Source organism: Amycolatopsis sp. NPDC102522 (assembly GCF_055584485.1).
The window spans coordinates 112278-227620 of the sequence record NZ_JBVJLY010000008.1 but is presented as its reverse complement, the minus strand read 5'-3'; the positions used below and the strand labels follow the sequence as shown (position 1 = coordinate 227620).

General features: G+C 68.4%; 97 protein-coding genes. 72 read left to right on the top strand and 25 right to left on the bottom strand.

The window, feature by feature from the left end; translation table 11 throughout:
* Positions 1–210 precede the first annotated feature (210 nt).
* The 4 genes from ACZ6YV_RS21110 to ACZ6YV_RS21095 are packed head-to-tail and all read left to right on the top strand — an operon-like array spanning position 211 to position 5109.
* Entirely contained in the window at positions 211–1632 is a 1422-nt protein-coding gene (locus ACZ6YV_RS21110; RefSeq protein ID WP_465511224.1) for a family 2B encapsulin nanocompartment shell protein, read from the top strand.
* Entirely contained in the window at positions 1629–3017 is a 1389-nt protein-coding gene (locus ACZ6YV_RS21105; protein WP_465511223.1) for a family 2B encapsulin nanocompartment shell protein, read from the top strand. The genes ACZ6YV_RS21110 and ACZ6YV_RS21105 overlap by 4 nt, the downstream gene beginning before the upstream one ends.
* A gap of 53 nt (positions 3018–3070) precedes the next feature.
* On the top strand, positions 3071–3934 hold the full coding sequence (locus tag ACZ6YV_RS21100) for a geranyl diphosphate 2-C-methyltransferase (RefSeq protein WP_465511222.1): 864 nt from the start codon (positions 3071–3073) through the stop codon (positions 3932–3934).
* Positions 3935–3960: 26 nt separating this feature from the next.
* On the top strand, positions 3961–5109 hold the full coding sequence (locus ACZ6YV_RS21095) for a family 2 encapsulin nanocompartment cargo protein terpene cyclase (RefSeq protein ID WP_465511221.1): 1149 nt from the start codon (positions 3961–3963) through the stop codon (positions 5107–5109).
* A 584-nt stretch (positions 5110–5693) separates the two neighbouring features.
* Here the strand turns inward: ACZ6YV_RS21095 and ligA are convergent.
* From ligA to ACZ6YV_RS21080, 3 genes are all read right to left on the bottom strand, one after another.
* Entirely contained in the window at positions 5694–7685 is a 1992-nt protein-coding gene (gene ligA / locus ACZ6YV_RS21090) for an NAD-dependent DNA ligase LigA (RefSeq protein WP_465511220.1), read from the bottom strand.
* Between the two features lie 54 nt (positions 7686–7739).
* The gene (locus tag ACZ6YV_RS21085) at positions 7740–8837 is read right to left on the bottom strand and encodes a calcium:cation antiporter (RefSeq protein WP_465511219.1); all 1098 of its coding nucleotides are present in this window, start codon (positions 8835–8837) and stop codon (positions 7740–7742) included.
* A gap of 321 nt (positions 8838–9158) precedes the next feature.
* Entirely contained in the window at positions 9159–9695 is a 537-nt protein-coding gene (locus ACZ6YV_RS21080) for a TetR/AcrR family transcriptional regulator (RefSeq protein WP_465511218.1), read from the bottom strand.
* A gap of 78 nt (positions 9696–9773) precedes the next feature.
* Between ACZ6YV_RS21080 and ACZ6YV_RS21075 the strand changes: the two genes are divergently transcribed.
* The gene (locus ACZ6YV_RS21075) at positions 9774–11225 is read left to right on the top strand and encodes an aldehyde dehydrogenase (RefSeq protein WP_465511217.1); all 1452 of its coding nucleotides are present in this window, start codon (positions 9774–9776) and stop codon (positions 11223–11225) included.
* 13 nt (positions 11226–11238) lie between these two features.
* On the opposite strand, the gene ACZ6YV_RS21070 is transcribed toward ACZ6YV_RS21075, so the two are convergent.
* Positions 11239–11490, bottom strand: coding sequence for a hypothetical protein (locus tag ACZ6YV_RS21070; protein WP_465511216.1), 252 nt, complete (start codon positions 11488–11490; stop codon positions 11239–11241).
* Between the two features lie 319 nt (positions 11491–11809).
* Between ACZ6YV_RS21070 and ACZ6YV_RS21065 the strand changes: the two genes are divergently transcribed.
* Positions 11810–12319 (top strand): hypothetical protein, encoded by a 510-nt coding sequence (locus ACZ6YV_RS21065; RefSeq protein WP_465511215.1) that lies wholly within the window; start codon positions 11810–11812, stop codon positions 12317–12319.
* 56 nt (positions 12320–12375) lie between these two features.
* Here ACZ6YV_RS21065 and ACZ6YV_RS21060 read toward each other — a convergent pair whose 3' ends face one another.
* From ACZ6YV_RS21060 to ACZ6YV_RS21045, 4 genes are all read right to left on the bottom strand, one after another.
* The gene (locus ACZ6YV_RS21060; protein ID WP_465511214.1) at positions 12376–13851 is read right to left on the bottom strand and encodes a trypsin-like serine protease; all 1476 of its coding nucleotides are present in this window, start codon (positions 13849–13851) and stop codon (positions 12376–12378) included.
* A 126-nt stretch (positions 13852–13977) separates the two neighbouring features.
* Positions 13978–14214, bottom strand: a complete 237-nt coding sequence (locus tag ACZ6YV_RS21055) for a hypothetical protein (RefSeq protein WP_465511213.1) — start codon at positions 14212–14214, stop codon at positions 13978–13980.
* A gap of 745 nt (positions 14215–14959) precedes the next feature.
* Positions 14960–15466, bottom strand: coding sequence for a DinB family protein (locus tag ACZ6YV_RS21050; protein ID WP_465511212.1), 507 nt, complete (start codon positions 15464–15466; stop codon positions 14960–14962).
* Between the two features lie 17 nt (positions 15467–15483).
* Complete coding sequence (locus tag ACZ6YV_RS21045) at positions 15484–16524, bottom strand: DUF2891 domain-containing protein (protein ID WP_465511211.1); 1041 nt, start codon at positions 16522–16524, stop codon at positions 15484–15486.
* Positions 16525–16658: 134 nt separating this feature from the next.
* Here ACZ6YV_RS21045 and ACZ6YV_RS21040 point away from each other — a divergent pair, with 134 nt between their 5' ends.
* Positions 16659–18284, top strand: coding sequence for a Na+/H+ antiporter (locus ACZ6YV_RS21040; RefSeq protein ID WP_465511210.1), 1626 nt, complete (start codon positions 16659–16661; stop codon positions 18282–18284).
* A gap of 29 nt (positions 18285–18313) precedes the next feature.
* A complete protein-coding gene (locus ACZ6YV_RS21035; protein ID WP_465511209.1) occupies positions 18314–18997 on the top strand; it encodes a class I SAM-dependent methyltransferase in 684 nt (227 codons plus the stop codon).
* A gap of 1 nt (position 18998) precedes the next feature.
* On the opposite strand, the gene ACZ6YV_RS21030 is transcribed toward ACZ6YV_RS21035, so the two are convergent.
* Entirely contained in the window at positions 18999–19460 is a 462-nt protein-coding gene (locus ACZ6YV_RS21030; RefSeq protein ID WP_465511208.1) for a nuclear transport factor 2 family protein, read from the bottom strand.
* Positions 19461–19547: 87 nt separating this feature from the next.
* Here ACZ6YV_RS21030 and ACZ6YV_RS21025 point away from each other — a divergent pair, with 87 nt between their 5' ends.
* The gene (locus ACZ6YV_RS21025) at positions 19548–20114 is read left to right on the top strand and encodes a TetR/AcrR family transcriptional regulator (RefSeq protein WP_465511207.1); all 567 of its coding nucleotides are present in this window, start codon (positions 19548–19550) and stop codon (positions 20112–20114) included.
* Here ACZ6YV_RS21025 and ACZ6YV_RS21020 read toward each other — a convergent pair whose 3' ends face one another.
* Positions 20115–22124, bottom strand: a complete 2010-nt coding sequence (locus tag ACZ6YV_RS21020) for an acyltransferase family protein (protein ID WP_465511206.1) — start codon at positions 22122–22124, stop codon at positions 20115–20117.
* A gap of 173 nt (positions 22125–22297) precedes the next feature.
* On the opposite strand from ACZ6YV_RS21020, the gene ACZ6YV_RS21015 reads away from it, so the two are divergent.
* Positions 22298–22930, top strand: a complete 633-nt coding sequence (locus tag ACZ6YV_RS21015) for an SPFH domain-containing protein (protein ID WP_465511205.1) — start codon at positions 22298–22300, stop codon at positions 22928–22930.
* Between the two features lie 529 nt (positions 22931–23459).
* Here ACZ6YV_RS21015 and ACZ6YV_RS21010 read toward each other — a convergent pair.
* Together ACZ6YV_RS21010 and aztA are read right to left on the bottom strand one after the other, a co-directional pair.
* Complete coding sequence (locus ACZ6YV_RS21010; protein WP_465511204.1) at positions 23460–24077, bottom strand: SMI1/KNR4 family protein; 618 nt, start codon at positions 24075–24077, stop codon at positions 23460–23462.
* Between the two features lie 69 nt (positions 24078–24146).
* On the bottom strand, positions 24147–24857 hold the full coding sequence (gene aztA / locus ACZ6YV_RS21005; RefSeq protein WP_465511203.1) for a zinc ABC transporter ATP-binding protein AztA: 711 nt from the start codon (positions 24855–24857) through the stop codon (positions 24147–24149).
* 48 nt (positions 24858–24905) lie between these two features.
* Here aztA and aztB point away from each other — a divergent pair, with 48 nt between their 5' ends.
* The 4 genes from aztB to aztD are packed head-to-tail and all read left to right on the top strand — an operon-like array spanning position 24906 to position 29040.
* Entirely contained in the window at positions 24906–25757 is an 852-nt protein-coding gene (gene aztB, locus ACZ6YV_RS21000) for a zinc ABC transporter permease AztB (RefSeq protein ID WP_465511202.1), read from the top strand.
* On the top strand, positions 25754–26950 hold the full coding sequence (locus tag ACZ6YV_RS20995) for a WD40 repeat domain-containing protein (RefSeq protein ID WP_465511201.1): 1197 nt from the start codon (positions 25754–25756) through the stop codon (positions 26948–26950). Before aztB ends, ACZ6YV_RS20995 begins: the two co-directional genes overlap by 4 nt.
* Positions 26947–27846, top strand: a complete 900-nt coding sequence (gene aztC / locus ACZ6YV_RS20990) for a zinc ABC transporter substrate-binding protein AztC (protein WP_465511200.1) — start codon at positions 26947–26949, stop codon at positions 27844–27846. Before ACZ6YV_RS20995 ends, aztC begins: the two co-directional genes overlap by 4 nt.
* A 27-nt stretch (positions 27847–27873) precedes the next feature.
* Positions 27874–29040, top strand: coding sequence for a zinc metallochaperone AztD (aztD, locus tag ACZ6YV_RS20985; protein ID WP_465511199.1), 1167 nt, complete (start codon positions 27874–27876; stop codon positions 29038–29040).
* 330 nt (positions 29041–29370) lie between these two features.
* On the opposite strand, the gene ACZ6YV_RS20980 is transcribed toward aztD, so the two are convergent.
* Together ACZ6YV_RS20980 and ACZ6YV_RS20975 are read right to left on the bottom strand one after the other, a co-directional pair.
* Positions 29371–30006 carry a response regulator gene (locus ACZ6YV_RS20980; protein WP_465511198.1) on the bottom strand — a complete coding sequence of 212 codons (636 nt, stop codon included), beginning with the start codon at positions 30004–30006 and terminating at the stop codon, positions 29371–29373.
* Entirely contained in the window at positions 30003–31178 is a 1176-nt protein-coding gene (locus tag ACZ6YV_RS20975; protein WP_465511197.1) for a sensor histidine kinase, read from the bottom strand. Before ACZ6YV_RS20975 ends, ACZ6YV_RS20980 begins: the two co-directional genes overlap by 4 nt.
* Before the next feature lie 171 nt (positions 31179–31349).
* Here ACZ6YV_RS20975 and ACZ6YV_RS20970 point away from each other — a divergent pair, with 171 nt between their 5' ends.
* The 8 genes from ACZ6YV_RS20970 to ACZ6YV_RS20935 all read left to right on the top strand — a co-directional run bounded on the left by ACZ6YV_RS20970 (position 31350) and on the right by ACZ6YV_RS20935 (position 38974).
* The gene (locus ACZ6YV_RS20970) at positions 31350–32432 is read left to right on the top strand and encodes an ABC transporter permease (protein WP_465511196.1); all 1083 of its coding nucleotides are present in this window, start codon (positions 31350–31352) and stop codon (positions 32430–32432) included.
* A complete protein-coding gene (locus ACZ6YV_RS20965) occupies positions 32429–33112 on the top strand; it encodes an ABC transporter ATP-binding protein (protein WP_465511195.1) in 684 nt (227 codons plus the stop codon). The genes ACZ6YV_RS20970 and ACZ6YV_RS20965 overlap by 4 nt, the downstream gene beginning before the upstream one ends.
* Before the next feature lie 177 nt (positions 33113–33289).
* Positions 33290–33967, top strand: a complete 678-nt coding sequence (locus ACZ6YV_RS20960; RefSeq protein ID WP_465511194.1) for an ANTAR domain-containing protein — start codon at positions 33290–33292, stop codon at positions 33965–33967.
* Positions 33964–34920, top strand: a complete 957-nt coding sequence (locus tag ACZ6YV_RS20955) for an Acg family FMN-binding oxidoreductase (protein ID WP_465511193.1) — start codon at positions 33964–33966, stop codon at positions 34918–34920. The genes ACZ6YV_RS20960 and ACZ6YV_RS20955 overlap by 4 nt, the downstream gene beginning before the upstream one ends.
* Positions 34917–35690 (top strand): hypothetical protein, encoded by a 774-nt coding sequence (locus tag ACZ6YV_RS20950; protein WP_465511192.1) that lies wholly within the window; start codon positions 34917–34919, stop codon positions 35688–35690. The genes ACZ6YV_RS20955 and ACZ6YV_RS20950 overlap by 4 nt, the downstream gene beginning before the upstream one ends.
* A 23-nt stretch (positions 35691–35713) precedes the next feature.
* Positions 35714–36139 carry a universal stress protein gene (locus tag ACZ6YV_RS20945; protein ID WP_465511191.1) on the top strand — a complete coding sequence of 142 codons (426 nt, stop codon included), beginning with the start codon at positions 35714–35716 and terminating at the stop codon, positions 36137–36139.
* Positions 36140–36164: 25 nt separating this feature from the next.
* The gene (locus ACZ6YV_RS20940; protein ID WP_465511190.1) at positions 36165–37088 is read left to right on the top strand and encodes a nitroreductase; all 924 of its coding nucleotides are present in this window, start codon (positions 36165–36167) and stop codon (positions 37086–37088) included.
* A gap of 152 nt (positions 37089–37240) precedes the next feature.
* Complete coding sequence (locus ACZ6YV_RS20935) at positions 37241–38974, top strand: sensor histidine kinase (protein WP_465511189.1); 1734 nt, start codon at positions 37241–37243, stop codon at positions 38972–38974.
* Here ACZ6YV_RS20935 and ACZ6YV_RS20930 read toward each other — a convergent pair.
* Positions 38971–39633 (bottom strand): response regulator transcription factor, encoded by a 663-nt coding sequence (locus ACZ6YV_RS20930; protein WP_465511188.1) that lies wholly within the window; start codon positions 39631–39633, stop codon positions 38971–38973. The two genes, ACZ6YV_RS20935 and ACZ6YV_RS20930, sit on opposite strands and share 4 nt — an antisense overlap.
* A 394-nt stretch (positions 39634–40027) precedes the next feature.
* Positions 40028–40261, bottom strand: a complete 234-nt coding sequence (locus tag ACZ6YV_RS20925; protein ID WP_465511187.1) for an SHOCT domain-containing protein — start codon at positions 40259–40261, stop codon at positions 40028–40030.
* Positions 40262–40493: 232 nt separating this feature from the next.
* On the opposite strand from ACZ6YV_RS20925, the gene ACZ6YV_RS20920 reads away from it, so the two are divergent.
* Genes ACZ6YV_RS20920 through ACZ6YV_RS20910 form a run of 3 tightly spaced genes read left to right on the top strand, consistent with a single transcriptional unit; the run spans position 40494 to position 42430 of the window.
* The gene (locus tag ACZ6YV_RS20920) at positions 40494–40625 is read left to right on the top strand and encodes a hypothetical protein (protein WP_465511186.1); all 132 of its coding nucleotides are present in this window, start codon (positions 40494–40496) and stop codon (positions 40623–40625) included.
* Positions 40626–40666: 41 nt separating this feature from the next.
* A complete protein-coding gene (locus ACZ6YV_RS20915) occupies positions 40667–41572 on the top strand; it encodes a universal stress protein (RefSeq protein WP_465511185.1) in 906 nt (301 codons plus the stop codon).
* Between the two features lie 33 nt (positions 41573–41605).
* A complete protein-coding gene (locus tag ACZ6YV_RS20910; protein ID WP_465511184.1) occupies positions 41606–42430 on the top strand; it encodes a ribosome hibernation promotion factor in 825 nt (274 codons plus the stop codon).
* Here the strand turns inward: ACZ6YV_RS20910 and ACZ6YV_RS20905 are convergent.
* Positions 42411–44969, bottom strand: coding sequence for a LuxR C-terminal-related transcriptional regulator (locus tag ACZ6YV_RS20905; RefSeq protein WP_465511183.1), 2559 nt, complete (start codon positions 44967–44969; stop codon positions 42411–42413). The two genes, ACZ6YV_RS20910 and ACZ6YV_RS20905, sit on opposite strands and share 20 nt — an antisense overlap.
* Before the next feature lie 209 nt (positions 44970–45178).
* Here ACZ6YV_RS20905 and lanL point away from each other — a divergent pair, with 209 nt between their 5' ends.
* The 10 genes from lanL (at position 45179) to ACZ6YV_RS20855 (ending at position 62851) form a co-directional block, all read left to right on the top strand.
* Complete coding sequence (lanL, locus tag ACZ6YV_RS20900; RefSeq protein ID WP_465511182.1) at positions 45179–47929, top strand: class IV lanthionine synthetase LanL; 2751 nt, start codon at positions 45179–45181, stop codon at positions 47927–47929.
* Positions 47930–48163: 234 nt separating this feature from the next.
* Positions 48164–48505, top strand: a complete 342-nt coding sequence (locus ACZ6YV_RS20895; protein WP_465511181.1) for a hypothetical protein — start codon at positions 48164–48166, stop codon at positions 48503–48505.
* The gene (locus ACZ6YV_RS20890) at positions 48493–48717 is read left to right on the top strand and encodes a DUF3105 domain-containing protein (protein WP_465511180.1); all 225 of its coding nucleotides are present in this window, start codon (positions 48493–48495) and stop codon (positions 48715–48717) included. The genes ACZ6YV_RS20895 and ACZ6YV_RS20890 overlap by 13 nt, the downstream gene beginning before the upstream one ends.
* 806 nt (positions 48718–49523) lie before the next feature.
* On the top strand, positions 49524–50792 hold the full coding sequence (locus ACZ6YV_RS20885; protein WP_465511179.1) for an aspartate kinase: 1269 nt from the start codon (positions 49524–49526) through the stop codon (positions 50790–50792).
* Positions 50789–54853, top strand: coding sequence for a Pls/PosA family non-ribosomal peptide synthetase (locus tag ACZ6YV_RS20880; protein WP_465511178.1), 4065 nt, complete (start codon positions 50789–50791; stop codon positions 54851–54853). The genes ACZ6YV_RS20885 and ACZ6YV_RS20880 overlap by 4 nt, the downstream gene beginning before the upstream one ends.
* Positions 54850–56214 carry an aspartate aminotransferase family protein gene (locus tag ACZ6YV_RS20875; protein ID WP_465511177.1) on the top strand — a complete coding sequence of 455 codons (1365 nt, stop codon included), beginning with the start codon at positions 54850–54852 and terminating at the stop codon, positions 56212–56214. The genes ACZ6YV_RS20880 and ACZ6YV_RS20875 overlap by 4 nt, the downstream gene beginning before the upstream one ends.
* Before the next feature lie 89 nt (positions 56215–56303).
* Complete coding sequence (gene map, locus ACZ6YV_RS20870; RefSeq protein ID WP_465511176.1) at positions 56304–57125, top strand: type I methionyl aminopeptidase; 822 nt, start codon at positions 56304–56306, stop codon at positions 57123–57125.
* Positions 57126–57306: 181 nt separating this feature from the next.
* The gene (locus tag ACZ6YV_RS20865; RefSeq protein ID WP_465511175.1) at positions 57307–57654 is read left to right on the top strand and encodes a beta/gamma crystallin domain-containing protein; all 348 of its coding nucleotides are present in this window, start codon (positions 57307–57309) and stop codon (positions 57652–57654) included.
* Positions 57655–57731: 77 nt separating this feature from the next.
* Complete coding sequence (locus ACZ6YV_RS20860; protein WP_465511174.1) at positions 57732–62606, top strand: DUF6531 domain-containing protein; 4875 nt, start codon at positions 57732–57734, stop codon at positions 62604–62606.
* A gap of 95 nt (positions 62607–62701) precedes the next feature.
* Positions 62702–62851 carry a hypothetical protein gene (locus tag ACZ6YV_RS20855; RefSeq protein WP_465511173.1) on the top strand — a complete coding sequence of 50 codons (150 nt, stop codon included), beginning with the start codon at positions 62702–62704 and terminating at the stop codon, positions 62849–62851.
* A gap of 16 nt (positions 62852–62867) precedes the next feature.
* On the opposite strand, the gene ACZ6YV_RS20850 is transcribed toward ACZ6YV_RS20855, so the two are convergent.
* A complete protein-coding gene (locus tag ACZ6YV_RS20850; protein WP_465511172.1) occupies positions 62868–63548 on the bottom strand; it encodes a hypothetical protein in 681 nt (226 codons plus the stop codon).
* Between the two features lie 280 nt (positions 63549–63828).
* Here ACZ6YV_RS20850 and ACZ6YV_RS20845 point away from each other — a divergent pair, with 280 nt between their 5' ends.
* Positions 63829–64194 carry an ArsR/SmtB family transcription factor gene (locus ACZ6YV_RS20845; protein ID WP_465511171.1) on the top strand — a complete coding sequence of 122 codons (366 nt, stop codon included), beginning with the start codon at positions 63829–63831 and terminating at the stop codon, positions 64192–64194.
* A 55-nt stretch (positions 64195–64249) separates the two neighbouring features.
* Here the strand turns inward: ACZ6YV_RS20845 and ACZ6YV_RS20840 are convergent, their stop codons facing one another.
* Positions 64250–64414 carry a hypothetical protein gene (locus tag ACZ6YV_RS20840; protein ID WP_465511170.1) on the bottom strand — a complete coding sequence of 55 codons (165 nt, stop codon included), beginning with the start codon at positions 64412–64414 and terminating at the stop codon, positions 64250–64252.
* Positions 64415–64660: 246 nt separating this feature from the next.
* Positions 64661–65626, bottom strand: coding sequence for a GlxA family transcriptional regulator (locus ACZ6YV_RS20835; protein WP_465511169.1), 966 nt, complete (start codon positions 65624–65626; stop codon positions 64661–64663).
* Positions 65627–65747: 121 nt separating this feature from the next.
* Between ACZ6YV_RS20835 and ACZ6YV_RS20830 the strand changes: the two genes are divergently transcribed.
* The 12 genes from ACZ6YV_RS20830 to ACZ6YV_RS20775 all read left to right on the top strand — a co-directional run bounded on the left by ACZ6YV_RS20830 (position 65748) and on the right by ACZ6YV_RS20775 (position 80610).
* Positions 65748–66338, top strand: a complete 591-nt coding sequence (locus ACZ6YV_RS20830) for a cysteine hydrolase family protein (protein ID WP_465511168.1) — start codon at positions 65748–65750, stop codon at positions 66336–66338.
* A gap of 94 nt (positions 66339–66432) precedes the next feature.
* On the top strand, positions 66433–68586 hold the full coding sequence (locus ACZ6YV_RS20825; RefSeq protein ID WP_465511167.1) for a DUF6461 domain-containing protein: 2154 nt from the start codon (positions 66433–66435) through the stop codon (positions 68584–68586).
* 330 nt (positions 68587–68916) lie between these two features.
* Positions 68917–69516, top strand: a complete 600-nt coding sequence (locus ACZ6YV_RS20820; RefSeq protein WP_465511166.1) for a TetR/AcrR family transcriptional regulator — start codon at positions 68917–68919, stop codon at positions 69514–69516.
* Positions 69517–70190: 674 nt separating this feature from the next.
* Positions 70191–70781 carry a cysteine hydrolase family protein gene (locus ACZ6YV_RS20815; protein WP_465511165.1) on the top strand — a complete coding sequence of 197 codons (591 nt, stop codon included), beginning with the start codon at positions 70191–70193 and terminating at the stop codon, positions 70779–70781.
* Between the two features lie 52 nt (positions 70782–70833).
* Positions 70834–71859, top strand: a complete 1026-nt coding sequence (gene hypE, locus ACZ6YV_RS20810; RefSeq protein WP_465511164.1) for a hydrogenase expression/formation protein HypE — start codon at positions 70834–70836, stop codon at positions 71857–71859.
* Positions 71860–71872: 13 nt separating this feature from the next.
* The gene (gene hypF / locus ACZ6YV_RS20805; RefSeq protein WP_465511163.1) at positions 71873–74206 is read left to right on the top strand and encodes a carbamoyltransferase HypF; all 2334 of its coding nucleotides are present in this window, start codon (positions 71873–71875) and stop codon (positions 74204–74206) included.
* Positions 74203–75192 carry an NAD-dependent epimerase/dehydratase family protein gene (locus tag ACZ6YV_RS20800; protein ID WP_465511162.1) on the top strand — a complete coding sequence of 330 codons (990 nt, stop codon included), beginning with the start codon at positions 74203–74205 and terminating at the stop codon, positions 75190–75192. Before hypF ends, ACZ6YV_RS20800 begins: the two co-directional genes overlap by 4 nt.
* Before the next feature lie 44 nt (positions 75193–75236).
* Positions 75237–76409, top strand: coding sequence for a DegT/DnrJ/EryC1/StrS family aminotransferase (locus ACZ6YV_RS20795; RefSeq protein ID WP_465511161.1), 1173 nt, complete (start codon positions 75237–75239; stop codon positions 76407–76409).
* Positions 76406–76864, top strand: a complete 459-nt coding sequence (locus ACZ6YV_RS20790; RefSeq protein WP_378244862.1) for an NUDIX hydrolase — start codon at positions 76406–76408, stop codon at positions 76862–76864. Before ACZ6YV_RS20795 ends, ACZ6YV_RS20790 begins: the two co-directional genes overlap by 4 nt.
* Positions 76861–77679 (top strand): inositol monophosphatase family protein, encoded by an 819-nt coding sequence (locus tag ACZ6YV_RS20785; RefSeq protein ID WP_465511160.1) that lies wholly within the window; start codon positions 76861–76863, stop codon positions 77677–77679. The genes ACZ6YV_RS20790 and ACZ6YV_RS20785 overlap by 4 nt, the downstream gene beginning before the upstream one ends.
* Before the next feature lie 50 nt (positions 77680–77729).
* Positions 77730–79004 (top strand): MFS transporter, encoded by a 1275-nt coding sequence (locus ACZ6YV_RS20780; RefSeq protein WP_465511159.1) that lies wholly within the window; start codon positions 77730–77732, stop codon positions 79002–79004.
* A 16-nt stretch (positions 79005–79020) separates the two neighbouring features.
* Positions 79021–80610: a carbamoyl phosphate synthase preATP-grasp domain-containing protein gene (locus tag ACZ6YV_RS20775; RefSeq protein ID WP_465511158.1), complete on the top strand. Its 1590-nt coding sequence runs from the start codon at positions 79021–79023 to the stop codon at positions 80608–80610.
* 136 nt (positions 80611–80746) lie between these two features.
* Here the strand turns inward: ACZ6YV_RS20775 and ACZ6YV_RS20770 are convergent, their stop codons facing one another.
* A complete protein-coding gene (locus ACZ6YV_RS20770) occupies positions 80747–81325 on the bottom strand; it encodes a TetR/AcrR family transcriptional regulator (RefSeq protein WP_465511157.1) in 579 nt (192 codons plus the stop codon).
* A gap of 222 nt (positions 81326–81547) precedes the next feature.
* Here ACZ6YV_RS20770 and ACZ6YV_RS20765 point away from each other — a divergent pair, with 222 nt between their 5' ends.
* From ACZ6YV_RS20765 to ACZ6YV_RS20755, 3 genes are read left to right on the top strand one after another with little or no spacing between them, the layout of a single operon-like run.
* Complete coding sequence (locus tag ACZ6YV_RS20765; protein WP_465511156.1) at positions 81548–82000, top strand: (2Fe-2S)-binding protein; 453 nt, start codon at positions 81548–81550, stop codon at positions 81998–82000.
* Positions 81987–82949 (top strand): FAD binding domain-containing protein, encoded by a 963-nt coding sequence (locus ACZ6YV_RS20760; RefSeq protein ID WP_378244850.1) that lies wholly within the window; start codon positions 81987–81989, stop codon positions 82947–82949. The genes ACZ6YV_RS20765 and ACZ6YV_RS20760 overlap by 14 nt, the downstream gene beginning before the upstream one ends.
* The gene (locus tag ACZ6YV_RS20755) at positions 82946–85123 is read left to right on the top strand and encodes a xanthine dehydrogenase family protein molybdopterin-binding subunit (protein WP_465511155.1); all 2178 of its coding nucleotides are present in this window, start codon (positions 82946–82948) and stop codon (positions 85121–85123) included. Before ACZ6YV_RS20760 ends, ACZ6YV_RS20755 begins: the two co-directional genes overlap by 4 nt.
* 284 nt (positions 85124–85407) lie before the next feature.
* On the opposite strand, the gene ACZ6YV_RS20750 is transcribed toward ACZ6YV_RS20755, so the two are convergent.
* Together ACZ6YV_RS20750 and ACZ6YV_RS20745 are read right to left on the bottom strand one after the other, a co-directional pair.
* Positions 85408–86133 carry an AfsR/SARP family transcriptional regulator gene (locus ACZ6YV_RS20750; protein ID WP_465511154.1) on the bottom strand — a complete coding sequence of 242 codons (726 nt, stop codon included), beginning with the start codon at positions 86131–86133 and terminating at the stop codon, positions 85408–85410.
* 112 nt (positions 86134–86245) lie between these two features.
* Entirely contained in the window at positions 86246–86452 is a 207-nt protein-coding gene (locus tag ACZ6YV_RS20745; protein ID WP_465511153.1) for a hypothetical protein, read from the bottom strand.
* A 191-nt stretch (positions 86453–86643) separates the two neighbouring features.
* Here ACZ6YV_RS20745 and ACZ6YV_RS20740 point away from each other — a divergent pair, with 191 nt between their 5' ends.
* From ACZ6YV_RS20740 to ACZ6YV_RS20640, 21 genes are read left to right on the top strand one after another with little or no spacing between them, the layout of a single operon-like run.
* A complete protein-coding gene (locus ACZ6YV_RS20740) occupies positions 86644–87216 on the top strand; it encodes a Pvc16 family protein (protein ID WP_465511152.1) in 573 nt (190 codons plus the stop codon).
* Positions 87213–87941, top strand: a complete 729-nt coding sequence (locus tag ACZ6YV_RS20735; protein ID WP_465511151.1) for a carboxypeptidase regulatory-like domain-containing protein — start codon at positions 87213–87215, stop codon at positions 87939–87941. Before ACZ6YV_RS20740 ends, ACZ6YV_RS20735 begins: the two co-directional genes overlap by 4 nt.
* 15 nt (positions 87942–87956) lie before the next feature.
* Complete coding sequence (locus ACZ6YV_RS20730; RefSeq protein WP_465511150.1) at positions 87957–90224, top strand: phage tail sheath family protein; 2268 nt, start codon at positions 87957–87959, stop codon at positions 90222–90224.
* Positions 90225–90240: 16 nt separating this feature from the next.
* Positions 90241–90699: a phage tail protein gene (locus tag ACZ6YV_RS20725; protein ID WP_465511149.1), complete on the top strand. Its 459-nt coding sequence runs from the start codon at positions 90241–90243 to the stop codon at positions 90697–90699.
* A 10-nt stretch (positions 90700–90709) separates the two neighbouring features.
* The gene (locus ACZ6YV_RS20720) at positions 90710–92182 is read left to right on the top strand and encodes a phage tail sheath family protein (protein ID WP_465511148.1); all 1473 of its coding nucleotides are present in this window, start codon (positions 90710–90712) and stop codon (positions 92180–92182) included.
* Positions 92179–92679 (top strand): phage tail protein, encoded by a 501-nt coding sequence (locus ACZ6YV_RS20715; RefSeq protein ID WP_465511147.1) that lies wholly within the window; start codon positions 92179–92181, stop codon positions 92677–92679. Before ACZ6YV_RS20720 ends, ACZ6YV_RS20715 begins: the two co-directional genes overlap by 4 nt.
* An 11-nt stretch (positions 92680–92690) precedes the next feature.
* On the top strand, positions 92691–92879 hold the full coding sequence (locus tag ACZ6YV_RS20710) for a putative phage tail protein (RefSeq protein WP_465511146.1): 189 nt from the start codon (positions 92691–92693) through the stop codon (positions 92877–92879).
* A complete protein-coding gene (locus ACZ6YV_RS20705; protein WP_465511145.1) occupies positions 92876–93538 on the top strand; it encodes a CIS tube protein in 663 nt (220 codons plus the stop codon). The genes ACZ6YV_RS20710 and ACZ6YV_RS20705 overlap by 4 nt, the downstream gene beginning before the upstream one ends.
* 13 nt (positions 93539–93551) lie before the next feature.
* Entirely contained in the window at positions 93552–94745 is a 1194-nt protein-coding gene (locus ACZ6YV_RS20700; RefSeq protein WP_465511144.1) for a phage late control D family protein, read from the top strand.
* Positions 94742–95374 (top strand): phage baseplate assembly protein V, encoded by a 633-nt coding sequence (locus ACZ6YV_RS20695; RefSeq protein ID WP_465511143.1) that lies wholly within the window; start codon positions 94742–94744, stop codon positions 95372–95374. The genes ACZ6YV_RS20700 and ACZ6YV_RS20695 overlap by 4 nt, the downstream gene beginning before the upstream one ends.
* On the top strand, positions 95371–95775 hold the full coding sequence (locus tag ACZ6YV_RS20690) for a GPW/gp25 family protein (RefSeq protein WP_465511142.1): 405 nt from the start codon (positions 95371–95373) through the stop codon (positions 95773–95775). Before ACZ6YV_RS20695 ends, ACZ6YV_RS20690 begins: the two co-directional genes overlap by 4 nt.
* Positions 95772–97685 (top strand): baseplate J/gp47 family protein, encoded by a 1914-nt coding sequence (locus tag ACZ6YV_RS20685; protein ID WP_465511141.1) that lies wholly within the window; start codon positions 95772–95774, stop codon positions 97683–97685. Before ACZ6YV_RS20690 ends, ACZ6YV_RS20685 begins: the two co-directional genes overlap by 4 nt.
* The gene (locus tag ACZ6YV_RS20680; protein ID WP_465511140.1) at positions 97682–99715 is read left to right on the top strand and encodes a putative baseplate assembly protein; all 2034 of its coding nucleotides are present in this window, start codon (positions 97682–97684) and stop codon (positions 99713–99715) included. Before ACZ6YV_RS20685 ends, ACZ6YV_RS20680 begins: the two co-directional genes overlap by 4 nt.
* Positions 99712–101637, top strand: a complete 1926-nt coding sequence (locus ACZ6YV_RS20675; protein ID WP_465511139.1) for a phage tail protein — start codon at positions 99712–99714, stop codon at positions 101635–101637. Before ACZ6YV_RS20680 ends, ACZ6YV_RS20675 begins: the two co-directional genes overlap by 4 nt.
* A gap of 15 nt (positions 101638–101652) precedes the next feature.
* Positions 101653–102882: a hypothetical protein gene (locus tag ACZ6YV_RS20670; protein WP_465511138.1), complete on the top strand. Its 1230-nt coding sequence runs from the start codon at positions 101653–101655 to the stop codon at positions 102880–102882.
* Entirely contained in the window at positions 102879–104849 is a 1971-nt protein-coding gene (locus ACZ6YV_RS20665; protein ID WP_465511137.1) for a hypothetical protein, read from the top strand. Before ACZ6YV_RS20670 ends, ACZ6YV_RS20665 begins: the two co-directional genes overlap by 4 nt.
* Positions 104846–105976 carry a hypothetical protein gene (locus ACZ6YV_RS20660; protein ID WP_465511136.1) on the top strand — a complete coding sequence of 377 codons (1131 nt, stop codon included), beginning with the start codon at positions 104846–104848 and terminating at the stop codon, positions 105974–105976. Before ACZ6YV_RS20665 ends, ACZ6YV_RS20660 begins: the two co-directional genes overlap by 4 nt.
* Positions 105977–105978: 2 nt before the next feature.
* Positions 105979–106503 (top strand): hypothetical protein, encoded by a 525-nt coding sequence (locus ACZ6YV_RS20655; protein ID WP_465511135.1) that lies wholly within the window; start codon positions 105979–105981, stop codon positions 106501–106503.
* The gene (locus tag ACZ6YV_RS20650; protein ID WP_465511134.1) at positions 106500–108164 is read left to right on the top strand and encodes a hypothetical protein; all 1665 of its coding nucleotides are present in this window, start codon (positions 106500–106502) and stop codon (positions 108162–108164) included. Before ACZ6YV_RS20655 ends, ACZ6YV_RS20650 begins: the two co-directional genes overlap by 4 nt.
* Positions 108157–110244 carry an ATP-binding protein gene (locus ACZ6YV_RS20645; protein WP_465511133.1) on the top strand — a complete coding sequence of 696 codons (2088 nt, stop codon included), beginning with the start codon at positions 108157–108159 and terminating at the stop codon, positions 110242–110244. Before ACZ6YV_RS20650 ends, ACZ6YV_RS20645 begins: the two co-directional genes overlap by 8 nt.
* Entirely contained in the window at positions 110237–110533 is a 297-nt protein-coding gene (locus tag ACZ6YV_RS20640; RefSeq protein ID WP_465511132.1) for a hypothetical protein, read from the top strand. The genes ACZ6YV_RS20645 and ACZ6YV_RS20640 overlap by 8 nt, the downstream gene beginning before the upstream one ends.
* Positions 110534–110564: 31 nt before the next feature.
* Here the strand turns inward: ACZ6YV_RS20640 and ACZ6YV_RS20635 are convergent, their stop codons facing one another.
* Complete coding sequence (locus tag ACZ6YV_RS20635; RefSeq protein ID WP_465511131.1) at positions 110565–111185, bottom strand: hypothetical protein; 621 nt, start codon at positions 111183–111185, stop codon at positions 110565–110567.
* Positions 111185–115009: a phage tail protein gene (locus tag ACZ6YV_RS20630; RefSeq protein WP_465511130.1), complete on the bottom strand. Its 3825-nt coding sequence runs from the start codon at positions 115007–115009 to the stop codon at positions 111185–111187. The genes ACZ6YV_RS20635 and ACZ6YV_RS20630 overlap by 1 nt, the downstream gene beginning before the upstream one ends.
* Positions 115010–115343: the final 334 nt, after the last annotated feature.

Below are 115343 nucleotides of genomic sequence, written 5' to 3'. Positions count from 1 at the left end.
TAAAGCGCCGAGTAATGGTGCATAACGCTTTCTCATGCAATGGAAAAAGCGGCATTCGGGTGGCCTTTTTGCATTACCTGAAAGTGCGCTTGTGCGGGCAAAACGCCTTGCTATGTTGATCCCTGCGGGGCCGCACATCGGGGCATGACCGGCACGCCGCGGTTTGTGGATCTTGTTTGTTCACGTGACTATCGAAGGGTGGACCTTGCTGTGACCGTGACCGAATCGGGCACTTCCGCCGAAGGTGTCCAGGGGTCGGAAAATCCGCAGCTGAGTTTGGGCCGGGCCGCCGCGCGCAACCTCGCGACCACGACGAAATCCGTTCCGCAGATGCAGGGCATTTCGTCCCGCTGGCTGCTGAAGATGCTCGATTGGGTTCAGGTCAACGGTGGTGCCTATCGGGTCAACCGGCGGCTCAATTACGCCGTCGGAGACGGACGGGTGACGTTCTCGAAGGCGGGCACCGAAGTGAGCGTGATCCCGGCGGAACTGGGAGAACTGAAACCGCTCAAGGGTTACGACGACGAAGAGGTACTCGCCGAACTCGCGCGCCGTTTCGAACAGCAGGAAGTGGCGGCGGGCGACGTCCTCGTCGAATTCGGGCACCGCGCCGACCGGGTCTACCTCATCGCGCACGGCAAGATCACCAAGACCGGCCCCGGTCCTTACGGTGACGAGACCGCGCTGGGCGTGGTCAAGGACGGTGACTACTTCGGCGCGCAGGCCCTCGTCGCCGACGACGGCATCTGGGAGTTCACGGCCAAGGCGGCCACCGCCTGCACCGTACTCACCCTGACCCGCCAGGCCTTCGAACGCGTACTGGAGCAGTCGGAATCGCTGCAGGCGCAGATCGAGCAGACGTCGCAGGACTCCGGGCGTGCCAACGATTTCGGCGAGGCCGAGATCGACATCTCTTCCGGGCACGACGGTGAGCCGCTGCTGCCGGGCACGTTCGTCGACTACGAGACCTCGCCTCGGGAATACGAACTGAGCGTCGCCCAGACCGTGCTGCGGGTCCACAGCCGAGTGTCCGACCTGTACAACCAGCCGATGGACCAGACCGAGCAGCAGCTCCGCCTGACCATCGAGGCGCTGCGCGAGCGACAAGAGCACGAAATGATCAACAACACGGACTTCGGCCTGCTCCACAACGCCGACTTCACCCAGCGCATCGCGACGCGCACCGGACCGCCCACTCCGGACGACTTCGACGACCTGCTCGCCCTGGTGTGGAAGGAACCCGGCTTCTTCCTCGCGCATCCGCGCACGATCGCCGCGTTCAGCCGCGAGTGCAGCAAACGCGGCATCTACCCGACCGGCGCCGACCTCGGCGGACACAAGGTGCCGTCCTGGCGCGGCGTCCCGATCCTGCCGTGTAACAAGATCCCGGTGAGCCAGACCAGCACCAGCTCCGTACTCCTGATGCGCACCGGTGAGAAGAACCAGGGCGTGGTCGGCCTGCGTCAGATCGGCCTACCGGACGAGTACGAGCCCGGGTTGAACGTCCGCTTCATGGGGATCTCGGAGCAGGCCATCATCTCCTACCTCGTCAGCACGTACTACTCCGCCGCCGTGCTCGTGCCGGACGCGCTGGCCGTGCTCGAAGCCGCCGAACTCGGCCGCGAAGGATGACCGCCACGACGCCGGAGGCCGACCGCCGGCTCAGTCTCGGCCCCGCGGCCGCGCGGAACCTGGCGACGACCACCAAGACGCCGCCGCAGATGCAGAGCATCACCCCGCGCTGGCTGCTGAAGATGCTGCCCTGGGTCGAAGCGACCGGTGGCACCTTCCGGGTCAACCGGCGGCTGACCTACGCCATCGGCGACGGTCGGGTGAGCTTCACCAACGTCGGCACCGAGGTCCGGGTCGTCCCGCAGGAACTCGCGGAACTGGCGCTGCTGCGGGGTTTCGACGACGAGGACACGCTCACCGCACTCGCCGACCGGTTCGTGCAGCACGAATACCGGCCCGGTGAGACCATCGTCAGCCACGGCTCCCCGCTCGACGAGGTCGTGCTGGTCGCGCACGGCAAGGTCGCCAAGGTGGCGCCGGGCGAGTACGGCGCCGAAGCCACCATCGGCAGCATGGCCGACGGTGACCACTTCGGTGACGAAATGCTCGCCGGCATCGACCGGAACTGGCCGTTCACCGTCAAGGCCGTCACCCCGGTCATCGTGCTGACCCTACGCGCCGACGACTTCGCCGACCTCAACGGCCGGTCCGAGGCGATGCGCCGTCACGTGCAGGACATGCTGGCACACAAGGGAAAGCCGCAGAACGCCAAGGGTGAGTCCGAGATCGGGATGTCGTCCGGGCACGACGGCGAGCCGCTGCTGCCGGGCACGTTCGTCGACTACGAGATCTCGCCGCGCGAGTACGACTTGGCCGTCGCGCAGACGGCGCTGCGGGTGCACACGCGGGTGACCGATCTCTACAACGGGCCGATGGACCAGTTCGACGAGCAGCTCCGGCTGACCGTGTCGGCGCTTCGGGAGCGGCAGGAACACGACCTGATCAACAACCGCGAGTTCGGACTGCTGCACAACGCCGACCTCAAGTCGCGGTTCCAGACCCGGACGGGCCCGCCGACACCCGACGACATGGACGAACTGGTCAGCCGTCGCCGCAAGACGAAGTTCTTCCTCGCCCATCCGCGCACGATCGCCGCTTTCGGCAGGGAATGCACGCGCCGCAACCTGTATCCGGAAGGCACCACGGTCGACGGCAAGGTGGTCGCCGCGTGGCGCGGGGTCCCGCTGCTGCCCTGCGACAAGATCCCGATCACCGAAAACGGCACGTCCTCGATCCTCGCCATGCGGACCGGGTTGGAGGACAACGGCGTGATCGGGCTGCACCAGACCGGCCTGCCCGACGAATACGAACCGGGCCTGAACGTGCGCTTCGAAGGGATCACGGAGCAGGCTGTCGCCACCTATCTGGTGAGCACCTACTACTCGGCCGCCGTGCTCGTGCCCGACGCGCTCGGTGTCCTGGAGAACGTCGAGGTCGCGCGTTGACCCCCCGCCCCGCAACCACCACGAACAACAAGGCTCCAGAAAGGACCACACACGTGACGATCGCCCGTACTCCCGCTCCCGCCAAGGTTCTGCGCACCGAGTACCAGAAGTCGGTGGCGTCCTACTGGAACAAGGAGAAGGACCCGGTCAACCTGCGACTGGGCGACGTGGACGGGCTCTACCACCACCACTACGGGGTGGGCGAGGTCGACTGGTCGGTGTTGGAGGGCCCCGAAGGCACTCGCGACGAGCGGATCATCGCCGAAATGCACCGCCTGGAGACAGCGCAGGCGGACGTCCTGCTCGACCATCTCGGCGACGTCAAACCGGACGACCGGCTCCTCGACGCCGGCTGCGGGCGCGGCGGTTCCAGCATCATGGCCAACGCGCGCTTCGGCTGCCACGTAGACGGGATCTCGATCTCGGAGAAGCAGGTCGAGTTCGCCAACCACCAGGCGGACGTCAGGGGTGTCGCCGACCGGGTGCGCTACCACTTCCGCAACATGCTCGACACGGGCTTCGAAACCGGCTCGCGCAAGGCGATCTGGAACAACGAAAGCACCATGTACGTGGACCTCCACGAGCTCTTCGCCGAGCACGCGCGACAGCTGGAGTTCGGCGGCCGCTACGTCACCATCACCGGGTGCTACAACGACGTGACCGGTGGCCGGTCCAAGGCCGTCGCGCAGATCGACCAGCACTACACCTGCAACATCCATCCGCGCAGCCAGTACTTCAAGGCGATGACGGCCAACGACCTGGTGCCGATCTCGGTGGTGGACCTGACCGCGGACACGATCCCGTACTGGGAACTGCGGGCGAAGTCTTCGGTGGCGACCGGGGTCGAGAAGCCGTTCCTCGACGCCTACCGCGAAGGCAGCTTCCACTACCTGCTCATCGCCGCGGACCGCGTCTGATCCCGCGAGACCACCGGAGTGAAGTGATGACGGAACACGGTGCGCTGGCCACGCTGCTGGCCGGTCCGAGCGGACTGGGTACGTCCGCGGCCCGGCTGGCGGCACGGCTGACCGCTGTTTCTCCGGCGGTGGAGGAGACTCCGCCGCCGGAGGCGCCCGTTCTCGACCCCGCGTACGCGTACCGGCCGTGGGGTGACGGGTCGGCGCCGCCGCTGTACGTCCCCGTCGCCGAACGGATCAACGACCCGCTCGGCGACGAGGTCGACAGGCGACTGGTCGCGTGGGCGGGGGAGTGCGGGTTCGACGAGGGGGAGTGCGAGCAGATCGGGAAGGCGGGCTTCGGCAGGCTGGTCATGCTCGCCCACCCGGACTGCGAAGACCCCGACAAGCTGCTGATCTCCGCGAAGCTCAACGCCGCCTGGTGGGCGGCCGACGACCTCTACGCCGACGACACCTCACTCGGCGCGGTGCCGGCGGAACTGCCGCCGAAGCTCGCGCTGGCGATGGCCGCCATGGACCCGGTGCCGTCGTTGGGCGAATTCAGCCGCGATCTCGACGAAACGTTGCGGAAGGACAGGGTTCTGGTGGCCCTGAACTCCGGAACGGACTACCTGCGGCAGAACGGGACAGCCGCGCAGGTCAACCGCGTCTGCTATTCGACCTTCGCGATGTTCGTGAGCTGGAGCGCCTACGCGGCATGGCGCCACAGCGGGAAATACCCGCCGGCGTGGGAGTACCTGGCGGCCCGGCAGCACGACAGCTTCTACACCTCGATGACGTTGATCGACGTCCTCGGTGGCTACGAACTGACGTCGAACCTCTACTACGACCCGCGGGTCCGCGAGGCGGCGATCCAAGCGGGCACGGCCGCCGTGCTCGTCAACGACGTGCACTCGGTCGCCAAAGATCTGGAGGACGAGTCGCCACCGTGCAACGCGGTCCTGCTGATCGCCGACGACCGGAAGTGCTCGATCGAAGAGGCCACGGCGATCACCGTCGAGTTGCACAACGACGTCGTCCAGGACTTCCAGGCGGCGCACGAGAAGCTGAGCGCTGTGCCTTCCCTTGAGCTGCAACGGTTCTTACGTGGATTGCGGGGATGGATGGGCGGCGGGTTCGAATGGCACTCGACGAGTCCGCGGTACAAGCTCGTGAGTGGTACGGACGGTTATTGAGGGGTAAGGCAAACCTGGTGTGTTGTGGACGGTGTCGGTGGCTGAAGGACGCTTCCTCTCATCGCATGCGGGGAAAGTCCCCTTCAGCCCCTCGCTCACCCGGACCGGACACGCCGACCCGGCACCTTTGCGCTACCCCTCGATAACTCCACTTACCACTCACGAGACGCTGTGGCATTTGGAGTGATGTCTCCAATGTGGCGTTGGGGACATTCAGCGTCCCCAACGCCACATTCGGGGTATCGCGGTGGTGCATGGCTGGGCATGTCGCGAAAGCCACTTTCGGGACGTCTGATGTCGCGAAAGTGGCTTTCGCGACATGCCAGATTTGCCTTTCGGCCCAATAGAACGTCCTTGGCAACCACGACCCCCTGCAAAGCGCCCAAATCGGGCGCTCCGGTCGGAAAAGTCGTCCCTTGTGGACAGCCGAGGCCTCAGTCGGCTCCCGATGGGCCAGTTCAGACCGCGCCGCGAAGGCCTTGCCTTGAAGGCAGCGGGTTCGAATGGCACACGACGAGTCCGCTGTACAGCTCGTGAGTGGTAAAGACGGTTAGAACCGTACTTGTTACTCACGAGGCACAACGCTAAACGACACCCGCTTCGATCAACTGGCCCCAGATCACGCCTTGGTCCACGACCTCGACCTCGAGCTTCTCGGCCTTGGTGAGCTTGCTCGCGCCGACGTCGGCGCCGGTGATCAGCAGGTCGGTGTTCGCCGAAACCGACGACGCGATGGCCGCGCCCGCCCTTTCGCACAGTCGCTGGAACGTCGGGCGCGGCACCTTCTCGCCGGAACGGGGGTCGCTGATCGAACCGGTGACCACGACTGTCTTGCCTTCCAGCGGCGCACCGGCCGCGACGACGGGCGGGAGATCCTCTTCACGCACGTCCAGCGAGACACCGACCTCCCGCAGCCGCTCGAGCTCGGGCCGCAGCCGGGTCAGGTGCTCGATCAGGGACGCGGCGACCTTCGGGCCGATGTCCTCTACGGCGACGAGCCCCTCTTCGCCCGCCTCGGCGACGTCCTCCAGCGAACCGAAGCCCGCGCGACACAACCGTGCGGCGGTGCCCTCGGAGGCCATCGGGATCGCCAGGCCGATCAGCGCCCGGCGCAGCCCGACTCCACGGCTCGCGTCGATCGACTCGATCATGCGGGTGGCGGAGATGTCGCCGATGCGGTCGAATTCCAGCAGCGTTTCCTTGGTGAGCCGGTAGAAGTCCGACGGGTGCTCGAGAATCCCGGCCTCGGCGAGCCGCTCGATCCAGACGCCGCCGATCGCGTCGATGTCCGCGGCCGCGCGGGAAGCCCAGTGGATCAGCCGCCGGACGGTCTGGGCGGGGCAGGCGACGTTGGTGCAGAACAGTTCCCGGCTGTTGCCCTGTTCGGTCAAGGGCTCTTCGCACGACGGGCACACCGACGGCGGCACGATCTCCCGCTCCTCGCCGGTGCGTTTGGCGGCGTCGAGGACGCCTGCCACGAACGGGATCACGTCGCCGGCGCGGCGCACGAGCACGGTGTCACCGATCTTGATGCCGCGGGCGCGGATGACCTCCTGGTTGGCCAGCGTCGCCCGGGTGACCGTGGTCCCGCCGACGAACACCGGCTCCAGCCACGCGACGGGGGCGATCTTGCCGGTCTTGCCGACATCCCAGACCACGTCGGCGAGCACGGTGGTCTTCTCCTCGGCGGCGAACTTGAACGCCAGCGCGCCGCGCGGGGAGCTGGACCGCGTTCCGGCGGCGGCGTAGGCGTCGCGATCCGCCAGGCGCAGGACCGCACCGTCGAGGTCGTAATCGAGGTCGTTGCGCTGCTGCTCGATGGTCGTGATGACGGCCTGCGCCGCCTCGGCGTCTTCGCAGTGCCGCATGTCGGCGGCGGCGAACCCGAGCGTCCGCAGCGCGCCGTCGAGATCGGTTTCCGCGCTGTCGGGCTCTGTGGAGAGATCGAAGGCGAAGAACTGGAGGCGCCGTTCGGCGACGGTGGCCGGATCCTTGGCGCGCAGGGTCCCGGCGGCGGCGTTACGCGGGTTGATCAGCGGTTTGTCCGGGTGGACCTTGTTGTACGCGGCGAAGGTGGACCGGAGCATGACGGCCTCGCCGCGGACCTCGACCCGGCCGGGCGCTTCGACCTTGTCCGGGACGCCGTCGGTCAGCGCCCGCACCAGCATGGTCACGTCGTCGCCGGTGGTTCCGTCGCCGCGGGTGACCGCCCTGGCGAGCCGCCCGTTTTCGTAGACCAAGGCCAGCGACAGGCCGTCCAGCTTCGGCATGACGACCACCGATTGCCCGGGGAAGCGGGTGAAGAAAGCCGCGACCTGCTCGGGCTTGGTCGCCTTCTCCAGCGACAGCATCGGGCGCGAGTGCCGGATGGGCGCGTGCAGGACGGCGGGCGCGCCGACCTGATCGAGCGGGTTCGGGTCCGGGGTCAGCTCCGGGTTGCCCTCGATGAGCCCCCGCAACTCGTCTTCGATCGCGTCGTAGTCGGCGTCGGCCACTTTCGGCGAGCCCCGGTAGTAGGCGTCGCGAAGGACGACGATCTGGTCGGCGAGTTCTTGGATGCGGTCCCGAGCGTTCACGGGGCTGAGATTACCCGTGACCACCGACAGAACAGTGTCCGAAGAGGACTCGTGTCACGGGTTGATGGCGAGTACCAGGAACGAGGCCAGCAGGACAAGGTGAACGCCGCCCTGCAGCCGGGTCGCCCGGCCGGGGACGACCGTGAGCACGCTGACCGCGATCGTCAGCGCGAGCAACACGATGTGGGTCGCGCCGAGACCCAGCAGCAGCGGCCCGTCCAGCCAGATCGACGCCAGCGCGATGGTCGGGATGGTGAGCCCGATGCTCGCGATCGCCGAACCGTAGGCGAGGTTGAGGCTGGTCTGCATCCGGTCGCGCCGCGCGGCCCGCGTCGCGGCCAGGGTTTCCGGCAGCAGCACCAGCAGGGCGATCACGACACCGACGAACGACTGCGGGAAGCCTGCCGCGCTGACCCCCGCTTCGATCGCGGGTGATTCGACCTTCGCCAGGCCGACGACAGCGATCAGGGCCACCAGCAGCAACCCGAGGCTGGTCAGCGCCGCCTTGCTGGTCGGCGGTTCGGCGTGTTCCTCCTCCTTGACGGAGCCGTCGCTGTCGACAGGCAGGAAGAAGTCGCGGTGACGGACGGTCTGTGTGAGCACGAAAAGGCCGTAGAGCAGCAGCGACGCGATAGCGGCGAAGGTGAGCTGCGTGCTGTTGAAGGCGGGCCCGGGAGTGCTGGTGGTGAACGTCGGCAGCACGAGGGTGACGGACGCGAGTGTCGCCACGGTGGCGAGGGCGCCGCCGCTGCCTTCCGGGTTGAAGTGCGTCTCGCCGTAGCGGCGCGCGCCGACCATGAGCGAAATGCCGGCGATGCCGTTCATGGTGATCATCACCGCGGCGAACACCGTGTCCCTGGCCAGAGTCCCGGCTTCGGGTCCGCCGGAGGACATCATCGTCACGATCAGCGCGACCTCGATGACCGTGACAGCGATCGCCAGTACCAGTGAGCCGAAGGGTTCCCCGACGCGATGCGCGACCACTTCGGCGTGGTGCACCGCGGCCAGCACGGTCCCGCCGAGGGCGATCGCGACGATGGCGACCGGTATCGGGCCCAGGTCGCGGCCCCAGCTCAGCACCAGGACGACTATGGCGAGGACCGGCATGGCAGTGGTCCAGGACACGGGGAATCGTCTGCGCGAAGCGGCCATGACGTCACCTTCGCACACCCTGCGTGACGTCGCCGCTCCATGGGGGGCGCAGGGTGACGAAGTTCTTGGTGGACGCCGTTCTCTGTGAGAAGCCTGTTCAGAGGGCCGCACGCCGCATTGACGCCACATAAACGCCTCATTCGCGCACTGGTCCAGCACGACGCTGCCCAGCATCGTTGATCGAGTGAGCCGCCACCGATCCACTTCTCGGGCGCCGGAGGTCCCCGCGCCGATCGAAGGCGTCAAGAAGCAAGAGGTGATCGCGCCACCGTCGCGAAGCGAGCACATGACGCGACGAAATCCTCATGGACGAGGTGGGCGCTAGCTCGCACCCACTCCGTTCAGGAAGGTGCCGACGAGCAGGTCTGCGGCGCGCGGGGCGTCCATTTCCTCTTGCGAGGCGAGGTGGAGGAGCTGGATCAGCAGACGGCTCGCCCAGCCGTCCGGGAGGTCCGCGCGGAGGAATCCCTCGTCCGTGGCGCGCCGCAGGAACGTGTCCACTTCGGCGGTGAGCCGGCTTCGGCGTTCCTGGATGGACGGTTCGGCGCGCATCCGGGTCAGCTCGACCGGCCAGACGCGGTTGACCTCGATGATTCCTTCGACGTAGCGGTGCAAGGCCACGGGGACCGCCGTCTCGGTGAAGCGGGCCGCGCGGACGACCTCCTCGACCGCGGCCAGCCGGGAGTCGTAGATGGCCGCCAAGAGGTCTTCGCGGGAGTCGAAGCGCCGATAGACGGTGCGCCTGTCGACTCCGGCTTCGGCGGCGATCGCGCTGATGCTGGCCGAGGGGTCGTGAGCGAGCATCCGCGCGCCCGTGGTCAGGACGGCTTCGAGATTGCGTGCCGCATCAGCTCTCATGGCCGGGAATGTATCACGCGACTGTGTCGTTAACTGCCATAAATGCTACGTTGATGTGACAGTTAGAGAGGCGGAACGATGATCACGAACGACAAGCTCTTCATCGGAGGCGAGTGGACGACGCCGAGCGATCCGGCGCCGCTGGACATCGTGTCCCCGCACGACCAGTCGGTTCTGGGCCGCGTCGTCCAGGCGCTCCCCGCCGACGTCGACCGTGCTGTCGCCGCGGCCAGGACAGCCTTCGACGAGGGACCGTGGCCGCGGACTCCGCCGGAAGAGCGGATCGCGGTGCTCCGGCGGCTGAACGCGCTGAGGGAGGCCCGCGCGGATGAGATCGCCGCGGTGATTTCGGCCGAGAACGGCTCGGCCCTCTGGTTCACGCGGGCCGGACAGCCCGGCGTGGGACGTCTGGCCGTCTCGTATCTGAAGGCGGCTGAGGAATTCAGGTGGGAAGAGACGCTCACGCCCTCGGACCCGTCCGCGCCGTTCCGCTCGATCGTGTGCCGGGAACCGATCGGCGTGGTCGCCGCGATCATCCCGTGGAACTCGCCGTTCTCGGCGTCACTGGCGAAGATCATCCCGGCGCTGCTCGCGGGGAACACGGTCGTCCTCAAGGTCTCGCCGGAGAACTCGCTCAGCATGAGCCTGCTCGCGGACCTGCTGGCGGAGTCGGGGCTTCCGTCCGGGGCGATCAGCGTGCTTCCCGCGGACAGGGAGACCAGCGAATACCTGGTGAAGCACCCCGGCGTCGACAAGATCGCGTTCACTGGTTCGACCGCCGCCGGCCGCCGGATCGCGTCGCTGGCGGGGGCACAGCTGAAGCGGGTCAGCCTGGAACTCGGTGGCAAATCCGCGGCCGTGATCCTGCCCGACGCCGTCCTGGCGGACGTGATCGCCGGGCTGAAGTTCGGGTCGCTGCTCAACAACGGCGAAGCGTGCATCGCGCAGACGCGGATCCTCGCGCCTCGGAGCCGCTACGAAGAAGTCGTCGCCGGACTCAAGGAAATGATGGAGTCCCTCGTCGTCGGAGACCCGGCCGACGAGAAGACCTTCATCGGCCCGATGGTGCGGCCCGGCCAGCAGCAGCGAGTGCGGGAGTACATCGAGATCGGCATCGCCGAGGGCGCGCGCGTGGTCAGCGGAGGCTCCGAAGTCCCGGAAGGACTAGACAAAGGAAATTACGTCACGCCGACGTTGTTCGCCGACGTCGACAGCACGATGCGCATCGCCCAGGAAGAGATCTTCGGGCCGGTTCTCGTCGTCATTCCCTACGACGACGAGGACGACGCTGTCCGCATCGCCAACGACTCGGAGTACGGGCTCTCCGGCGGCGTGTGGTCGGCCGACGAAAGTCACGCGCTCGCTGTCGCACGGCGGATGCGCACCGGGACGGTCACCGTCAACGGGGCGCCGATCGGCTTCGACGGCCCCTTCGGCGGGTTCAAGGCCAGTGGCCTCGGTCGCGAATACGGTGCCGCCGGCCTCGCGCAGTACGTGGAGCTCAAGACCGTCACCGTCCCGGCACGATGACGGTCGCGAACAGTCACGCGAGACGGGCGTTGGGGATCTTGACCGTGATCCGCTGGTCTCCGGCCACGATCCGCTGAAGCCGGAACCGGCAGAGCGTGTGGAACATTTCGCCCAGTTCTTCAGGGTCGATGCGGCCTTCGAGGTCTCGCCGGCTCGCGTTGAGGACCCGGCTGATCACGACCGCGGGCACACGGCCACCGAACTCGCCCATCAGCCAGACACCGATTTCGCCGATCTCCTCCGTGATCGTGCGCTGCGCGGTCATCAGCCTTACCCCTCTGCGTCGGAGTTCCGCCGGGCTTGCCCCGGCGAAACCGCGACGTGCGACGGGAAAGCCCATGACGGGAAATCCGTGAGATTGCTCTGCTCGGCCCAATCGGCCTCGCTCACGAGATCCGAGCGCTCACGTTCCGTGTTCCCGGTCCGTCTCGTCGTCGGTTGCACGGAACCGTGCAGCGGGCCGGAGTGATCTCCGGGGAAACCCCGATGTGATCGACAGCGGCGTGTGACAGCCTCGGTACTGACCATTGTGGACAGTCAGGGAGGAGGGCGCACGCGTAGTGGCCCCACCAAGGGATGAAGTAGTGGAGCAGTGGATTGCGGAGCTGACGGTCTTGACCGAGCTCTACCGGGCGGCGGAGATCGAGAGATCGACGGAGACGGTGTCGCATGCCGGGTGGCACGCCGGGGCCCGGCTCTGGGCGGGAACCGCGAACGGGCGGTTGCTGGCCTACAACGACTCGGGTGTCGAGGCGGAGTGCGTCTTCCGGGAGGGGGAACGCACGCTGTTCAACATCATGAGCACCGGGTACGGGACCGACGTCACCGAGCGCGGGTTCGCGGTGTGGAGTTCGCGGCCGGGAGCGCTGGGAGCGATCGACTCCGGAGTGAGCCGGTTGGAGGTGACCGGCCCGGACGGCGTCGTCGTCCGGGCCGACATCGTGGCTCACACCTTCGCCGTGGACGTGGATCTGGGGCCGGCTCCCCAGACGATCGACGAGGTGTTCGCGCCGTGGGAGCCGCCGGAGCTGACGGTCCGGGTGTACGGCGAGGGCGACACGTTGCGCTACGAAGGCCTCTTGCTGGCCAAGTGACCTGATGTGAAGGCCCCCTTCAACGCGACGAAGGGGGCCTTCACGTAATCAGGAGATCAGCCGTTCGGAGTCGTGATCACCGCGAACTTCGACCCCTGGCTCGCGATCCGCTCGCTGAGGTCGGTGGTGATCGTCTCGATCGGCGCGTAGTTGTTCAACTCACCGGCCTGGCAGGGGCCCGACCGGGACTGCTGGTTGCCGATCAGGATGCCCAGCGCCGCGTGATCGGCCTGGCTGAACAGCGGTCCGCCGCTGTCGCCCGGACGAGCGCACAGGTCGGTGTTGATGCCGACGTCCGTGGACAGGACCCGGCCACAGCGGGTCCCGACGAGGTAGCCGGCGCCCGCGCCACTGTCGACGGAATCCGGGTAGTTCACCGCGCTCGACGCCGTCCCGGAAGCGCAGACGACCCAGCCCGCTTTGATGTCGGCGAGCTTGTGCGCACTGGTGATGGACTCGTCGACCGAAGTGGCCTGCTGGCCGCACGGGGTGTCACCGTTGCTGTCCATGCCACCGTTGCGGCAGTACTTCAGCACCCGGTTGCGACCGGTCTGGCCTTCGAGCCATTTCGTGGCCGCCGCGTCGTTGACGTACGGAAGAGCCGCGTAGTCGTACGGGTACGAGCTCTTCTCGATACCGTGCTGCTGCAGCACCTCGTTGCCGTTGTGCTGCGTCGGCGTGTTGTTGGTCTTCGTCCGCATGCAGTGACCAGCGGTCAGAACCCAGCCCTTGCCGGGGAAACCGCCGCCGGTGGACCGCAGGTTGAAGGCGCTGGTGCAACCGCCCCAGGTGCCGTCGTCCCGCTTCATGTCCAGCCGGAGGCCGCCGCGCATCGGGCCGTAGTTCGTGCAGTAGAGCGGATGGCAGAAACCCAGGTCCACGTTCGGCGTGGACAGCGCGTTCGGATTCGCCAGCACGCGGGAGACCACCACGCCGGATTCCGCCGCCGCGGCCTTGCGAGCGGTGTTCACTTCGGCGGTCACGACGTCGCCGGCGGCGCGCACGGCCGCCTTCTCCTGCGCCACCCAGGCACGTTCCCACAGCACGACACGGTTCTCGGACTCACTCACCGCGGGCAGGTAGACCGCTTCCGGTCCTGCGCCGACCTTCGCCGCGACGCGTTCCTTCGCCGCCGTCAGCTGCTGCAACGAGTGCTCGACCCGCTGCGTGCGAACATCGGCACGGCTGGGCATCGCCTTGAGATACGGCTCGGCCGCCGCGGGCTTGGTCATGGCCACGACCAGCTGGCCCTTGTCCTGATCGAGCCACATGCCGCCGTACTCGGCGCCTCGATCGCGGCGCAGCAGCTCGTCCAGCTTGACGCCGTCGGTCTGCAACTCCAGACGGCGTAACGCCTCCTGTTCGTTCACCCGGTAGCTCTCGACCAAGTACCGCACCGACTCCCGCACCGAAGCGGGGTCGAGCGGGGTGTGGAACGACTGCACGGTGTCGGCCAACGCCGGGCTGCCCAGTGCCGTGGTCGCTGCCAGCACCGAAACGGCCAGGGCCCCCAGTCTTCTAGCTCTCCGCACGAGATCTCCTCACATGTCGGGGACTTCGCGACCATTTAACCGGAGGACGCGGGAGTGGCGGGGAGAGTTGCCGACAACGAAGGGCCCCGTGTCGGTCTTTCCGGCCGACACGGGGCGAAAGTCCGGTTACAGACTCGGTTCCCGCCGCTGTTTTCCATGGCGGGCCTTGACGATCCAGGCGCCGAAGAGGGTCAGCAGACCGACGCAGGTCCCCGCCGACACACCGACCTCCGGTGTGCTGATCCTGACGACGCCGACGACGACCACGCCGCCGATCGTCAGCAGGAGGCACATCCGCAGTGTCGGGGCCCAGCCGGCGAGCACCGCCATCGCGAGGCAGAGCCAGCTGTCGCGGGTCTGCACTTTGCGGTGGCGTCCCGTGCTCCTCAGGAGGGGCCGCGCGGCGCGGATCATTTCCGCGGAGGTGGCGACCCGGCGAGGCGGTTCTTCGAGGTGCTCGATGACAACTTTGACCCGACGAGGCGGGCTGTTGTCTGGTGTCTTCGCATTATCAGGCTGTAAGGTCACGGCGTCCTGTCCTTGTTCTAGCGAGCGGGTCAACGGACATCCGCGTGGCCTCCTGTTCCAGCAGGGGGCCACGCGCGCGTTACCGGTTCTTGACTCGGTGCGGCTGAGCTCATCTTGGCGAAAGCAGACTGTGACCGTTCAGTAGTACAGCGTGTGTCGCGCTGAACGGTATGCACGCGTCGCTCAACGGTCTGGGTGACTCCAAAAGCTACTCAAAGTAGTCGGTAGCGCCAAACGGACGAGTGCCGTCAAACGGGTCCGACGGCCCGGCCGCTTGCCTTCCCGGCGTCGAACCAGGTCACCGCGATATGCACTGTCGCACTGATCATCGCAGGTGAAGAGTCATTTTGTGGAGGCTGTGCACAGCGTCTTCGCAGTTTGAAAAATGCTGATCGCAACTCCCGATTACGGTCACCTTTCGCCAAGCTCGGCGAAATTCGAGCATCCATGCTCACTTTGGGTTCACCCGATCGGGCGGTCGAGTGCCTGCTGGTGCTTCGTCTGTATTCCAACAGTGAGTCACTGGTCTGATCGGGTGGTGACACTCCGAACATGTTCTCGCCGGTAAGGCGGTCGCCGTCTACCGAAGGTCTCCTTCGGCGCGGTGCTCGATCTGCTCGCGGAGGATGTCGCCGTGCCCGGCGTGCCGTGCGAAGTCCTCGATCAGCAGCAAGTAGACGAACCGCAGGCTCACGTCGCCGACGCGAGGGTGGACCTTGATCACGTCGAGGTCGAAGCCGGCGGCGATCACGCGAGAACGCGCACTGGCCCGCTCGAATTCGGCGATCACGTCGGCCACTGTCTCGTTGTCGCCGACGATGAAACTGGCATCGCCCGGCGTCGTACCGCCGTCGCATTCACTCTCGGCCAGACCACCGAGGACATGCTGGAACCAGATCCGTTCGGCGACCGCGGCGTGCTTGAGCAGGCCGATCGGTGTGGTCAGGGACGCGACGAGACGGCGGCGGGCGTCGTCTTCGGACAGGCCGCGTACCGCGTTGACCACTTCGGCCCGGTTGCGGTCGAGCATGGCTTCGAGGAGACGGCGTTCGGCGCCGGTGGTGACGGGTGGCAACGACCAGGTCATCGTCGGCTCGATTCGTTTCAGCTGAGCAGGAGAAGGGCGTAGTAGGCCAGGAAGTGTTCGACCATGTACGGGCCGCCGGTGGTCTGAGGCAGCGAGGCCCGGGTGTGCGCGTGCGCGGTGTCGAACATGGCGGGGATCCGGTCGTCGCCCTCGGGGAGGGCGCGCGCGAGGCGGTCCCAGCACCAGGCGCGGTGCAGGTTGAGCCCGTGCAGGTGGGCCATCTGCCCGTCGGTCGGGTCGGTCACGGTCGCCGGGGTGAAAAGGGTCGCGGGTTTCCGCCCGGCGATACCGGGCAGGAACCGCTCCAGCCAGTCGGCGAACTCGGTCGCGGACAGCAGGCGGGTCATCAGCTCGGCTTCGGCGAGGGCGGGGGAGAGGAAGTCGGCGCCGGAGGGTTCCCAGGAGCCGGGATAGTCGCGGTCGGCTCCGAACCACCGCCAGGCCGTCTCGGTGATGACCCGCAGCAGGCGCGGGTCGCCCTGGTCGGCGAGGTGGCCGGCGTACGGCAGCGCGCGGGACAGCCCGAACGCGCCGTTGTCGTGCACCCCGTACCGGATCGGATAAGTGGCCTGCGGCAACCAGCCGAGGTACCGGGTCACGAAGACCGCGCTCAGCTCCTGCAGGCCTGTCGACCACCGCGCGGCATCCGGATCGTCCCAGGTGACGGTCTCGAAGGTGAGCTCCAGCAGCGCGGACCAGCCATAGGGGCGTTGCGTGGTTCGGTGTTCCTCAGGCGTGAAGAAAGCGACCTCACCCGCGAGCGCCTCGACGGTCAGATGGTCGTCGAGTGCGCGGCGGATCTCCTCGGCAGGCACGAGTTCGGCGTGGTGACGCAGCAGGCGGACCAGTACCCAGAACATCTCCACACAGGAATGCCAGTCGAAACTGCCGTAGAAGCACGGATGCGACAGTCTCGGGGCGAGGATGGGCACGCCTTCGAAATGCCAGTGACTCTCGTGGTGCGGATACTCGCGCACGACGTTCGTCAACGCCGTCCTGGCCAGATCACCGGCACTCGCCCGCAGCGACCGGCCGCGTTCGCTGTCCCATTCGGTCATCGGTACCCCCTGTCCGATCCGTATGCGACAACCCTACTTGCGACCGGCGTGAGCGGTCGGGGATCGCATCGTCCACAGTGGATTCACCGCACCGGCCTCGGTGACCGGATTTCCCGTCGGGTAGAACAAGGGGCATGCTGGGTGTCATCGGGTTCGTGCTGGCCATGCTGGGCGTCATCGTCGTGGTGGGCGCGATCAGCCATCGCCTCGGCCTGCCGGATCCGGTGCTGCTGACCGTCGTCGGCCTCGTGTACGCCCTGCTCCCCGGGCCGAACCTGCACTTGGAGCCCGAGTTCGTCCTCGACGTCATCCTTCCGCCGCTGCTGTACAACGCCGCGCTCGGATCGAGTCTGCTGGCGATCCGCAGCAGGTTGCGCTCGGTCGTCAGCCTGTCAGTACTGCTGGTACTGGCGACAGCCTTCGCGGTCGGCGGGCTGCTGACCTGGCTGGTCCCGGTGATCCCGCTCGCGGCGGCCATCGCGCTCGGCGCGGCGGTCGCCCCGCCGGATCCCGTGGCGGCGCTGGCCGTCGGCCGCCGGGTCGGGCTGCCCGCGAAGCTGTCCACCCTGATCGAGGGTGAGGGCCTGCTCAACGACGCCACGGCGCTGACGATCTACAAGATGGCGCTCGCCGTCGCGATCGGCGGCAGTTTCTCGTTCGGTCTCGCGACGGGTGAGTTCGCCCTCGCCACGATCGGCGGCCTGCTGGTCGGCGTGGTCGTGGCGTTCCTCGTGCGGATATCCCGCCGCGTCCTGGCGGATCCCCTTTCGGCGAACGCGGTCTCGCTGGCGACGCCGTTCGCCGCGTACGTGCTCGGCGAGACCATCCACGGCTCGGGTGTCCTGGCTGTCGTGGTGGCCGGGCTGATCATCGGACACCAGACGCCGCGGCTGCAGACCGGAGCGAGCAGGCTGCAGACCGGTGCGGTGTGGAGCCTGGTCAACTACCTGCTCGAAGGATTCGTCTTCCTGCTCATCGGTCAGCAGCTGCCCGCCGTCATCGCCGGGCTCGGCGGCTACCCGGTCAGCTCGGTGATCTTGACCGCGGTGGTCACGGTGGGCGCCGTCCTGCTGGTCCGGCCGCTGTGGCTGGTGCTGACCCAGCTCTTCCCACGGCGGCTGCACGCCCGGCTCGGCAGCGCGGACGAAACCGGGGAGGCTTCGGAGCGGGCGCTGACGGGCAAGGAGATCGCGGGGCTGAGCTGGGCGGGCACCCGCGGGGTGATCACGCTCGCGGCCGCGTTCGCCATTCCGGTCGTGACGGCGGACGGGAGCCCGTTCCCCGCGCGTGACCTGCTGTTGTTCTCGGCGTTCCTGGTGGTCCTGGTGACGCTGGTCGGCCAAGGCGTGACTTTCGGGCCGCTCCTGAAACGCCTCGGCCTGCGCGCCGACGTCCAAGACCAGGCGCGGCTGCGCAACCAGGCACGCAGCGCGGCCATCGATGCGGCTCTCGCGCGCCTGGAGCAACTCGTCGACGAGGAGGACGTGCCGGACGAGGCGGTGGCTGTGATGCGCAAGAACCTCGAAGGCCGTCAGCGGCGTTATCGGGCACGGCTGGCCTACCTCGAGGACAACCCGCTCACGCCTCGGGCTCCCGGATACGAGGCCGCCGTCCGCGCCCGGCACAGCATCATCGAGGCGCAGCGCGAAGAACTCCTTCGGTGGCGTGACGCCGGCCGGTTGCCCGACGCCAGTCTGAGGATCCTGCAGACCGAACTCGACCATGAGGAGAACGCGCTGATGCCGACGTCCGGCAAGTGAGGGTGCTCGAATCGATCTACGATGAAGGCGTGGACGAACGACCGATCACCACAGCGCAGGTCAATTTCCGCCGGGTCGCCGAAGAGCTCGAAAGCATGGGGACCCAGGATCGTTTCACCTACATCTTCCGATCCCGATTGTGGAGTTCCTCCTCGGTTTCCGGCCCCGGCTCCGAGTCCGTCCAGACTCGGGAGCTCCGCGAACGACTGCCGGTTCTCCTCGAACGCTTCGGCGTGCGCAGCCTGCTCGATCTGCCGTGCGGGGACTTCGGCTGGCTCAGCGAGGTGGATCTCGACCTCGACCGGTACATCGGTGCCGACATCGTCACCGATCTGGTCGAGGCGAACGCCGCACGGTTCCACGACGATCCGGTGCGGGAGTTCCGGACGCTCGACCTGATCGGGGATCCGCTGCCGTCCGCCGATCTGGTGCTGTGCCGGGATTGCCTGGTGCACTTGAGCTTCGCCGACATCGAGCGAGCGCTGTGCAACCTGCATCGGAGCGGTTCCCGGTACCTGCTGACCACGACTTTCACCGAACTCGGCACCAACACCGACATCGTGACGGGCGACTGGAGGCCGTTGAACCTGTGCCGGGAACCGTTCGGATTCCCGGCACCGCTGGCCGTGCTGGTCGAGGGGTGCACCGAAGAGGGCGGCGCCTACGCCGACAAGTCCTTGGGATTGTGGGAGATCGCCACGCTCGTGGACTGACCTACCGGAGCGGGAAGTCGGCTCCGTGTTCCTCCGCCGGCCGGGGACCGTGGATCCGCCGATCGCTTTCGGCGATGGCCACGTCGTTGATGCTCGCCTCGCGACGGCTCATGAGACCGTGCTCGTCGAACTCCCACAGTTCGTTGCCGTAGCTGCGCCACGACTGTCCGGCCTGGTCGTGCCACTCGTACTGGAACCGGACGGCGATCCGGTTCTCGGTGAACGTCCAGAGGTTCTTGCGCAGCGCGTAGTCCTGCTCCCGATCCCACTTCGCGGTCAGGAACGTGACGATCTCTTCGCGTCCCTGGACGAACGTATCCCGGTTCCGCCACACCGAGTCCGGCGTGTACGCCGATGCCACCCTGCGGGGATCGCGGGTGTTCCAGGCGTCTTCGGCGGCTTGGACCTTCCTCAGTGCCGACTCCCGCGTGAACGGCGGGTAGGGCGGGCGATCTTCCGACATCGTCGACCTCCTCAGGTGGAGAACGTGCGTTCTCCGCGTCTGGCGTCTAAGGTAGGGAACGACCGTTCTCAATGTCAAGGAGTTCCGATGCCGGCCGCTGTCACCGACGAGCAGAACCGGGTGGACCGTGAAGTCCTGCTCGACGCCGCCGAGAAGCTCTTCTACGAGAAGGGCATCCAGGCGGTCGGCATGGATCAGGTCCGTGCGGCGTCCGGTCTTTCGCTGAAGCGGATCTACCGGTTCTTCGAAGCCAAGGAAGACCTCGTCGTGGCGATGCTGAGGCGTCGCGATCGGCGCTGGAGAGGCAGCCTGGCCGACCGTGTGGAGCAGGTCGCGGATCCCCGCGAGCGCGTGCTCACGATCTTCGACTGGCTCGCCGACTGGTTCGCCGAACCCGATTTCCGCGGCTGCGCCTGGATCAACGCCCACGGCGAGGTCGGCCCCTCGTCCGAAGCGGTACTGGCCCAGGTGCGGGCACACAAGCGGGCTTTCCACGAGCAGGTCGAGACCTGGGTGCGGGCCACCGGGCTGGCGCTGACCGAACCGGTGTTCCTGCTCGCCGAGGGGGCCATCGTGACGGCGGGCATCAGCGGAGACCCGGCTCCGGCCCGTCAGGCGCGCGAGGCCGTCGCCGCGCTGCTCGGGAAGCCGTGATCACCAGCCGAGGGCGCTGATCATGCCTCGTTCCAGCACCGGGGAGAGCGTGGTCATGAAGCTGGCTGTGACGTGGTTGTCGTCCATGTACACCAGCACGTTCCCCACGACCGGACGGCAGAGTCCCCGTCCGCAGAAGTAGTCGCTGAAGTCGAGCAGGGAGACGTTCGCGGGGATGTCCGTGAGCTTCTCGTACGGCGGCTCGGCGAGCAGTTTCTTCCGGGGCACACTGCATTCGGGTGCCTTGACGCCGTTGGCCTCGATGCAACCGGGAGGAGAGAACCCGGGTCGGGGACTGTCGCGGATCGCCACGACCGGGATCCCGGCGCGATCGAGGACCTTCCACTGGTCGACGAAGCCTTGCGGGGTCTTCTCGGTCGGGCCGACCCGAACGTCACGAGTGGACAAGGTCAGGACGGCGTCGGGGCGCATCGCGAGGATTTCCTTCTGCGCCGCGGAGTTCCACGCGAGACAGCCCGCGTCGCCCGGCATCGCGTCCGAGGTCGTGGAGAACGGGCAGGCTCCCTTGAGCATGAAGCTGACCTGGTAGCCGTTCTTCTCCACCATGGGTTTGAGCGCGGCGAGGTACTGCTGCATATGGGAGTCGCCGACGGCGACGATCGTCTTCGCCGGGGTCCCCTCCGGGAGGGAAGTGCAGACTTCGAGGATCCGGTCGAACCGGGAACGGGTGCACTGCGCGTCGGGGATGCCGCCCCAGTCGTTCGGGACGGCGATCAACGGCGGCACGGCTTCCTTGCCGGGTACGGGTTTCTTCGGTGTCTCCGGGTCGCGGGCCATCGCACCGGGATGGTGGTCGTCGTCGAGCGCGATCGAGAAGTCGGCCTTCTTCGCGCTCACCACCTGCCATGTGCTCGCGACCAGCAGCACCGGGAGTAGCGCGAGCACGGCGAATCGGTAGGAGCCCCAGCGTGTCCGCTCGCCGACCGACGACTTCCGCACCGGCTCTTCGACGAACCGGTAGGTCGCGGCCGCCAGGACCAGGGACACCCCGATCACCACGGCCCCGCCGAGCAAGCCGACGGCCTCGCGTTTGCGGGCGATCAAGGAGAACAGCAGCACCGGCCAGTGCCACAGATAGAGGGCGTAGCTGAGATTGCCCAGATACACGAGCGGCCGCGACGACAGGATCCGGTCCGCGCCCGCCCGGCTGCCGGTCGTGCCGGCGATGATCACCAGCGCGGCGGAGCCGGTCGGCCACAGCGCGGCCCAGCCGGGGAACACCTCGCCCACGTCCAGGATGAGTCCGCAGGTCACCAGCCCGGCCACGCCGAGCCAGCCCAGCAGGATCCGGGCCAGCCGGGGCAGCACGAAACGGTCGATGGCGAGGGCGAGCAGCCCGCCGAGGGCGAATTCCCAGACCCGGGTGAGGGAGTGGAAGTAGGCCAGCGGCTGGTTGGTCGCGGTCAGCCGCACCGAAAAGGCCAGGGACACGGCGAACAGGACGCCGAGCGTGATCGCGACCGTGCTGGTCAGCGAGCGGCGCAGCCGGGTGGCCGCGAAGGCGACGAGCCCGATCAGCAGCGGCCACACGACGTAGAACTGACCTTGGATGGACAGCGACCAGTAGTGCTGGACGACGCTGGCCGTGTTGTGCTGGGCGAAGTAGTCGACAGAGTCGACGGCCAGCCGCCAGTTCTCGACGTACAGCGCGGAGGCGAAGACTTCCTTGATCGTCTGGAACCACCGGTCCTGCGGCAGCAGCCAGATCCCCAGCACGAGCACCGCGAGCAGGACGGTCAGCGCGGCGGGGAACAGCCGTTTGATCATCCGGCCCCACAGCGGCCGGAACTCGATCCGCCCTCGGTCCGCGGCCCGGACCAGCTGGCCGGTGATCAGGAACCCGGAGATCAGGAAGAAGACGTCGACGCCGCCCGAAATCCGGCCCAGCCACACGTGGTAGACCACGACCAGCAGCGCCGCGACGGCACGCAGGCCCTGCAACTCGGGCCGATAGCGGCGGCGCGTTTCCGCTGCTCCGGCGGTTGCCATACGCGGTTTCCTCACACTGATGGTCGGACGTCCTGGCAGCCTAGGTGGTCACCCTGGGTGATTTCGTACCCGCTATCAGGTGAAGTACCGCAGCCAGACGTAGACCCACGCCATCACCGTGCTCAGCACTGTCACGACGATGCCGTACTTGGTGAACTGCCAGAACGTGATCCATGGACCTCGAACGCACGCTGACCTCTCGCGACACCATCAACAGCCAGCTACGGGGCGTCCTCGACGACGCGACCGGCAAATGGGGGCTGCGGGTGAACCGCGTCGAGATCAAGGCCATCGATCCGCCGGCGACCATCAAGGACGCCATGGAGAAGCAGATGCGCGCGGAACGGGCCAAACGTGCGGCGATCCTGGCGGCCGAAGGGCAACGGCAGTCCCAGATCCTCACCGCGGAGGGCGACAAGCAGGCCGCCGTCCTGCGCGCCGAGGGAAACCGGACGGCCGAGATCCTGAAGGCCGAAGGCGAGGCACGCGCCATCGATCAGGTCTTCCAGGCCGTGCACCGCAACGACGCCGACCCGAAACTGCTGGCGTACCAGTATTTGCAGACGTTGCCGCAGCTGACTCAGGGCGAGGGCAACACGTTCTTCGTCATCCCGAGCGAGGTTACTTCGGCGCTGCACAACATTTCCCGCGCCTTCGCGGAGAGCCTTCCGCAGTCTCCGGCCGTCCGGAACACCGGCGTCGGGGGCACCCCCGCCACTGCAGCGCAGGAAGACGCCGCGAAGGCGGCCGAAGCCGTCGCCGATGCGGTGGCCGTCGCTGTGGCGACCGAGAAGAGCCGGTCGTGAGTGGCGATTCGTTTTCTCCTGCGGAAAAGGTTGCAGGTGTCGTGTTCGGGTGAGATGGGCGATCATGCGTGATCAGGCGGCGAACACGGTGAACGTCATCTGATCACGCGAGATCCGTTCCTGATCACGCGAGTTACGTCTTCGCTCACCTTGGGCTCAGACACGACGCCACCTTGGGCTGGGTAAAGGGTGTCGCGAAAGCCACTTTCGGGACATGTGGTGTCTCGAAAGCCACTTTCGCGACAAAGGAAGTGGGTGCGAGGCGGAGGTTCCCTTCACCTCCTGCTGGGTTTCGGTGCCCCAGGCCCGCGCTACGTCATTGTCCTCAAGGGGGCCATCAGGACGTTGATCGTCTTCAAGGGGTCCTTCACGACACCGAGCCGACCTCTTCGGAACAGCCACAGCTCGCGCGCGTCCTCGTTCCACAGCACGTGCGACGAAGAGACGTGCGAGACATCGTACGCGGGGCATGGGTTCGGAGGCTTCGCGGAGGAGGCGGTGAGCGTCACGACGCGGTGGCTCACGCGGGTCAGGGCCAGCTGAGCTCGCCGTCGCTGATGACGGGATGCCTTTCGCGAGAGGGCAGTTCGCGGTCATGGACGTAGTTGTCTAGGCGTTCGGCGATCTCGTCGAGGATCTTGGTCACGTTTGACCAGCCGGATCGGTAGATCCCTTCGCTGGCGTACCACTGCATGACACGACCGTGGTCTTCGCCAGAGCGGAGATCGACGCAGAGCAGGCCGCCGCCGATGTCGCGGCCGATGGGGAGAACCGCGCTGCAGAAAGGAAATCCGGTGTCACCGGCCTGCTTGTGGTGGGCACCCTCGGGAGTGCAGCAGGCCGGATCGGGATACCGCGACTGCCTGCCGTGTTCCTCCTCGGCCCGCGACACCGGGAGAGGCAGGTAGTCCTTCGGGATCAGGTATCCGGACCGATTCCCGGATCCGCGATCACGCTGGTCGTCGACACCGTCCATGAGGGTCCACCAGGCACGCAGTTCGGCCGGCAGCTGGAGACCGGCGCGGTCCTGCAGACGCTCGACGTGCGCGGCCGGTGCGGGAGGCCGGATCTCCCGCGCGGTGGCGGGCGCGTGTTCGGACAGCAGGGCCATGATCCGTTGCCAGGTCTGTTCCACCGGTGCGGTCACCAATGTCCCCCTTCTCTCGGTGATCCACCGTAACGAACTTCGGCGGCCTTCAGTCCCGCATTCAGAGGACTAACTGCGGGTTCGCAGGCCCCAGGCGTCCGTCACGCGTTCCGGGGTCAGCACCGAAGCCGGAGGGCCTTCGCCGACGAGACGGCCGTCCCGGAGCAGCAGGCAGTGATCGGCTCGGCCCGCCACGTCGAGGTCGTGCGTGACGCGCACGACCGTCGTGCCTTCGGCGAGCGTGGCGCGCAGTGCTTCGTCGATCAGGCTGCGGGCGTGCAAGTCCAGCCCGGCCGATGGCTCGTCGAGCAGCAGTAGTGCGGCCCGCTGGGCCAATCCCTGCGCCACGAGTGCCCGCTGTCGCTGACCGCCGGAGAGCGTGCCGATCAGCCGGTCCGCGATCGAGGTGATGTCCAGCCGTTCCAGGCATTCCCCGACGATCTTTCGGTCCATCTTGGACAGTCGTCGCCAGTGGCCCCGGTGTGCCCAGCGTCCCATCGTGACGGTGGCGCGCACGGTGATCGGCAGCGACTGGGACACCTCGCTCTGCTGGGTCACGTAGGCGACACGGTCCGGATCCCGGCGGGTCACCGAACCGGTGGTCGCCGGCAGTACGCCCGCGACGAGGTTGAGCAGTGACGACTTGCCCGCGCCGTTCGCGCCGGCGATCGCGGTGATCCGCGCCGAGGGCACCTGGGCGGTGATCCCGCGCAGTACCTCGTGGGAGCCGTAGTGCGCGTGCACGCGGTCGATCGTGAGCGCCGCTGTGTCCGGGGTCATCCCCACCTCCTTTAGATAATGACAATCATTACCACTATAGTGTGACGCGTGGAGTGGTTGCTGATCCCCTTCGAGGTGTCGTTCGTGCAGCGTGCGCTGGTGGCGGGAGTACTCGTTTCGGCGGTGTGCGCCGTCGTGGGTACCTGGGTGGTGTTGCGCGGCATGGCCTTCATCGGGGACGCCATGTCGCACGGCATGTTGCCGGGCGTGGCGATCGCCTCGCTGACCGGCGTCAACCTGCTGATCGGCGCCGCGATCAGCGCCGGCGTGATGGCGCTCGGCGTCACCGCACTCGGGCGTTCCCGGCGGTTGTCCGAAGACACCACCATCGGACTGCTCTTCGTCGGCATGCTCGCGAGCGGCGTGATCATCGTGTCGCACTCGCGGTCGTTCGCGGTCGATCTCACCGGATTCCTCTTCGGTGACGTGCTCGCCGTCGGCTCCGGTGACCTGGTCGGTCTCGCGATCACCCTGGTCGTCGTGGGAGTGGTGGCCTCGCTGGGACACCGGTCGTTCACCGCGCTCACCTTCGACGCCCGGAAGGCGCACACGCTGGGTCTTCGCCCGCGCCTGGCCAACGCGGTGCTGCTCGGACTGGTCACGCTGACGATCGTCGCGTCGTTCCGCGTCGTGGGGACGCTGCTGGTGTTCGGGCTGCTCATCGCGCCCGCCGCGGCGGCGCTGTTCTGGTCTCGGCGGATCACCACGATCATGATCGTCGCGGCGTTGCTCGGCATCTCCGCCACGGTCGGTGGCCTGCTCGTGTCCTGGCATTGGGGCACTGCGGCGGGCGCGACCATCGCCGCCGGCGCGGTCCTGCTGTTCTTCCTTTCCGCCCTCTTGTCGTTCGTACGACAGCGATTCCGTCCCCTGACACCGGAGATCGAGAGCTCACGATGAAACTGAAAGCAGTGACGGCGGTCGTCGCGGCGCTGACCTTGGCGGCGTGCGGCGGGGAGCAGCCGAAGGAGGTGACCGCGGACGTTCCGCACGGCTATGTCGAAGGTGCCGAAGAGGCGGCAGAGGCCCAGTCGCGGCTGATCGTCGCCGACGCCGAAACAGGTGCTGTGCGCGTGGTGGACCTGATCACCGAGAAGGTGCACGAGACCGGGCAGGTCGACGGAGTGCGTGCGCTGACCGGTGACGGTCGCTTCGGCTACCTGACCGGGCGCGACGGCGCGGTCCGCGTGATCGACAGCGGGGCCTGGATGGTCGACCACGGTGACCATGTCCACTACTACCGGGCGAAGGTCCGTGACGTCGGCGTGGCTCCGGGCAAACAGCCTTTGGCGGTCTACAGCGATCCCGCCGTTTCTGCTCTGTCCTATCCGGACGGTACGACGACGTTGCTCGACCGGGCCCAGCTCGATAAGGGGGCAGTGGCCGAACTGGGGAAGATCACGCGTGAACCCCATGCCGGTGTCGCGATTCCCTACGGCGGACACGTCCTCGCTTCGGTGGCGGATCCCGGAAAGCCGCTCGCCCGGGGAGTGCGCGTTCACGACCGTCAGGGCAAGGCCGTGGCGGAGATCGAGCAGCCGTGTCCGGACCTGCAAGGGCAGGCGGTGACTCGACGCGGGGTCGTGTTCGGTTGCGCGGACGGAGCGTTGCTCGTGACCGAAAAGGACGGTGCGTTCACCGGGGCGAAGATCCCGTACCCGCGCAGTGTCTCCGCGCAGGAGCGCGCCACAGCTTTCTACCACCGGCCGGGCGCCGCGACGCTCGCAGCGCGAGCGGGGGAGACCGCCGTGTGGTCCTTGGACGTCGGCCGTCGCAGCTGGCAGTACGTCGAGACCGGCCCGGTCGCGGCGGTGAACGCCGTCGGGGAGGGCGGCCCTCTGCTGGCCCTGACCCGGGACGGAACGCTGCGTTCCTTCGACGGCAACGGAAAGGAGCAGGCGGCGATCCCGCTTCTGTCATCGGAGGCGACCGCCGCCGACGTTCCCTCCATCCAGGTCGACACGACCCGCGCCTACGTCAACAACCCGCTCTCGGCGGACGTGTACGAGATCGACTACAACGACAACCTTCGGCGCGCCAGGACATTGAAGGTCGGCGGCAAGGCAGGCCACATCGTGGAGACCGGCCGATGAAGCGCCGGGTACTCGCGCTGTGCGTCGCGGCACTGCTGGCGGCGGCCGGGTGTTCCGGAAGTGGCGGGAACAGCGCATCGGTCGTCGTCACCACGAACATCCTCGGCGACATCACCCGTGCCGTCGTCGGCGATCAGGCCGACGTGACCGTTCTGATGAAGCCGAACGCAGACCCGCACTCCTTCGGTATCTCCGCGCAGCAGGCGGCCCAGGTCGAACGCGCCGGTCTGATCGTCTACAACGGACTCGGGCTCGAAGAAGGCATGCTGCGCACCGTCCGCACTGCCGAGGAAAACGGCGTACCGGCGCTCCCGGCAGGGGAGCGGGCGAACCCGATCAGCTACGCCGGGAACAAGCCGGATCCCCATTTCTGGACAGATCCCGCCAGGGTGCGCGACGTGGTGAAGGCGATCGCCGACGAGGTCGTCGCCCACGTCAGCGGCGTCGACGAAGCCGTGATCCGCGCCAACGCCGAACGCTATCGCGGGGAGATCGAAGCGCTCGACACGACGATGACCGAGAAGTTCGGCGGAATTCCGCCCGAGCGGCGGAAACTCGTCACGAATCACCACGTCTTCGGCTACCTCGCCCAGCGGTACGGGTTCGAGGTCGTCGGCGCGGTGATCCCCGGCGGAACCACGCTCGCTTCGCCCAGTTCCTCGGATCTGAAAGCACTCGCCGACGTCGTCCGCGCGGCGGGAGTGCCGGTCGTCTTCGCCGATTCCTCACAACCGGACCGGCTCGCGCGGGTCCTGGCCGAACAGGCCGGACTGCACGTCGCGGTGATTCCGCTGTTCTCGGAATCGCTCAGCGAACCCGGCCAGGGCGCGGCCACCTATCTGGAAATGATGCGCGCCAACACCGAATCGATCGCCACCGGCTTGACCCGTTCCTGACCGGAACAGACGAAAGGCACAAGGAAAATGGCACGAACCACCCGCTACGTCGCGCTGATGGCGACGACGGTGAGCACGCTCGCGCTCGCCGCCTGCGCGACCGAACAGCCCGCCGCGCAAGCCCCGAAGGACGCGGCGCCCGTTGTCGCGGACCCGGTGGCCGTCACCTACGACGGAGGGATCCTCCTGCTCGACGGGAAGACCTTGAAGGTGGCCAAAGATCTCCCGCTGACGGGCTTCAACCGGCTCAACCCCGCCGGGAACGACCGGCACCTCATGGTCTCGACGTCCACCGGGTTCCGCGTCCTCGACGCCGTCGGTGCCGTGCTGACGGACACCGAGGTGAAGGCGGCCAAACCGGGTCACGTCGTCCGGCACGCCGGCAAGACAGTGCTGTTCGCCGACGGGACCGGCGAGGTGACCGTCTTCGACCCGAAGACGATCGGCAACTCGGCTTTGCCTTCGCCGAAACACAAGACGCCGGAAGCGCATCACGGCGTGGCCGTCGAACTCGAAAACGGTGAACTGGTCACCACGGTCGGGAACAAGGACAAGCGGTCCGGGATCGTGGTGCTGGACAAGGACAAGAAGGAGATCGCGCGCAACGAGCAGTGCCCCGGCGTGCACGGTGAAGCCGCCGCGCGAGGCGAAGCGGTCGTGGTCGGCTGCGAAACCGGTGTGCTGATCTACCGGAACGGTGTCATCACCAAGGTCTCCAGCCCGGATCCCTACGGGCGTATCGGCAACCAGGCGGGCTCGGACGTCTCTCCGATCACCTTGGGCGACTACAAGGTCGACAAGGCGGCCGAGCTCGAACGGCCGAGCAGGGTGAGCCTGATCGACACGGAGAAAGCCACGATGAAGCACGTCGACCTCGGGACCAGTTACACCTTCCGGTCGCTGGCTCGCGGCCCGCAGGGCGAGGCTTTGGTACTGGGCACCGACGGTCAGATTCACGTGATCGACCCGGTGACCGGTTCGGTGACGCGGAAGATCGCCGTACTCGGTTCCTGGCAGGAACCGCTCGAGTGGCAGCAGCCGCGTCCGGCGATCTTCGTCCGGGGCGGGACCGCCTACGTGACCGATCCCGGCAAGAAGGAGATCCATTCGGTCGATCTCGCTTCCGGCGTGAAGACCGCGACCGGCACCCTTGCGGGGACGCCGAACGAGGTCAGCGGAGTGCTCGGGGGATAAAGCTCGTGAGTGGTATGGATGGTTCTAACCGTCCTAGCCACTCACGAGGACTGGACCGACGCGTCACCGCCGCTTGGTCGCCTGAGGTACGTGAAGGACTCCTTCATTGCGTCTAGCGCAGTGAAGGGGTCCTTCACGTAGTGGGGAAGGGGTGAAGGTCGAGTTTCTTCGGCTGAGCCGAGGGAAGGGGCCTTCACGCGCGGCTGGTGTGACTGCTGGTGCGCATGGGGCGAAAGTGGCGATCACGAACCGGGCCTGGGAGCAACCGCAGCAAGAATCCAGTAGGTACCGAAGACGCCTTTGGCCCTTACCGCTCACGAGGGCGTGAGGTCAGCGGCGTATGAGACCGAGGTCGGTCGCGGTGGCGACGGCGGCGGTACGGGAGTCGACGCCGAGTTTGGTGTAGCTGCGGGCCAGATGGGATTTCACGGTGCCCTCGGTCAGGTGGAGCCTGTCGGCGATCGCGCGGTTGGACAGGCCGTCGGCCACCAGGACCAGGACTTCGATCTCCCGCAGGGTCAGTGCCGTGGTGGGCATCCGCATGCGGTTCATGAGCCTGTCGGCGACTGTCGGCGCCAGCGTGGTGCGTCCGGCGGCGGCGGTGCGTACGGCGGCCGCCAGGTCTTCGGGAGGCGCGTCCTTGAGGAGGTAGCCGGTGGCGCCCGCTTCGATGGCGGGCAGGGTGTCGGCGTCGGTGTCGTAGGTGGTGACGATCAGAACGCGCGGAGCATCCGGCCGCGCGGTGATCGCCGCGGTGGCTTCGGCTCCGGTCATTCCGGAGCCGAAGCGCAGGTCCATCAGCACGACGTCGATGTCGCCTTCCGCGGCGCGGGCCACCGCTTCCTCCGCTGTCGCGGCTTCGGCCGAGACGACGAGACCGGGTTCGGTTTCCAGGAGGGCGCGCAGTCCCGCCCGGACGATGGGGTGGTCGTCGGCCAGGAGGAGCCTGATCGGGGGTTCGGTCACGGGCGTTCCCCGGGTTCGACGGGCAGCCGCACGGACAACGTGGTGCCATGGCCGGGGGAGGACCCGACGGTGAGTGTTCCGTCCAGTGCTTCGGCCCGCGCGCGCATCGTCGTCAGGCCGAAACCGCTGTGCCGGGGATCGAAGCCGACCCCGTCGTCGACGACGACGAGGGCGACGTGCTCGTCCAGATAGTTCAAGGAGACCTCGGCGGTGGACGCGTCGGCATGCCGGACGGTGTTTGCGAGAGCCGCCTGGCCGATGCGCAGCAACGCGACCTCGTGTGTGGTCGGCAACGGCACGGGAGTGCCGGCGAGGTGGAAGCTCGCGGTGATCCGGTGCCGCGCGCTGGTGGTGGCGCAGAGCCGTTTCAGCGCGTCGGCCAGCGTGGTGTCGTCGAGCGCGGGAGGGGACAGGGCGACGACGAAGCGGCGAGCTTCGGCGAGGTTGTCCGCAGCCGCTTGACGGGCCTGCTCGACGTAACGGGCGGCGTTCCCGGCGGTGTCGGGAAGCGTTCTTTCGGCGGCACGCAACAGGAGCTGAATACTGGACAGGCCCTGGGCGAGAGTGTCGTGGATTTCGTGGGCGAGCCGCTCTCTCTCGGCGAGCACTCCTGCCTCGTGCTGGGCTTCGGCGAGGTCCACACGGGCCGCGGTGAGCTTCTTGATCAGGTTCCGGCGCCGTTCGCTCTCGCGGTACAGCGCCTGATAGGCCCATACGACGGCGACCGCTACGGCGGCGCCGAGGGCCGGGCCGATCGCCGCCGCCGGGACGAAGGAACCTTGGTGGGCGGCGAACGCGGTGATCGCGGCCAGCGCGGTCGCGATCACCGCGAGCAGACCCTGGCGGCGCGGCAGCAGATGCAACTGAAGGAAGTACAGCGGGAACGCGACCCACACGCCGTCGGCTGTCAGCACCAGCAGGATCAGCCACACGACGCCCACCGCGAGCAGCCACCACGCGGCGGCTCGCCGTGACGTCCTGACGCGGGGCAGGAGCGGGCCTGCCGCGTACACCACGCCGCAGGTCAGTGCCGTCACGACGACCGCCGCCGCTGGGGCCGAGCCGTCGGCGACCGCCCGCACCGCCGCCAGGGCGAGCAGGGCGATGAGCAGCAGGTGCAGACACCAGGTCAGCACCCGGCTGGTCGGGGTCAAAGCGGGCGGGATGGTCACAATGCGTACAGGCTACGGAGCCGGAACGGGGAGCGCCTCTATCCAAAGGTAGAGGCGGCGTGCCGTCTTCCGGCTCGCGAAGTGTGGTCTCCGGCCAGATGTCCTTTCTGGACCCGGCGGCGATCGTGGAGAGGTAACCAGCCCACCCGCCGGAAAGGACAGACCGGAGCCGTGTTCGTCGCCTGGAGAGACCTGAGATTCGCCAAAGGGCGGTTCGCCCTGATGGGTGCCGTAGTCGTGTTGATCACCCTGCTGGTCGGCCTGTTGTCCGGGCTCACCGCCGGACTGGGCGAGCAGAACATCTCCGCGATCACCGGCCTGCCCGCGGACAAGATCGCCTTCTCCGCACCCGGCGACGGGCAAAGCCTTTCCTTCGCCAACTCCGCTCTCACCGAGACACAGCGGCGGCAGTGGGCGGAGACCCCAGGCGTCACCGGCGCCGAACCATTGGGCATCGCCACCACCAAGGCCACTGCGGGGGACCGCAGCGCCGGGATCTCCGTGTTCGGCGTCCGGGCCGGTTCCGACCTCGCACCGGACAGCGGCGCGATCGGCGGTGATTCGGTGGTGCTGTCGACGGCCGCCGCCGACGATCTGGGTGTCCGCGCCGGGGACGCCGTCTCCGTGGCCGGGCATCCGCTGACTGTCGCCGCGGTGGCGGGGAACGCCTGGTTCAGCCACACCCCGGTGATCTGGGCCGGCCTCGACGTCTGGGCGAGGACGGCACCGCCGGCGGACGGAAAGCCGACCGCGACCGTGCTCGCGCTGACCGCAGCCACCGACGTCGACTTCGCGGCCACTGACCGTGCCGCTGGTACGAAGACGGTTTCGAAGAGCGACTCGTTGTCCGCGATCGGCTCCTACACCTCCGAAAACGGTTCGCTGCAACTGATGCGTGGCTTCCTGTTCGCCATCTCCGCACTCGTGATCGGCGCCTTCTTCACTGTCTGGACCATCCAGCGCAGCGGGGACATCGCCGTCCTCAAGGCGTTGGGTGCCAGTACGGGTTTCCTGCTGAAGGACGCGCTCGGCCAGGCTGTCGTGCTTCTCGTCGGCGGCACCGCCGTCGGAACCGGACTGGCCGTCGGCCTCGGCGCCGTGGTCGCCGGCTCCGCCGTGCCCTTCCTGCTGACTCCGGCCACCGTTCTCGTCCCGGCCGCAGTGATGATCCTGCTCGGTGCGCTGGGAGCCGCCCTTTCCGTCCGCCGCATCACCTCCGTCGACCCCCTGACCGCACTGGGGAGTGCCCGATGAGTCTGAACCTGACCGGCGTCACCCTCACCTACCCCGACGGCGACGCCCGCCTCACCGCCCTCGACGACGTCACGCTGGACGTTCCCGCAGGTGCCCTCACCGCCGTCGCCGGGCCGTCCGGCTCGGGCAAATCCAGCCTGCTCGCCGTCGCCGCCACCCTCATCAGCCCGGACAGCGGGACCGTCACCGTCGACGGCACCGAGACCACCGGCCTGAGCCGCGGGGAACTCACCGAACTGCGGCGCCGCAAGATCGGGATCGTCTTCCAGCAACCTAATCTGCTGCCCTCGCTCACGGCCGTCGAACAACTTCAGGTCATGGCCCGGATCGACGGCCGCTCCCCGGCCAGGGCCCGCGGTGCGGCCATGGAATTGCTCGATGCCGTCGGGCTCGCGCCGCAGGCGGGACGACGTCCGCATCAGCTCTCCGGCGGTCAACGGCAGCGGGTGAACATCGCCCGCGCGCTGATGAACGAACCCACCGTATTGCTGATCGACGAGCCGACGAGCGCGCTCGACCACGATCGCGGCGCCGCGATCGTCGAGCTGATCACCCGCCTCACTCACGAACGGGCCACCGCCACCGTTCTCGTCACTCACGACCGCGTTCACCTCGCCGCGGTGGATCGGATAGCCGAGGTGCACGATGGACGGCTGCGCAACCCCTCGCCAGTGGGCTGACCACGTGGATCGGGGCCGGTGGGGACCGTGACGGCCTTCGGTTCGAAGCCCATCTTGTCCGGTGCCACCCCAGAGCGGATAGCGGAGGTCATGGCGTGTCTCGATGCGGCTGACACGTGGCTGCCGCGCGACAGCGATTCGCCTGGAGTGATGTCGGGCGAAAGCGGGACTCAGCGGATGTCGACTGCCGTGAACGGGCAGCCGATCGACATCGACGCCCTCCTGACGCACCTGCGTGACCGGGCGACGTTGGAGCACGCGGCCGGTGTGCTGATGGCTCGGTACGAACTGGCCGATGCCCCGACGGCGATCTGTGCGCTGCGGACCGCGGCTCTCCGTCATCACGTGGGTCCGAACGCGCTGGCCAGGGCGTTGCTCGTCGCCCCTCGGCCACGGCAGGACGGCCGTTGGTTCCCGCCTCGTGTCTGGCGGAGCGCGCCGGAACTCGCTTTCCTGCCCGCCTCGTCCTCGATCCGGCCGACGAGCCTGATGTGGGCGGCCCTGGACAGCGTGACCGATCGTGCCCAAACCGCCCAGGGCGACATCCAATCGGTGACCACGAACCGGACGGGCCTGAAACTGGAACGGGCCGAGGGATTCTCCACGGAGTTCTTCCAGCACTTCGCCCACGTCGAGGGCGATGCCACCGCGTGCGGTATCGCCTTGCGGGTGCGTGAACCGATCACGGTCGCCGATGTCACCAAGTCGGGCATTTTCGATCGGCTGGCGTGTCTCGGTCGCGGGTGGGCTGAGGTGCCGAAGGTCCCGTCTCCACGGGGCCCACGGCACTGCCACGCGACCGGCCGCCGCGCCAGGCTGGAGAAACGTCCATCGACGGCTAGGAGCGCAGGATGATCCTCACCGATTTCCCGGTGCTCACCACGGCGCTGAAGGCAGCGGTGCGGGCACCGTCTCCGCACAACACCCAGCCTTGGTTCTTCAGGGTGGGAGCCGATGTCGTCGAGGTCCATCTCGACGAGGACCGGGTGCTGCGGGTGTGCGATCCCGACGGCCGGGAGGCCAGGCTCGCCTGCGGTGCGGCCCTGCTGAACATCGAACTCGCGATCGCCGCCGCGGGCAGGCGTTCGGACACCGAGCTCCTGCCGGATCGGTCCTTGCCGTCTTTGCTGGCGAGGGTCGAGCTCGGCGGCAGGTATCGGCCCGGCGGCGGGGAATCGCGGCTCGCGGCGGCCATTCCGCGCCGGTACAGCAATCGGCGCCCGTTCGCGGATCAGGCGGTGCCCGCCCACCTGCGGACCGTCGCCAAGCAGGCCGCGCGCACGGAAGGAGCGGATCTGCTCATGGCCGACGAAGCCGGATTGCTCGAGGCGACGGCGTCGCTGATCCGGCGAGCAGACCACCTGCTGACCCAGGACGAGGCGTACCAGGCGGAGTCGCGTGCCTGGACCAGCGGTCACGACCGGGACGAAGGGGTACCCGCTTTCGCCGGCGGGCCTCGGTCGCAAGGCGGACTCCTCCCGGTGCGGCACTTCCATGAAAGCGAGGTTTCGCGACCGTTCGAGCAGGACCCGGTCGTCGCGGTGCTGACGACTGCCGATGACAGGGCGGAGACCCGGCTCCGCGCGGGACGGGCCATGCAACGGGTCCTGCTTTCCGCGACCACGGTGGGGTTGAGTGCTTCGTTCTATTCGCAGCCCATGGAAATCGCTTCCACACGTGCCGAGTTGCGCGAGCTGATCGGTGGCAGCCGGTACCCGCAAACCCTTTTCCGGCTCGGTTACGGCTATCCGGGCGTCCCGACGCCGCGGCGTCCACTCGCGGCCGTCGTCGACGAGAAGACGTCATGACGGTGATCGACACCATGGCCGGGGCCCATGTCTGGTCGACGGAGGAGAAGCGGATCCTCGTCCAAGCCGCTCGCCTCGCCCCGCGCCGCTGGCTCGGCGACAACTGGGCGCTGGAGATCCACGAAGACCAGGTGGAGCTTTCCGAACGCCTCGATGAGACGAGGTGGCTGCGCGACCATTGCGGGCGAACCCGTCTCCTCGCCTGTGGCGCGGTGCTGACACATCTCGACGTGGCGATGAGATTGCTCGGCTGGCTGCCGTCGATCGACCTGAGCGCCGTGCCGAACCTCCCGGATCGTGTCGCGATGCTCAAGGCGTCCTCGCGGTCGAGGCCCGGCAGCCGGGACTTCGCCCGGTACGGCGCGATGGCCGGCCGGGCGTCGTTGCCGGTGCCTGATTCGCTGGACACCTGGTGCGAGGAGCTTTCGCGGGATCACCAGGGCGACGGCGTGCGGGTCGCCGCGTTGTCCGCGGACCGGGCGTGCGCGCTGCCGTCGGTGGGCGGGCGGGTCCGCCGCGATCTGGACCCGGTCGACGACGAGTCGCCGGGGAATGTCTTCGTGGTCACCACGATGGAGGAGACCAGGCATCAGATCGTCCAGGCGGGCGCGACGGCGCAGTGGCTCCGGCTCGAGGCCACGGAACACGGCCTGCACTGCAGGACCGTCGCCGCGCCGTTCGACGCCCCCGCGCGCCGCGGCTCGCTCGCGGGTACCGCCGGGGTGCCGGGCACACCTCAGCTCCTGGTCATCGTGAGCCCGCCCGAATGACACCGAAAGAAGGGAATGGCGTCATGGCACAGCTCTCTTCCGCGGGGCCGGTCGTCGTCGGGATGGGCGGGTCTGCCGCGACGGCCGCGGCCGTCGCCTGGGCGGTCGATCAGGCGACGGTGCAGGCACTGGACGTTCATCTGAAAGAACTCGAAGCGGCGACGTCGAAACTCATCGGGGAACGCGAAGGGCTGCAGGTCGAGTTCAGCGCGCCGCTCGGTGACCCCGGCGAGGTCCTGGTCAAGGAGGCCGACGGCGCTTCGCTGCTCGTTCTGGGCAGTCATGGCAACGGGAAGCTGCACAACCTCCTCGTCGGTTCGGTCTGCCGCGCTTGCCTGCGGCATTCGCCCTGCCCGGTCGTCGTGATCCCGCAGCCCGCGCGGGCACCCGAGAGCAGGCTGGGACGTCTGCTGGCGACAGTCTCGTACGAGCCCGGTCCGATCGTCTGAACTTCGGGGAACAGGGAGTCGCCGCATGCGAGAGCCGCAGGACACGCTGCGTGGGCAATGGTCGGACGGTGAGGTGGAGGTGCTCGCCAGAGCCGCGGTGAGCGCTCCGTCGACGCGTCGGGGACGGCCCTGGTCCCTCGCGCTTCCGGGGCGTCGCGCGGAGGTGATGGAGCACGTCGACCCGGCCCTGCCGTCGTCGCCGTCGGACCGGCGTGACCAGTTGATCTCCTGCGGTGCGGTACTGGCCAATCTCGTTCTGGGTGTCCGTGTCCTCGGCTGGGACACGCGGGTCAGCCTGGCGACGGAGGCGGAGGCGCCGCTGGCCGGTGCCGTGGCCGTCACCAGGCGATCCCCGCCATCCGACCACGATTTGCACGGCTACTCCGCCATTTCGCGGCGGATCAGCCACGACGCCGAGTTCTCGCGGGTGCCGGTGGCGCCGGATCTGATGGCCCGGATCGTCCGGCGGGCGTCCGGTGACGTGCTTTGCCGGGTCGTGCGCCCCGGAGAGCTTCGCCCCCTGGCGAATCTGCTCGAAGCGGCCGCCGAGTCGGTCCGGAACGAGCCGGAACTGAAGGTGTGGACCGATGCCTGGAACATCCGGAGAGCGGACGTACGGTATTCGCCCGGCTCCGGTGCCGAGGCCTGGTCGCCGTGGGCCGAGGTCGTGCGGAGCGGGCCGCTGATCCCGGAAGGGGTGAAACTGGCCGACAGATTGAAAAAGGAGACCCTGGTGGTGTTCTGCGCAGCCACCGAACGCAGGCACGAGGTGGTGTCGACAGGTGTGGCGATGGAGTCGGTTTGGCTCGCGGCGGTCGAAAGTGGGCTCGCGGCCTCGACACTGACACGCCCACTTCGCGTGCCACGGATCAAAAGTCGGTTGATCTCCGAGCTGGCCCTTCCCGGAGCACCGGGCTTGATCATGCGTTTGGGCTATCCGGCTGGGTGACTCGGGTGCATTTCGGCCGACGCCTTTGCGTCCGGCCGGGTCGTCCCTGAGCGGAGGCCTTGTCATGTCTTGGCAGCGGGTCCGCTGGGTGGAACGCTGAGGCCGGTCCTGACGATGAACAAGTCGTCATCCCTATCCAGAAGGAGGCGGCGATGTCGGCCGAGCCGCGACCGGCTGGCGACCAGCCGCCGCCCAGCGCGGCGGTGTTGACGGGGCTCCGGCTGGACGAGTTGCTGCACGAGGTACAGGAGCGGCTCTCGGAGATCGTGAAGACCCGTGACCGGCTGCAAGGGCTGCTCGACGCGGTCCTCGCGGTGGGGACCGGGCTCGAACTCGATTCGACTTTGCAGCGCATCGTCCAGGCCGCCGTGGAGCTGGTCGACGCCCAGTACGGCGCTCTGGGCGTCGTCGGCGACGAGGACGGGCTCTCCCAGTTCGTGCACGTGGGCATCGAGCCGGAGGTCCGGGCGACGATGGGACACCTGCCCGAGGGCAGAGGCCTGCTCGGTCTCCTCATCGAAGAGCCGCACCCGGTCCGGGTCCCGGATTTGTCGGCGCATCCGGCCTCGGTCGGTTTTCCCGCCAACCATCCGCCCATGCACAGCTTCGTCGGGGTTCCGGTCCGTGTGCGGAACGAAGTGTTCGGGAATCTGTACTTGACCGAGAAGCGCGGAGCGGCCGAATTCACGGCGGACGACGAGGTCGTACTGCAGGCGCTGGCCGCCGCCGCGGGCGTGGCCATCGACAACGCCCGGCTCTTCGAACGCTCCCGGACGAGGGAACGCTGGCTCGAGGCGGTGGCGAAGGTCAACGGTGAGCTGCTCGGTGGTGCTTCGGTGATCGACACGCTGGGCCTGATCGTCAGAAGCGTCCGGGAACTGGCCGGAGCCGACGAGGTGATGATCCTGCTGGCCGAAGAAGGGGCGAAGGGAACGCGACCGTTGACGGTGACCGCGATCTCCGGCGAACGGCACGGTGCCCGGCAGGGGAAGTCGATCTCGGGCGAGCATCCGTTGCTCGACGAGGTCTTCGCCGGCGGGCAGAGCTGCCTCATCGCCGACCTCGGCACGGTCTTCACCTCGGCCGACAGCGCGCTTTCCGGTCCCGGTGTGGTGGCGCCGCTGACCAGCGCGGCGGGTGTCGGCGGCGTGCTGGTCGCCAGCCGGGAGAAGGGCACCCAGCAGTTCAAGGCCGACCAGATCCCGATGTTGTCCTCGTTCGGCGATCAGGCCGCGGTGGCGCTCGAATTCGCCGAGAAGCAACGCAATCAGCGGTTGCTGGACGTGCTCGCCGACCGCGACAGGATCGCGCAGGACCTCCACGATCACGTCATCCAGCGGCTTTTCGCCACCGGCATGAGCCTGCAGAGCATCCTGCCCCGGGTGCCGGACGAGTTCGCCCGCAACCGGGTCACCCAGGCCGTCGAACAACTCGACCGGACCGTCCGTGAGATCAGGACGTCGATCTTCGACCTGCACACCGTGGGTGCCGCTGAGACGACCAGCCTGCGCCGACGGCTGCTCGACGTCGCCACCGAACTGACGACGGCTCCGGCCGTGACACCGTCGGTCCGGATAGCCGGCGCCGTGGACACCCTTGTCCCTGCCGAGTTGTACGAGCACGCCGAGGCCGTCGTCCGTGAGGCGCTGAGCAACGCCATCCGGCATTCCGGCGCGACCGAGATCTCCGTGACCGTCGAGGCCGACAGCGAACTCGCCATCGAGGTCAGCGACAACGGCGTGGGCCTCCCGGCGGCTGGCAGGCGCAGCGGGCTTGACAACCTTTCGCAGCGAGCCGGGCGATGCGGGGGACGCGCCGAGTTCGCCGGCAGGGAAGGCGGCGGAACGAGGATCGTGTGGCGGGTCCCGTTATCTCGTGGTGCCTAGCGGTCGCCGAACAGGGAGGTCCGGTCTTCCTTCTTGAGCTCGGTCGCCAGCACGGCGGCTTGCGTCCGGCGCTGGATGCCGAGTTTGCCGAGGATCCGCGAGACGTAGTTCTTGATGGTCTTTTCCGCCAGGAAGAGCCGGTCGCCGATCTCCCGGTTCGTGAGCCCTTCGCCGATGAGTTCGAAGACAGCTCTTTCCTGCTCGGACAGCCCCGCGATCGGGTCGTTGCGGTCGTTCTCGCGGCGGATGCGGTTCATCAGCGCGGCGGTGGTGCGGCTGTCGAGTAAAGAGCCGCCGTCCGCGATGGCCCTGATCGCCGAGACGAGGTCGTTGCCGAGGACCTGCTTCAGGACGAATCCGGACGCGCCCGCCATGATCGCGGTGAAGAGGGCTTCGTCGTCGGCGTAGGACGTGAGCATCAGGCAACGCAGATCCGGCCGGGTGGAAAGCAGTTCACGGCACAGTTCGATGCCGGTACCGTCCGGGAGCCGGACGTCCAGCACCGCGATGTCGGTGTCGCTCGCGGGGATCCGGGTGAGGGCCTCCGAGACCGACGCGGCTTCGCCGGAGATTTCGATGTCCGGCTCGCCGCCGAGCAGATCGAAGAGCCCCCGCCTGACGATCTCGTGGTCGTCGACCAGGAACACCTTGGTCGTCATGGCTCGTCCTCCTGCCGCCGGGTCCTGGCCGAACGTACTCCGGCGTCCGGAGTCGCACAGCGGTCTGGACGTCCTGCCGGTGAAGGGCTTTGGTCCCTGACCGGACAGCGGCTTACCCAGGTCCCGTCGATCGGAGCCCTCCGTACCTGCGCACGGTCCCCGTTTTGCCGCACGGTGGGATCCCGGCATGGCCCTACTGCCGAGGCGGAAGATGGAGCGACGAGAACCCTGGTCGACGGAGGTGCCGGCACGGACCCTGCTGCGGGCGCCTTCGGTGCTGACCCAGCCGTTGCACCTGTCCGAGGTGCGCTCCGCGTTGTGCGGTGCCGACCAGCCCTCATCGCGCTGTCGACGAAATACTCGGACGCGGCTTCTGAGCCGGACTCCGGTCGGCTCAGCCCCGGATCGCGGCGCGGCGTTCCTCGTACTCGGCCTTGTCGATCTCGCCGCGGGCGAAGCGTTCGTTCAGAATTCGCAGGGCTTCGTCGTGGCCGGACGCGGGGCGCGCGTACCGGCGCAGCAGGATCACGGCGATCGTGACGAGTCCGGCGACGACGATGACCGCGATGGCGAGCATCAGGACGACGCCGATCCAGCCGCTGCTGCCGTAATAGGGGCCGTAGTGCATCACTGGGGTCCTTTCGGTCGGTGGCGGAACCGGCGATTCCCAGGGTCCTTGCGAGTTGTGACGACGAGGAGGGCCGGAGGACCCGGCTCGCAGGGTCCTTCGTTCCTGGTTACGCGGCCGGGAAACCCGGATCGTCGAGCTGTCCGCTCCGCGCTCTGGTTGTGGCTGGTGAAGTGGTTCCGCCGCGGTCGTCGCGGAACGCAGGCTGCGGCGTCTCGGTTTCGTGCCGCTCGTGCCCTCGGAGAGCTTCTTCGTCGAGACGGCCGAGCGGCGGACGGTGCTGCGTGCCGGCGAACTGGAACGTGCCCGGGAATGGGGCGCGGCGCTCGGCAAGCGGTTCGCTTCGGCCCGAAAGATCGGCTGACCGGTTCACCGACGGATCTTGACGATGGGAAGGCGGTGGCGATGGTGGGAAAGCGTGAACCCGTCGTGACGGGGGTCGACGGCTCCGAATCCGCGTTGCGGGCGGTGCGCTGGGCGGCGGGCGAGGCGGTCCGGAGCGAGCGGCCGCTGCGGCTGATCCACGCCTGCGTCCCACCGGGCCACGACTACCCGAACCTGGAGGTCACCCCCGCGGAGGTGCGCGAGGCGATGTGGGCGACAGGCGCCAGAAGACTGGAGGCAGCGGCCGACGTCGCGAGGACGTCCGCGCCGTCGCTGGAGATCGAAGCCGAGGCCAGATCCGGGGATCCGCGGGCCCTGCTGGTCGACGAGTCGTGGCGGGCCGCGGTGGTGGTGCTGGGTTCCCGCGGACTCGGCGGTGCGGGCCGGTTGCTGCTGGGATCGTCGGGACTCGCGCTCGCGGTCCACGGTCACTGCCCGGTCGTCGTGGTCCGAGGTGATCGGACGAGGTCGGGGCCGGTGCTGGTCGGTGTGGACGACTGGGGCGGTTCGGCCGCGGGGGTGCGGTTCGCGTTCCAGGAGGCCTCGACGCTCGGTGTGCCGGTAACGGTGCTCAAGACCTGGCCCGAAGTCGAGTCGAGCGATTCGACCGTCGCGCGCGAGCTGTTCCTGCGGTCGCTGAAGAAGCACATCGACCACGTCGCCGCGGACTTTCCTCAGGTCGTGCCGGAGTGCCTCGTCGTCCGAGGCCGCCCCGGCCGGGTCTTGCTGGAATACGGCGAGCGCGCCGGGCTGATCGTGGTCGGGACCCGTGGCCACAGTGGTTTCGGCGGGCTCCTGCTCGGCTCGGCCGGCCAGGACTCGCCCGGGCAGGCGCCGTGCCCTGTCGCCGTCGTCCGTCCGGGTGCGGTTCCCGCGTTCGGTGTCCGGCAGCAGAAACCCCTTTCAGCGAAGGGAGACAGGACATGAAACACGCCGAAAGCTTCGGAAAGGACCAAACGCATGCGGACGACCGGGATCAGGATGACACCGGACGTGCGAGTGACGGTGCGCGGCGACCTTCCGCCCGCCCTCGCCGAACGAGCCGGGCGGAAGGTGAAACGGCTCTTCGGCCTCGCTCACCGTCCCGTGCTCGCCGCGTCGGTCCGGCTGAGCAGGCACGGGAATCCCGCCGTGGACCAGCCCGTGGTCGCCCAGGCGAACCTCGACCTGAGCGGGAGGCGGCTGCGAGCCCAGGTGGCCGCCCCGACCGCCGAAGAGGCGATCTATCTCCTGGACGCGAAGCTGCGGTGCCAGCTGGAGCGGAGCGCGCTCCACCTGGAGGCCAGGCGCGGTCGCCGTCCGGGCGCCGAACCCGGCGAATGGCGCCACGATTCGCCGCCCGGTCAGCCCACATCGTGGTTCCCCGTGCCGGAGGACGAACGCGAGATCGTCCGGCGCAAGTCCTACTCGCTCGCCCGCTCCACTGTGGACGAAGCGTTCTTCGAGATGCACCTCCTCGACTACGACTTCCACCTGTTCACGGAATCGGGGACGGGGCAGGACAGCGTCCTCTATCACGCCGGCCCCACCTTGCACCGGCTGGCGCAGTCGACACCGCCGGGGCCGCACCGGCTCAGCCTGTTCCGGCTCGCCGTGACCGTCAGCCGGCAATCGGCGCCCGTCCTGACGACGGCCGAGGCGGTGGATCGGCTCGGCCTGCTCGGCTCACCGTTCCTCTTCTTCGTCGACGCCGGGCTGAGCCGGGGGAGTTTGCTCTATCACCGGTACGACGGCCATTACGGCCTGATCACCCCGGCCGTCCAGCTCACCGGAACAGTGCGGTGAGCTCGATCCTGCTCGAAATACCGAGCTTGTCGTACACATGGGCCAGATGGTTGTCCACCGTCCGGACGGACAGCCGCAGCCTGCGTGCGATCTCCGGGCTCGTCGCCTGACCCGCGGCCAGCCGGGCGATCTCGCGTTCCCTCGGAGTGAGCTGCTGGGTGCCTTCGACATCGTCGAGTTCCGGGGTCCGCGCGGTCGGGCAACATCGCACCAGTTCGCGTGCTCTCGCGAGCGCGGCGCCCGCTCGTCGCGAATGTCCCGCGGCCTGGGCCACCCGGCCGGCGGCCGTCAGCATCTCGGCGGCGAGCAGGGGAGCGGGCAGTTCGGCGAACGCGTCCGCCGCGGCGAGGAGGCCGGGTTCGTCGCCCGCCGCCAGCGCGGCGGCCGCGTCCCGGTAGACGCGGGCCAGGGCGCCTTCGACAGTCTCCGCGAGCACGTCCAGGCGTTTCTCCACCTGTTTCGCCGCGCCGAATCGCGCGGCTTCGTACAGCACGACAGCCTCCATGCACGGAAGTCCTGCGTCCCGGGCCAGCGCAGCGGCGCCGAGCGCGATGTCCGCGGCGCCGCGGACATCGCCGCGGGCGGCGCTGACCCAAGCGCGATGGACTTCGGCGTGCGGCCGGAAGAGCCGTTTGACCGAGGTCCGCGACTTGTCTTCATGGGCGCCGTCAAGGACTTCGGCCGCTTCGTCGACGGCGCCGCTCATCGCCAGAGTCCCGGCGAGCATCGTCTTGTGCAGGTGGAGACTGCCGGTCGGATCCTGAGCCGATTCGATGGCGACGGCTTCGCGCAGTGACGTCACGGCGGCCCGGAGTTCCCCGCGCAGCTGAGAGATCAGCCCGGACAGCGCCGACCACGCCGCGATCAAGCCGGGATCGCCGACCTGGACGGCGGACTGGCCACCTTCGTCGGCGACGTCCCGCGCCTCGGAAAGCCTGCCGGCGAACAACAACGCGTACCCCTCGGCGAGCCGGAGATAGGGCAGTCCGGTGCGCACCAGATCGTCGTGGAGTTCCGCGAGCCGACGGCCCAGGCGTGCGAAGGCGAGCGCGGTCGAGGCCCTGCCGAGCATCGCGTAGGCGTTGACCGCCGTGGTGAACGCCCAGAGCCTCGCGTCGATCGGCGCCGACTCCCGGTCGGCGATCTTCACCGCGATGTCCAGCGCCTGCCGGCATTCCCCTTCGGCGAGCAGGATCAGTGCCCTCGTCACCGTCGGGTCGTCCGGGAGCATCGTCGTGGCCTCGTCGTGCCGCGCCAGCCCCCAGTACAGGAGCCTCGCCCTGGTCGTGGTCCAGTCGCTCGGCTCCGACCGGCCGCTCCGCGCGAGCACCGCGATCCCGTCCTGGTGCCGCCCGCACCAGCTGAGCACTTCGGCGAGCAGGGTCCGCGCCTGATCGGATCCCGCGTCGACGGCGGCGCGCGCGAGCCGTTCGGCGAGCACGAAGTCATGGCGGGCAAGGGATTGCCGGGCCGCGGCGAGCATATCCGGCACGGCCGGCCGCAGCCCGGTGGCGAGCTGCCAGGTGGTGAGACGCAACAGATCGTCCCTGCGGCGCAACGAGGTCGCGCCGAGCCGTTCGGCCAGGGTTCGATGGACCTCCCTGGCGCGCAGGGGTTTGAGGCCTGAACGGAGTACTTCGCCGTAGATCGGATGGCTGAGCCGGACCTCGGAGCGACGTCCGTCGCCCGTGACCTCGAGCAGCCCGGCGCGTTCGGCCGCGAGCAGTCCCGGTTCGGTTTCGACCAGTTCGAGCGGCAGGGGTTCACCGCAGGCCACCAGTTCGACGACCGCCCGCACGTCCGCGTCGCAACTGTGAAGCCGCGTTTCCACGAGTTCGTGCAACCGCCAGGCGCCGATCACCGGCCCCTTCCACCGCCAGGATCCGCTTTCCTTCGCCAGTGCACCGGATTCGAGCCCGTCGAGCACCAAGGCCTGCAGATGCAGCGGGTTCCCGTCCACCAGCCGTCGCAGCCGGGCCCGGACCGACGCCGGAACATGGCCGTCCAGCGCGTGTCCGATGAGATCGTCGACGAGGGGATCGGGCAGCGGGGGGACTTCCGTGCGGCGGGCCTGCCCGTTCTTCCACAGGCTGAAAATCGCGTCCGGCGCACTCGCCCCGGTCACCACGGTCGCCACCACGACCACCCGCCGATGGGTGCACAGGTGATGGACCAGCGCGGCGGACCCTTCGTCGAGCAGATGAGCGTCGTCGACGGCGAGGACGGCGCCGTCCTCGTCCCACCCAGCGGACGCCCATCGGAAAAGTGTCGTACGGTCCGGTTCCTCGTCGGACGATGGCGTGACGGGCAGCAGGTGGGAGGCGGCGCCGAGCGGGATCGACGATCCGGCACCGGTCGCGGCCAGGAGTTCGACGCGGCGCCCGGCCGCGGCCGCACGTTCCATCGCGACCCGCAGCAACCGGGTCTTCCCGACGCCGGGCGGCCCGGCGAGGACCAGCCCGCCGCTGGTGCCCGCCAGCACGTCGTCGATCGAGGAAAGCTCCCGCCGCCGTCCGACCAGCGGCCACGTCGAATCCAAGGTGGCACCCCCCTCAGATGTCCTCCGCGGAAACCTTTCGGTCCAGCCTCGATGCGGTACCGGGATCCGTCAAGCGACGATGCTCCATTCGCATTGAGTAATCCGGAGGTCTGTCCGAATAGGGGCTTGAGTAGTGCATCTGCTCTGTCGGCGCGCATTCATCGCGGCCTAGGTTCGTGTCCTCAAACCGACCACGTCGAGGACATGCAATGGCTCTCCCGCTTGTTCGTGAAGAAGACGATCTCCAGACCATGCCGACGACGGCGGCACTGTCAGCGGATTTCCCGGAACCCACCGAACTGGTTGCCGAATCCCTGGCGGACTGTGTGCTCTCCGGTTGGCTGATCGAGCGTGCCGACATCTGGACGTATCTGCATCCGCCCGTGGAGGAACACCGTCTCCAGGGCTGGAAGCTGCATGTTTCGGCCACCGTGCTCTCCGCGCCGTGGGTGCTGCAGGCCTGTCTGCCGATCCTGCTCGCCTCTTCGGCGCAGTTCAAATTCGCCTCCACTTCGGTCGACGTGCTGAAACTCAACGACTTCCAGTGTCCGCGTGGCAATTCCGGTAAATTCATCACCGTCTATCCGCCGGATCGTGATTCTTTGCTGGAACTCGCCGAGAAGCTGCACGAGGCGACCTCCGGTTTGTCCGGTCCGGCGATCCTGTCCGACGCCCGATACCGTCCGGACAGCCTGGTCCATTACCGCTACGGGGCGTTCGACGGCTATCGGACGCTGACCAATGACGGCGGGTATCGCGATTGCGTCCTCGACGGGAACGGCGCTCCGGTGGAGGACCGGAGGCAGGGATTCTTCCAGCCCCCGTCGTGGCTCCCGGACCCGTTCGGACGTGAAGACGCCGCCCCGCCGACGTCGGTGCTGCTGCGGGACCGGTACGAGGTCACCCAGGTGGTCCGCCACGCCAACAAGGGCGGCGTCTACCGCGCGCTGGACCGGGAAACCGGCCGCGAGGTGATCGTCAAGGAGGCACGGCCCCACGTCGGCACCGATCGCGAAGGCCTCGACGCCCGTGACTACCTGCGGCACGAAGGGTTCGTGTTGCGTCATCTCGCCGGTGTCGGCGTGGTCCCGGAGTACGTCGACCTGTTCGAGCAGCAGGAGCACATCTTCCTGGTCGAGGAATACCTGGACGGCGAGCGTCTCCGTGACCGGGTCGACGGCATCCTGCGCACCGGCGACGGCCAGCTCGACACGGCCGGATGCGCCGCGCTGGCCGGAAAGCTCGCGCGGTTGCTGCTCGGCCTGCACGAACGAGGCGTGGTCGTCCGTGACTTCACGCCGAACAACCTGCTGACCATGCCCGACGGGTCCGTCCGGCTGATCGACCTCGAACTCGCCGCCGTCCGCGCCGGGCACCCGGCCGAGTGGGTGGTGCTCGGTGCCGGAAGCGGCACGCCGGGGCTGAGCGCGCCGGAGCAGTTCTCCCGCGCGGATCCGGATCCGGCCGTGGACCTTTTCAGCCTCGGAGCCACGCTCCTGCATCAGATCGCCCAGGTGAATCCCGACTTCGCCGAGGATCTGCCCGAAGTACGCCCGCTGGAGGAGAGAGTGGCCGAATGGCTCGCCCCACCGCTGACCCGTCCGTTGTCACGGACGCTGAGCCGCGTGATCAAGGGGCTCATCCGCACCGAACCGGCCGAACGGATGAGCCTGGCCGAGGTCATCAAGCTGACCGAAAGCCCGGCGCCGGCGCTCACCAGGTCGAGGGAACTGCTCTGGTCTCCGGAGCAGTGGGACGAACTCGTCGAAGGCGCACTCGGCTATCTGGTCGAGACGGCCGCGCCCGAATCCGCGCCGAGGCCCTGGCCGGAAACCGGGTTCGGGGTGCTGAACGAACCCTGCTCCGTCCAGCACGGGCTGGCGGGCACCCTCGCCGTGCTGGCGAGGCTCAGCGAGAACGGCCTGCACGTCGAGAGGCTGTACGACATCGTGCTGCCCCGGATCCTCCGGCATCTCGACGGTCAGCACCATCGTCTTCCCGGTCTGTACTTCGGTTTCTCCGGGACGGCCTGGGCGCTGCACGACGCCGGCCGGGCACTGGGCCGTCCCGATCTCGTCGAACGGGCGCTCCGGCTGGCCAAGAACCTCATCATGGCCTGGCCGAACCCCGACCTGACCCACGGTCTCTCGGGGCTGGGCACGTGTTTTCTCTACCTGGCGGGCGAAACCGGTGACGCGGAGCTGGAACGACGCGCGGTTCTTTGTGCCGAATCCGTACTGGCCGCCGCGGATCCGGGACCGGACGGTCTCTTGTGGACGATCCCGATGTCGTTCGACTCGGACCTCGCCGGATACCGGTCGTACGGCTTCGCCCATGGTGTGGCCGGGATCGGCGCGTTCCTGCTCGCCGCAGCCGGAACCGCCGGACGTGAGGACTTCGCCGACGCCGCCCGGCGCTGCGGTGACACGCTGCTGGCCGCGTCGAGCGTCGACGCCGGGACCACGTACTGGCCGGACTGTCCGGGGGCCTCGCGGGCGCCGGTGTGGTGGTGCAACGGATCCGCCGGAATCGGCACCTTCTTGTGCCGTCTCCACTCCGAAACCGGCGACGATCGGTACCTCGAAGCCGCGATCGGCGCCGCTCGTGCGGTGATGGCGACCCGGCACTGGGCCGGAACCGCCTACTGCCACGGACTTCCCGGCAACGGCGACTTCCTGCTCGACCTGGCGGGCGCGACCGGCGACCCGGCCTACCGGGTCTGGGCGGAGTCGATCGCGCAGCTCATGTGGGCCCGGCGGATCTACCGGAACGGCCGGGCTGTGCTGCCGGACGAAGGCGGCAAGGACGTCACCAGTGGCTATGGCGCGGGAATCTCCGGCCAGCTCGCCTTCCTCGCCCGCCTGAGGTTCGGCGGACGACGGCTCTTCCACCCCGACCCATCGACCTGGCGTGATGGCCTGTCGCCGGAGCGCTCCGGAACTCACTTCGAAAAGAGGTGACCGAAGATGTCGAGGCGCTGCCCTAGCCGGGAACAGGTTCGTCCTACCTGGACTACGCGGCGGGCTGCCGGAGCTTCACGTGTGGCGTGACCTGCTGCGGGGACCCCGGTCTGAAGCCGAGCGACAACCGACCCACCCAGCAGACGAACTCGCCGGAGGCGTGACCACGACTCCGCCTCCGGCGGGTTTCCCATCACGAGGAGAGCCCCGGCCAGGACCTCGTTACGCCAAGTCGTGCTGCGCGACCTGGTCGAAGAGCGCCTCGCGGACGACGCCACCAAGGTGTTCACCGCTCGCCGGGACATCGTCGCCTTCGCTGCCGAGCCGACGGCGACCCGGCAGGTGTGCGACGGCGTCGAGGCCTCACGGCACGCGTCCGTCAGGTACGCCAGGGTCGGAGTGCCGCGTTCCCTCACCGTGAGCCTCGGTGTCGACCTCGGGCTGCTGGCTCTTCTGGTCCTCGCGCCGGTCCTGATCTCGGAGGGCAGGCTGTCCTCGGGTGACCTCGTCGCCGCCGTGTACTACGTGACCTTCGGGCTCGCTCCGGCGGTGCGGGCTGGCTGGTGGACCTGTTGAGCAGGCAGGTCAAGGGAAAACACCACGCTTTGCGCAGTCCGTACCCCGGCCTGCCCGCCACCGTGGTCGCGACCGCCTGGGGCAGGCAGCTCACCCTGGACGATCCGGCGGACCCTCGGATCGCACGATTCCTCGAATTTTACCGCGCGGGCCCGCAGTCTGCCGAAATGGGAGCACCGTGCGACGGCGGCGTCGGAAATCCACTGCCTTAGGGCGAATTCGTTCACCGGTCCCACAGGATTCGCGACCCGACCGGTCCGGCGCGCCGCTTGTGCCTTATCTCTCGATAAGTCCCTTTGAGGGCGTTTGTGATCGTCGGACCGGGTTTCGGGGTGGTTTGCGAGCCACTGACCGGACGGGCTGGAGCAAAATGGCGGCCAGGTGTCGATGCGAGTCGGGCGGCGTCGTGATATGGGCAGATAGTGGCAGGGGTGCAACTCTATCCGCATTATGGGATTCGACCACCCGGACGCGTGGTGGGCACCGCATGGCAATCGGGTCGAAAACTTGGTGACTCGACTCTGAACGCCGGGAAAATGCTGGGTTTCGGCCGTCGAGTGCACCATGGTCGTTTTGGCGGGTTGCTCCCGGCCGTCGTCCACCTGCGGGATCTCGTAGAAATCGCGGGGTTGTGAAATCCGTTCCGCCTTTGTGTTCGGCCACTCTGTCGATTTTCGAAGTCGATCAGAATGCTTCATTCTTCTGACCTAATTCCATCGAACTGGGCTGTTCGTACGTATGCCCTTGCGCATTGTCGTGGACTTATGGCCTGCGAACCCGGATCCAACCTTTCGTACGGATGGAGGTACCCGTTCAAAGTTTCTCGCACTACTTTCCAATGCTGTTGTCCCGGCTACGCGACGCCCAGTCCTCGCCGTCGGGAAGTGTCGTTCGACAAGCGCTTCCGCCGGTAGTTGCAGTGGAGCCCGCCTTGAATACGCGTATTCGTGGTGGCTGATCCGAGTACGGCTCCTTGTTCGAGCGTAAACCCAGCCATAACGGCGATCTATTAAGGAAAATGGTGAATTCTTCCCAAGATCTCGATGTCAGTTTGGACCCGCCTTTACGGAAGGCGCGAAATGAGGGACTGGTCATACGAAAATACGGTGGATCATCGCTGGCCACACCCGGTTTGGTGAGCGGCGTGGCCGCCGAGGTGGCGGCGCTCGTCGAAGCGGGGGAGCGGGTGGTCCTGGTCGTGTCGGCGATGGGGGACACCACCGACCGGCTGATCAAGTTGGCCGGGGAGTTCGCCGAGCCACCGGCTCCACGAGAACTCGACCAGCTGATGGCGACGGGCGAACAGGTCTCCGCATCGGTGCTCGCCATGGCACTGGCCGAACGCGGGGTCGAGGCCGTGTCGCTGTCCGGTGACCAGGCAGGGATCGAGGTGAGCGGCGATCCTGGAGCGGGAACCATCGTGCGGGTCGATCCGGAGAAGCTCATCGCGCGGCTGCGTGACGTGCAGGTCGTCGTGGTCGCCGGATTCCAGGGACGGGACGCCAACGGCGAACTGCTGACCCTGGGCAGAGGCGGTTCGGACACCACGGCGGTGGCCATCGCGGCGGCGCTCGGCGGTTCCGAATGCGAGATCTGCACCGACGTCCACGGTGTCCGCACGGCCGATCCCCGGATCGTGGCGGACACCCGGCCGGTCCGGACGATCTCCTACGACGCCATGGTGGAGCTCGCCGGACTCGGCGCCCGTGTGCTGCATCCCAGATCGGTCGAGCTCGCGCGCCGTCACGGGGTGGCCGTGCGGGTGACGCATTCCTCGGACCCCGGTCCGTCCACCGTCGTCAGCGCGGGAGAGCCGTCGCTGGAAGGCGCTCCCCGCGTCATCGGCATCGCTCACGAACGTGACGTGCGGCTGGTCAGGGTCGAGGTTTCGGCCTCCAGCCCGGACCACTACGCCCGCGTGCTCACGATGCTCGCCGGCTGCGGGGTGAAACCGGAGAACCTGAGCTGGCCCGACCCCGGCGAACTACGGTTCACCGTCCGGGGTTCGGAGCCGCTCGGCCCGCCGATCACCGAACTGGCGATGGCGCTGGACGCCCGGTCCACGGTTTTCGAAGAACTCGGCTCGGTTTCGGTGGTCGGTACGGCGTTGCTCGATCCACCCGGCTTCCTGCCCGAGCTACTCCGGGTGCTCGCCGACCACCGGGTCACAGTGCCGGCGATGACCACTTCACAGTCGCGGATCACCGCCGTGATCCCCGCCGACGCCGTCGACACGACCGTCCGCGCCCTGCACGAGTCGTTCGGCCTGGCGGAGGACCGGACATGAGCCCGTACGGACAGCCGTCGGGCCTGTTCACCACCGACGGGCTGGTCCTGACGTGCGACGGCCACGAACAGCGGGTCCGGTGGCGCGTCGGTGATCGGCTCGAGCAGCTGTACGAACGGCTTTGCGACCGGCTGCGCGCCGACGGCCTCGGCGATCGCCTCGCCGTGGACACTGGGGACACGAAGCTCACCTTCGCCGGTCTGGACGAGCAGGCGAATCGTCTCGCCCGTCACCTCCGGGCGCATGGGGTGCGGCCCGGTGATCGGATCGGGCTGCTGTTCGACGAACCTGTCCATCCCTACGTCGCGATGCTGGCCGTGCTCAAGGTCAACGCGGCGTATGTGCCGCTGGACGCGGGCTTTCCCGACGACAGGCTGGGCTACATCGTCCGCGACGCCGGTGTCCGGCTGGTGCTGTCGACCTCCGGTCTGCGTGGCCGTTTCGAACCGGGCAGCGTCGATCTGGTCTGCGTCGACGAGGACTCGGGACGGATCGCCGCGCTGTCGGGTGAACGGCTCAGCGCGGCCGAGAAGGGCACTCCGGCGGACGAACTCTGTTATGTCGTCTACACGTCCGGCTCGACAGGGCGGCCGAAGGGCGTGACGATCGACCACGCCGCAATCTGCAACTTCGTCAGCGTCGCCGCCGACGTCTACGGAATCGAGGGCACCGACCGGATCTACCAGGGCATGACGATCGCTTTCGACTTCTCGGTCGAGGAGATCTGGGTGCCGTTGCTGTGCGGCGCGACGCTCGTGCCGAAACCCGGCGGGGCCAGCCTTGTCGGTCACGAGCTCTTCGAATTCCTGAGGGACAACCGGGTCACCGCGCTGTGCTGCGTCCCGACCCTGCTGGCGAGCCTCGACGAGGACCTGCCGTTGCTGCGGTTCCTCCTGGTGTCGGGTGAGGCTTGTCCCGAGGATCTCGTCCGCCGCTGGTACCAACCGGATCGGCGATTTCTCAACGTCTACGGCCCGACCGAGGCGACGGTCACCGCGACGTGGTCGGTGCTGAGGCCGGACCGGCCGGTGACCATCGGGGTGCCCTTGCCGACCTATTCGGTCGTCATCCTCGATCCGGACGAGCCGACGGCGCTGGCCGCCGGCGAACTGGGGGAGATCGGCATCGCCGGGATCGGGCTCGCCGGGGGCTACCTGAACCGGCCCGACCTCACCGAACGCGCGTTCATCCCGGACTTCCTCGACATCGGGCACAACCCGTCCCGGCGCATCTACCGCACCGGCGACCTGGGCCGGATCACCCCGGACGGCGAGATCGAGTACCACGGCCGCGCCGATACGCAGGTGAAGATCCGCGGCTACCGCGTCGAGCTCACGGAGATCGAATCGGTCCTGCTGCAGATCCCCGGAATCGCCCAAGCGGTGGTCGAGACCCACCACCCGGAGGCAGGCACGACCGAACTGGTCGCCTACTACAGCCTGCGCCGCGACCGGGCGGACATCGACGCCGGGGAACTACGCCGCCGCCTGGGGGAACTGCTGCCGGGCTACATGGTGCCCGCCTACCTCGAACAGCTCGAGCACATCCCGCTGACACCGGCGGGCAAAGCGGACCGCAAGAACCTCCCGGCGCCGAGCAACCCGCGAAGAGGGGGAAGCGACGTCGACTATGTGGCGCCGGCCAACGAGACCGAACGCCACCTGGCGGAGGCCTTGGGCGGTGTCCTCGGCATCGAGCGGATCTCGGCGACGGGCCACTTCTTCGACGACTACGGCGCCGACTCCCTGTTGCTGGCCAAGTTCTGTGGCGTGGTCCGGGAGCGCGGCGAGGTCGCGCCGTTGTCGGCGAGGGACGTGTACCTGAACCCCACCGTTCGCGGGCTGGCCGAGCTGGTCCCCGCTTCGCCCGTGGGCGCTGTCGCTCGTGCCGAGGAACCGCGCCGGGCGTCCACCGGCGCCTATGTCCTCTGTGGAGTGTTCCAGCTTCTCATCTTCCTCGCCTACGCCGCGGGTTCGGGCTGGATCCTGGACACGGGCTTCGCCTGGATCACCGCGACGACCGGGATCATCGACATCTACGCGCGCGCAGTCGGACTCGGACTCGTCGTGTTCGTCGTTCTCTCGGTGGTCCCGGTCTTGGTGAAGTGGACGCTGGTCGGGCGGTGGAAACCGGGGGAGATCCCGCTGTGGGGCCCTGGCTACCTACGCTTCTGGACGGTCAAGACACTGGTCAGGTTCAGCCCCCTGATGCTGTTCACCGGCACGCCGTTGTACTCCTGGTACCTGCGGTCGCTCGGCGCGGACATCGGCAAGGGTGCGGTGATCCTGTCCCGGAACCCGCCGGTCTGCACCGATCTGCTCAGCGTCGGCGCCGGGGCCGTCATCCGGAAGGACGTCTTCTTCTCCTGCTACCGCGCCAGGGCGGGCCGGATCCAGACCGGCAGGGTCACCCTCGGCGACCACGCCTTCGTCGGTGAGATGACCGTGCTCGACATCGACACGGAGATCGGGGACGACGCGCAGCTCGGTCACTCGTCGTCCTTGAACACCGGACAGACCGTGCCCGACGGCGAGTCATGGCACGGCTCACCCGCCCGTCTCTCCACAGTGGACTACCGGGCACTGGGAACGGTGGCGCGCGGCAGGTTCAGGCCGTTCGCCTTCTGCGTGTCCAGCTTGCTGCTCATGCTGCTGGTGACACTTCCCGCGACACTGGGCGGCTCGGACGTGATCGTCGATCGCCTGTTCAGGGCGACGGCGGACTTCACCAGCTGGGCCTTCTACCGCGACCAGATCGCCGGTTCGGCCCTGCTGTACTTCGGGGGTTTGCTCGCCGGGCTGGCGATCGTCCTCACGGTCCCACGCCTGCTCAACCTGTTTCTCCAGCCGGACCGGGTCTATCCGCTGTACGGCGCGCACTTCGGGATGCAACGGCTGATCGCCAGGCTGACGAACCTGCGTTCGTACACCTACCTGTTCGGCGACAGCAGCTACATCGTGTACTACCTGCGCGCGCTGGGGTACGACCTGTCGAAGATCCAGCAGACGGGATCCAACTTCGGGGTCGAGGTCAAGCACGAGACGCCGTTCCTCAGCACGGTCGGCTCCGGGACGATGGTGTCGGACGGCCTTTCGATGCTGAACGCGGACTTCTCCGCCTCGTCGTTCCGGCTGCGCCGGACCGCCATCGCGCCAGAGGCGTTCCTGGGCAACGAGATCGCGTTTCCCCCGGACTCGCGAGTCGGCCGGAACGTCCTTCTGGCCACCAAGGTCCTCGTTCCGCTGGACGGGCCGATCCGGGAGAACGTCGGCCTGCTGGGGTCACCGGCGTTCGAGATCCCCCGGAACGTTCGCCGTGACGGCGGGTTCGAGCACCTCAGCACCGGAGACGGCCTGCGCCGGAGCCTGATCGCGAAGAACCGGCACAACATCGGGACCATCTTCGTCTACATGCTGGTGCACTGGCTCCACCTGCTCGGGATCACCCTCATCGGGACGGCGGCCAGCTTCGCGCACGAGAAGGTCGGCGCGCTCGCCGTCGGCGGCGGCATCGTGGCCTCGCTGGTGTTCTCCGTTTCGTTCTTCATGCTGGCCGAACTCGCCGTGCAGGGTTTCCGGTCGCTGCGACCGCGGTTCTGCTCGATCTACGATCCGATCTTCTGGCGGCACGAGCGGTACTGGAAGCTCAGTCCCGCCCGCTACCTCGCGTTGTTCAACGGGACACCGTTCAAGTCCTTCCTCTGGCGCTGCCTCGGCGTCCGGATGGGACACCGGGTCTTCGACGACGGATGCGCGATCCCGGAGCGGTCGTTGGTGAGCATCGGCGACGACTGCACGCTCAACCTGCACACCGTCCTGCAGGCGCATTCGCTCGAGGACGGCACGTTCAAATCCGACCACATCGTCGTCGGCCCGGCCTGCACGATCGGCACCGGCGGCTTCGTCCACTATGGAGTGACGATGGCGGAGGGCGCGATCGTCGAAGCGGACGCGTTCCTGATGAAGGGCACCACGGCCCCGGCACGGACCCGCTGGCAGGCCAATCCGGCGGTCGAACTCGACACGGCGGAAATCATCACCGCGGCAAGGAGGCTGCCATGACCCACACCCAGACAGCGAAACCGGCGCCCCGGGTCCAAGGCGACCTGCCCGGTCCTCGCTCGGCCGAGTTCCTCGAACACCAGCAGCAGTGGGAATCCAGCGCGCGGGCCTACCCGCGCAACCTGCCGATCGCGATCGCGGGCGGTGAGGGCAGCTACCTCTGGGACATGGACGGGAACGTCTTCATCGACTTCCTGGCGGGCGCGGGTGTGCTGTCCCTCGGCCACAACCATCCCGAGTTGGTGCAGGCGGCCACCGAGCAATTGCACGTGCTCACCCATGGCCTGGACTTCCCGACGCCCGCCAAACGCGAGTTCATCGACGCCCAGCTGTCCATGCTGCCACCGGGTATGCGCTCGCGGACACGGATGCACTTCTGCGGGCCGGGCGGGGCCAACGCCGTGGACGCCGCGATCAAGCTGTGCAAGACCGCGACCGGTCGCGGCGATCTGGTGTCCTTCCAAGGCGGGTTCCACGGCTCGAGCCACGCCGCGATGGCGTTGACCGGTCTCGTCGACCAGAAACGGCCGATCGCCAACGGCGTGCCCGGGGTGCATTTCTTCCCGTACTCCTACTGTGCCCGCTGCCCGGTGGGACTCTCGCGGGACACCTGCGAAACCAACTGCGTGGGTTTGCTGGAGCGCTCCCTGCGCGATCCCAACGGCGGCATTCCGCTGCCGGCCGCGGTGATCCTGGAAATGGTGCAGGGCGAAGGCGGGGTCATTCCGGCCGACCGCGATTTCGTGCGGCGTGTCCGCGCGTTGACCGCGGAGCTGGACATCCCGCTCGTGGTCGACGAGGTGCAGACCGGCTGCGGCCGCACCGGGACCTGGTTCGCGTTCGAGAACTACGACATCGAGCCCGACGTGATCATCGCCTCGAAGGCCTTGAGCGGAATGGGGTTGCCGGTGGCGGTGATCTTCTACGACGAGCGCCTGGACGGCTGGGCGCCCGGCGCGCATACGGGCACGTTCCGGGGCAACCAGGCCGCGTTCGCGGCGGGTGCCGCGGCGGTCCACGTCGTCCGGCGCGACGACGTGCTGGGCAACGTCCGGCACCGCGGGCGGCAGCTCGAACGGCGGCTCGGCACGCTGCGCGGTCATCCGTGGGTCCGCGAAGTTCGCGGCCTCGGCCTGATGTGGGGGATCGAGCTGGCCGATCCCCGTGACGGCCGCCCGGCGAGCGGGTACGCCCGCGCCGTCCAGGCGTACGCGCTGAGACAAGGGCTGATCATCGAACTCGGCGGCCGCGACGACGGCGTGATCCGGCTGATGCCCCCGCTCACCGTGACCGCGGAAGAGATCGAAATCGCGTGCACGATCCTGCTCGACGCCGTCGAGCGCTGCGTCGCGACCCGGTAGGGGGTAACGAGAGCGGACGGTTGGTATTATTATACCGGCGCATGCTAGGGTGCCGGTATAATAATACCAACCTTGGACGTGAGGTATCCGTGATCGAACTGAAGACGCCCGCCGAGATCCAGCGCATGCACGTGACCGGGCGTTTCGTCGCTGAAGTGCTCACCGAGGTCGGCGAGATGGCCGACGTGGGCGTCAACCTCATGGATCTGGAACACCACGTGCGCGGGATGATCGAACGGCGCGGGGCGGAGTCGTGTTACTGGGACTACGCGCCGTCCTTCGGCAAGGGGCCGTTCCGCAACGTCATCTGCCTGGCGGTCAACGACGCCGTCCTGCACGGTCTTCCCCACGACTACGCGCTGCGCGACGGCGACGTGCTCACGGCGGACTTCGCGGTGAAGATCGACGGCTGGGCGGCCGACTCGGCGCGCACGGTCATCGTCGGGACGGCCGCCGAGGAAGACCTGCGGATCGTTCGTGCCACCGAGGAAGCGCTGGAGGCGGCGATCGAGGCGGCTCGTCCGGGTAACCGTTTGGGTGATATCTCGGCGGCCATCGGGGCGGTCGCCCGTGACCACGGCTATCCGGTCAACACCGAATTCGGCGGCCACGGCATCGGCCGCACCATGCACGAGGAACTTCACGTGCCCAACAAGGGCAAAGCCGGCCGCGGCCTGAAGCTGCAGCCCGGGCTGACTCTCGCGCTCGAACCCTGGTTCGCCCGCACGACCGACCGGATCGTCTTCGACGACGACGGCTGGACGATCCGCTCGGCCGACGGTTCGCGCACGGCCCACTCCGAACACACGGTGGCCGTCACCGAGGACGGACCCCTGGTGCTCACCCGGCGCGAGCACGAGAACCCTGCCGTGCGGGCAGGGTCCAGGCGACTGTCCACAAAGGATTCTTGAGCCCTTTGAGTACAACGAAAGAGTGATCCCCGGCACCTTCCTGCCTCTTCGGTCAGTGTCGGTGTGCACAACAGGCAGTGTCGCCTGCTTTTCGTTCCTCGCCGTTCCCGCGTGGATAGGCTCGATCGTGCCCGGCGAGTGAACGGGCGATCATCCCTGCGAGGAAGGAAATCCAGCCACAATGCGAAACAGTCTCAAGAGGCTTGCGGTCGTCGGCGCGGCCGCCCTCGGCCTGTTCGTCGCGGTTCCGGCGAGCGCCTTCGCCATCGGTGAGGTCGCCTGCGGCAACAGGGACGACTTCGTGAAGCTGGACATCTCGTTCGGAAACGGGATGGGCACCAACAAGTGCTTCGCGAACGGTGGAGTCACCGGCACGAACATCGGCGGTGTCTACAACGTCTTCTCGGGCAACAACAAGGTGACCGTCAACTACGAGCGCAACGGCCGGTACGAGTCGTCGACGCTCGGCTACTGGCAGGGTGTGGGCTTCTCCGGCACCGTCCGCGTGTACGAGGTGCGCATCTGGTGACGGCCCTCTGAGCTGTGGCATCCGACAGCCGGACGGCGTGACGCCGTCCGGCTGTCGGTGCGTGCTTGAATCAAGTCATGAGCAATCCCTTGGTCGCGCCGGTGAAGGATTCGACGACGGCGGTGTCGGGCGTGCCCTTGTTGGAGGGTGCTCTCGATCTGAAGTCGGCGATCGAGAGCGGTGACTGGGCGTCGGTCGCGATGGGTGCGGTGGGGACCGCGCTGGACGCGCTGACAGCGGTGATGGACCCGTTCGGGGCGGTGTTCGCGGCCGGTGTGGGCTGGTTGATCGAGCATGTCGGTCCGTTGAAGGAAGCGCTCAACGCGCTGACCGGTAACGCGGACGAGATCGCGGCGCAGGCGGAGACCTGGACCAATATCGCCAAGGAGCTCGGGGAAGTTTCGGTCGAGTTGGTGGACCTGGTCGAGAAGGATCTCGGTAGCTGGTCGGGTGAAGCTGCCGACGCGTATCGGAAGCAGGCGAAGAACACTTCGACGCTGATCGAGAGCGCGCAGAAGGGCAGCGAAGGCGCGGGCAGCGGGGTGAAGACCGCGGGGGAGGTCGTCGCCGCGGTCCGGATGCTGGTCCGGGACATCATCGCGGAGCTCATCGGACACTTGATCTCGTGGGCGTTGCAGGTGGTGTTCACGCTCGGGATCGGGCTGACATGGGTGGTGCCGCAGGTCGTGGCGGCGGTGGCCAAGACCGCGTCGAAGATCGCCGGTCTGACCACGAAGCTGGTGAAGGCGCTCAAGGCGCTGATGCCGTTGCTGAAGCGGGTGGACGACCTGTTCGGCGACGCCTCGAAGGCGTTGAAGAACCTCAAGGGCGGGACGGTCAAACCCTCCGGCAAGCCCAAGGACATCAAGACCAAGTCGCCCGACACCAAACCCAAACCGAACCCGAAGGACGAAAGCACCAACCCTTCAGGGGATCACACCAACCCTTCCGGTGATCACGGTCCGCCTGGCGACAAGGGCAACACCGGCGGCGACAAGGGTGGTTCCGGCGGCGGGGACAAAACCGGCAATACCAACCCCACCGGCGATCACGTCACTCCTTCGGGTTCCCACGGCGGCTCCGGCGGCGGGACCAAGAGCCCGCCTCCGGGACGCGGCGAGAACCCGCCCAACAAATCCGCCGCGCCCGACGAGCTGAACCTTTGCGGCGACCCGATCGACATCGCCACCGGCGAGGTCGTGATGGTGCAGGACGACCTGTCGCTGGCCGGACCGCTCCCCATCCGGATCCGCCGCACCCACATGTCGAGCTACCGGGCGGGCACCGGCTTCGGCCGCTCCTGGGCGTCGACCGCCGACCTGCGGCTGGAGTTCGCCGCCGAGCACGTCCATTTCTTCTCCGACGACGGCACGGTCCTGATGTTCCCGCGGCCCGAGCCGGGGCTGCCGATGGAGTCGCTGGCCGGGCCCTCGCGCGTGCTGATGGTGGACGAGGCGGGCGTCTATCGGCTGGTGACCTGGGATTCCGGGATCACGCTGTCTTTCGCGCCGGTCACCGGTGCTCCGGCGGGAGTGCTGCCGCTGACCATGTTCGAGCTCGGCGAGGACGGGCCGCGGATCGAGGTGGACCACGACGTCGACGGCGCCGGCGTGCGCTGGCGGCATTCCGACGGACGGGTGCTGGAGATCGACCGCGCCCGCGGCCGGATCCACGCGCTGCGGATGACCGATCCGCCGCAGGGCCAGAACGTGGTCGTCATGCGCTACGGCTACGACGACGCGGGAAACCTCACCGAGGTGACCAACTCCTCCGGCCGGGCACTGCGCTTCGACTACGACCCGGACGGCCGCCTGGCGGAATGGCAGGACCGCAACGGGATCTGGTACCGCTACATCTACGACGCCGCCGGGCGCTGTGTGCGCACCGTCGGCGATCGCGGTTTCCTCGACTGCGCCTTCGAATACGGGCCGAAGCGCACCCGCTACACCGATTCCCTCGGCCACGTCACGGTTTTCGAGCTGGACGGCGCGCACCACGTGGTGCGTGAGACGGATCCGCTCGGCGCGTCCACGGTCTTCACCTGGGACGACCGGGGTCGGATGCTGTCGAAGACCGACCCGCTCGGCCGCACCACGCGGTTCGCCTACAACGCCGAGGGCGAGGTCTCGAAGGTCACCCGGCCCGACGACAGCGTGGTGCTGGTGAACCGCTCCGAGGACGGCGCGGTCGACGGGCTGGTGGCGGACGAGGGCGACCACACCCGCTATCGGGCGTACCCGGACGGCCTGGGACCGGATCCGCGGCAGGATCCGGTCGGCGTCTCCGGCGCGATCACCATCGACACCGGCCCGGAGTCCGACGACTCGGGCACCGAGGATCACGACCTGTTCGGCAGGCCGCGTTCGGTTCCGCACGGCAGGGGACGGGCCCGGATCGGCTGGACCGTGGAGGGGCTGCGGGCCTGGCGGGTCGGCTCGCTGAGCGAGCGGCAGAGCTGGCGCTACGACAGCGAAGGCAACGAGATCGAGCACGTCGACCCGGCGGGTCGCGCGACCCGCCGCGAGTACGGCCCGTTCGACATGCTGACCGCGGAGATCGATCCGGCGGGCGGGCGGACCCAGTACGCCTACGACACCGAGCTGCGGCCTGCCACGGTGACCAACCCCGCCGGGCTGACCTGGACCTACGCCTACGATCCGGCCGGCCGCCTCGTCCGGCAGACCGACTTCGACGGCCGGACGACCTCCTACGCCTACGACGCGGCGGGCCAGCTCACCCGTTCCGTCGACCCCGCCGGTCGGGCCACGGAATATGTCTACGACCTGATCGGCAACCTCGTCCGGATCCGCACCGAAGACACGGAGACCACTTACGCCTACGACGTGGTCGGCGAACTGGTCCGCGCCGACGACGGCGAGTCCGTGGTGGAGTTCGAACGGGACGAGAACGGCCGGACGGTGCGCACGATCACCGACGGACTGGAAGTCGTCTTCGCGTACGACTCCGAGCAGGGCGCCATCAGCCGTCGTACTCCGTCCGGCGCGACGAGTGTGTGGTCCTTCGACAAGGAGGAACGGCCGAGCGCGCTCTCGACCACCGATCACCTCGTCGAGTACGCCTACGACACAGAAGGCCGCCCGATCGACCGCCGTGTCGACGGAGGTGCCCGGCTGGGGCAGCAGTTCGACGCCGACGACCGGATCGTCGGCCAGACCCTCACCGACGCGACCGGTACCGTGCTGCGGCACCGGGAGTTCGCCCGGTCCGCAGACGGAGACCTGACCGCGATCCGCGACGCCGCCGGGGGCGAATCCTTCGGCCGCGACGCGGCCGGCCGGATCACCACCCACTGGGTGGACGGCGTGCGTGAGGACATCGCCTACGACCCCGCGGGCAAGGTCGTGCGGTGGGCCACCACGAACGTCGCGTACGCCGAAGCCGGGCCGCGTGCGTACGACCGCAACACCGTCACCGGCGCGGGAGCGGTCCGCTACGAACACGACGTGAGCGGCCGTCGCACCGCCCGGCACGAAGGCGACCGGAGCTGGCGGTACGACTGGGACGCGCGCAACCGGCTGACCGGTCTCACCACGCCGGACGGCCGCCGCTGGCGATACCGCTACGACCCGCTCGGCAGACGCACGGCGAAGGAACTGCTCGGCCCGGACGGTCAGATCCTCGAACAGGTGCGCTTCGTCTGGGATGGCAACGCGCTGATCGAGCAGGCGCACACCGGCCCGGCAGGCGTCGTCGTCACCACCTGGGAGCGACGGCCGGACACCGAGGAACCGGTCACTCAGATCGACCGAGGCGCCGGATCGGTGCGGTTCCGGGCTTTCGTGACCGACTCCATCGGCACACCGACCGACCTGCTCGACCCGGTCGGCACCCCGAGCTGGACAGGCCGCTGGACACTGTGGGGACTGCCGCTGGCCGGTGCCCCGTTCCCGAGCACGCCACTGCGGTTCCCGGGCCAGTACCTGGACGCGGAAAGCGGGCTGCACTACAACCTGCACCGCTACTTCGACCCGGCCACCGCGCGGTACCTCAGCCAGGATCCGCTCGGCCTCCCCGCCGGGCCGGATCCGGCGGGCTATCCGCACGACCCGACCGCGGGCTCGGATCCCCTCGGCTTGGTGTGGTGTCCCAAGAAACGCAAGTTCGTAGACGGCCCTGGCACCTCCGGAACCGGGCACAACGCGGGCAACACCGGCGGCAGCTCGAAACGTCCTCGGACCGAGAACGACAACTCCAACCGCGGCGGTCGCACCAAGAACCAGGCGGGAACGACCGAAGAGGTCAGGGCCACCTACGACAAGAACTCCACCCGGGGAAAGGACTTCGTCAACCAGCCGGACAAGAACCAGGTCACCGACGTCGACAAGTTGAACGACAACTCGGTCATCCACAACAAGGTGGACACGGACGGGTCGGTGTACGGGGAGAACAAGCTGAGCGACGACCTCGTGGAGACACTGGAGAACACCCGGAGGAACAAACCCGACGCGAACGGGAACGAGTTCCTGAGGGCCGACGAGAAGTGGATCCGCGGGCACCTCGAGAACGGCGACATGGGCGGACCGGGCACCTCCGACAACATGATCCCGCTGACCCACACCGCGAACATGAACTACAAGAAGCTCGAATCGAGCATGCACAACTTCGTGGACATCAAGACCGCCCTCGCGAGGTGTGACGCCTCCGACATCGCGATCGACTTCCGGGTCAAGCCCAGCGACGAGGTGAAGTTCCCCAAATCGGACAACGACTTCGAGCGCGGCATTCGCGATCACGTCGAGATCAACACCCAGTACACCGGGATCACTCCGGACATCGCGAAGCGGCTGATGGACGGAAAACTGGACGTCCCGCTGCCGGACCTGCCCCCGCTGGGAACCAAGTTCGACACCATCAGCGGCAAGTTCACCAAGCCCGACGGCAGCGAGTGGATCAAGAATCCGAAGGGTCACGACCTGAGTCAGTACCTGTGAGTGCCGCCGAATACACTGAATACGGCCCGTCACCACGGCGCGGCCGTTAGAGTGAACGGTCGCAGTAGCCCGTCACCCTTGAGGAGCAGCAGTCCATGATCGCCGAGAGCGCGAATCAGCAGAGTGTGACCTTCCCGCAGGAAGCGACGCCGATCTTCGACCTGGTCGCCCAGATGGTCGCGCGGACCCAGACGGAAGACGAGCGCGACTTCGGCCGCGAAGCCGGTCTCGCGACCTCGGCGTAGCTTCCGTTCGCTGAGGTCACTCGGCCGGTTTGTCCGGGGTTCCGGTGCGTGCGCGAAGTTCCGCGGCGGTGCGCCGGGCGTGGGCGAGGCCGTCGAGGATCCATTGCGGGGGCTGCCTGTCGTGGGTCGCGATCCGCTCGTAGGCGGCGACCAGCCTTTGCGCGATCTTCAGCCGGGAGTCCGCGGCCGCCGGTTCGCGGTCCGTCTCGGCGTCGGCCTGCCCTGAAGGGATCGTGACGAGGGCGAGATGTCCGGCCGGCGGGGGAGCCGACTCCGCGCCGGACTCGGCAGGGGCGTCGGGCTGCGGTTCGGGGACCAGCACCCGGCGGACGCGGAAGGACGTCTGTCCCGTGTTCCCCGGCACGCCTTCGCGGCGTGCGTCCTGAGAGGGGAAGGGATCCGCGCGGAACCGCGCGATCGCCGGCCAGTACCGGGTTCGCGCGGACTGTGGCGTCGCTCCGTCCAGCGAGCACGAGATCTCCTGCCAGGTCTTCCCGTCGACCCTCGCGGCGACCACGGCCGCTTCGAGGATCTGCTGCGCGATCCCGATCAGGCCGGAGTGGTCCTGCGCGCCCTGGTCTGCCGCGGTGTCCGCGCGGGCGGCGTTCGCGGCGAGATCGGCCAGTTCCGCCGCGTGCGCGGCGAGCACCAGGTGAGCCCGCGTGGCCGCCGAGGAGACGGAGCGGCGTGTCGTCATCGTCCGCTCCTCGTGGCAGGCAGGGGGCTCGACAAGAGGCTCGCGGGATCCCGCACGCCGTGGCTCACAGGAGTTCTCACCTTCTCTGGGTGTGCAAATTTGCATAAGTATGCAATTTAAGGGTGTGTGCTGGGGTTGAAGAAATCACAGGTTGTGCCCTGATCGGGTGTGGTCGTGACGGTTTCGCGCGGGGTGATGTCCGACGGGCCGCGTGGTCGGGCACGATCGGGGTCATGTGGACGGCCGTACCGATCCTTCTCCGAGTGGCGGAGGGACATCGATGAGCAGACCCCTGTATCAGGTGAAGGCGGAGTTCTTCAAAACGCTGGGCCATCCTGTCCGGATCCGCGTGCTCGAGCTGCTCAGCGAACGCGACCACGGCGTCTCGGAGATGCTCGCCGACCTGGGCATCGAGCCCGCCAACCTGTCCCAGCAGCTCGCGGTACTGCGCAGGGCCAAGCTGGTGATGCCGCACAAGGACGGCACGACCGTGTCCTACTCCCTGACCAGTCCGTCGGTGGCCGAACTCCTCGCTGTCGCGCGTGGGATCCTGACCAGTGTCATAACCGGCCAGATGGAATTGCTCGACGATCTGCAGAATTCCGCCCCTGTTTCCGATGACACGCGTTCATCGGACGCAGAATAGGAAATCATTCGGACCATTCCGGGCATTCGCGGATTCGGGGCGCCCGATCGTCGTTTCATTCCTGGTCGGCATCGCCGTGATGCTCGGTCACGTCGCAATTTTCCTTGCCGCCCTGGGGGAGCGCGCCGTGCCCGGCGGCCGCCCTCCTCGTCTCCTCGACCAGCGAGTCGAAGATGGGGGTCCCGCACAGCTCCACATGGTCCTCCGTCGTGACAGTCATCGTGCCCGGTCATCTTGCCCCGGGGTGGTTGGCCGATCCAGTCCCACCGGGTATTGCACTCGATAGAGCTCACCCTCGGGGGTGAGCTATTCGCTCAGGTGAAAAGCAAGTGCAGGGGCACGGCTGTTTCAGGCCCGCTACCCGGCACCGCCGGTTTTGTGGAAAAGCTGATTCCGGGTTCCGTCCGTGAGCGGGAAAAGGATTTCCCCTCGCCCGGATGGACGGCGTGCCGAACCCCGTGGCAGGTCAGACGTGCGACACCGGGCCGGCGAACTCGACCCGGTAGCGGGTCGGCGTGGTGCCCAGCGCGGTGGCGAAGTGCTCGCGGAGTCGGGCGGGAGTGCCGAAACCGGACTGTGCGGCGACCGCGTCGACGCCGAGTGCGGTCGTTTCGAGAAGGTGCCGGGCTCGCGCGAGCCGTTGCGCGACAAGCCAGTTGTGGACGGTGGTCCCGGTCCTGGCGCGGAAGGAGCGGGTGAAGGTGCTCCGGCTCATATGCGCCTTTGCGGCGAGCCCGTCGATGCTGTGCTGGGTGTCCAGATGGGTCTGCGCCCAGCTCATCACCTGGGTGAGAGAATCCTCGTCCGGGGACGGCACGGGAAACTCGATGAACTGGGCTTGGCCGCCGGGGCGATGGGGCGCCGCGACGATCCGGCGGGCGACGCGGTTGGCGACGACCTGACCGACCGTGCGGGCCAGCAGGTGAAGGCAAGTGTCGATTCCGGCTGTCGCCCCGGCGCCGGTCACGACGTCGCCTTCGTCGACGTACAGCTCTTCGGGACGCAGCTCCACCTCGGGAAAGCGCCTTCGGAACGTTTCGACCCATTTCCAATGGGTGGTCGCGGCCCGCCCGTCGAGGATGCCGGCGTCCGCGAGAGCGAAGACGCCCAAGCAGAGCCCGACGACGAGAGCTCCCCGTTCGTGCGCGGTACGCAGCGCGGCGGACACGACGGACGGTGTCGGGGTGTCCGGGGCGGACCACCACGGAACGACGACGATGTCCGCCTCGGCGAGCGCACCGAGGCCTGCGGGGACGTCGATCGCGTAGCCGGCGCTCGTGGTCAGGCGGCCCGGCTCCGCCGCGACGACCGTGATCGGCCACGGCTCCATGTCTCCCGCCGGGGACTCCGGTCCCCACACCAGCGACGGCACGGCGAGATGGAACGGGCTGATCCCCTCGAACGCCAGGACGGCCACACTCGGAGCGCTCATCGATCTCTCTTCTCGCGGGATGTCGGCCGATCTCGACCACAGCTGACCCGAAACCGTATCTCGATATCGGATCGGGTCAGCCATCATGGTAGCCGTACCCACGGAAAGCGAAGGAAACACGATGACCAGCACCACTCTCCGCGAAATCAGCACCCTGCCGACGACCCCCGCGGCGCTCTCGGACGCGACGGTGATCCTCGTCGACTACCAGAACACGTACACGCGCGGCGTGATGGAACTCGACGGCTGGGAGGTGGCGCTCGACGAGGCCGCCACCTTGCTGGAACGCGCCCGGGCCGAGGGTGCGACAGTTATTCACGTCAAGCACGACGGCGGCGAGGGCAGCCCGTACGACCTCAAGCAGGATATCGGCCGGATCCACGAACGCGTCGCCCCGGCGCCGGGCGAGCAGGTCGTGGTGAAGACCGCGCCGAACTCGTTCGTCGGCACCGAACTGGGAGACCTGGTCGACGCCGCCGGGCATCAGAACGTCGTCGTGGCCGGGTTCATGACCCACATGTGTGTCACGTTCACCGCGGAAGGCGCGTTCCTGCGCGGAAACACCCCGACCGTGGTGGCCACTGCCTGCGCCACGCGCGCCCTCCCGTCCGTCGCCGGGCCGGTGACCGCCGCGGAACAGCATCGCGCCGCCCTCGCCACGATCGGTGATCTCTACGCCGTCGTCGTCGCTTCCACGGCGGACCTCGGCTAGGGCGAGCGCTGTCCTGCCGGGCTCGAAATCGTCGGTGGGGCCCGCTAGCCTGCCCGCGTCGCCGAAGGGTGGGAGGCCCGGGATGGAAAGACACGTGGAGGTACCGGAGGGGCTGGCGGACGCGCTCGTGCCGGTGGTCACCGAGCTGATTCCGTTGTTGCGCGGGCGGATCCCGCGTTGCCCCGCGGCGGCGCTCGGCAGGCTGGGCGCCCCGGAGGTGACACCGGACGTATTCGGTCTCGTCGCGGGCAAGCGGACGGCGGGCTCCGGCGAATCGGTGACGTTGAGCGGGTTGCGCTCGCTCGGCGCCCCGGTTTCCGAACGGCTGCTCGGCGCACTCGAACTGACCTTGGACGGGCTGGCGATCGCTGCCCCGGACGACCTCGCGGCGATGGTTCCGGGACCGGAAGCGACACCGCAGGCCTTCGGTTTCGGGTCGATCGGAGGGCCGAACCCGGAGACGGTCATCGCGGTGCGCCTGCTCGATCAGCTGCGGCCACAGATCTCCGAACTGGTCGTGGGGCTGGTCGCGGAGCTTGCCGGGCACGAAGCCGTGATTCCGTTGCTGGTGGCCGCTCCGGAACTCAGTGGGGAGGAGGAGCTGGCCGCTGAACACGGAGCCGCGCATTTGGCCTTGGCCGTCGCGGTCGCGGCGCCGGTTCTGCGGCGCGTGGACGCTCCGCTGGCCGCAGGGAAACCCGCGGCTGTCGTCGGTGTCGCCCTGGGCGCTGTTTCGGCTCTGTTGAGCGAAATTCCGATGCCGCCCGCGTATACGGCCGCGCTGCTGGAGAAACGGCGAGCCGAATACGTGCTGCCGGTTTCGGCGTCGTGTTCGGCGGAGGTGCGCGAGCACCGGCTCACCCTGGCCGAGCGTCCTGTCGTCGGTGAGCCCGACTTCAGCGGGAATGGGCTGGCCGCGGTGGTCCCTGGCGGGATCGCCGTGCGGACCGGGCTCGGCGAGGGCCAGTTGGGAGTCTCGTTGAGGGTCCTTGAAGGACCACCGGAGGAAGTGGAACTCGACTGGTGGGACGAGGTCGTCGAGATCTCGTGGCGGGCCGAGCGGGGCGATGCCGCGCTGAGCGAGATCGCGCCGCATCGCTCTCGAACGCCGCCGTGGCCGGGCGATTTCCGGGTCCGGGTGCACGCGATCGGCCGGGACGGTGAGGAGCGCGAGCGCTACGAGCTGATGCTGTGGCAGGCTCCGGCGGGCCCGGAGATCGTGTACAAGCACAGCGACCGGCTCGGTTACGTGGTCCGCGGTGAACCCGTCCCCGAAATCGAGCCGCCACCCGAGGCCGCCCACCGTTGGATCAACGAGAGCGTGCTCGGCGACGGGTCGACGGTCACGATGGTCAAGGGCGCCTCTCTCGCCGAGGTGCTCCGCGGCTTCGGCGCGGATCCGGCCGAACCTGAGTCCGCTGAGGAACTCTTCGAGGATTCGGATCTCGACCCGTGGGTTTCCGTGCTGGCCGTCGAGGGCGCAGTGCTGGCGGTCGAGTTCAACGGCTTCCAGGGTTCATACCCGCGGGTGCTGGAATCGGTGTCGCGGGCGGGCCGGACGGCGAGCCTGTTCTGGAGCATCAACACGGTGGGCCGGCTTTCCTTCGCCGACAACGGGAAGGTCCTCACCTCGTTCGAGCTCGGACACGCGGAGGAGATCGAGGACCCCGAGGTGAACGAAGCCCTGTCCGGGCTCGACCTCGACAGTTACCGTGACAGCCTGGGAAAGGGCCTCGTCGCGGTCGAGCGCTACAGCGGATGCCGGCTGCGTAAGGAAGACATCCAGCGGATGAACGAGGAGGATGTCGCCTACCGCATCCTGCCGCACCTGCCCGAGCTGTACCCCGAGGTGCGGAACCCCGACGGCTCGCGGGCGTTCCCCGGGCGCGGGCCCATGGACGCCGAAACCGATCGGCTGGCCTTCGTGCCCGAGGAAACGTTGCGGGACTTGGCCTGGCGGGCGGCATCGGCGGTCGCCGAGCACACCGGTGCCGCCGGAGAGCCGGTCGTCGCCGCCGCACTCGCGGAGCGTCGCCTGGGTCCTGAGGCGGAATACCTGGCCAGGCGATCGCAACTGCGAGCGGATCGGGAACACGCCTGGTTGTGGCAGGCGATCCACAACGCCACCAACCCGGACCCGCTGGCCGCCGCGATCAACTCGCTTTCGGCCATGCGGTACTCGGCCGGGCCGACCGGCGAACGCCTGCTGGAACACGCGCGACAGGTGGCCCGCGGCAGTCGTGAGTGATTCGGGTCGTGCCTACCGGACTCTGGCTGCGGTTGCTCCCGGGCCCTGTCCGTGAAGGCCCCCTTCCCTCGGCTCAGCCGAGGAAACTCGCGCTTCACTCCTTCCCCAAGTACGTGAAGGACTCCTTCATTGCGCTAGACGCAATGAAGGGGTCCTTCACGTACCTCAGGCGACCAAGCGGCGGTGACGCGTCGGTCCAGTCAGCGAACGGCGCCGCGAGATCGTCCCGTCGCACACCCGCAAGTACAGTCCCGGCCAGGAGTGTACTTGCGGGTACATTTTTCCGGACCTACCTTGGCGGCGGACGGTAAGTACATTCGGGAGGTCCTGATGCTCACGAAGAAGGGCGCCGCGACGCGGCAGCGGATCATCGACGCCGCGGCCGACGAGATCCGCGAGCGCGGCGTGGGAGCGGCGACCCTCGACGACATCTGCCGTCGGAGCGGAACGGGCAAGAGCCAGCTCTTCCACTACTTCCCGGAGGGCAAGGAACAGCTGCTGATGACCGTGGCCGAATGGGAGGCCGGTCAGGTGATCGAGGACCAGCAGCCGTACCTCGGGCAGCTGACCTCGTGGGAGACGTGGGGCCAGTGGCGTGACGTCGTGGTCGAGCGCTACCGGCGGCAGGGCGTGCACTGCCCGCTCGGGGTGCTGATCACCGAGATCGGCAGGCACACCCCGGCCGCGCAGGCGGTGACCAGGCGGCTGCTCGAGCAGTGGCAACGGCAGGTCCAGGCGGGGATCGAGGACATGCGGGAGAACGGGTCGATCACCCGCGACATCGACCCGGTCCGCGCCTCGGCCGCGTTGATCGCCGCGATCCAGGGCGGCGTGACGATCCTGATGTCCACCGGATCCGCGGATCATCTCGAAGCGGCACTGGACCTGTACTTGGACTACTTGCGCGCCGGCGAGCCCTCGTACAGCTGAATGCCGTATTCGCGGCCCTTTTCGAAACCGCGACAGAAAACCATTTCAGAGCGAGTGCGTATGTCGTAGCGCTCCTTCTTCGATCACCCGCGATGGAAGCCGGACGATCTTGTCGATCGAGATCATCGGGCGTTGTCGCGATGGCGGAGACGAAAAAATCAGTGATCCATTCGTTGTAGGCAATCGTCGCAAGTGGCCCAGGGACGGTGCGGGGCACGCGTGGTTTCGCAGTCGGCGAGAGGGGGCCGTCCTCGCCCTCCGGTTGATCGCGCGGACATTCCGGTGAACGGGACCCCTTTGTCATGCTGCGGATTTCGGACCTGTCAGGCCTGCGAGCCGGTCGCCGTCGGAGCGCGTATCCGTATCCCGAAGAGCTGAATTCTGTGGAATTCAGAGCGAGACGAGCATTTGATCTTTTTGGGCCGAAACAGGGTCTTGACAGGGTGAGATTCACTGAGTAAACAAAAGGTGTCGGCGACTTCTGATCGCCGGACGGTCTGGGTGGGAATTCGGAAATAAGAGGGGGCATCGGGGGAGCGAGTCCTTTCTGTCGGGATTCGTTGTTCGACCATCGGTCATTCAGGGGTACTCCTATGCGATGACCTCTCTGCTCACTTTCGCATGATTCCATGCGTGCTTTCTCCATCGGTCATTCCTCTAGGCAAGGAGCTGTCATGGGAAAAATCGCCGTCCTCACCAACGACCTCCAGGGCGATGTGGTCTATCTGACCCCCGAGCGCACCGCGGTGATGGCCGACGCGCAGCCGCACTACATCGCCTTCCTGGACGAGATGCGCCGCCGGGGCCACACGATCTACCACCTGCAGCTGATCAACCTGCCCGACGACCCGAACGCGAACCGCAGGGCGGACGGCACCCTGCCCCTGCAACGCGACACCGAGGGCGCGGCGATCCTCCCCGCGTTCCTCGCCGACGGTGACGTCGTCGTGGAGAAGAACAAGGACAGCGGTTTCTACGAGACGAAGATGCACGAACTGCTTCAGGAAGCGGGCGTCGAGACCGTCGTGGTCACCGGTCTGCAGACCCAGATCTGCGTCCAGACCACCGCCGCCGACGCGTTCTTCCGCGGCTACAACGTCTGGGTCCCCGCCGAATGCGTCGTCTCCGACAAAACCGAGGATCGCGACCGTTCCCTGAGCTGGCTCGCCGGGTATTGCGCCACGGTCGCGGACTCGAAGGACATTCTGGAAACCCTGGACGCCAAGGGTGAACTCCCCCGAATGGTCGTCAAGACCCTTCCCTGATCCCTTTCCGGAGGACTTCCGGCCCCTCGCCCGAAGAAAGGTAGGACGCCCGATGGCAAGCTCGTTGACCGGCCTCGACGAGGTCGTTCTCGACCACGGAAGCGGAGCCAAGCTCAGCGGTGAGTTGATCTCCTTCGTCGTCGAGACACTCGGCGAGGCGTACATCGGCGAGATGGAGGACAGCGCGATGCTGTCCGTTCCCGCCGGGCGGATCGCGATGACCACGGACTCGTTCGTGGCGGATCCGCCGTTCTTCGGCAATGGGGACATCGGCAAGATCTCGGTCTGTGGCACGGTGAACGACCTCGCGGTCGTCGGTGCACGGCCGCTCTACCTGACGCTCGGGATGATCCTGGAGACCGGGCTGCCGATGGCCCGCCTCCACCAGGTGTGCACCTCGATCCGGGAAACGGCCCTCGAAGCGGGCGTCCAGATCGTCTGCGGTGACACCAAAGTGGTCCGGAAGGGTGAGGTCGACCAGATCTACCTCAACACCGCGGGCATCGGCGTCTTCGAGCGCGAACCGCTGCGGATGCGCGACGTGCGACCCGGTGACCGGGTGGTCCTCAGTGGACCGATCGGCAATCACACGGTGCACCTGCTCTCGATCCGCGAGGGTCTCGGCTTCGAGCAGCGCGTGCTCAGCGACTGCGCGCCGCTCAACGGGCTCATGGACACCCTGCTGACGACTGTCGGCGAGGGCGCTGTGCACTCGGTCCGGGACGTCACCCGCGGTGGGCTGGCCGCTGTTTTGCACGAGTACGCGAGGGCGTCCAGGCACACCGTCAGGTTCGAGCAGCAGAGGCTGCCCATCCAGTTCGAGACCATGATGGCCACGGACATGTTGGGGATCAACGCGATTCACGCCGCGAACGAGGGTTGTCTGTGCCTGTTCGTCGATCCGGCGGCGGAGCAGGACGTGCTGGCCGTGCTCCACTCGCACAAGTACGGCGTCGAGGCGACGACGATCGGCGAGGTGACGGAGGACCCGGAGCCGCTCGTCCTGATGCGTGACGAGGGCGGGCGGGACTCCGTGGTCGAGGAACTCGAGGGCGCCGAGCTGCCGCGTCTGTGCTGAGGGGGGTGACGAGATGCCGAGTAGTGATTCGAGTGTCCGGCGAAGCATCCGTGTGGCCGGCGTGGTCCAGGGCGTGGGGTACCGGCCGTTCGTCTACAAGCTGGCGTTGAAATGCGACCTGACCGGCTGGGTGCTCAACGATCCCGAGGGAGTGCTGATCGAGGTCACCGGCCGCCCGGAGGAGGTGCGCCGCTTCACCGAAGGTCTCAGCGCGGAGGCGCCGCCCCAGGCCCGGGTCACGGGGGTCGAGGTGGACGACCTGCCCGAGGTCGCGCCGAAGCCGGACGGGTTCACCATCCGGGAGAGCAGGCACAACGGCGTCCGGACCACGATCGTCCCCGCCGACTCCTACGTCTGCGCCGACTGCCGCGCCGAGTTGCGTGACCCGGCCGACCGCCGGTACCGCTACCCGTTCATCAACTGCACCAACTGCGGTCCGCGGTACTCGATCATCCGTGAGCTGCCCTATGACCGGGTGGTGACCACGATGGCCGGTTTCACCATGTGCCGCCCGTGCGCCCTCGAATACGAGGATCCGCTGGACCGTCGCTATCACGCCCAGCCGAACGCTTGCCCCGACTGCGGTCCGCGGCTGTTGCTGGCGGGCTCCGGCGGCGAGACGGCGGCGGGGGAGGAAGCGCTCGCCGCCGCCACGGCCGCGCTCTCCTCGGGTGGGATCGTCGCGGTCAAGAGCGTCGGCGGATTCCATCTCGCGGTCAACGCCCGCGACGGCGAGGCGGTCGCTCGGCTCCGGACCCGTAAACGTCGGGACTCCAAGCCGTTCGCGGTGATGGCGCGCGACCTGGATACGGTCGAAGGCTTCGCCCAGGTTCGTCCCGCCGAGGCCGATCTGCTGGTCTCCCCGGCCCGGCCGATCGTGTTGCTGCGCAAGCGATCCCTGGCATTGCCCGAGCAGATCGCCCCACGCAATCCCAATCTCGGCATCATGCTCCCGTCCGCGCCGGTCCACCACCTTCTTGTCGACCACGCCGGACTGGACACCCTGGTCATGACCAGCGGCAACATTTCCGGCTACCCGATCGTGTACCGCAACGAGGACGCGCTGGCACAGCTCTTCGGCGTCGCCGATCTGATCCTCTACAACGACCGCGACATCGAAGTCCGGGTCGACGACTCGATCGTCCGTTATTCCGAGCACCCGGAACTCGCCGAACCGCTGGTCGGCTTCATCCGCCGGTCCCGCGGTTATGCGCCGTATCCGGTGGAGGTCGGCACCGATCTGGCTCCGCTGGTGGCCTACGGCGCCGAACTGAAGACGACTGTCGCATTGAGCAGCGGCTCACGGGTCTACGTCAGTCAGCACATCGGCGACATCAAGAACGACGAGACCTTCGGGGCGCATCGAGCCGCCGTCGGTCATCTCGCCGGTCTCCACGACCTTCACCCGCGTCACGCCGCCGTGGACCTGCACCCGCAGTTCCGCGCGACCCGGTTCGCCTTCCAGGAACAGGGTGAAGCCTTCGACCAGGTCGTCCCGGTCCAGCATCACCACGCGCACATGGCCTCCTGTATGGCGGAGAACCGGCTTCGCGGCCAGGCCATCGGGGTCATCTTCGACGGCACCGGATACGGCGACGACGGCACCATTTGGGGTGGTGAGTTCCTTCTCGGCGACTATCGCGAAGCCCGCCGCGTCGCGCACCTGCGGACCGTGCCGCTCCTGGGCGGTGACAAGGCGGTCACCGAGCCGATCAGGACGGGTTTCGCGCTGGCGCTGGACGCGTTCGGCGAGACTTCCGCGGCGGTCGACGCCTTTCCGGTGCTGAAGACCCTCGACGAACAGCAGCGGCATGTCTTCGCCACGATGACGCGACGCGGAATCAACGCACCACCCGCCTCCAGCATGGGCCGGCTGTTCGACGGCGTCGCCGCTCTGCTCGCCATCACCACGCGCGCCGAGTACGAAGCGCAGGGCCCGATCGAGCTGGAAGGGCTGCTCGAACGCGACTTCACCATGGCCGAGGCGGGAGAGCGGTACCGATTCGGGGGGAACGACCAGGAAATCGATCCTCGGCCGGTGATCCGGGCGCTCGCCGCGGACCACGCGGCGGGGCTGGACGTCGCCACGATGAGCCGTCGTTTCCATTCGGCCGTGGTCGACATGGTCGTCGGCCGATGTCACGGGCTCCACGAGTCCGGAACCCGTCAAATAGTGCTCTCCGGTGGAGTGTTCCTGAACGAGTTCCTGCTGGTCAACTGCCTGGTGGAGCTACACAAAGCGGGATTCGACCCGTACTGCCATCAGCAGGTGCCGACCAACGACGGCGGCATTTCGCTCGGCCAGATCGTGGTGGCCGACGCCAGGCTGGGAGACAACGCGCGATGAAGAAGTACCTGATCACCGGGGGACGAGGATATATCGGCTCGGTGCTGACCCGGAGACTCCGTCAGTCCGGATCGGAAGTCGTGGTCCTCGACAACGGCCTGGTCGGCGGTCCGGAACTCGCGCTGTCCGGGGTCACCTACATCGACGGCGACGTCCGTGAAGCCGGCTCTTGGGACAAGGCGCTCGACGGTGTGGACGCGGTCGTGCATCTGGCGGCGATCGTGGGCGATCCTGCCTGCGGAGTCGACCCGGACGTCGCCTGGGAGGTCAACTACCTCGGCACCATCCGCGTCGCCGAAGCCTGCCGCCGGGCCGGAGTGCGGTCGCTGGTGTTCGCGTCCACCTGCAGCAACTACGGCTTCACGGCGGACGCGGAGGTGGATGTCTGGTCGCCCATGGCACCCCAGTCGGTCTACGCGGAATCCAAGGTGCTGTCCGAGCACTATCTGCTTTCCCTGCCCGGCGACGAACTCCGCCCCCGGCTGCTGCGTTTCGCCACCATCCATGGCCTGTCCCCGCGGATGCGGTTCGATCTCGCCGTCAACATCATGACGGCGAACGCCGTGGAGCACGGCAGCGTCACCGTGCACGGCGGGACCCAGTGGCGTCCTTTCCTGCACGTCGAGGACGCGGCCGCGGCGGTCCACCTGGTACTCCAGGACGGCGGGTGTGCCGGCCCGAGCATCTACAACTGCGGGTTCGGCGAAGAGAACTACCGCATGGACGCCGTCGGCAAACTGATCGCCGAGGAGATCGCCGGTGTTCGCATGGAGATCCTCGAAGAGCACACGGACCCGCGGAACTACCGGGTGAATTTCGACCCCATCCGCCGGGACCTTGGCTTCACGCCGAGCCGCCGGGTCATCGACACGGTGCGGGAGATCCGGGACGCCATGCGCGAAGGGAAGTACTCGGACTTCGCCACCTCGCGGTACAGCAACTACCTGACCGCGGTGGCCCAGCGCGTGGACCCGGTCTCGGCATAGGCACGCCTTCCGCGTTTCCGTCCTCCACCCTCAGGAGCCCGACCATGACCGACCTCAGCACCGACACCCGGTCCAGACGCTTCGCCGAACTCGTCCCCATGGTCCGCCCGACCGTGGAAGCCGATGCCGAAATGGAGCTGGCCGTCAGGGAGATCCTCCGGTCGGGCATGCTCACGAACGGGCGGTACGTAAGGGAATTCGAGGAAGCCGCGAGCGCGTACCTGGGTGTCGATCACGCGGTCGCGGTCAGCAGCTGCACGACCGGGCTGATGCTCGTGTTCCGCTGCCTGGAGCTGAGCGGCGACATCGTCGTCCCGAGTTTCACCTTCATGGCTTCGGGACATGCCGTTCGCTGGTCGGGGAACCAGGTCCGGTTCGCCGACGCGGATCCCCGCACCTGGACCCTCGACCCGGCCGCGGTCGCGCCGCTCGTGGGGGAAGCGGCAGGCGTGTTGGCGGTGCACACCTTCGGCGTCCCCTGTGACACCGATTCGCTGCAAGAACTGTGCGACTCCCGGGGAATCCCGCTGATCATCGACGCCGCGCACGGCTTCGGCAGCCGCTATCCCGACGGGACCATGGTCGGCGGCAAAGGCGTGGCCGAGGTGTTCAGCCTCAGCCCGACCAAAACCCTCAGCACCGGCGAGGGCGGGCTGATCACGACGAACGACGCCGCTCTCGCCACCCGGCTGAGGATGGCGCGCGATTACGGCAATCCCGGTGACTACGACAGCCGGTTCGTCGGGCTCAACGGCCGGATGACGGAGGTCTCCGGCTTCATGGGTGTCCACGCGCTCAAACGGTTCTCCCGCTGGCTCGATATCCGGCGCTCCCTGGCCGAGGGCTATCGCTCCCGTTTGGAAGAACTGCCCGGCCTGGAGTTCCAGACGGTTCCGGAGGGCGCCGCGAGTTCGTACAAGGACCTGGGGATCCGCGTCGACGCCGCCCGCTTCGGGATGAACCGTGACGCGCTGGCCGAGCGGCTGGCACGTGAGAACGTCAGCACTCGCAAGTACTTCAGCCCGGCATTGCACCAGCAGACCGCCTACCGGAACGTGCCCGCCGTCGCGGATCTGTCCGTGACGGAGGAACTGGCTTCGAGCATGATCACGCTGCCGCTCTACTCTCACATGCCCGCGCGGATCGTCGACGAGATCTGCGAGCTCATTCGCGAAATACACGCGACAGCACAGAAAGCAGGCGGTAAAGCATCGTGAACGACTACGTGGCGGACCTGCGGAAACTGGTCGGAACCCGGCCGCTGATCCTTCCCGGAACCTCGGTCGTGGTCACCGATCCGGACGGCCGCGTCCTGCTCCTGGAGCGGGTCGACACCGGCGGCTGGGGGCTGCCCGGCGGTCTCATGGAGCCGGGGGAGTCGTTCGAAGAGACCGGGCGGCGGGAGGTCAGGGAGGAGATCGGGCTGGAGATCGGCGACCTGAACCTGCTGGGGCTCTTTTCCGGAGCCGAGTACTACTACCGCTATCCGAACGGTGACGAGATCTACAACATCACCGCCGCCTATGTGGCCCGGCTTCCGGAAGACGCCACCATCGTCCTGGACACCGCGGAGAACAGCACGTGGCGTTTCTTCGGGCTGGACGAGATCCCGGACACCGTGATCACCCCGGAGCAGCCCATCATCGCGGAGTACGCCAAGGTCGCGCCATGACCGCGCCGGATCCCGGCTTCGCGGAGTTCATCGAGACCTGTCTTCGCGAAGCGTCCAAAGTGGCCGTCGGGTTGAGGGGCGTCGGCGAGGCGACGGTCAAGCCGTCCGACGTGAACCAGATCGTGACGGCGACCGATCTGGCGATCGGCGCGATGCTGACCGGGCGGATCAGGGAAAGGTATCCGCGGCACGCGATCCTGGAGGAGGAAAGCGGCGGGACACCCGGCGACGATGCGGTCACCTGGGTCGTGGACCCGTTGGACGGCACGAGCAATTACGCCGCGGGCAGCCCGCTCTACGGGGTGATGATGGCGGCGGTCGGCGCCGAGGGTGTCCTCGCGGGCGGCCTCGCGTTGCCGGCGTTCGACACCGTGTACGTCGCCGAGTCCGGCCGGGGGGCCACACGGAACGGGCATCCGCTGGCACCGCTTCCGGCCACCGGCCCTGACCGATCGTTGGTGGCGTTCGGAATGGACAAGGGGCCGCCCGGCCTGATGGCCGTCGAAGGCAGACTCGCCGCGGCGCTCGGAACGGCGTGCCTCGGCGTCCGCATGAGCAACAGCGTCTTCGACCTCTGCATGGTGGCGGACGGCGCCTACGGGGCGTTCGTGCATCGCGGCTGCCGGATCTGGGATGTCGCGGCCGCGCTGTGCGTACTGGGGGAGTGCGGCGCCGTCTGCACCGATCTCGGTGGCAGGCCGCTGGATCTCTCCGACCCTCTCACGAAGGCGGATCAGGTCTTCGAAGTCTGCCTGGCTTCGGCCAGTGTGCACCCCGCTGTGATGACCGCGCTGAGAACGGTGATCCCCGAATGACGGGCGGTTCACCGTCACCCGGAGCCGTCCGGCACGGGCAGGACACCAGAGTGAGCCTCTTCGCCCTGATCCTGGGCCTGACCTGCGGATACGACGCGACCGCGATGGCGGGTGCGCTGCTGCTGGTCACCGACCACTTCGAACTCACGACGACACAGCAGGGTTCGCTGTATGCCGCCACGGCGGCGGGCTGGATCGTCGGCGCCCTCCTGGGCAGCAGACTCGTCAACACCCTCGGCCGTCGCAGGACGCTGCTCGGTTTGACGTTCCTGTACCTGGTGGCGACCGGCTTGGCCGCCACGGCGGGGAACCCGCTGTGGCTGGGCGCGGGTCGTCTCGGGCAGGGCACCGCGATCGGCATCGCCATCGTGACCACTCCGATCTTCATCGCCGAATCGGCGACGACGCGCGCTCGCGGGCGCATCGCGGTCTTCTATCAGGTGGCGACCTCCGTCGGGATAGCGATGGGTTACTTCGGCGGCTACTTCCTCGCCGACAGCGGGCAATGGCGGCTGATGCTCGCCATTCCCGGTGTCCTCGCCCTCGCCGCCGCGCTGTGGCTGCTGGGGCTCCCCGAAACCGACCGCTGGCGACAGCTTCGGCAGGAACGTGAGGCCGGTTCGGCAGTCTCACGCCCGGTGGGTGCCGTACGCGGCATATTCGGTCCGCGCTATCGGAGACTCACGTTCTTCGTCGTCACGCTGGGCTTCTTCGTGCAGGCGACGGGTATCAACGCGATGGTCTTCTTCAGCCCGCGGATCTTTCAGCACATCGGCTACACCGACGACTTCGGACTGCTCGTCCTGCCCGGTTTCGTCCAGCTGGCCGGTGCCGCCGCGGCGCTCGTCTGCGCACTGACGATCGACCGGTTCGGACGGCGGCCGGTGCTGCTCACCGGCACCGCCTTGATGGGGCTGGGGCACGCGCTGCTGGTGATTGGGTTCGCCGCGGATTCTCCTGGTGTGGTGGGGTTTCTCGGTCTCATCGCCTTCATCGTCGGCTTCAACTCCGGCTTCGGGTCGCTGGTGTGGATCTTCGCGGCCGAAGGGTTCCCGGATCACCTCAGAGGCGCCGGAGCGTCGGTGATGCTGCTGACGAACCTCACGACGAACCTGTTCGTGGCCCAGTTCTTCCTCGATGTGCTCAACGCCATCGGTGGCCTGCTGACCTTCCTCGTCCTCTTGGCCATCACCGCGCTGGCCTGGATCTTCGTGTTCTTCGTCGCGCCGGAAACGAAGGGCCGCTCGCTCGACGAGGTCCAGTCCTATTGGGAGGCGGGCAGGCGCTGGCCCGCCACCGACGACACCCATGCCGCGGCGTCCTGAGCCACGGTCGGTGCTGGTGATCGGTTCCGGTCCGATCCTGCTCGGCCACGCCGCCCCGGCGTGCCGGGCGCTCAAGGCGGAGGGCCTGCGGCTCACGGTGGTCGACGGCAACCCGTCGACGGCGACGACCGACCCGGCGTTCGCTGAGGCCACCTACCTGGAGCCTGTCGATCCCGGCACGATCGAGAAGGTCATCGCCAGGGAACGGCCGGACGCCCTGCTGCCCACCCTCGGCGGGAAGGCCGCGCTCGACACCACTGTCGCCCTGTACGAGTCCGGTGTCCTGGCCCGGTACGGCGTCGAACTCCTCGGCACCGGCATGGACGCGATCCTTCTCGGCGAGAACCGTGAGGAGCTCGCCCGTATCGTCAGGCGAGCAGGTGCCGAGGTGACACGGACGGCGGCCGTACCCGGCTGGAAGAAGTACGAGCTCGAAGTCGTGCGGGATCACGACGACAAGGTGTCGGTCGTTTCGGCCGTGACGCCGGATCAGCGGATGCGTGACGTGGCCGTCGAAGTGGCCCGGGCTGTCGGTGCCGGCCCCGGCGGCTGCACCGTCGGATTCGCGGTCGACCCGTGCGGCGGCCGGATGCTCGTGACCGGATTCGACCCTCGGGTGGTCAGGTCCAGCGCGCTCGTCGCGAAGGTGGCCATCGGCCGCACACTGGACGACCTCGGTTCCGAGCCGAGCCTTGACCACGCCGCCGAACCGCTCCCGCCGGATCCAGCAGGCCGGTTCCCGGGCGACGCGATCGAGGTCGACGCTCTTTACGACGGCTACGAGTTGTACCTGGGCGGAGTGATGGAGTGGTTCGAGGCGGCGTGCGCGCTACCGCCGATCACCCTCGGCCGCGCCGACCTCACCCGGATCCGCGAGTCCACCCGCGTCCTGGCCGAGAGCATCGGTCTGCGCGGACCGTTGAACGTCCGGTACGCGCTCGCGTCGGGTGTCCTTTGTGTACTGGAGGTGAATCCGCAGGTCGGCCGTACCGTCCCGTTCGTGTCGAGGGCCACAGGTGTGCCGCTGGCCGAGGCCGCCGCACGGGTGACGCTCGGGGCCCGCATCGCCGATCTGCGCGCCGAGGGCCTCCTGCCTGCCGTCGGTGACGGTGGCGTCTTCCCGCCGGGCGCCGCCGTCGCGGTGAAGCAGGGCGAGGTGATGGGCATCGACTCGACTTTCGGCACCGCCTACGCCAAGTCGTGGTCCGCCGCGTCCGGGCCGTTGCCCACCAAAGGCAGGGTGTTCGTCTCGTTCGCCGGTCCCGACAACCGGGCGATGATCTTCCCGGTGAAGGCGCTGGCGGACAGCGGTTTCGAAATCCTTGTCACCGAAGGAAACGGGAACGTCCTTCGCTACGTCGGTGTGCCTGTCACGGTTGTCAGCGGACCCTCCATTGTGGATCTCGTGATGGCCGGTGAGATCGTGCTGGTCGTCGACACCTTGGCCGGCGAGCAGGGCATCCGTGCGGCCGCGGCGGCGTGCGGGATCCCCTGGTTCGGCACGGTCCGGGGTTTCGCCGCCGCGGTGCAGGGGATCGAAGCCGTCGACCGTGGCCATACGAGCGTCGTCTCGCTACAGAAGCACATCGCCGAGCTGTGGTCGTGAGTGATAAGTGTCGTTCTAACGCGACTTACCACTCACGAGGACTGGACCGACGACGTTCCGGCACTCTGGTCGCCTGGAGGTCCGGGAGGCGAGCCGCGGCCAGAGTCCAGTAGGTACCTAAACCTGACGACCCGAATCACTCACGACCGGAAGACGCCATCCCGCGCCACAGCAGGTCGAGGAGGCTCGCGACGTCGCGCCGCCACTCGCCGTTCGGGTCGAGGTACAGCAGGCCGCCCAGGCCGCGCAGAACGGTCTCGGGTTTCAGGTCCGAACGGACTGTTCCGGCGTCGACGTTGGCCTTCAACAGCGTGTGGACCGCGCCGACCATCGCCTCGTAGGCTCCGGCGGGCAGCTCTCCACGGGAGCTCGTCGCGACGCGAAGGGCGTCGGCCAGGCCGCGTTTGGTCATCATGTAGTGCGCCAGATGGTCGGTCGTCCACACCCGGAAAGCCTGCTCCGGCGGGTATTTCTCGAGCAGGGCCGGCACGATGTCGACGAGCTGGCGCACCTCGCGCTGGTAGACCGCCAGGATGAGGGCTTCCGGGGTCGGGAAGTGCCGGTACACCGTGCCGACGCCGACTTCGGCCTGCTTCGCGATGGCGTTGAAGGAGACCTCGCCCGACCCGGCCAAGGACTTGGCCGCCGTGGCGAGGATGCGCTCGTGGTTGCGCCGGGTGTCCGCACGCCGGGGATTCACCGATCCCGTCGTCATCGCCTCTCCTGTCCGCCGATCCCGTTCTCCGGTGAATGTAGCCGACGAACACAGGGACCTGGAGCGACTCCAGGAGCGAGCACCGACATTGCGGAGCGGATTGCGTTCCGCTAACTTGAAAATCGTAGCGGATGAATATCCGGTTCAAATCTCGAACAGGCTCCCACCACTCAACCTACGCCGTCGGGCCCTCGGCCCGCACGAACGGCGGAAAGAGATCCAGTGGACATCTCACTCGAAGTCAATGGCAGGACGGAACACCTGAGTGTCGATCCCGGGGTGACACTGCTGGACACACTGCGGGAGCGGCTCGCCGTGACAGGCCCGAAGAAGGGCTGCGACCGGGGCCAGTGCGGTGCCTGCACGGTGCACGTCGGCGGACGGCCCGTGCTCTCCTGCCTCACCCTGGCCGCCACCGTGAAGCAGCCGGTGACCACGGTCGAAGCCCTGTCCACGGCGGACGGACTGCATCCGGTCCAGCAGGCGTTCGTCGACCAGGACGCCCTGCAGTGCGGTTTCTGCACGTCCGGGCAGATCATGTCGGCGGTCGCCGCCGTCGAGCAGAACGTCCAGGACGTCCGCGAGTTCATGTCCGGCAACCTGTGCCGATGCGCGGCGTACCCGAACATCGTCGCGGCGGTCGAGCAGGCGAGGCGGGCCGATGCGTCCCTTTGAGCTGCTCGCACCCGAGACCGTCGAAGCCGCCGTCTCCTCGCCGGGCACGTTCCTGGCGGGCGGGACCACGCTCGTCGACCTGATGAAACTCAATGTCCTGACACCGCAGCAGGTCCTGGACATCAACGCGGTGCCGTTGCGCGGGATCGACACCGCCGACGGGCTGCGGCTCGGCGCGCTGGAACGGATGGGCGACATCGCCGGCCATCCGGGCGTGTACCCGGCGATCTCCCGGGCGCTGCTGCTCAGCGCGTCCCAGCAGATCCGGAACATGGCCAGTATCGGCGGGAACCTGATGCAGCGCACGCGCTGCTCGTACTTCCGGGACGTCTCCATGCCGTGCAACCGGCGGGTGCCGGGCAGCGGCTGCCCGGCGATCTCGGGAGCCAACCGGATGCACGCCGTGCTGGGCACCAGCGATTCGTGCGTCGCGACGCACGCCAGTGACGTGGCCGTCGCCCTGGTCGCTCTCGACGCGCGGCTCCGGCTGGTCAGCGAGACCGGAACCCGGACCGTCGAACTCGGCGACTTCTACCGTCAGCCCGGCGACACCCCCGAGGTGGAGAACGACCTGCGCCCCGGTGAACTGATCGCCGAGGTCGTGGTCCCACGGCTGGATTGGGCGTCGAACTCCACCTACGTCAAGGTGCGGGACAGGCAGTCCTACGAGTTCGCGCTGTGTTCGGCCGCGGTCGCGCTGCACGTCGAGGACTCGCGCATCGTCGACGCCAGGGTCGCGGCGGGTGGCGTGGCGACCGTGCCGTGGCGGCTGCCCGAAGTCGAGGCGGCCTTGCGTGGTGCGCCCGCGACCGTCGCCGCTTTCGAAAGCGCCGCGGCGCTGGCCACCGAGGGCGCGCGCCCGTTGTCCGGGAACGGATTCAAACCGTCTTTGCTGCGCCGGACCATCGTCCGCGCACTGCTCGAACTGACCGAGGGGAGCCGCTCATGACCAGCCGGGTGGACGGGCCGCTGAAGGTCACCGGCCGGGCCGAATACGGGGCGGACCACACCTTCCCCGGACTGGTTCACGGCTACGTCGTGCTCAGTACGATCGCCCACGGTGAGATCGAGGCGATGGACGTCACGGCGGCGAAGGGCGCTCCGGGCGTGATCGGCGTGTATTCGCCTTTCGACCCGCTGGAGCTGCGCACACCGTCCACGGCGTTCATGGGCGAAACCTGGGTTCCTTTGCAGGACAAGGAAGTCGCTTACTACGGCCAGCCGATCGGCTTCGTGGTGGCCGAGACCTACGAACAGGCCCGTGACGCGGCGATGCTGGTCGAGGTCTCCTATCGGTCCCGGCCCGCGCTGACCTCGTTGCAGGACGGCCTCGCTTCGGCCGAAGACGCACCCGCCGCGAGGGACGGTTCGCCGTCGACCCTCGCCGTCCTCGCTCCCGACGTCGAGTCCATTGAGGACGCTTTGGCGGCGAGTTCGGTGGTCGTCGAGGCCACGTACACCACCGCGACCCAGAATCACGCCGCGATGGAACCGCATTCCGCGGTCGCGGTGTGGGGTCCGGACGGCCTGACGATCCACAGCGGAAACCAGGCATCCGACCTCCAGGCTGCGGAGCTGGCGGACGCGCTGGGCACGAAACCGTCCGAAGTACACGCGGTGAACCCGTTCGTGGGCGGGGCTTTCGGCGGTAAGGGCCGCACCTCCACGCCGGCGTTCCTGGCCGCCGCGGCGGCCAGGGTCCTGGACAGGCCGGTGAAGGCCGCGCTCAGCCGGGAACAGGTCTTCACCGCGACCGCGGGCCGTGCCGCGACCGTGCAGAAGATCGCCCTCGGCGCGGACCACGACGGCACGCTCAACGCCCTGCGTCACGACTCCTGGTGCAGCACGGCGGCCGACCGGTCGTTCGTCGAGCCGACGTCACACGGCACCTCGCGCGAGTGGTACGCCACCCGGAACCTGGGCATCAGCCAGAAGATCGTGCCGCTGAACATCCCGCCGACGACGTTCATGCGGGCACCGGGCGAGGCGCCCGGGTCGTTCGCGCTGGAGAGCGCCATCGACGAACTCGCGGTCGCGCTGGGCATGGACCCGATCGAGCTGCGCCAGCGGAACAACTCGAACGCGCCGCCCGGCAAGGATCTGCAGTGGTCGAGCAAACACCTCGACGAATGCTTCCGCGTCGGCGCGGCCCGCTTCGGCTGGTCGGACCGCTTGCCCCAGGGCCGGACCGACGGCGACTGGCTCGTGGGCATCGGCACGGCCACCGCCATGTTCCCCGCGCTGCGGTTCCCGGCCACGGTCGAGATCACCCTGCTCCCCGACGACACGGCCATCGTCGCGACCAGCGGGGCGGACCCGGGAACCGGCCTGCTGACCGTGCTTTCCCTGGTCGGCGGGGAATCGCTGGACATCTCGCCGGATCGGGTGGTGCCGCGGCTCGGCGATTCGACACTGCCGCCCGGCGGTATGTCCGGCGGCTCGACAGCCACCGCGAGTGCGGGCACGGCCATCATGGTCGCCGCCGCCAAGGCGATCGACGACCTGGTGAAACTGGCGTCCGCCCCCGGCGCGCCGTTCGAAGGGACGGACGTCTCCTACGCGGACGGCCGGGTGCTGGCCGAGGGCCGGACGATGACCTTCGGCGAGCTGCTGCGGACGCTGAACCGTCCGTCGATCTCCGTGACCGGTTCGTCGGCTCCCGGCGAGGAGCTGACGAAGCATTCGTTCAGCTCCTTCGGTGCCCAGTTCTGCGAAGTCCGCGTGCACAAGTGGACGCGCGAGATCCGGGTGTCCCGCATGCTCGGTGTGTTCGACGCCGGCCGGATCATCAACCCGACGGCCGCTCGCAGCCAGATCGTCGGGGGCATGATCTGGGGTGTGTCGGCCGCTCTGCACGAGGGGCTTGAGATCGAGGCCAACGGCCGATTCGCCAACGGTGACTTCGCGAGCTACCTGATCCCGGTGAACGCGGACATCCCCGAGGTCGACGTCCATTTCGTCGAGTACCCGGACACGCTGCACAATTCGGTCGGCGCGAAGGGGCTGGGCGAGATCGGCACCGTCGGGATGGCGGCGGCCGTCGCGAACGCCGTCCACAACGCCACCGGCATCCGGGTGCGGCACATTCCCATCCAGATCGAGGACCTTCTCGAGGAGTCGTAGCGCTTACCGGTCCGTGATGGCCTCCTTCACGACACCGAGCCCCTCGACCCGGTGTGCCCCGAATGTGGCATTGGGGACGCTCAATGTCCCCAATGCCACATTGGGCACACCTCAACGACATGACACTTTTGTCTTACCCGCCAAGAGAACCTGCCACTCACGACCACGGTGACCGGCCGCAGTCCGTGGGCTGGCAAACATGTCGCGAAAGCCACTTTCGAGACATCCAAGGTCCCGAAAGTGGCTTTCGCGACGCTCTCTGTCCCGCGTCGCAGCCACACGCCCTAGCGCGACGTCATGTTCGGCAGCAGGTGACGCAGAGCCTCGGACGGCTCCAGCCCCAGTTCCTCGAGCAACGTCCGCCGGCACTGCAGGTACTGGTGCTGTGCCGCCGCACGGTTGCCGGCGGCGAGGTGTGCGTCGATGAGTGCCTGATGCGCGCTTTCCCGCAACGGCTCGGCACGGACGGCGGCCAGGCCGGCGGCGACGGCCTCGCCGTACCGGCCCGCGGTGGTGAGCCGTTTCGCCATGGCCTCCAAGGCGTACAGCCGCAGTTGGTGGTACTGCTCCTGCTCGATGAGCACCCACTCGTTGTCCGACCATTCGGGCAGCAGGTCGGCCGACAGGTCGTCGCGGGTCTGCCGGTTCAGGATGTCGTCGCACCGGCAGGACTCGTCGAGAAGGCGGTGCGCGTGGGCGACGGCGTTGTGAATGTCGACGGTGATGTTGTCCACCAGCGCCATTTCGTGGACCGACGCGTCGATGACATGGTGCCCGGTGCGCGACGCGCGCCACAGCGACGAGCGCAGGTTCCCGTTGGCGCGAGTCGTCGGCGCCTCGGGCCACAGCGTCCTCGCCACGAAGGTCCGGGGCTGAGGCCGGTCCTGCAAGGCGAGGAAGGCGAGTAATCGTTGCGCGCTGGATGACAGTGTCACCCGATCATCCCCTACGAGCAGCGCGAAACCTTTGAGCAGGCGCAGTGTTACGAGCTGTTCTGCTTCAGTGCGCATCGGTTCCCCAACCTCTGCCCGGCGCTGGTCGGATCGTCCCGCTGTTGGGACAATTCGCACCCGGAACGCGGAACGTTACGGGGAACTATCGGACCGAGGCGTCAACGGGACGTCACGAGAACGTCATCGTGCCTGTTCCGAGCTCTTCAAGCCAGTTCTGCACCGCCGCGTGCACCGCCTCCGGAGAGGTGACGACCAGCGATCTGGCCCCGTTCAGGCCGACCGTGAAGAGGACGCGGACCCGCAGCGCGTCGGGCTCGCCGCCTTCGAGCCACGCTCGGAGAACCATGCTGCCGGAACGTTCCTCGGGTGGCTTCACCGAAGCAGGATGCGCGCAGACACGTCACCGCCGCGTTGACGCCGCGTGTGCGGGCACGTCAACAGTCGCGGCGGCGACGCCGTGGTGACGCCGGCGCGACGCGCGGATCGCGGACCTGTCACGGCACCCCTGCGATGCTGCGCCCTGGTACGTCACGGGTACGTCCGGATGGGCGCCAGGGGAGGGTTGGTATGGGCGATTTCGGTGTCGTCGCTGATGTTTCGACGATTATCGTGGACCGGCTCACCGACGCGCTGCGCGGGCTGGACCCGACCAATCCGCCGACCGCGGTGCTGAGCGACCTCGAGACCCAGCCGACCACGGCCACCCTCACGGTCTTCCTGTACGAGATCGCGGAAGACCCGACTTCGCGCAACCGGCCGCCGATCCGGTCGCTGCCGCCGGCCGCGCCCACGAGCCGCAAACCGCCGATGGCGCTCCTGCTGCGCTACCTGATCACCCCGTGGGGCGGCAGTCAGGAGACCCAGCACCAGATGATCGGCCGCGCCCTGCAGGTCTTCTACGACGACGCGATCTGGTCCGGCGAGGAGCTGACGGGCAGCTTGGCCGGCACCACCGAGGCGCTGCAGTTCACGTTGACGCCGCTGACGCTCGATCAGAAGTCCTGGATCTGGTACGCGATCCAGAAGCCCTACCGGCTGTCCCTCAACTACGAGGTCCGGGTCGTCAACCTCGACTCCCTCGACGTCGCCGACCTGCGCCTCGTGCAGAGCCGGACGCTCACCGGGACGCCGGTGCCATGACTCGCTTCCGCCCTGTCGAGACCTCCATCCTGTACAGCCCTGCCTGGTTCCTGCCGTTCGACGAGTTCGCCCAGCGCCAACGGGCCGCGGACGTCGTCACCGAGCTGGACCGCTTCGATCCGGCCGAGAACGTCTGGGTGCTTCAGGACACGCCGTCGATCCGCACCCCGAGCGCCGCGATCGCCTACCCGGAGCTGGGCAGGCGCCGGGGGCCGGGTGCGAGGCCGGAGCGGTACCGGGTCCGGTTCTCCGCCATCGGGCTCGCGCCGCTGTACCCGGCGGACGGGGAAACCTTCGACGCCGCCGTGGTCGGGATCGGCTTCACGGCGTACCCGTACGACGACGTCACCCCGCCCGCGGTCCGGAGCGGGCCCCGGCTGGTCCGGTTGCTGCCGAGCGTCGCGTTCCCGTACGGGCCGGGCACCCGGACTGTCTACGGCGTCGTCGTCGACGCGGTCACCCGGGTACCGGTGGCGAACGCGCTGGTGGCGGCCAAAGGCATCACGAGCAGGGACAGGGCGCCGTGGCTGGAGCGGACCCTGACCGACACGACGGGCTCGTTCCGGCTCGCCCTGCGGTGGGAAGGCGAGCCGGTCGCGGGGCCGCGTCCCGAGCAGATCTTCCACCTCGAAGCCACCGAACGGCCGGGGCGGACCGGGCGGCTGGACGTCCGCCTGCCCACCGGACGCGACCGGCGGCACGTCATCGAGATCGTCGAGCAGTAGAGAAGGAGCCAAGCCATGCCCGAGTACCTGAGCCCCGGCGTCTACGTCGAAGAGGTCGACGCGGGGCCGCGGCCGATCGCGGGGGTGAGCACCAGCACGGCGGGCATGGTCGGGGTCACCCAGCGCGGCCCGACCACCGGGAAACCGAAGCTGGTCACGAATTTCCTCGAATTCCAGACCACCTTCGGCGGTTTCCTGCCCGAACCGGCCCCGGCGATCCGGGACGCCTGGGCCGAGAACCCGACCGAAGGGGGCCGCTGGTGGCTGTTCCCGCTGGCGGTCAAGGGCTTCTTCGACAACGGCGGCCAGCGCCTCTACGTCAAGCGGGTCTTCAGCCGCACCGCACAGGCCGCGTCCGGCACTCTCGGTTCGGGCCTGGTCAGCCCGATCACCCAGGACGCCGCTGCCGGGTCCACCGTGCTCCAGCTCGGCCATCTGGTCGGATTCACCGGCACGGACGACATCACCGTCTTCCGCGGCAGTGACAACGTCCCCATCGGCCCCGCGAAGATCACCGCGTACGACGTCACCACCGGACGGGTCACGCTCAGCACCGGACTGCAGGCCGAGGTGAAGACGGCGCGGGGCGACTTCGTCCAGAAGGGTGCCCGGGACGCCACACCGAGCCTGCGCTTCTCCTCATCGAGCCCCGGTTCCTGGGGCAAGGGGGTCCAGGTACGGATCTCGCCGTCGGTCAGCGCCTCGCTCCCGGTTCTGGCCGATCCCAACGAGGGACCGCTGTTCGTCAGCGCGCTCGCCGCCGACGCCGCCAAGGACGCCGTGTCGATCGAGGTGAACGCGGTGCCCGGGCTCGACCCGGATCCCTTGCCGGACGACGTGTGGATCCTGATCAACGACCGGCGCTTCAAGGTCACCGTCGCGCAACCGGCCAACGGCCGCGTGACGCTCACTTTCCCGGCGGGCACCACGCACGCGCCGTGGAAGACCGGCCTCACCGTGCGCCGGGTCCGCCGGGCCCGCGCCGGCGCGGGCCCCGAACTGCGGATCAGCGGCTCCAGCCGGCTCTACGCCGGCGCGGTCACGCAGCTCGACACGGGCGACAAGCTCACTCCCTTGAACGTCGTGACCATCGGGCCCGACGAGGTGGTCACGTTCGACGCGAACACCCCGGAGCTGGTCTTCGAGACGGCGAGGGTCCGGCTGATCGAGTCCACTGTGGACACGCGATTCGCCGACCCCGGCGGCGGTTCGGTCACCGAGACGTTCCGTAACCTGCGCTTGACCGGTGAGGAGCCCGGGAGCGTGGTGGGCACCTTGGCGAGCCGGTCGCAGCTGGTCCGGGCGACCACGCTGCCGGGCCTCAGCACCGACGCCGCCAAGTTCCCCGCACCCGGGAAGGGGTCCTGGCTGCCCCTCGCGGACGACGGCGACGACGCGTACGGCGGCCTCACGGTCGCGGACTTCGTCGGCACTGATGGCGGGAGCGGCAAACGCACCGGGATCGTCGCGCTGGAGGACATCGACGAGGTTTCGATCTGCGCGGTGCCCGGCGTGTGGTCCGGCACCGTCGAGTCGGCGCTCGTCACCCACTGCGAGCAGCTCAAGGACCGGTTCGCCATCCTCGACCCCAAGGACAACCTCGACATCGAGGGGATCCAGACGTTCCGCGAGCCGTTCGACACCAAGTACGCCGCGCTGTACTACCCGTGGCTGGTCGTCAACGACCCTTCGACGAGCCAGTTCGTCGAGGCACCGCCGTCGGGGCACATGGCCGGGATCTACGCCCGCACCGACACCGAACGAGGCGTCCACAAGGCACCGGCGAACGCGGTCATCCGCGGGATCCGGACGCCCGGCGGAATCGCGCAGGACGTCGCCAAGCGTCACCAGGACCTGTTGAACCCCAAGGGGATCAACGCGTTGCGGTTCTTCCCCAACCTGGGCCAGCGGGTCTGGGGCGCGCGCACGCTGTCGTCGGACAGCTCGTGGCGGTACATCAACGTACGACGGCTCTTCCTCTTCCTGGAGGAATCGATCGACGAGGGCACGCAGTGGGTCGTGTTCGAGCCGAACGACGAGTCGCTGTGGGCGCTGGTCCGGCAGACCGTCTCGAACTTCCTCACCACCGTCTGGCGCAGCGGTGCGCTCTTCGGCGCGACAGCGGACGAAGCGTTCTTCGTTCGTTGCGACCGCTCCACGATGACCGATGACGACATCGCCAACGGCAGGCTCATCTGCGTGATCGGGGTGGCGCCCGTGTTCCCGGCGGAGTTCGTGATCTTCCGTATCCAGCAGAAGACCCGCGAGCCGCAGCTCGTCTAGTCGAAAGGCAGAGGAAATGCCACCAGTGACGCGGGACGACCCGTATGCCGCGTATAACTTCCTGGTCATCGTGACCAACGTCAGCGACGACGGCGTCGCGGTGAGCGGGTCGTTCACCGAAGTCAGCGGGCTCGACGTGGAGATGCCGCCGATCGAATACCGCACCGGCAGCGAGGACATCACGGTCCGCAAGCTCGTGGGGCTCAAGAAGTTCCCGAGCGCGCTGACGTTGAAGCGCGGGGTCACCGGCCACGTCGGCTTCTGGAACTGGGTGAAGGAGTCGCTCGACGGCAAGGTGCGGCGCACGTCCGGCTCGATCATCATGCTCGACGAGAACCGCCAGGAGGTCATGCGCTGGAACTTCGACCGGGCCTGGCCGACGAAGTACACCGGACCGTCGTTCAACGCGACCAAGAACGAGATCGCCATGGAGACGCTCGTGCTGGCCGTCGAGAGCCTCCTGATCGACGCATGAGCGGGCAGAGATGACCAGCGCGGCGCTTCCCGGCGTCTCCCTGACCTTCGAGCGGGCGGCCACCGACGACGAGCCGCTGCGCACGGACGTGGCCGTGTTCCTGGGCCGCACCCGGCGCGGGCCGGTCGGCGTGCCCGTCCGTGTCGAGAGCTGGAACGACGTCGTCGGCGTGTTCGGCCCGCCCGACGGCACGTCGGCGACCCCGTACGCGCTGCGCGGGTTCTTCGAGAACCAGGGTCGTACGGCGTGGGTGCTGCGGGTGGCCGGGCCGTCCGCGACCGCGCGTGCACTGTGGACGGACAGCTTCCTCGTGGTGGCCGCGAGTCCCGGCGCGTGGGCGAACGGTGGCCGGGTCGGCGTGCGGTACCGGAAGAGCAGTGTCGCTGGCCCGCCGACGGTCACCGTGCGGGTGCTGGTGCCCGGCGAGCCGTCGGAGACCTTCGCCGGGATGGCTCCCGATGAGGTCGTCGAGCGGCTCACCGCGTCCCGCCTCGTCCGGGTGGTTCCGGTGGGAACGGCGGACCCGATACCGCCGGACGCGCCGATCTCGATGTCATGGGACCTGACGCTCGCGGGTGGCACCGACAGCCCACCGGGGCGGGCCGTGTACGAGTCCGCGGTGACGGCGCAGGCCGAGCTGCCGGAGCCCGCGCTGGTCGCCCTGCCGGACGTCGGCACCGACCTGACCGGTGACGACCACAAGGAGCTGATACAGGAACTCTTGGGTGTCGTGGCGCCGCTGCTGGACCGGCTGGTGCTGGTGGACGTGCCGCCGAACCTGTCCACAGTGGACCAGGTCGCGGGGTGGACGGAGACGCTGGCGGAAATCGGTGATGACACGTTGCTCGCCGCGGCCGCCGTGTACCACCCGCCACTGCGCGCGCCGGAACTCGCGGGCACCGGGTTGCGGACCGTGCCGGCTTCTGGGCACGTCGCTGGTTTGGTCGCGAGGCTCGACGCCGAGCGGGGCGCCGCGCACAGCCCGGCGAACGCCACGCTGCTGGACGCGGTCGACCTCGAAGTCGAGTACCCGGAGGCGCAACAGGTCCGGTTGTTCGAAGCGAACATCGACCTCGTGCGCTGCCTGCGTGGCCGCGGTCTCGTGGTGTGGGGCGGGCGGACGCTCGCCCGCGATCCGCGTCGCCGGTACGTCGCGCACCGCCGGTTGCTGCATCTGCTGGTGAGGGCAATCCGGCGGGCCGCCGCGCCGCTGGTGTTCGAGGTGAACTCGCCGGAGCTGCGGCTGTCGCTGGTCCGCGCGATCACCTCGGTGCTGCTGGAGGCGTTCCGGATCGGCGCGCTCGCCGGCACCCGGCCGGAAGACGCGTTCCGCGTGGTGTGCGACGAGACCACCAACCCGCCGGAGCAGGACCCCGGCCAGGTCGTCTGCGAGATCGAGGTCGCGCCTGCCGTGCCCATGGAGTTCATCGCGCTGCGGCTCGTACTCGGCCAGGACCGCGGCCTGGAGGTGATCGAGCAGTGACCACCCCGGCCGACCAGCTGCTCGCGCTGAACGAGCCGCTGCCCAAGTTCCGGTTCCTCGTCACGCTCTCCGCGGCGGACGTGTACCTGCCACCGGCGCAGGCGCTGTTGTTGCAGGTGGTGGCGTCGGGTGCCTTCCAGGAGGTCACCGGGCTGGGTGCGCAACTGGAGGTGGTGAACTACCCGGAGGGCGGCCGCAACGATTCGGTGCACCGGCTGCCGCTGCGGCACTCGTGGAACCCGATCACCCTCAAACGCGGCGTGGTCCGCGACCGCCTGCTGTGGTCCTGGTACGAGACCGGCCTGCACGACTCGCTGGGCGCCCGCCGCGACGGTGCGGTGATCATGCTCGACGAGGCAGGGCTGCCCGCGAAGTCCTGGATCTTCCACGGCGGGCTCGCCGCCAAATGGAGCGGGCCGGACCTGCACGCCGAGCAGAGCGCGGTCGCCATCGAGTCGCTGGAAATCGCCCACGAAGGCCTGACGGCCGTCCTCTAGGAGACACGAGCGTGCCTAAGAACCTGATCATCCACAACCTCGAAGTGCGGTTCCAGGTGGAAGGTGACGACGGGGCCCTGTTCGCCCGCTTGTTCAACAAGCACATCCAGGCGTGGGCACGGTTGTACGAAGAGGAATGCGCCAGGGCCGAGCGCAGCGACAACGACCGCAAGCTCGGGGACTCGGGAGGCCAACGGTGAGTGTCACGCCGTTTTCGGCGGTGAGCCAGGACGCGGAGGCGCACCTGGAGATCGAGCGGCCGCCCAACCGGACGCCCCAGGTGATCCCGCTGAAGTTCAACCCGACCGAATACAAGCTGAGCAAGAGCAACACGTTCGCCGAGATCACCATCCCCGGGCTGGAGACGCCGCCGATCCAGTTCATCCGCGGCGGCACCGAAACACTCTCGCTGCAGGCGCTGGTCGACACCTCGGACACGCTGAACGACGTCCGGACGTCCTATGTGGACGCCATCCGCGATCTCATGCGGGTCGACACGACCGAGCACGCGCCGCCGATCGTCCGGTTCCACTGGAACGGGCCAGTGTTCAAGGGGGTGCTGGAGAAGCTGGACGTGAACTACGTCCTGTTCGCCAAGAACGGCGTGCCGTTACGGGCGCAGCTGGACATCACGCTGAAGGAGTATCGCCTCGCGAAGGACCAGGCCGTGGACCCGCCCCGGTCTTCGCCGACGGTGGAGAAGAGTTACGTGGTGCGCCGCGGCGACACCTGGGACCGCATCTCCACCGCCGTGTACCGGCGCCCGGACGCGTGGCGGGAACTGGCTCGTGCCAACGGGATCTCCGATCCCCGCGACCTGCGGCCGGGGCTGGTGCTGACCGTGCCCCGGCTGCCGTGAGCGGGGGCACGCGATGACCGTGCCCGCGGGCACCCGGCCCGAGATCGCCGACCCGGACGGCTACGCCCCCGAGTTCGAGGTGGTCGTCGACGGTCTCCAGGCGGATCCGACGACCAAGAACGACATCCTCGACATCAAGGTGCACCGCGACCTCGACGAGATGTCCGGTTTCGATCTGGAGCTGAACAACTGGGACGACGTCACGCTCAAGTTCAAGCACAGCGACTCGGACAAGCTGCGGATCGGCACGCGGGTCTCCGTCCGGCTCGGTTATGCGGACAAGCTGCTGACCGTCGGCACGGGGACGATCAGTTCGCTCGCCCCCAAGTTCCCGGACGGCGCCTCGCCGACGGTCTCGATCACGTGTGTGGACGGGATGCTCGCGCTCAAGGACCGCAAGCCCACCAAGGAAGAGGACAAGAACTTCGTCCGGAAGACCGACTGGGAGATCGCCGAACAGATCGCCCGGCGCAACAAGCTGGCGGTCAAGACGACCCGCGAGGGGCCGAGGCACGACCTCGTGGTGCAGAAGAACCAGACCGACGCGCAGTTCCTGATGGAGCGAGCGAAGCGGATCGACTTCGACTGCTACATCCTGCCGGACCCGAAAACCGGTGAGCAGACGCTGTACTTCGTCAAGCCCACCGACGGTCGCGACAGCCGTCCGATCCGGCTGTTCCGCCTCGCCTACAGCCCGGGGCTCGCCACCGGTCCCAGCGGTCAGCCGCCGGGCCTGGTGCCCAACCTCCTCGACTTCACCCCGACGCTGACCGTGTCCCAGCAGGTCAGCAAGCTCACCGTGCACGGCTGGGATCCGGTGAAGGCGGAGCCGATCGAGTACGTCGCGACGGCGAAAGATCTGCCAGGCGGCCAGAACTCGGCCGAAGGACAGAGCGGGCCGGAGGCGGCGGAAAGTGCCGCGGGCGGCCGTCAAGAGGTGATCGTGGACGCGCCGGTCCTCAGCCAGGAGGAGGCCAAGGAACTGGCCATCGCGCTGTTGCGGGAGCGGGCGTACGAGTTCATCACCGCGACCGGCCGGGTGGCCGGGCTGCCGGAGCTGCGGCCGGGGGACAACCTGGAGATCTTCGGGCTCGGCAAGCGGTTCTCCGGCACCTACTTCGTCAAGCGGGTCGAGCACGCGCTCAACACCAGCGGCTTCTTCACCACGTTCACCGGCCGGAGGATTTTCCAGGGGGACAAGCGATGACTGCCATGCCGCGCGCCATGTCGAGCGACCAGCGCTACTACGGCGTCGCGCCGGCCGAGGTCGTCCAGAACGACGGCGACGACGAGGGCCGGGTCAAAGTCAAGTACTACTGGCTGGACGGCGGTGCGTCCGTCAGCCCCTGGATCCGGGTCAGCCAGCTCCACGCGGGTGGCGGCTACGGCTCGGTGTTCGTGCCCGAGGTGGGCGACGAGGTGCTGGTCGCGTTCTTCCAGGGCGACATGCGGCAGCCGTACGTGCTCGGCGGGCTCTACAACGGCAAGAAGAAGCCGCCGACCGCGCGCAGCGAGGGTCGCGACCAGAAGGTCATCCGCACCAAGGCCGGTCACCGGATCCTCTTCGACGACAAGGCGAAGGAGATCACGATCAACACCACCTCGGGCGCGAAGGTGGTGCTGAAGGACAGCGGGGAGATCACGGTCGAGGCCAAGTCGGTGACCGTCAAAGCGAGCGACATCGACCTCGGCGGCGGCTCGACCGAGCCCGTCGTGCTCGGCAACGCGCTCCTGCAGGCCTTCGTCCAGCACACCCACCCGGCACCGGGCGGAGTCACCGGTCCCGCGTCGCCGCTGCCGCCCTCCGTGCTCGCGAAGAAGGTGAAGGCGACGTGACCGAACCTTTCCTCGGCACCGGCTGGCGGTTCCCGATCCTGCCCGACGAGGCGGGTCGTCTCGCTTACGCCGTGGGCGAGACCAGCATCGAACACTGCCTTCGCGCGCTGCTGCTCACCGCCACGGGCGAGCGCGTGATGCGGCCGGACCTCGGCACCGTCGTGAGCGAGTCGGTGTTCGCGCCCGGCAGCGCGCAGAACCTGCGGGACCTGGAACGGTCGATCGCCGACGCGGTGCGCACCTTCGAGCCGAGGGTGGAGCTGTCGAGCGTCCTGGCTGAAACCGACCCGGCCGACGAATCCCGCGTCACGATCTCGGTCGAATACCGGATCCGGCGCACCAACACCAAGGCCAACCTGGTCTTCCCGTTCTATCTCGGCCTGACGGGAACCACGCCATGACCTTTCCGGTGCCGAAGCTCGACGACCTGACCTGGGCCGACATGATGTCGGCGATCACCCGCCGGATCCCGGCCGAATCGGACGGCACGTGGACGCTGCACGCGCCCGTCGACCCCGGCATCACCCTGCTGGAACTGTTCGCGTACCTGCTGGAACAGCGGCTCTACTGGCTGGACCAGGCCCCGGACGAACTCGTCGTCGGGCTCCTGAAGCTGCTGGACCTCGAGCCGCCCAGGCCCGCGCGGTCGGCGGCCACCGTCCTCGCGTTGACCACCGATGCGGAGACGCCGACGACGGTGCCCGCGGGTACCGTCCTGGCCCGCGATCCGGCCGCGGCCATCAGGTTCAGCCTCGACGACGAGGTGATCGCCTTCCCGCTGGCGGGCGAGGTGACCGTGTTCACCGACCGCGACCGCACAGCGGATCTGCCGGCCCGCCGCGGGGTTCCGTTGATGGGCGACGACGGCTCGGCCGCCTCGGCTCGGTTCGTCCTGCCTCTCATCGGCACCCACTTCACGTCCGGCTGGTTGTCGTTGTTGTTCGAGCTGGACTCACCCGTGGCGCCGTCCTGGTCGTCTTCGGCCGTCGATGGCGTCCGTCCGCCCGCCGAGCTCGGCTGGTCGTGGTTCCGGCCCGACACGGAGGCTTCGGGCGCGTTCGCGGAGGTCCAGGACGGTACCGGCGGGCTGCGGCGGTCCGGCGTGGTCCGCCTGCGACCACCGGCCGGATGGTCCACAGAGGACCGTGGGCTGATCGTGTCCACCCAGGCCGCGACGTACGCCTCGGCCCCACGGCTGCTACGGCTGGCGGTGAACGCGTCGGCCGCCCGGCACACCGAGAGCCGCACGGTGACCGGCTTGGGGGACCAGATCCGGACCTGGCTGAAGCTGCCCGGCCAGCGGCTCGTCCTGCCCGACGCCGCAGGCCGGCTGCTCACCGCGACCCTGCGGCTCGCCGGTGAGGAATGGAAACCGGTGGTGGACTTCACCTTCGGCACTTCCCGTGACCGGATCTTCTTGCTGGACCGGGACGACGGCGCGCTCGTGTTCGGCGACGGGCTCACCGGCCGGATCCCTCGTCCGACCGAGGACGTGCGCGTCGGGTACACCATCGGCGGTGGGCGCGACGGCAACGGCGGTCTCACCGGGAACTGGCAGCCGGTGGACGACGCCGTGCCGGTGCGTGCCGCGAACCTCGTCCAGGCCGACGGCGGCGCGGATCCGGAGACCGTGGCCCAGGCCCGTGACCGGGCCGCCGGTGCGCTCGGCGAGGTGACCAGGGCCGTCACCTCCGACGACTACGTCACCCTCGCGGTCACGACCCCCGGCGTGGCTGTCGAGCGAGCCTACGCCTCGGTCGGCGAGCATCCCGGTTTCCCATGCGCGCGTGTGCCCGGAGCCGTTTCCGTGCACCTCGTCCCGGCAGTGCCCCGCGAGGACTTCGCGGCTCCCGACTTCGTGGCGGCGCCGGTACCGGACCCGGGCACGCTGCACACCGTCGCTCGGCGGCTCCGCGAGACACGCCTGCTCACGGCCGAGGTCTTCGTGCGCGCCCCGGCCTACCGGGAGATCCGGCTGCGGGTCGACCTGGCCGGCACTCCCGCCGACAGGGCGAAAGTGTCCACTGTGGTCGGTGAGGCGTTGCGCCGGTTCCTCGACCCGCTGATCGGCGGGGCCGAGGAGACGGGCTGGCCGTTCGGCGAGGCGCTGCGGCCTTCGGCGTTGCTGCGAGCCGCGCAGGAGGCGCTTGGCGACCTGGCGGACGTCGCCGCCGTCGCGATCGGCATCGACGGCGCCGACCCCGCCGAGACCTGCGACGACGTACCCCTGCGAGTCGGCGAACTGCCTGTGGTGCGGGAGATCCGCACCCACGTCGTGCCGGCGGCCGAGCCGGGGGAGGGCCTGCTGTGAACGACGTCTGGTGGGCCCGAGACTCGGGCGAAGAAGCGCACATGGTGCCCGGCCCCGGGCCGTCCGGAGTGCAGCCGGAGCTCGTCGACGCGACGAGAGAGGCTGTCCGCGCCGCCGTCCGCGACCGCATCCCCGGCTACACCCCGGACTGGACCAACCCCGACCGGCAGGACGCGGGTGTCGTGCTGGTCCGCCTCTTCGGCACGCAGGCCGAGCCGGTGCTCACCCGGGTCAACCGGCTGCCGGAAAAGATCCTCGCCGAGCACCTGAACACCGCGGGCGTCCGCCGCCGGCCCGCCACCGCGGCCGCCGCGCTGCTGGAGTTCACCGTGAACCCGCCCGACGGCGCGTCGGTCCTCGTTCCGGCCGGTTTCCAGGCCGCCGCGACCGGCACCGACGGCGACATCGTCTACGAGACCGATCTGGATCTCTACGCGACTCCCGCCTCGCTGAGCGCGATCGCGGTGCAGCGGGGTGGCGCGCTCGAACCGCTCCCGCTGGGGCCGAACGGTCCGGGCCGCCCGTTCCCGCCGTTCGGGGCCGAGCCCCGGCCGGGCAACGCCCTGTGGCTGGGCCTGGACGGCACCGCGAGCCCGTTCCCGTCGCTGTCGCTGGGGTTCGTGGTGGCGGCCGCGCCGCCGGCTCCCGCGACCGCCGGCGGGGTCGCCGTGCCCGCGCCTCAGCCGTTGCTGCGCTGGGACGTCCTGGACGGTGGCCGGTTCCGGCCCGCCGAGGTCGTCCGCGACGAGACCGCGGGATTGCGGGTGAGCGGCACGATCGAGCTGCGGCCGCCGCGCACGTGGGCACCCGGCAGGCCGCCGACAGCGCGCCCCGGGCCGGCGCTGCGGTGGCTGCGGCTGCAGGTCGCGCAGGGGCTTTTCGCGGTCGCGCCGCCGCTCGTTTCGGGACTGCGGCTGAACATGGTCGCCGCGACCGCCGCCCGCACGATCTTCGACGAGCCGCTGGAGCCGATCCAGGACCCCACGACACCGTCGGAGCGGCGGCAGATGCGGCTGAGCCAGGTCCCGATCCTCGCCGGCAGTGTCGTGATCGAGGTCGACGACGACCCTGGTGGCGACCTCTTCGGGACGACGGAGGAGGGCGCGGCGCAGTGGCAGGAGGTGCCGAGCCTGGCCGCGTACGGCCCGGCTGACCGGGTGTTCGTCGTCGACTACGACACCGGCGTGGTCACCTTCGGCGACGGCGTCAACGGGGCACCCGTGCCGCCGGGGTTCCGGAACGTGCGTGCCGTGCGATACCGGGTCGGCGGTGGCGCGGCGGGCGCCGTGGCGGCCGGTGCCGTCAACGGCGTCGTCACCGCGCGCCCGTTCGTGACCGGCGTGAACAACCCGTTCCCCGCCACCGGCGGCGCCGACGCCGAGCCCGACGAGGACGTGATGCGGCGCGGGGTGGAGGAACTGCGGTCCCGAGGCCGAGCCGTCGCACCGGCCGACTACGGGCTGCTGGCGCTCCGCGCGCCGGGCGCCTCGATCGCCCGCGCGCACGGTGTGCCGGGCCTGCATCCGGACTTCCCCGGCACTCCCATCCCCGGTGTCGTCGGAGTCCTCGTGGTGCCGCCGCTCGATGACGGCGGCACCGAGCCGCCCGTGCCCTCCGCGGCCACCCTGCGCGCGGTGGCCGACTTCCTCGTCCGTGAGGTGGCGCCCGCCGGGATCACCGTGGTCACCGGCCCGGTCGCGTACCGGCGGATCGCCGTGGAGGCACGGGTCGTGCTCGACGACGGCCAGGACCGTGCCGCCGTCCTGGCGCGGGCGGCGGACGCGGTGACCACGTATCTGGATCCGTTACGGGGCGGGGAGAACGGCGGCGGCTGGCCGTTCGGCGGCGCGGTGCGGCTCACGCCGCTCGTGCGACGGCTCTTGGCCGTGGACGGCGTCCTCGCCGTGTCCGGGCTCTCGCTCACCGCCGACGGACTGCGGCTGCCGCCGTGCGCCGACCACGCGATCCCGCCGAACGACCTGGTCTGGCCGGACCGGCCGCTGCTGATCCCGGTGGAGGAGTCCCCATGACGTGCGCCCCCACGAACGTCACGTTCCGGCTCCTCGACGATGTCGTCGGGTGGGACGAAGCCGCCGTGACCGATCTCGTCGGGCTCGCCGACCCGGCGGGTATCCGGCTGGCCCGCCCCGGGCCGTCCCCGGAAGGGCCGACGCGGACCGAACTGCTGCCGTGGTTCCCCGACCCGCGCCTCGCGCCCGGCTGCCGTCCGTGCGCTTGGTACTTGCTGTCCGGGGATCGCGTGCTGAGCCGGGACACCTGCGCCGGTGACTGGTCGCCGCTCTGGCCCCCGCACTGTGACCCTCGGCTGCTGCGCGCACCGACCGCCGTGGCCGCGCGCGGTCACCGGATCGCGGTGGTCGATTCCGGCCGGGTCTTCCTCTGGCGCAACGAAGGCGACCACCTGACCGCGGTGATCCGGTTTCCGTACGCCAAGATCGTCGCGCTCGCTCACGACGAGCAGGTGTTGGTCTCCCAGGCCGGCAGTGACCGGCTCCGGCGGTACGGCCCCGACGGGCAGCTGTGCGAGGTCATCCGCACCCGGGTCGAGGGCGAGATCATCGGGATCCGCACCGGGCCCGGCCGCACGATCTGGCTGCTGACCGAGAAAGACGGCCGGCTCCGGATCTTCCGCGGACACCACCGGTTCCGGGAGTCCACAGTGGACGAGCTGGCCGCGGCACTGCCGCCGAGCAGCCTCGTCGCGGCGGGCGAGGACGGCTTTTGCCTTCGGGAAAAGGGGCCGGACGGCGAGGTGACCTCGTGCTACGACTGGGACGGACAGCCGCGTGAGGTGCCGGGGCCGGAGACCGGGCAGTACGTCACGCGGGGCGAGTTCACCACGAAGCTGATCGACAGCGGGATCTCGCGTTGCCGCTGGCACCGGGTGCGCGTAGAGGCCGACGTACCGGCGGGCACGGCGGTGTCCGTGGCGGTCGTCGTGTCCGAGGACGACAGGTTCGCCGAGAGCGACTGGCAGACCGCGGCGGCGGGCGTCACCGACTTCCTCGTCGACCAGCCACCCGGCCGCCACCTCACGGCCCGCGTCCGGTTGTCCGGTGACTCGTCGGCCACGCCGGTGCTGCACCGCGTCCGGCTCGACTTCCCCCGGTCCACCAGCGCGGATCTGCTGCCCGCCGCGTTCCGGCAAGACCCGGCCGCGGACGACTTCACCGAGCGGTTCCTGACGCTGTTCGACGCCTCCACCGACGAGATCGACAGGGTCATCGAGCGCTATCCCGCGCTGCTCGACCCGGCAGGTGTGCCGGACGGGGCGCTGCCGTGGCTGGCCGGGTTGCTCGGCCTGGCTTTCGAGGCGGGCTGGAACGCCGATACACGCCGGAAGCTGATCAGGGCCGCGCCCGGCCTGTACCGGCGGCGCGGCACTCCCGGCGCGTTGGCGGAGGCGATCGACATCGTCTTCGGTGTCACGCCGGTCATCGACGAGCTGGCCGATGACCGTCACTGGGCGCAGGTACGCGCGACAGCGACGTCGTCGACAGCCCGCGGCCTCGGCTCGGTGCGGCTGTTCGGCCGGTCTTCGTCGCGGTTGCGGCTGGACACCTCGACGCTGGGCGCGGCGCCGCTGCGGGCGTTCGGCGACCCGGACACCGACCCCCTCACCGGGCACGCCCACCGGTTCCGGGTCCTGCTGCCCGCCGGGGCGGCCGACGAGGAAGCGTTGCGGCGCCTGGTTGTCCGGCAGGCGCCCGCGCACACCAAGGGGTCGGTGCGCGCCGCCGGATCCGGTTTCGTGGTCGGCTCCCGCTCGACGGTCGGGGTGGACACCGCGTTCGTCCCGCTGCCGCCGCCCGTGCTGGGCGGCGTGCGCCTGAACCACGACGGAGTACTGAGACCAGGGCCACGAGGCGCCCGCCACGGGGTGAGCGTCGGCGTGGTGTCCGCGGTCGGGGTCCACACGCGAGTGTCTTGAGAGGACAGAAGAGAGATGACCGAGGCAACGGAACAGTCAGCCACCCGGACCCCGGAACACGCGGGGATCGAGCAACCGCCCTTCCGCAGGCTGCGGTACTTCCACGGCCGGTTGCTCACCGCCCGTGACTTCCAGCGCGAGCAGGAGTACTTCCGCGAGAAGCTGAAGCTGCGGATGCGCTGTCTGCTCGGCTACGGCGTGGTGTGCGGGCTGCTCGTCGAGCCGGCCCCGGCGGAGGAGGGAAAGACCGAGGACGACAAAGGCCATCAGGCCAAGGTCCGCATCACCGCCGGGCTCGGCATCGACTGCGACGGCAACGAGGTACTCGTCCCCGGCGGCTGCGCGATCGACCTGGCGGAGGCCCTGCACGAGGAAGAACGCACCGGCGGCACGACGGTCTGGGTCGGCGTCGAGTATTGCGAGCGCGCCGTCGAGCCGACCAGGACCGTCTTCAATTCCGCCTGCGCGGACACTTCGGACTGCGACTTCGGCTACACGGAAGAGAGTTACGTCGTCCGGGTCACCACCAAGACGCCACCGAAGGACGACCGTTGCGAGACCTGCTGCACCCGGTGCGAGCACAAGGTCCTGTGGCTGGCCAGGATCGACGACGTCGACTTCTCCCGCCCGGTCCGCCAAGAGCAGATCCACCTGAACGTCCGTCGGTTCTTCGGCACGCACGTGCCGACGGTGATCACCGGCATCAACTGGCGGCACGGCCACACGTACACGGTGGACGAGGCCAAAGAACTGCTCGGCACCCAGAAGAACACGGGCGGGCTCGTCGTCGAGTTCTCCGACGACGTCCGTGTCGACAGCCTGCGCCGCGGCGTGGTGGAGATCCAGGTGATCGAAGGCGGCGCCGGCCGCAACGCCGACACCTGGTACATGGGCGGCAGGTTCGAGGAACCGACCAGCGGCGAGTTCACCCGCCGCTTCAGGTACCGGCAGACGACCCGTGAGGCCCTGCAGGACGGCGACCGCGTGCTGATCACGGTCCGCGCGGCGTTCCTCCTCGACCGCTGCTGCCGTCCGGTCGACGGCACCAACGTCGGCGGCCGGGTCCCGTTCACCGGCCGGGGGAAGACCGAGACGGACTCCGACCACGGCCACGACCCCAAACCCGAGCCCGACCCGACCGGCTGCCTGGTGCCGCCGTCCGGGATCGGGCCGTGGACGTCCGGCACCGGCGCGGGCGGCGACGTCTTCGAGAGCTGGTTCTTCATCACCGAGGAGCGTTCATGAGCAAGTCTGATTGCGGGTGCGGCTGCGGCGGGGCGCCTGCCTTCCCCGCCGCGTTCGTCCGGCCGCGGTTCTTCGCGGGCCAACTGCTCACGGAGGACGACCTCACCCTGCTGACCGACTACGTGACCGGGAAGGACCGGCTGCACAACAGGACGCTGTCCGGTCCGGGTGTCGTCTGCGGGCTGGAGGTGCTCTGCGACTCGTGTCCCGGCGGGACGGTCAGCGTGCGCCCCGGGCACGCCCTCGACTGCTGCGGCAACGATATCGTGTTGTCCTGCAAAGAGAAGGTCGACGTGGCCGCGCTCGTGCGGGAACTGCGGGTGACCTCGCCGGGAGTCCACTGCGGGGACCCGTGCGACGACGACCAGCGCCATTTCGGGCTGTTCGTACGGTACGAGGAGGGCATGGCCGATCCGGTCGCGCCGTTCGCCACCGAGGAACCGTGTCCGACGCCGGGTTGCGTGCCGTCTCGGGTCCAAGAGGGATTCCGCTTCGTCGTCAAATGCGACACCACCGACGACCACCGCTACAACCCCGCCACCAAGCTCCTGGCGCAGATCGGGGACAAGGACGCCTACGAACAGATCCTCCTGCTGAGCAGGCGGCTCGGGCACTACCTGGACCCGATGTCCGTCGCCGGCGGCTTCTCCACCCGGACGATCAAGTTCGAGGACGCCGACGCCGTCCGCTACACCGACAACCTCCGCCTGCTGCGGGAAAGCGGCGAAGGTATCCCGAAGCCGCCCGCTGCCCGGCAGCAGACCGAGTACGTCCGCGCGCTGGCCAGTGCCCTCGCCCGGTACGACACCTACGACGCGGCAGGGCAGAAGGAACTGCAGGAGAAGTTCGGCCTCAAGGAGATCGACGCCGCCAGGAAGGTGCTCGGCGACGCGTGCGACAGGCTGGCCGGGACGAAACCCGAGGAGGTGTGGCCGGAACCGGCGCATCGGGACGTCGCGCTGGCCGTCGTGGCGGAGGCGAAGAGCCGGGTCGCGCCGCCGGATCCGAACGCCCCCATCGAGATCCGTCTCGTGGCACAGGGCACCCCGGTGAACAACGTGCTGGAGGCGAAGTTCCGGGCCGACCTCGTGCGGATCCGGGACTGGCTGCTCGGCAGGCTCGATCGGGTGCCCGGCGTCGCGGACTGCCTCCTGCACGAGGACGTCCGCACGGTCGCCATCCCGCAGCCGTTGCCCATCCCGGAACCGGACCCCACGAAGCACCTGTCGGTCGCCGACCTGGGGTTGCTCACGACCGCCGCAGGGAAGCTGACCACGTACGTGCGACGCTTCGTCACCGATGCGGCGTGCTCGACGCTGAACCCGCCGTGCGTCGAATGCGCCGACAACGACGTGCTGCTCGCGCATCTGGAGCTGGACGGCTGCGACGTCGTGCGCGTCTGCTCGGCGACTCGGGAGCAGGTGCTTCCGGGCGGCTCGGCGTACGGCGAATGGCTGCCGAAGCTCTACCAGCTGCGCCATCTCGCCGAGCAGGTGTGCTGCCAGCCGATTCCGGTGTACAAGCCGCCGAACGTCCCCGCGTCGGGACCGATCCCGCGGCCGTACGTGCCTGGGCTGCTCGAGGAGTGGGGGAGCCGGAGTCCGCTGGATCGGATGTGGAGACTCCTGGTGACCCCGGCACCAGGGGAGACCGTGCCGAAGCCCGTGCGCGAGCAGGTGTACACGGTTCCTGCCGAGGTGACGGACAGCCTGCAGGAGATGAACGCGCTCCGGGGTCAGGTGAGCGACCTGATCGCGACCGTGGAAGCGTTGCGGGGACGGCTCGACACCGCGTCGGAGCAGGTGTCGCAGGTGCGGGAAGAGCTGCCGGAACGCCTGTCCGACCGGCTGTCGGACCTCGAAAGCGGTCCGGAGACCGAGGAGAAACCGCCCGCGAAACGCACCCGGTCGACGTCGACCCGGAGCGGTGCTTCCACTCGCAAGCCGCGATCGGGTGAGTCGTCGTGACCGGTCCGCTGCGCCCGGAGTTCCACGAAGGGCAGGTGCTCGCCTCCTCGGACTTGGCGGCGACAGTCGCGTATGCCCGCGCGACGGCCGTCCGGCACGCGCGCCTCGCGCACGACTGGGGCATCGCCGACGGACTCGCCATGACGACCGAGAACCGGACCGATCCGACGACGGGCGCCCGATTCGTCGAGGTGAGCGTGCAGGCCGGGCTGGCTGTCGACGGAACCGGTCGGGAGATCGTCGTACCGGCGCCGGTCGTGCTGTCGGAGGCGGACTTCGAGGCCGTCAACGGCGCGGACCGGCCGACGACCGAGCCGTATCCGGTGTTCCTCACCGCCGTGGACCGGTCTCAGCCCTCGACCGGCCTGGCGTCGTGCGCGGGCTCTGCCGCGCCGACGCGCGTCGAGGAGTCCTATCAGATCCTCTTCCGGCGGCTGGGCGACGAGCGGCTCGTCGCCGACCAGCAGCCGCCCGCGGTGAACGCCGTACCGGCCGCCCCACCGGTGCTTTGGCTGGTGTTGCTGGGCTATGTCCAGTGGACCGAAGGCCATTTCACAGCGGTGTCCCCGGCCGCCCGCGGCGTCGGGCCTCGGTACTTCGGGGTACGCGCGGACACTGTGTCGGCCCGGTCGGGCTCGCTGTCGTTGCGGACCCAGCCGGAGGCGGGTGAGGGCAAGCCCGCGCTGGTGCTGTCCGGAACGGCCGCGCCGACGCTGGTTTACGGGCTGTACAAGGGAACCGGCGAGGTCGACCCGCTGCTGACGGTGGAGTCCAACGGCAACCTGACCATCGCGGGGAGCTTCTCCGGTCAGATCTCCGCGGGCAGTGTGCTGGTGACCTCCGGCAGTGCGACGGACGGCATGGTTCTGCCGCTGCCTTCCGGGGTGACGCAGGAGGAGATCGCCGACGGCCGGGTGTCGCTGCACGTCTTGGTGACCCCGCGGATACCGCCGTCCGCCAAAGGGCTCACCGTCCCGGCGGAGGCCACAGTGGACGATCAGCGGCGCGTCCGGTGTCGCCTGCGGTTCTACGACCCCGCCGCCGGTTCGACGGCTGTGAAGGAACAGTCGGGCGCGGTCGACTTCCTGGTCCTGGCAACGGTCGCGGCGACGAGTGGTGGAGGGTGAGGATGAGCGTCTTCGCGGTGTACGAGTCGAGCACCGGCAACGTGGTCGGTGCGGCCAAGGCGATCGGCATCTCCTTGCCGACGGCGCGAGCGCTGGTCGGTGACGCGCTGCCGGTGCGGTTTTCGCTCGGTTCGGGCGAAGTCGTGACTTTGTCCCTGCAGGGCAGGGAACTCGCCGTGCACGAAGCCGACGACCAGCCGGAGGTGTTCATCGAACCGCTGGCGTACGGGGTCACGCGGCCGCCGAACCAGCCGCCCAAACCGGCGCTGGCGAAACTGACGGTCCTGCCCGACGCGCCCACGTTCGACGCCGCCGGGTTGTTCGTCAAACTGCCGAAGAATCCGCCCCAGGACACCGCCGTGTTCGCCCTGGTTTCGGAAGGGAAGGAGACGCTGCCGGTCACCGGGACCATCACGAAGGACACGGATCACGTGTCGCTGCCGGTCACGGTGACCGCGGGACCGCACGCCGTGCTGCTGCTGGTGGCGGGCTGGGCGGGCCGCCTGGAGGAGGTCAAGAAGTCTTGAACGCGACCGCCGTCGGCGAGATCACCGTGCGCCGGTGCGTCGTGCGGGTGATCCGGCGTGGCGGGTGGAGCTGGGGGCCCGATCCGCGGGGCCTCGTGCAACGCGTACTCGACGCGCTGCCGGACCTGCTGGCCGCGGAGTTCGACGAGTACCTCACCGGCGAGGGCCCGGATCTGGAGATCACAGAACCGGTGCGCCTGTCGGTCCGGCTTCCCCCACGCGCGGGAAACGGACGGGCGCTGGGCGGTCTCTTCTTCGAACGGGCGGCAACTGGTGAGCCGCTGTCGGAACCTATCCCGCTCCCGATCCCGGTTGCGGCCGACACTGGTCCGTCCACATCGGACATCGACGGTGAGCCGTCGCTCTCCATCGTCTCCGGCCCGACGGAGAGCCCGATGCTGTCGGTGGCCATGTTGTTCGAGGAACTGGCCGCAAGAGACGAACTGGCCGCGTTGCTCGCGCTGCTCCCCGAGGGGACGGTGTGGCGGTATCTGGCCGCGTTGATCGCCGAACCCGCGGTCTCACCTGCCGACGGGCCTACAGCGGATCCGGCAGGACCGGCCGCCGAGTCTGTGATCGAGCTGGCTCGTCGGCTGTCGCTTCCGAAGCTGCCGGCGACCCGTGCGGAGCTGGCCGAGCTGGCAAGGTCCCTGCCCGGCGAGCCGCCGTCCGTCCTCGTCGACGAGGACAAGTTCGAGAGCACTCGCCTCACCACCTCGACGCCGACGGGGGAGCGAAAGGTCGGCTCGGTGCTCCCGTTCCTGCTGGCCGGGCCCCTCGCCAGAACCGGCTATCTGGACGCGATCGGCCCGGCGCTGTCCGGAGTGGACCTGGCCGAGGACACCCCGCTGTTCGCCGCGGCCTTGGCCTCCAAGGTCCTGGCGCGCCCGGCGGACGAAACCGTCGCGACGTTCGCCGGCCTGGAGACGTTGCCGGACCTGACCGTTTTCGCGCGCCGGGTCCGTCCCGCACTGCCGGTGCTGGACGGCGTGCTGGCGCTGTCCCTGTGCCGGGGTCATGACCCGGCCGACCCGCTGCTCGTCACCGGGGTGGACGACGGCCTGCTGATGGTCGACGCCCAAGGCCTGTTCCCGATCGCGTGGGCTCCGGGCGCCGACGGTTTGGTACCGCACTGGACGGCATGCGGCAGGCCGCCGGTACTGGTCTGCGACAGCCCGCTCCCTCCGACCTGTCTGCGTGACCTGGCCGCGGCGGGCGTTCCCTTCATCACGGACGTCCGCCCCCTGCGCGAAGATCCCCTGACCCGTCTGCCCTGGCGAAGTCCACTGTGGACGACAGGTGGAGTGGAGCCCCGGCTGGCCGCAGAGCTTCCCTTCGCTCGCCTGGACGATCTCGTGCAGGCGCTGTTCGTTCCCCGGACGTCGGAGCACGCCTTGGAGCGCACCGTGGCGCTGGCGGCATCTCTGGCGCTGGGCATGATCGCGTGGCAACTGTGGCGGGAACGCGAGACGCCCGACCCTGTCCTCGCCATGACGAGATTCGCCGATCTGGAGGGCACTGTCCGGTTCACCCACGACGCCGTGCACGTGAAAGTCCCCTTGGGCCGCCGTCACACGGACCTGTGGCAGGGCGGCGTCCTCGCCGACGTACCGAACGTGGTCTGGCTGGGTGGCCGGACCCTGACCTTCTCCGGTGGCTGAGGTGAGCGGCCTGGCCGTGGAGCACCTCCGGGTGCGCCTGGCGGAACTGCACCGGGCGCTGCGCGGTGCCGTCGCCCGCCAGTCGGAGGCCGCCGCGTTGCTGACGCGCCCGGACCTGACCCCGTTCTGTGTGACGGACGAGCAGGTGGGCACGTTGCTGGACCGCGTGGACGCGTTCACGGAGGCGATGACCGAGCCGCCGTCCGCGCCGTACCGGGATCCGGAGTCCGAGCAGCACCTCAGGCGTCTGGCGGCGTCGCGTGGTCAGACGTTGCCACTGGACGCCCTTGCCGCCCGGTACGGCCTGTCCCGAGCCGAGCAGGACGCGGTGCTCCTGGTGGCCGCGCCCGAGCTCGATCCGGGTTACGAGCGCGTCTACGCCTACGTGGTGGACAACCTGAACCGGCGGTCGCCGTGTGTCGAACTGGTGGTCACGGTGGCCGCGGAGACCCCGGCGGACCGCCTTGCCCTGCGGCGGACGCTGGGCTGCACGGGAAGGCTGCGCCGTTACGGCCTGCTTCGGGCCTACGGTGAGGCACCGACCGAACTGGCCCAGGAGCTGGCCCTCGGTGGCGGCGTGTTCGAGTACTTGATGGGCTGGGGCGGTGACGCCGGGATCCTCGGCCATGACCCGGGCGAGGTCGTCCAGCCGGATCGGCAGGTGGCGTCCCCGTACCTGCGGCCGGAGCGCCTGGGGAGGCTCGGCCGGGCGTTGGGGGCCGGCGACCTGGAGGTGGTCGGCCTATGGGGATGCCCGCCCGACAGCCAGGTCGACGCCGCGCAGGCACTCGCGACGGCCGCAGGCCGGCCACTGCGTCGCCAAACCGCGGACATGGCGCACGACCTGCGGACCGCGGCCGCCCTCGGCGCGGTGCTGTGGATCCGGGCCGACGAGCGCTCGGCCCCGCTCGACGAGATGCTGACGAGATCGAGTGTGCCGCTGTGCCTGACCGGCATGAACCCGTCGCGCCCGCACGGTCTGCTGGCCGCCCGCACGTACGCGGAGCTGACCATTCCCAGCCCGGGATTCCCGGAGCGCCGCGAGATGTGGTCCTCGGCGTTCCCAGTGCTGCCCTCGGAGGCGCTGGATGATTTGGCGGCCCGCTACCGCATGAGCGGCGGTGAACTCCGCGCGGTGGCCGCCGTCGCCGACGCGGACGCGCGGATGTCCGGCAACGGCCATCCCGTCACCGAGCACGTGGAGCCCGCGATAGCGACCGTGACCCGCGGCCGCACGACCGGTGCGGTGCAGTCGATCCTCCCGCGCCGCACGACGGACGATCTGGTGCTGCCGGACGCGCAGATGAGCCAGCTCACGGAAATCGCGTCGGCGTTCCGCGCGTGGCCCCGCGTGGCGGAGTCCTGGGGTTTCGCCCGCAAGATGACGGCAGGCGGGGTGAAAGCGTTGTTCACCGGCGAGCCGGGCACGGGAAAGACGATGTCGGCGGAGGTCGTCACCGGGATTCTGGGCCTGGAACTGCTCAAGGTCGACCTGGCGCAGGTGGTGTCGAAATGGGTGGGGGAGACGGAGAAGAACATGGAGGAGGTGTTCCGGCAGGCCGAGGACAGCCACGCGGTACTGCTGTTCGACGAGGCGGACGCTCTCTTCGGCAAACGCGGCGAGGTCAAGCACGGGACGGACCGCTACGCCAACCTGGAGGTCGGCTACCTGTTGCAACGCCTGGAGGCCAGCGACGGCCTGATCATCCTGACGAGCAACCTCAAGGAGAACATCGACCCGGCCTTCACCCGCCGGTTCCACTTCGTCGTCCACTTCCCCCGTCCGGGCGTCGCCGAGCGCAGGCGCCTGTGGCAGCTGGCGTTCCCTCCGGAAGCCCCACTGGCCCCGGACCTCGATCTGGACACGTTGTGCCGCCTGGACATGACGGGAGCGGGCATCACCTCGGCGGCCCGCACGGCGGCGTTGTCGGCCGCCGACAGCGACAGCCCCTCGATCGGCATGCGCCACGTGGTCCGGGGCGTGTCGCGGCAGTTCCATCGCGAGGCGCGCTTGTTCCGCCCGGCCGAGCTGGGCCGGTATGCTGAATTGCTGGCCGACAACGGAGGGCGCGATGCCTGAACTGATGCCTCCGCAGACGAAGCCCGCCGTACCGGTGACAGCCCAAGAGCTCCGCACCGCCGCGGCTTCGGATCGAGGCAAGAAGAAGCTCGTGCTGGTCCCGGCCGTGATCGGCAACGCGCAGGCGGCCAAGACCGCGATGGACGGAAGCTCGAAGACGGTGCCTTCGCACCTGGCTTCGACGTTCGCCGCCGGTCAGGACCGGGTCGGGAACGCGGCGATCGCGGGAGCGGCGATGCGGGTGGTTCCGATGGCTCTACCGAAGAAGGAAGCCTGCCCCGGCTGCTGAGCGGTGGGTCAGTGTCCGGGAAAGCCAGACGTCAGGCAAGACCTTCGCGACGCTCGGCGAGAACGCGCTCTCGCTCGATCGGTTCGAGGCTCGGCAGCAAGCTGTCCACGATTTGCGGGTATTCGGCATGGAATGCCCAGCCTGCAAGGCCCTCTGCCGCAGCCGCGTGGGTACTGCGGGCGTCGAGCAGGAAACCGATGAGTTCCTCGACGACGGCCAGCTGGGAGTCCGTTTCGGCCGGAAAGTGAGTCAGGTGCAGCATCACGCCCTTCGTGACGCTGTCGGCGTTGCTGTCGATGCGGATGAACATCGCGACGTCGAATACAGGTTGACCAGGGCCGAACAGCAGAACCGCGTCTACCGCCGTGGTGTGCCGCCCGGTCGCTTCCGGCGAAGGCTCGAACGGGACGTAGTTGTGCGCCACGCGCACGAACCGGTCGATCATGTCTTCCGACAGGTCCTCACCGAACGCTTCGAGGCAGTCGGCGGAAGGCAAGGGAATCGCCACCCTCTGGCGAACAGGCCACTCCTGGTCGAGAAGTTCGAGCGAGCGCGCGACTCGCTCCGGATCACCGGACCGCAGATCGGCGGTGATGGTGTCCGCGTCGAGCGAGTCACCGCTTCCGGTCGAGCTGTCTTCCGATGGTGGCACTAGATTCCTTTTCCGAAGGGCGGATCGTCGGGAAACTCGCTGCGGAGCTTACCGTCGGCGGTGAACTTCTTGGATTCACCGGTCGGGGTCCATTTGGACGGGAAGTTCCTGACTCTGCTGTTCCATGCGGCCGCGCCGGTATCGAGCTTCTCCGCGCGTTCTTTGGCCTCACTGACCGCCGAGTCGATCCGGGCGTGGATGGCCGCCTCCGTCGTCCTACCGCGAAGCTGCTGCAGCGCCGCGATCGCGGACCGCAGGCCCCTGGCTTCCTTTGCGCACTTCGGGCCGTGCGCCCGCCCTTTGACCGGCTCGGCCGTCCGCGCTTCCTTGATCGCGGCGGCCTCGCTGCTTCCGTCTCCCGTCGACGCGTCTTCTTTCCCGCCGGGACGCGTGTTCTCGCTGATGTCGTTGATCTTTTTGAGGTGGGGTTCGATCGCTTCGTTGATGTTGGTGGTTCGCTTGAGATCCTCGGAATCACGGAGAAACTTGTCGGCGGTCGCCGCATGCTTTCGCAGTTCCGGCAGCTTCATGGCGGCCATCGTGCCGACCACTCGGTCGAGGACGCCTGCTCGGGTCGTCTGGCGCTTCGCCACGTCATGGAAGAGGGGAAGCGCCAGGAGTTCGACCACCTCGGGATCGGCGAGTATCGCCTTTCCGCGGTCCAGCTTCTCACGGATGTCCGTCCGGGTCTTCTCTTCCGATTCGGCCACTTGTTCCGGAGTCTTGCGGAGATCTCCGAGACGGTCGATCAGGTTCTCGGCCGCGTCGATGTGAGCTATGTACACCTTGTGCAACTTCGAGATGTCGGCCTCGGTCGGCTGCTCCGAAACGAGCGCCTGGTAGGCCGCCTCGGTCTTGCCGGTCATCGCCCTGGTCAGACGGTCGTGTTCTTTCTGCAGCGTGGACTTGAGCGTTGGGTCCGCGGCGAGCTTCTTCTTGACCGTGTTGTTGTTCCACTCCCGCTTCAGGCGGTTGTTGATGGTGTTGACAGCGACCTGGTGAATCTTGCGTAGTGCCTCTTTACTGACGCCGGAGGTCGCTCTGGCCCCGCTGACACCTTTCTTGCTTGGATTGACCACGCCGATGACGACCCAGCGGCCGTTCTCCTCGGCGGGTGTGAGCGAGGTCAGTCGATGACGGATCTTGATCGCGACAAGAAGCGGAGTGATCAGGCGTTTGCCGACGGTCCGGCCGGCGAACCGGTTGACGACGGCAACCGCCGACTTGACGCCGGCATCCAGCCGCTTCAGCTGGTCCTTGTGTTCGTCTTGCTTGGTCTTCGCCGGCTTCTTCTTGCCGAACTTGTCCTTCACCTTCCCGGCGAGAGACTTGAGCTTGGCCCAGACCTTCTTGACAAGTCCGACGATCTTGTCGATCACCCAGTCGATGGCCTTGTTGACCGGTTTGGCGATCTTCTGGAAGACCTCCTTGACCTTCCCCGCGATGCCGCCGATCCCCAGAATCGCCGCCAGCGCGCCGATCAGCACCGGGATCGACCGCGCCAGCGCCTTCTCCACCAAACCGGCCACACCACCGGCGCCGCCCTTCGCGATCGCGATGACCGCGTCCAGTACGGTGTTGACGAACTCGATGATCTGCCGACCGTTCGTCACGATGAACCGGATGATGTCGATGATCATCTTGCAGGCGCGGATGAACGCGGACGCCGGATTGAACAGCGAGATGATCCACGTGATGCCCGCCATGACGATCGTGGGCAGCAGGTAGGACACCAGATTGTCGATCAGGTTCTTCTTCAGGTCACCGACCCGGGCCTTGAGGTCGTCCCAAAGCGCTCGCACCCCGCGTCGCCGGACCTCGAGAATGATCGGGAGGGCGGCCTTGCCCGCCTCGATCGCGGCCATGGCCTCCTTCGGCACCTTCCGGGCGACCCGGGCGAGGAGATTGGCGCCGGACAGCCCCAGCAGGCTGGCGATCAGCACGAGGATGCTCACGATGTCGAAGCTCTTCGGCAGTTCGATGCCCGCCGTCGCCGCGGTGCCCAGCAGCCAGGACAGCACGCCTTGCTGAAGATGGGCGAGGGCGTTGTTCTTGAACTGCTTGAGCCCGCCGCCGACCGCGGACACCAGGTTGCCCAGGAAACCGATCGGGTCCTTCAGGATGCCCAGCGCGGCCTGCGCGGCCTTCGCGAGCACCCCGAGCAGCATGTCCTTCAGTTCGAGGATCGTCTTGATGACGCCCTTGATGCCGTCCAGCGCCTTGTCGACGAGCCCCTTGTTCTTCTCCTTCTCCTCGGCGATCTCGGCGTCGACGGCCTTGACGGCATCGGTGTACTTCGTGGCCAGCGTGTCGACCAGCTCGGTGCTCTTGTCGTCGACCGACTGGGTCAGTTCGTCGAACTTGTCGGCGAACCCGGCGGCCGCCTGCTTGCCCAGCGCCTGAAGGTCCTTCGGTAGTTTCTTGACCTCGGCCTGGAGTTCGTCGCGACCCTTGGCGATGCGTTGCTTCGCCCTCGTCAGCTCACGGCCGATCGTGTCCGCGACGGCCGAGATGACCTTCCGCATCTGCTTGACGTAGTTGTCGCGGGCTTCGACGAAGATCTGGTTCGCCTCGTCGGGCAGACCGAACAGCTTGTCGTGGCCCCATTTGACCAGCCCCCAGGCGCCGCTGTAGCGCCGGTCCTTGTACTCGTCCATCTTCCGCCGGTGTTCGGCGGTGAACGCGTCGCGGGCCTCCTTCTCTCCCTTGGTGAACTGGTCGTCGACGAGTTTGTCGAGGCCGGTGAGGATGCCCTCCACGTCGGTCTTCATGGTGTCGAAGACCTTTTGCAGGGCGGCCGTCACCAGGGCGCGTTTTTCCTCGTCAGTGAGCTTCGTGTTCGTCTTCCCGTCGCCGACCTCTTTGCCGGTGCGCGCCCGCCGTTTGGCGATCGCGCCCATGGCGGCGGCGCCGAAACCCTTGGCCTGCGCGGTGGTGTGGCGCAGTTGCTGGGACTCGTTCGCGCGGAGTTCCGGCGGAGTCGCCTCCGAATGCTTCTCCGCGGCCTTCTTGTCCTTCAGCGCCGGGGTGAAGGCGGGGTCGGTCTTCATCTGGCTTTCGGTGACCTGGTTGTCGGCGAGCTCGCGGTCGACCTTGGCCGGGCCCGCGGACAGGTCGGTGGCCGACGGCGGGAGCTTGTCCGGCGTCGCCTTCGCCGGGTCGGGAGTGCCCGGGGCGCCGGGCGGCCGGTCCGCCGCCAGGGGTACGACCTGCTTGACCTCGGCGGCGGACGTGTCCGGAGGCGCGGCGGTGGTGTCGGCGATCTGCTCCGCCGAGTCCGTCTTCCCCTCGCCGACCTTGCCTGCCACCTCGGCCTTGACCTCGGCCGGTTTCCCCGATTCGGCGAACTCGTCAGCCTGTTCCAGGTTCTTCGGCGCCTTTTCGGCGATGGCCTTTTCGACGGCCTTGACGAATGCTTCCTTGTCGAAGTCCTTGGGCTTCGCGTCGTTCATCTTCTCGGCGTTGGCCGTCTTGCCTTGCGCCACCTCGTCGTCCTTGGGCGGCACGGACGCGTTCTGCGCCGAGGTCGCTTCCTTGCCCGCCGGAGGGTGGGAGCGGGCGACCGTGTGCTTCTTGTGCGCGATGTCCTTCTTCAGCACGGCGAACTTCGGATCCGTGCCCGGACCTCTGGCCAGGCCCGCCGCCACCGCGCCGTTGCCGACCTTGTCCTGCGAGTCCTTCCGGGTCGGGTCCACCGGCGGTTTCTTGTCGCCCGCCCGCAAGGCCGCCATCGTCGCGGAGTTCGAGGGCGGCAGTCGCGCAGGCTTTCGCGGCGGCGGGCGCTCCTTCAGCCCCGTCGGCGCGGTGGCTTGTGCCGTCGTCACCGCGGGGAGCTTCGCGTGAGCCCTCGGTGGCGGTGGCATGGGACGGCTCTCCTCCCGCTGCGGGAACCCTCGGACAGCGTCGCAGCCGGCCGTCACCAAGGCGTCGCGAGAGCGTTCTCATCGGCGAGCGCCGGTCCGGATCCCGTTCAAAGACCATCGTGGCCGGGATTTTGACAATTCCAGGGCCGCCGAACGGAGGTTGCGCCCTCCTGGAGGGTGGCCAGACTGGAGATCGGCGAGAACGAACGGATCAAGTCGTGCTCGCGGGGAAGACCGGGAAATGGGGCACTGTCGCTGCCGTGCCTATGCCGGCAGACCGTTGTTCGGTACGTGG

Coding starts and splice junctions, on each gene's coding strand:
- ACZ6YV_RS21105 (WP_465511223.1), top strand. CDS start 1,629: ATGACCGCCACGACGCCGGAGGCCGACCGCCGGCTCAGTCTCGGCCCC.
- ACZ6YV_RS21095 (WP_465511221.1), top strand. CDS start 3,961: ATGACGGAACACGGTGCGCTGGCCACGCTGCTGGCCGGTCCGAGCGGA.
- ACZ6YV_RS21085 (WP_465511219.1), bottom strand. CDS start 8,837: ATGGCCGCTTCGCGCAGACGATTCCCCGTGTCCTGGACCACTGCCATG.
- ACZ6YV_RS21080 (WP_465511218.1), bottom strand. CDS start 9,695: ATGAGAGCTGATGCGGCACGCAATCTCGAAGCCGTCCTGACCACGGGC.
- ACZ6YV_RS21075 (WP_465511217.1), top strand. CDS start 9,774: ATGATCACGAACGACAAGCTCTTCATCGGAGGCGAGTGGACGACGCCG.
- ACZ6YV_RS21070 (WP_465511216.1), bottom strand. CDS start 11,490: ATGACCGCGCAGCGCACGATCACGGAGGAGATCGGCGAAATCGGTGTC.
- ACZ6YV_RS21050 (WP_465511212.1), bottom strand. CDS start 15,466: ATGACCTGGTCGTTGCCACCCGTCACCACCGGCGCCGAACGCCGTCTC.
- ACZ6YV_RS21045 (WP_465511211.1), bottom strand. CDS start 16,524: ATGACCGAATGGGACAGCGAACGCGGCCGGTCGCTGCGGGCGAGTGCC.
- ACZ6YV_RS21040 (WP_465511210.1), top strand. CDS start 16,659: ATGCTGGGTGTCATCGGGTTCGTGCTGGCCATGCTGGGCGTCATCGTC.
- ACZ6YV_RS21030 (WP_465511208.1), bottom strand. CDS start 19,460: ATGTCGGAAGATCGCCCGCCCTACCCGCCGTTCACGCGGGAGTCGGCA.
- ACZ6YV_RS21025 (WP_465511207.1), top strand. CDS start 19,548: ATGCCGGCCGCTGTCACCGACGAGCAGAACCGGGTGGACCGTGAAGTC.
- ACZ6YV_RS21020 (WP_465511206.1), bottom strand. CDS start 22,124: ATGGCAACCGCCGGAGCAGCGGAAACGCGCCGCCGCTATCGGCCCGAG.
- ACZ6YV_RS21015 (WP_465511205.1), top strand. CDS start 22,298: ATGGACCTCGAACGCACGCTGACCTCTCGCGACACCATCAACAGCCAG.
- aztA (WP_465511203.1), bottom strand. CDS start 24,857: ATGACCCCGGACACAGCGGCGCTCACGATCGACCGCGTGCACGCGCAC.
- ACZ6YV_RS20995 (WP_465511201.1), top strand. CDS start 25,754: ATGAAACTGAAAGCAGTGACGGCGGTCGTCGCGGCGCTGACCTTGGCG.
- aztC (WP_465511200.1), top strand. CDS start 26,947: ATGAAGCGCCGGGTACTCGCGCTGTGCGTCGCGGCACTGCTGGCGGCG.
- aztD (WP_465511199.1), top strand. CDS start 27,874: ATGGCACGAACCACCCGCTACGTCGCGCTGATGGCGACGACGGTGAGC.
- ACZ6YV_RS20965 (WP_465511195.1), top strand. CDS start 32,429: ATGAGTCTGAACCTGACCGGCGTCACCCTCACCTACCCCGACGGCGAC.
- ACZ6YV_RS20960 (WP_465511194.1), top strand. CDS start 33,290: ATGTCGACTGCCGTGAACGGGCAGCCGATCGACATCGACGCCCTCCTG.
- ACZ6YV_RS20955 (WP_465511193.1), top strand. CDS start 33,964: ATGATCCTCACCGATTTCCCGGTGCTCACCACGGCGCTGAAGGCAGCG.
- ACZ6YV_RS20950 (WP_465511192.1), top strand. CDS start 34,917: ATGACGGTGATCGACACCATGGCCGGGGCCCATGTCTGGTCGACGGAG.
- ACZ6YV_RS20945 (WP_465511191.1), top strand. CDS start 35,714: ATGGCACAGCTCTCTTCCGCGGGGCCGGTCGTCGTCGGGATGGGCGGG.
- ACZ6YV_RS20940 (WP_465511190.1), top strand. CDS start 36,165: ATGCGAGAGCCGCAGGACACGCTGCGTGGGCAATGGTCGGACGGTGAG.
- ACZ6YV_RS20935 (WP_465511189.1), top strand. CDS start 37,241: ATGTCGGCCGAGCCGCGACCGGCTGGCGACCAGCCGCCGCCCAGCGCG.
- ACZ6YV_RS20930 (WP_465511188.1), bottom strand. CDS start 39,633: ATGACGACCAAGGTGTTCCTGGTCGACGACCACGAGATCGTCAGGCGG.
- ACZ6YV_RS20925 (WP_465511187.1), bottom strand. CDS start 40,261: ATGCACTACGGCCCCTATTACGGCAGCAGCGGCTGGATCGGCGTCGTC.
- ACZ6YV_RS20915 (WP_465511185.1), top strand. CDS start 40,667: ATGGTGGGAAAGCGTGAACCCGTCGTGACGGGGGTCGACGGCTCCGAA.
- ACZ6YV_RS20910 (WP_465511184.1), top strand. CDS start 41,606: ATGCGGACGACCGGGATCAGGATGACACCGGACGTGCGAGTGACGGTG.
- lanL (WP_465511182.1), top strand. CDS start 45,179: ATGGCTCTCCCGCTTGTTCGTGAAGAAGACGATCTCCAGACCATGCCG.
- ACZ6YV_RS20885 (WP_465511179.1), top strand. CDS start 49,524: ATGGTGAATTCTTCCCAAGATCTCGATGTCAGTTTGGACCCGCCTTTA.
- ACZ6YV_RS20880 (WP_465511178.1), top strand. CDS start 50,789: ATGAGCCCGTACGGACAGCCGTCGGGCCTGTTCACCACCGACGGGCTG.
- ACZ6YV_RS20875 (WP_465511177.1), top strand. CDS start 54,850: ATGACCCACACCCAGACAGCGAAACCGGCGCCCCGGGTCCAAGGCGAC.
- ACZ6YV_RS20865 (WP_465511175.1), top strand. CDS start 57,307: ATGCGAAACAGTCTCAAGAGGCTTGCGGTCGTCGGCGCGGCCGCCCTC.
- ACZ6YV_RS20860 (WP_465511174.1), top strand. CDS start 57,732: ATGAGCAATCCCTTGGTCGCGCCGGTGAAGGATTCGACGACGGCGGTG.
- ACZ6YV_RS20855 (WP_465511173.1), top strand. CDS start 62,702: ATGATCGCCGAGAGCGCGAATCAGCAGAGTGTGACCTTCCCGCAGGAA.
- ACZ6YV_RS20850 (WP_465511172.1), bottom strand. CDS start 63,548: ATGACGACACGCCGCTCCGTCTCCTCGGCGGCCACGCGGGCTCACCTG.
- ACZ6YV_RS20845 (WP_465511171.1), top strand. CDS start 63,829: ATGAGCAGACCCCTGTATCAGGTGAAGGCGGAGTTCTTCAAAACGCTG.
- ACZ6YV_RS20840 (WP_465511170.1), bottom strand. CDS start 64,414: ATGACTGTCACGACGGAGGACCATGTGGAGCTGTGCGGGACCCCCATC.
- ACZ6YV_RS20835 (WP_465511169.1), bottom strand. CDS start 65,626: ATGAGCGCTCCGAGTGTGGCCGTCCTGGCGTTCGAGGGGATCAGCCCG.
- ACZ6YV_RS20830 (WP_465511168.1), top strand. CDS start 65,748: ATGACCAGCACCACTCTCCGCGAAATCAGCACCCTGCCGACGACCCCC.
- ACZ6YV_RS20820 (WP_465511166.1), top strand. CDS start 68,917: ATGCTCACGAAGAAGGGCGCCGCGACGCGGCAGCGGATCATCGACGCC.
- ACZ6YV_RS20815 (WP_465511165.1), top strand. CDS start 70,191: ATGGGAAAAATCGCCGTCCTCACCAACGACCTCCAGGGCGATGTGGTC.
- hypE (WP_465511164.1), top strand. CDS start 70,834: ATGGCAAGCTCGTTGACCGGCCTCGACGAGGTCGTTCTCGACCACGGA.
- hypF (WP_465511163.1), top strand. CDS start 71,873: ATGCCGAGTAGTGATTCGAGTGTCCGGCGAAGCATCCGTGTGGCCGGC.
- ACZ6YV_RS20800 (WP_465511162.1), top strand. CDS start 74,203: ATGAAGAAGTACCTGATCACCGGGGGACGAGGATATATCGGCTCGGTG.
- ACZ6YV_RS20795 (WP_465511161.1), top strand. CDS start 75,237: ATGACCGACCTCAGCACCGACACCCGGTCCAGACGCTTCGCCGAACTC.
- ACZ6YV_RS20785 (WP_465511160.1), top strand. CDS start 76,861: ATGACCGCGCCGGATCCCGGCTTCGCGGAGTTCATCGAGACCTGTCTT.
- ACZ6YV_RS20770 (WP_465511157.1), bottom strand. CDS start 81,325: ATGACGACGGGATCGGTGAATCCCCGGCGTGCGGACACCCGGCGCAAC.
- ACZ6YV_RS20760 (WP_378244850.1), top strand. CDS start 81,987: ATGCGTCCCTTTGAGCTGCTCGCACCCGAGACCGTCGAAGCCGCCGTC.
- ACZ6YV_RS20755 (WP_465511155.1), top strand. CDS start 82,946: ATGACCAGCCGGGTGGACGGGCCGCTGAAGGTCACCGGCCGGGCCGAA.
- ACZ6YV_RS20750 (WP_465511154.1), bottom strand. CDS start 86,133: ATGCGCACTGAAGCAGAACAGCTCGTAACACTGCGCCTGCTCAAAGGT.
- ACZ6YV_RS20740 (WP_465511152.1), top strand. CDS start 86,644: ATGGGCGATTTCGGTGTCGTCGCTGATGTTTCGACGATTATCGTGGAC.
- ACZ6YV_RS20735 (WP_465511151.1), top strand. CDS start 87,213: ATGACTCGCTTCCGCCCTGTCGAGACCTCCATCCTGTACAGCCCTGCC.
- ACZ6YV_RS20730 (WP_465511150.1), top strand. CDS start 87,957: ATGCCCGAGTACCTGAGCCCCGGCGTCTACGTCGAAGAGGTCGACGCG.
- ACZ6YV_RS20725 (WP_465511149.1), top strand. CDS start 90,241: ATGCCACCAGTGACGCGGGACGACCCGTATGCCGCGTATAACTTCCTG.
- ACZ6YV_RS20720 (WP_465511148.1), top strand. CDS start 90,710: ATGACCAGCGCGGCGCTTCCCGGCGTCTCCCTGACCTTCGAGCGGGCG.
- ACZ6YV_RS20700 (WP_465511144.1), top strand. CDS start 93,552: ATGACCGTGCCCGCGGGCACCCGGCCCGAGATCGCCGACCCGGACGGC.
- ACZ6YV_RS20695 (WP_465511143.1), top strand. CDS start 94,742: ATGACTGCCATGCCGCGCGCCATGTCGAGCGACCAGCGCTACTACGGC.
- ACZ6YV_RS20685 (WP_465511141.1), top strand. CDS start 95,772: ATGACCTTTCCGGTGCCGAAGCTCGACGACCTGACCTGGGCCGACATG.
- ACZ6YV_RS20675 (WP_465511139.1), top strand. CDS start 99,712: ATGACGTGCGCCCCCACGAACGTCACGTTCCGGCTCCTCGACGATGTC.
- ACZ6YV_RS20670 (WP_465511138.1), top strand. CDS start 101,653: ATGACCGAGGCAACGGAACAGTCAGCCACCCGGACCCCGGAACACGCG.
- ACZ6YV_RS20665 (WP_465511137.1), top strand. CDS start 102,879: ATGAGCAAGTCTGATTGCGGGTGCGGCTGCGGCGGGGCGCCTGCCTTC.
- ACZ6YV_RS20655 (WP_465511135.1), top strand. CDS start 105,979: ATGAGCGTCTTCGCGGTGTACGAGTCGAGCACCGGCAACGTGGTCGGT.
- ACZ6YV_RS20640 (WP_465511132.1), top strand. CDS start 110,237: ATGCCTGAACTGATGCCTCCGCAGACGAAGCCCGCCGTACCGGTGACA.